An 85,551-nucleotide genomic window follows, 5' to 3' on the forward strand; every position below is an offset into this window, starting at 1 on the left:
TCAAATATCCTCGGGGGGTGAATGCCCGCAGGGCAGAGGGGGGCAGACGGCCCCCTACTTCGGCGCGGCTTTGCCGCGCCGTTGGTCGCCCGAGGCGCCCGCGGCAGCGGGCAACGAGGGCGAAACCCCTCAGATCCATTTGGCGAGCGGCGGCAGGCTCATCAGCACGGCATTCGCGTCATGGCCGGTTTCCAGGCCGAACTTGGTGCCACGGTCGTAGACCAGGTTGTATTCGGCATAGAGGCCGCGGTGGACCAGCTGCGCGTCGCGGTCGGCATCGGACCAGACGGTGCCGCGGCGCTTTTCGCACAAGGGGGCGAAGGCGGGCAGGAAGGCTTCGCCCACCGCGCGGGTGAAGGCGAAGTCGCGGTCCCAATCGCCGGTGTTGAGGTCGTCGTAGAAGATCCCGCCGACGCCCCGGGCGCGGCCGCGGTGCGGGATGAAGAAATACTCATCCGCCCAGGCCTTGAAGCGCGGATAGTAATCCGGGTCATGCGCGTCGCAGGCGCGCTGCATCTCGGCGTGGAAATGCGCGGTGTCCTCAGGGTATTCGAGGCAGGGGTTGAGGTCGGCGCCGCCGCCGAACCACCAGGCGCCCGGGGTCCAGAACATCCGCGTGTTCATATGCACCGCCGGGCAATGCGGGTTGCGCATATGCGCGACGAGGCTGATGCCCGAGGCCCAGAAGCGCGGATCCTCGGCCATGCCCGGCACGCCGCGGGCCGCCATGGCCTTCTGCGCGCGCTCGCCCAGGGTGCCATGCACCGCCGACCAGTTGACCCCGACCTTCTCGAACAGCCTGCCGCCGCGCATCACCGACATGATGCCGCCGCCGCCCCGGCCTTCGTCGCGGGTGGTCGGCGTGACCTCGAACCGGCCGGGGGGCAGGTCGCCGTCGGTCGTGTCCTCGAGCGCCTCGAAGGCCTGGGTGATGGTGTCGCGCAGGCTGCGGAACCAATCGGCGGCTTGGGTCTTGCGGGTCTCGAAATCGGTCATGGCGCCTCTCGATGGCTGCGTCTTCTGAGTATTGTCAGCAAGGTGATGGGGGATCAGGGGGCGCGCCAGTCGATCCAGCGGCCGTGGAAATCGGCGCGGCCGAGGTCGACGGTCAGATCGCCGGGCCAGAGCCGCAGCGTGAGCGCGGCGCCGGGGCCCTGACCGTCGTTTTCGTAGTGGAACCAGGCGAGGGGGGCGTTCCGGGTCGCTTGCTGGCCCGCGGCCTCGATCAGGGCGGTGCCGCGTTTCTGGCCTGCTTCGGGGATGTATTGCCAGGCGATTGTCGACCAGATCAGATGCAGCTGGCCCGCGCGCGGGGTCGCGAGGCGGGTTTGCAGCCAGTCGATGGCGTCAGCCTGCTCGGGCAGCGGCGGTCCTGCGGCGAGGGCGGCTTCGGTCAGGGCCAGGCGTTCGGGCTGGTCGGCCCAGAGATAGGCGAGGAGCCGGAGCCGTTGCGCGGGATCCCTTGCGTCGATCGGGTTGAGGTCGACGCCGGCCCGATCGGCCACCGTGACCCGGGCCGCGGGCGGGGGGGCGCCCTGCCAGTCGGGGCGCAGGATGAGGGGCGCCTCGGCCGGGCCAAAGCGCTGCGCGCCGAGCGCCAGGGCGAAGCGGTCCCAGTTCAGGTTCAGCCCGGCGCTGGCGCCGAGTTCGGAGAAGGTGAAGGGCAGCCCGTGTCGCGCGGCCAGCCATTGGCCGGTAGCGATGAGGGCGGCAGAGCGGCGGACCTCGTTGGTCTGGGGCGGGCTGTCGAGAAAGCGGTCGATGAAGGCCTGCCGGCGCGCCATCGCCCCGGCCGCCGCCGCCCAGAGCGTTGCGTCATCGACCTGGTGCGGCGGATAGGCCTCGGCCAGCGGATCGCCCTGCAGGACCAGCGCATGCAGCGCGCCTGCGAGGCGCAAGGGCACCGACTCGCCACGCGGCGTCAGGTCGCCCTGCCAGGCGAAGAGGCGGCGGGTGAGGGGGCTGTCGGGCGCCAGCCGCTCGGCCAGCAGGGTGCAGAGCCGGGCCATGAAGGGCGAGCCGAGGCTGTCGCAGGCCTGGGCCTGGGCGCGGAAGGCGTCACCGAGCGCCGTCATCGGAACTTGTCCGCGAGGCGCTGGAGGGGCGAGCGGGTATCCTCGGCCGCGGCGGGCGGCGGGGCCTGTTTCGGGGCTGGCGCGGGCTCGGCCGGTTTGTCGCGGCCTGCGTTGCGGACGGGGGCGGTTCGGGCGGCAACCGCGTTCTGGAACCGCGGGCCGTCACCGGCGGCGAGTGCATCGGCCCCGTCCGAGATGCCGCGCAGCAGATCGTCCAGCCATTCCTCGTCCGCCTTGGCGAAATCATGCAGCACATAGCCCGCCACGCGGTCCTTGTGCCCGGGATGGCCGATGCCGAGGCGCACGCGGCCATAGGCCTCGCCGATATGCTGGTGGATCGAGCGCAGGCCGTTGTGACCGGCATGGCCGCCGCCTTCTTTCAGGCGCAGCTTGCCGGGGGCGAGGTCGAGTTCGTCATGGAAGACCACGACATCGGCGGGGGTCAGCTTGAGATAGCGCATCGCCTCGCCGACCGCCTGTCCCGAGAGGTTCATGAAGGTCTGCGGTTTCAGCAGCACCAGCTTGTCGCCGCCCAATCGCCCCTCGCTTACCTGGGCCTGGAACCGCGCCTTCCACGGGCCGAATCCGTGATCCTCGGCGATCCGGTCCAGCGCCATGAAGCCGATGTTGTGACGGTTCTGCGCGTATTGCGCGCCGGGATTGCCGAGGCCGACGAAGAGTTTCATGGCCCGGGTTCTAGCGCCTGGGCGGGGGCCTGTCCATGTGGCGCGCAGGGCAGAGGCGTGGGGAACCGGGCGGGGCCCCGGCGGTTGGTTCGGGAAAGGAGAGAGCCCATGCCCAACCCGAGCCTCAAGGACGAAGACTTCTACCGGACGCTGCGCGATGAGGGGATGTCGAAGGAAAAGGCCGCGCGCATCTCGAACGCACGGGCCAATCCGGACCAGCACCCGTCCGAGAAGGGTGGCAAGGCCAGCCCCTATGAGGACTGGACCCGCGACGACCTTTACGACCGCGCGCGGGAGATCGGGATCGAGGGCCGCTCGACGATGAAGAAGGCCGAGTTGATCGACGCCTTGCGCAACCATTGAGGCGGCGCCCGGGAACTGACCGGGTTTCCCGGGCGTTGGCTGGCTGAAAGGAGGCGCGTCATGGCGCTCTATCCCGGCATTCCGGCCCCGATGCCGCCGCGTGAGCCCTATGCGGGATGGACGCGGGCGGATCTGGTGGCGCTGGCCGAAGATCTGGGGATCGAGGGCCGCTCGATGATGACGCGCGAGGAGCTGATCTCGGCCCTGTTGAGGGAATGACGGGCTTCAGCCGCTCAGCGGGAGCCGGGCAAGGAAAACCCCGCCCTGAGGGGGCGGGGTTTTCCGTGATGCAAAAGGGGACGCATCGAAGGGGCGATCAGGCCTCTTCGGCTTCCTCGGCCTCATCGGCACCGGCCGAGCGCAGGCCCGAGGGCGCGGCGATGTTGGCGACGACGAAGTTGCGGTGGATCACCGGCTGCACGCCTTCGGGCAGCGTGATGTCGCTGATGTGGATGACGTCGCCGATGTTGTGGCCGGTCAGATCGACCACCAGCTTCTCGGGGATGTCACCGGCCAGCACGTTCAGCTCGACATCGGGACGGACCACGGTCAGCGTGCCGCCCTTTTTCAGGCCGGGCGCTGCGGCGTGGTTGATGAATTCCACGTGCACGAAGAGGTTGATCCGCGAGGTGCGGCGCAGGCGCATCAGGTCGACGTGGGTCGGCATGTCCTTGACGACATCGCGCTGCACGTCGCGGCAGATGACGCGAACGTCTTCCTGACCTTCGACCTTGAGGTTCCACAGCTGCGACTTGAAGCGGCCCTGACGCAGCTTCTTGAGCAGGTAGTTGAAGTCGAAGTCGAGGTTCACGGGATCGGCGCCACCGCCGTACAGAACGCCCGGCACCTTGCCCGCACGACGAGATTGACGAGCGGCCCCCTTGCCCGACCCCGTCCGGACCTCGGCGATCAGATCCTGGATCTCACCAGCCATATCGGTTCTCCTAGAATTGGTTGCTATCGGCCACGCCCCTCCAAGGGTGGATGCGCAGCGCGGCTGGCCATAGCCCAAGGGCGTCAGGAAGGAAAGGGGAAATCGTCGACCGCGCGCGGCTGCGGGGCGCTGGACCTTGCCGCGCGCGCGTGATCGGATGCGGCCGTTCCCGGGTCGGAGGTTAGCCGCGTGTCCTTTCGTCTGCAACTTGCGGCCTCGCGCGGGCCGGCGGCGTGTTTCGTCGGCATGGGCGTGGTCTGGGGCGGCTTCATGGCGGCGATGCCGGACCTGAAGGCGGCGCTGGGGGTCGAGGACGGGCCTTTCGGGCTGCTCCTGATCTGGGGCTCGGTTGCGGCCATCGCGGCGATGAGCGCGGCGCCCCGGGTGGCACCCCTGCTGGGCCGCTGGGCGCTGCCACTCTTCGGGGCGCTGATGGGGCTGTCGCTGGCGCTGATGGGGCAGGTCGGCGCGCCCTTCGCTTTCCTGCTGGCGCTGATGGGGATGGGCCTGACCTCGGGTGCGCTCGACGTCTACATGAACGCGCGGCTCTCGGCGATCGAGGCGGCGCGGGGTGAGCCGTTGATGAACCTCAGCCACGGCCTTTATTCGCTGGCCTTCGCGGCGGCGGCGGCGCTGACCGGGCTGGCCCGCGCCTGGGGCTGGGGCGCGCCGCAGATCCTGGGCGTGGCGGCGGGGGTCTGCGTGGCGATGGCGGCGCTGTCCATCGAGCGTGACGGGCGGATCGAGGGGATGGGCGGCGGCACGTCGGCAGGGCGTGGCGCGCTGGGGCTTGTGCCCTGGCTGGGCGGGGCGCTGATCCTGGCCGGGTTGATGAGCGAGAACGCGGTCGAGGCTTGGTCGGCGCTTTATATCGAGCGCGATCTGGGCGGCGCGACCGGCACGGGTTCCCTTGCCCCGGCGCTGATGGGGCTGACCATGGGTTTCGGGCGGCTGATGGGGCAGGGGCTGTCGCGGCGCCTGCCGGAGCGCCGGTTGCTGATGGGCGGCATGGCAGTGTCGGTCGCCGGGCTCCTGGTAGTGGTCGGGGCGACGGGTCCGCTGATGGCCTATGCGGGGTTTGTGGTCATGGGGCTGGGCGGCTCGGTGGTGGTGCCGACCGCCATGGCGCTGACCGGGCGGCTGGCCGATCCCGCGCTGCGCGGCCGCGCCATCGCCCGGGCAACGGTGCTGGGCTATCTCGGCTATTTCCTCGGCCCGCCGATGCTGGGCCTGATGGCCGAGGTGGCGGGGCTGCGCGCCTCCTTCGCGCTGGTGGCGGCGGTGTTGGCGCTGGCCATGCTGGTGGCGCGGGCGCTGCTCAGGCGGGCGTGAGCTAGACCACGGTTTCGCGGTCGATCTCGGTAATCAGCCAGTCCTTGAAGCGCGCGACCGAGGGTTTGGCGCGTTCCCCGGGGGCGAGGTCCGGCTCGGCGAACCAATAGCCGAAGCCGGTCGCGGTCTCGGGGCCGAGGGGCACCAGCGCGCCGGAATCGAGTTCCGGGCGGATCAGGAAGGCGGGCATCAGCGCCACGCCCATCCCGGCGGCGGCGGCCTGCGCGAGCGTCGAGACCTGTTCCAGCCGCATCGCTGGCGCGGGCAGCGGGCCGGGCAGGGCGCTGATCGCCCACCAATCGGCCCAGGCCTGCGGCCGGGTCGCCAGTGCCAAGAGCGGCTGGCCCGCCACGCCCTTCGTGCCGGGGGCGGCGACCGGCATCACGCGTTCCTCCATCAACAGTGTCAGCCGCGCGCCCGGCCAGTCGCCGCGGCCCGAGTGGATGGCGGCGTCGATCCCCTCGGCACCCAGATCGAACCGGCCGATGCGGGTGGTGAAATGCAGCGTGATTTCAGGGTGGCGGCGGACGAAGCGGGGAATGCGCGGCATCAGCCAGCGGGTCCCGAAAGTGGGCAGGATCGCCAGTTGCAGCCCGCGCTCCTGCGTCTGACCCAAAGCCTCCATCGCGCCGCGGCCCAAGGCGTCGAGCGCGGCCTTGGCGGCGCGGGCATAGGCGCTGCCCGCCTCGGTCAGCCGCGCCGCCCTGGCGCCGCGGTCGACCAGCACCACGCCCAGCTGCCCCTCAAGCTGCGCCACCTGCCGGGAAATCGCCCCCTGCGTCTGGCCCAGATCCCTTGCGGCGGCGGTAAACGAGCCGGTGCGCGCCACGGCGTCGAAGGCCAGAAGCGCGGGGGTGTTGGGCAGAAGGCGGCGTGGTATCATTACAAGCCCTCATGGTTCTATGCCGATTTATCCGGTTTCAGCGCCGCTGTCTCATGGTATTTCACCGCCAGCAACGGAGGATCCCTCATGACCGACCGCCCCAAACTGAAACCCAAGGACGCCCCGGACCTCAGCCGTTTCCAATGGGATGACGCACTGCGGCTGGACAGCCAGCTGTCCGAAGACGAGCGCATGCTGCGCGACGCGGCCAAGGAATTCGCGCAATCGGTTCTGCAGCCGCGCGTGATCCAGGCCTTCCGCGACGAGACCTCGGACCCGGGCGTCTTCAAGCTGATGGGCGAGGCCGGGCTGCTGGGCACCACGATCCCCGAGGAATACGGCGGCCTTGGCGCGGGCTATGTGACCTATGGTCTGGTCGCGCGGGAAATCGAGCGGGTCGATTCCGGCTATCGCTCGATGATGTCGGTGCAATCCTCGCTGGTGATGTACCCGATCTATGCCTACGGCTCGGAAGAGCAGCGGCAAAAATACCTGCCGGGCCTCGCCTCGGGCGATCTGATCGGCTGCTTCGGCCTGACCGAGCCCGACGCGGGCTCCGACCCCGCGGGCATGAAGACCCGGGCCGAGAAGACCGCCACCGGCTACAAGCTGACCGGCACCAAGATGTGGATCTCGAACGCGCCCTTCGCCGATGTCTTCGTCGTCTGGGCGAAGTCGGAAGCGCACGGTGGCCGCATCCGTGGCTTCGTGCTGGAAAAGGGCATGAAGGGCCTCAGCGCGCCGAAGATCGAGGGCAAGCTCAGCCTGCGCGCCTCGACCACCGGCGAGATCGTCATGGACAATGTGGAAGTCGGCGAAGACGCGCTGCTGCCCTATGTCGAGGGGCTGAAGGGGCCGTTCGGCTGCCTCAACCGGGCGCGCTATGGCATCGCCTGGGGCGTGATGGGCGCCGCCGAATTCTGCTGGCACGCCGCGCGGCAGTACGGCCTTGACCGCAAGCAGTTCGACAAGCCGCTGGCCGGCACGCAGCTGTTCCAGAAGAAACTGGCCGACATGCAGACCGAGATCACGCTGGGCCTGCAAGCGGCGCTTCAGGTCGGTCGCCTGATGGACGAGGCGCAGGGCGCGCCCGAGATGATCTCGCTCATCAAGCGCAACAATTGCGGTAAGGCGCTGGATATCGCCCGCGTGGCCCGCGACATGCATGGCGGCAACGGGATTTCCGAGGAATTCCAGGTCATTCGCCACATGGTGAACCTGGAGACGGTCAACACCTACGAGGGGACGCATGACGTTCATGCACTGATCCTCGGCCGGGCGCAGACCGGGCTGCAGGCCTTCTTCTGAGGCGATGCGCCTCTCGCATGTCAATCTGGTGGCGCGCGACGGCGAGGGTCTGACGGCCTTCTACGTCGCCGCCTTCGGGATGCAGGTCCTGCGGGCCCGTCGCCTGGTCGACGGGCCCGTTTTCTTCCGGGGGATGGGGTTGGCGCGGGCCTTCCACAGCACCTGGCTGGGGTTTCCCGAAGGCGGGCCGTTTCTGGAGATCTTCGACTTCGACGACCCACCCTGGGTTACGCCGCAAGGCCCCGATGCGCCCGGCCTGCGGCATCTCGCGTTCCGCGTGACCGATCTGGCCGCCACCCGTGACCGGGTGCTGGCGGCGGGTGGCAGCGCGCAGGGCGCAGTCACCAATCTGGGGTCCGAGGCCGCGCCGGTCCTTGCCGTCTATCTACGCGACCCCGAGGGGAACCTGCTGGAACTCGAACAGGCCTGAGCCTCAGCGCCCCAGCTTTTCCGCGAACAGCCGGTCGAGCGCCGCATAGGCCCGCTGGGTCGCCGCCGCGCTATAGGCCATGCCGCTTTCGGGGCTGTTGGCGCGCGGGTTGGTGAAGGAATGCCCGGTCTGCCCGAAGCCCATGAGCTGCCATTCGGCCCCGGCCGCGGTCAGCTCCTGCGCCAGCGCCACGACCGCCTCGGGCTTGGCCAGCGGATCGTCCCAGCCGTGCATCACCAGCACCGAGGCCTTGATGAGCTGCGTCGGCTGCGGCGGCGCGTCGAGCACCCCGTGCAGCGACCCCGCGACGGCCAGATCCGCGCCGCTGCGGGCCAGATCCAGCACCGCCTTGCCGCCATAGCAATAGCCCATGGCGCCGAGCCGCGTCGCGTCGACGCTCTCTTGCGCAGCGAGCGCGGCCAGCGCCGCCGCCATGCGCCGGGCCAGAACCGGGCGCTGGCGCTCGACGCCGAACATCAGCGCCGTCGCTTCCTCGGGATCGGTGGTGCGCTTGCCCTCGCCGTAATAGTCGCCGAGCAGCACCACATAGCCCGCCCGCGCCAGGAATTCGGCGCGCTCTTCCTCGACCGGGCCGGTCCCGGCATAGGCGGGCGCGATCAGGATGCCGGGTGCGGGCTCCTGCAGATCGTCGTCCCGCACCAGAATGCCCCGCATCGCCGTCGTGCCTTCGTTCCATTCGAGCGTTTCGCGCTGGATCATGCTGTTCCTCCCTATGGTTGTGCGGCAACTTGGCAGGCCCGCCAGCCGCGTCAAGGTCGCTTTTCACCCTCGGGGTGACGGCCCCGGTCGCGAAACCCCGGGCCACCCCCCGCATCCTGACCCCAGCCCGGAGGTTCCGATGACCAGCCATCCCCGCCTGATGTCGCCCCTTGCGTTGCGGGGCGAAACCCTGCGCAACCGCATCGTTTTCGGCGCCCATACCAACAACATGGCGGAAGACGGCCTGCCCGGCGCGCGCACGCTGGCCTATCTGCGCGAACGCGCGCTGGGGGGCGCGGGGATGGTGGTCTGCGAACCGGTCCCCGCCCATCGCACCGGCGTCCTGACCCGGGGGAATTACCGGCACGAGGATGACAGCATCATCCCCGCCTTCCGCAAGGTGACCGAGGCGGTGCGGGCCGAGGGCGCGGTCATCATCCAGCAGATCTATCACATTGGCGGGCACGGCGATTCCGACCTGAGTTTCCAGCCGCACTGGTCGCCGTCCGGGCGGCCCTCCTACCACGACGCCGACGGGTCCCACGCGATGAGCGAGGCCGAGATCGAGGAATTGCTCGACGCCCATGTCGCCGCCGCAAGCCGGGCGCAGCAGGCGGGGTTTCAGGGGGTCGAGATCTGGGCCGCCTACAATTCCCTCATCGACCAGTTCTGGCTGCCCTGGTCCAACCGGCGCGAGGATCGCTGGGGCGGCTCGCTGGCAAACCGCACCCACTTCTCGCGCGAACTGATCGAGCGGGTTCGCCGCACCTGTGGCGAGGATTTCATCCTCGGCCTCGCCATCAGCCATGACGCGCAATATTCGGTGTCGCTGCAAGCCGAGGCGCTCTGCGAGATCGTCGCGCTGCACGATGCCACCGGCCATGTCGATTACGTCACCTGCGGCGCGGGATCCTACCTCGATTTCGCCCGCATCATCCCGCCCTTCACCGAGCCCGACACGCTGACCGTCCCGGTGACGCAGATGCTGAAAGGCGTGGTCAAACACGCGAAGATCACCGCCGAGGCCGGGATCCGTACGCCTGACACCGGCGAGCAGGTCATCGCCTCGGGCGCCGCCGATCTGGTCAGCATCGTCCGCGGCCAGATTGCCGACCCGCATCTGGCGGCCAAGACCGCGGCGGGGCAGGCGGATCGCGTCCGGCCCTGCCTCAGCTGCAACCAGATGTGCTGGGGGCGGCGGTCGCGGGACTACTGGATTTCCTGCGTAGTGAACCCCTCGACCGGCCGGGAATGGGAATGGGGCGGCGACCGCTTCACGCCCGCCGAGGTGCCGCTCGACGTGCTGGTGGTCGGCGCCGGTCCCGCCGGGCTGGAGGCCGCTCGCATCGCCGCCGAACGGGGCCACCGGGTGGTGCTGGCCGAGGCGCAGCCGCAGATCGGCGGCCAGTTCCGGCTGGCCGGGCAACAGCCGCGCCGGGCGCAGATCCTCGATCTGCTGGATTGGTACGACCGCGAATTGACCCGGCTCGGCGTCGACCTTCGCCTCAATACCTTCCTCGACGACGACGCGATCCGCGCGATCAACCCCGACCGGCTGATCCTCGCCACCGGCTCCTTGCCGGATGACGAGGGCTTCCAGCGCTGGCTGCCCCAGCACGACCAGCTCCCCGGCCTCGACCGCGGCGCCGTCCACAGCGCCGAGGCGGTGATGCGGCGCGAGGCGCGGCTGGGGCCGGAGGTGGTGCTCTACGACGAGGGCGGCCATTGGAAGGGCATCGGCACCGCCTGGCATCTGGCCGAGGCCGGGCACCGCGTCACCCTGGTCACCCCGGATGCGATGGTGGCCCGCGACCTCGCCCGCACCGCCGCCGATGGCCCGGCCCGCGCCGCGCTGGCCAAGCGCGGCGTGCGCTTCCTGACCGAGCATGTGATCGCCGAATGGCTGGGCAACGGAGCAGGGGCCCGCGTCGCCTCACTGCTGACCGGCGAGGAACAGACGATCCCCGCCTCGGCGCTGGTCATGGCCACCACCAACCGCGCCTTCGATCCGCTCAGTGAAGACCTCACCGACCTGAACCCGCAGCTGATCGGCGATGCTGCCGCCCCGCGCCTTGCCCCCTTCGCCTTTCACGAGGGGCGCAAGACCGGCCGGAGCCTGTAAATCTTTGCGCTGCAAATATCCCGGGGGTAGGCCGAAGGCCGCAGGGGGCAGCGCCCCCTGAGCGGCCCGAGGGGGCTCGATGCCCCCGAGGGCCGCCCCTTACTCCGCCGCCCGCCGCCGCTGTTTCAGAAGCGGCGCCAGATAATGCCCGGTATGGCTGGCCTTGACCTTGGCGACCTCTTCGGGCGTGCCCTCGGCCACCACGCGGCCGCCGCCGTCGCCGCCTTCGGGGCCGATGTCGATGATCCAGTCAGCGGTTTTCACCACGTCGAGATTGTGCTCGATGACTACCACGGTATTGCCCTGCTCGACCAGTTCGTGCAGCACTTCCAACAGCTTGCGCACATCCTCGAAATGCAGGCCGGTGGTCGGCTCGTCGAGGATATAAAGCGTCTTGCCGGTGGATCGCCGGGCAAGCTCCTTCGACAGCTTGACCCTTTGCGCCTCGCCGCCCGAGAGCGTCGTCGCCTGCTGCCCGACCTTGATATAGCCCAGCCCCACCTGCATCAGCGCGTCCATCTTCTCGCGGATCGAGGGGACGGCGGTGAAGAAATCCTGCGCTTCCTCGACCGTCATGTCGAGCACATCGGAAATTGATTTACCCTTGAACAATACCTCAAGCGTCTCGCGGTTGTAGCGCTTGCCCTTGCAGGTCTCGCAGGTGACATAGACATCCGGCAGGAAGTTCATCTCGATCTTCAAGACGCCGTCGCCCTGACAGGCCTCGCAGCGCCCGCCCTTGACGTTGAAGGAAAACCGCCCGGGCTTGTAGCCGCGCGCCTTCGATTCCGGCAGACCCGCGAACCAGTCACGGATCGGCCCGAAGGCGCCGGTATAGGTGGCGGGGTTCGAGCGCGGGGTGCGGCCGATGGGCCGCTGGTCGATGTCGATCACCTTGTCCAGATGCTGCAGGCCCTGCACCGTCTCGCAGGGGGCGGGCGTCTGGCGGGCGCCGTTCAGCCGCATCGAGGCGGTCTTGAACAGCGTCTCGATGGTCAGCGTCGACTTACCGCCGCCGGAAACCCCGGTCACGCAGACGAATTTGCCCAGCGGAAAATCGACCGTCACGTCATGCAGGTTGTTGCCCGAGGCTTTCACCACCCGGATCGCCTTGCCATTGCCCTCACGCCGATGGGAGGGGACCTCGATCCGGCGCTGGCCGGACAGGTATTGCCCGGTCAGGCTGGCCGGGTCGGCGGCGATTTCCTCGGGCGTGCCCTGGCTGACGATCCGCCCGCCATGGACCCCGGCGCCGGGGCCGATATCCAGCACATAATCGGCGGTGCGGATCGCATCCTCGTCATGTTCGACCACCAGCACCGTATTGCCCTGATCGCGCAGATTGCGCAGCGTGGTCAGCAGCCGATCGTTGTCACGCTGATGCAGCCCGATGGAGGGTTCGTCCAGCACATAGAGCACGCCGGTCAGGCCCGAACCGATCTGCGAGGCCAGACGGATCCGCTGGCTTTCGCCGCCCGACAGCGTCCCCGCCGCGCGGCTGAGCGTCAGGTAATCGAGGCCCACGTTGACCAGGAAGCCCAGCCGCTCGCGGATCTCTTTCAGGATCGCGGTGGCGATCTGGTTCTTCTGCTTGGTCAGATGGTTGGGCGCATCCTCGATCCAGGCCAGCGCTTCCTTGATCGACATTTCGGAAACTTGCGAAATGTGCAGGCCGCCGATCTTCACCGCCAGCGCCTCGGGCTTCAGCCTTGCGCCGCCGCAGGTCGAGCAGGGGCGGTTGTTCTGATAGCGCTCGAATTCCTCGCGCACCCAGGCAGAATCGGTTTCCTTCCAGCGGCGTTCCATGTTGGGGATCACGCCCTCGAACACCCGCGTCACCTGATAGACCCGGCCGGAATCGTCATAGCGGAAGGGAATTTCCTCGCCCTTCGAGCCGTGCAGCAGGACGTCCTTGACGGTATCCGGCAGGTCGCGCCAGGGCTTCTTGGCGCTGAATTTGTAATGCTTTGCCAGCGCCTCGATGGTTTGCAGGAAATAGGGCGTCTTGCCCTTGCGCCAGGGGGCGATGGCACCGTCTTCCAGCCGCAGCATGGCATCGGGCACCACGAGGCGCTCGTCGAAGAACAGCTCGACGCCGAGGCCATCACACACCGGGCAGGCGCCATAGGGCGCGTTGAACGAGAAGAGCCGCGGTTCGATCTCGGGGATGGTGAAGCCACTGACCGGACAGGCAAAATTCTCGGAGAAGGTGATGCGCTCGGGCGTCTCGCCTTCGGGGGCCGAGGCCATCTCCAGCACGGCAATGCCGCTGGCCAGATCCAGCGCAGTGCGGAAGGAATCGGCCAGCCGCGTCTCCATCCCCGGGCGCACGACGATCCGGTCGACCACCACGTCGATGTCATGGCGGAATTTCTTGTCCAGTTCGGGCGGCGTTTCCAGCTCGTGGAACACGCCGTCGACCTTGACCCGCTGGAAACCCTGCTTGCGCAGTTCCAGCATCTCTTTCTTGTACTCGCCCTTGCGGTCGCGGACGATGGGGGCCAACAGGAAGGCGCGGGTGCCTTCCTCCATCTGCAACACGCGGTCCACCATGTCCTGCACCTGCTGCGCCTCGATCGGCAGGCCGGTGGCTGGCGAATAGGGGGTGCCAGCGCGGGCGAAGAGCAGGCGCAGGTAATCGTGGATCTCGGTCACCGTGCCGACGGTCGAGCGCGGGTTCTTCGAGGTCGTCTTCTGCTCGATGGAAATCGCCGGGGAAAGCCCCGCGATATGGTCCACATCGGGCTTTTGCATCATGTCGAGGAACTGGCGCGCATAGGCCGACAGCGATTCGACATAGCGGCGCTGCCCCTCGGCATAGATCGTGTCGAAGGCGAGCGACGACTTGCCCGAGCCGGACAGCCCGGTCATCACGACAAGCTGATCGCGCGGAATGTCGACATCCACGCCCTTGAGGTTGTGCTCGCGCGCGCCCCTGATCTCGATGAACTTCTGTTCAGCCATGTCCCATACCCGGCGCAATCCCTCTGCGCGGGGAACATAGTGCGTTTGTGGCGAGTCTCCAATGCGAATTCGTGAACAAAAAGGAAACTTCCGCAGCGGCGGCATCACGATGCTGCAACGCCGCGAAATTACATATGCTACACCTTGAATATGTAAGGGGACCGTGCTATCTGAGGCTCAACTGATCCTGACCTCCTCCCCACACCCTCGGAGACCCAGAATGTTCAACCTGTTCAATTCCCTGATGGGCAGCGCGCCCGCCGTCAACGCCGCCGAGGCCGTGCAGGCCGTGGCAGAGAAACGCGCGCTGGTCATCGACGTGCGCGAAGAGGCCGAGGTCCTGGCCTCGGGCAAGGCGAAAGGCGCGCTGAACCTGCCGCTCAGCCGGTTGCACCTGACCGCCGACCCGAATTCCGGCCATTTCGACAAACGTCTGGCCACGGCGCGCAAGGATGGCCTGCCGCTTTATGTCTATTGTGCTTCGGGCGCGCGGTCGGGCCGCGCGGCGGGCATCCTGCGCAATTACGGCTTCGCCGAGGTGCAGAACCTGGGCAACCTGAACGCCTGGGTGCAGGGCGGCGGCGCCGTCCAGCGTTGAAAACTTCCGGGGCGCGGGGGGTCTGAACGGCATTCCCGCCCCGCGGCGAGCGGTCCGTGGCCCCCCGTCTGGCGCAGATGTGACCATCCGGGCGATCAAATGCCGCTTTCTCTCCGGTCTTGCGCCTGATCCGTGCTAGGTCTAGGCGGGTGAGCCATCCTGCGCCCGTCCCAGCTGCGCCCGACTGCCCGGAGATCCCCCCATGCTCAAAGTTCTTTCCTCGACCTGGGCGCTTCTGTTCGGCCTGATGCTGCTGATGCTGGGCAACGGGATGCAGGGCACACTGCTGGGCATCCGCGGCGCCATCGAGCATTTCTCGACCACGCAGATGTCCATCGTGATGTCGTGCTATTTCATCGGCTTCCTGTTCGGCAGCCGCCTCGCGCCCGAGATGATCCGCCGCGTGGGCCATGTTCGCGTCTTCGCCGCGCTGGGGACGATGATCTCGGCCGTGCTGATCCTCTATGCCGCCTGGCCCAACTGGATGGCCTGGGCGGCGATGCGGGTGCTGATCGGCTTCTCGTTCTCGGGCGTCTACATCACCGCCGAAAGCTGGCTCAACAACGCCTCGACCAACGAGACGCGGGGACAGGCGCTGTCGCTCTATCTGATCGTGCAGATGATCGGCATCATCGCCGCGCAGGTCTTGCTGAATTTCGCCGATCCCTCTGGCTTCATCCTGTTCGTGATCCCCTCGGTGCTGGTGTCCCTGGCCTTCACGCCGATCCTGCTGTCGGTCTCGCCGGCGCCAGCTTTCGAATCGACCCGGCCGCTGAGCTTCCGCCGCCTTTATCAGGCCTCGCCGCTGGGCTGCGTCGGCATGTTCCTGCTGGGCGGCATCTTCTCGGCGCAATTCGGCATGGCCTCGGTCTGGGGGACGCAGGCGGGGCTAAGCATCCGCGACCTGTCGATCTTCGTGGCCTCGATCTATGTCGGCGGGCTGGTGCTGCAATTCCCGATCGGCTGGGTCAGCGACCGGATGGACCGGCGGATGCTGATCCTGGGGCTGGCGGCGGTGGGAGCTGTCGTGCTGATGCTGCCGGTGATCTTCGATCTGCCCTTCATCCTGCTGATCGGGGTGGGGGCGCTGATGGGCGGGATTTCCAACCCGCTTTATTCGCTGCTGCTGGCCTATGTGAACGATTACCTGGACAAGTCGGACATGGCGGCGGCCTCGGCCGGGCTGATCTTCATCAACGGCCTGGGCGCCATCTCGGGGCCGATCATCACCGGCTGGATGATGGGGGTGATCGGCCCCTCGGGCTTCTTCCTGTTCATGGCGGTGATCTTCGCGCTGCTGACCGCCTATGCGATGTTCCGGATGACCCGCCGCCGCCGCACGCCCGAGCAGCAGGGCAGCTACACCGCGCTCTCGCCCACGGCCTCGGTGGTCACGGTCGAGGCGGCGATGGAACGCGCAGAGTCCGACAGCTGAAGGGGCGAGGGGTTGACCCCCTCGCGCCGCCGTCGCAGGCTGAGGCAAAACGGAGGTTCCCATGCCCATCAGCCCCCGCGCCAAGGCCGTGCTTGGCTATTGGCGTGACCTTGGCCCCGCCGGTTGGTACGCGGGCGGCGAGTCGCTGGACGCCGAGATCCGCAGCCGGTTCGAGGAGGATTGGAACACCGCCGTCTCGGGCGGGCATCGCAGCTGGATGCATTGCCCCGAGGGGATCCTGGCCTTCCTTCTGCTGACCGACCAGTTTCCGCGCAACATGTTCCGCGGGCAGGGCAAGGCCTTTGCCACCGATCCGCTGGCCCGGCGGGCGGCGCATTACGCCTGGCAGAATCAGCTGGACCTCAGGATCGACGAGCCGATGCGGCAGTTCTTCTATCTGCCGCTTGAGCATTCCGAGAGCCCCTTCGATCAGGACCGCGCCGTGGCGCTGATCAAGGCCCGGATGCCCGAGACGGGGGCCGAGACGCTGCTGCACGCCCGCGCCCATCGCGAGATCATCCGCCGCTTCCGCCGCTTCCCGTTCCGCAACGAGGCTCTGGGCCGTGAGACCACGCCCGAGGAACGGGCCTTCCTGGAGGCGGGCGGCTACATGGCCATCGTGCGGGAATTGCAGGGCTGAGGGTCGGGGCGGGCCATGCTCCGGGCGCAGGGCAGGATGCCGAAACGCGCCCGGCAGCAGGTCAAGGTTGCGCTGAAGACAAAAGTAGTTTAGTGCTGAACTATATTCCATGCGGGAGGGATCCATGGCCGAGCAGAGCTTTGATGTCGTCGTGATCGGGTCAGGGCCGGGCGGCTATGTCGCGGCGATCCGCGCCGCGCAGCTAGGCAAGAAGGTCTGCATCGTCGAGCGCGAGAACCTGGGCGGCATCTGCCTGAACTGGGGCTGCATCCCGACGAAAGCGCTGCTGCGCTCGGCCGAGGTCTTTCACCTCATGCACCGCGCCAAGGAATTCGGCCTGAGCGCGGGCTCGATCGGCTTCGATCTGGATGCCGTGGTCAAACGCTCTCGGGGCGTGGCCAAGCAGCTCTCGGGCGGCATCGGCCATCTGATGAAGAAGAACAAGATCACCGTGGTCATGGGCACCGCGACGCTGGGCAAGGGCGGCGTGGTCTCGGTCAAGACCGAGAAGGGCAGCGAGAGCCTCAAGGCCAAGGACATCATCCTGGCGACCGGCGCCCGCGCGCGGGAGCTGCCGGGGCTGGAAGCGGATGGCGATCTGGTCTGGACCTATCGTCACGCGCTGGTCGCCAAGCGCATGCCGAAGAACCTTCTGGTTATCGGCTCGGGCGCCATCGGCATCGAATTCGCCAGCTTCTTCAACACGCTGGGCGCCAAGACCACCGTTGTCGAGGTGATGGACCGCGTGCTGCCGGTGGAAGATGCGGAGATCTCGGCCCTGGCGAAGAAGGCCTTCGTCAAGCAGGGCATGGTCATCAAGGAAAAGACCACGGTCAAGAAACTGGACCGCGGCAACGGCAAGGTCGTCGCCCATTTCGAAGCGGGCGGCAAGACCGAGACGGCCGAGTTCGACACGGTGATTTCGGCTGTCGGCATCGTCGGCAATGTCGAGGATCTGGGGCTGGAAGAGCTGGGCGTGAAGATCGACCGCACCCATGTCGTGACCGACGAATACTGCCGCACGGGCGTCCCGGGCCTTTGGGCCATCGGCGATATCGCGGGTGGTCCGTGGCTCGCGCACAAGGCCAGCCATGAGGGCGTGATGGTCGCGGAACTGATCGGCGGGCTGCACGCGCATCCGGTCAAGGCAACTTCGATCCCCGGCTGCACCTATTGCCATCCGCAGGTGGCGAGCGTCGGCCTGACCGAGGCGAAGGCCAAGGAACAAGGCTATGACGTGAAGGTCGGCCGTTTCCCCTTCATCGGCAACGGCAAGGCGATTGCCCTGGGCGAGCCCGAGGGGCTGGTGAAGACCGTCTTCGACGCCAAGACCGGCGAATTGCTGGGCGCCCATATGATCGGCGCCGAAGTGACCGAGATGATCCAGGGCTATGTCGTCGGCAAGACGCTGGAGACGACCGAGGAAGAGCTGATGCACGCCGTCTTCCCGCATCCGACGCTGAGCGAAATGATGCACGAGAGTGTGCTGGACGCCTACGGCCGGGTCATCAACTTCTGAGCAATCCCTCGGCCAGCGCGGTGGACAGGATGTCGACCGCTCTGGCCAGTTTCTCGTCGATGATGTGCAGGTATTCGGTCCAGTCGTGCAGGCCGGTCAGGTCCGACTGCCCGTCCGAAATCCCCCTGAGCGCGATCAGCGGCAGCCCGGCCTGCATGCAGGCGCGCTGCACGGCGTAGGTCTCCATATCCACCATATCCTCGGCGATGCCGTCATAGGCGGCGCCCGAGACGATGTTGCCGCCGGTGGAGAGCGTCGCTTCCTCGATCCCCGGCAGGCGCAGGGGCAGCGGCAGCACCTTCGGCAGGTCCAGGAACGGCACCATGCCTTTCTCGAACCCCAGGGGCGAGGCGTCGATGTCGCGCCAAGCAACCGCGCTGGCCTGATAGAGGCCGCAATGGGCCAGCCGCGCCGATCCGGCTGAACCGAGCGAGACCACCAGATCCGGCGGCGTCCCGGCGGCCGAGAGCCGCGCCAGCGCCGTGGCGGTGCCGATGGCGGCTTCCACAGGTCCGACGCCGGTTATCAGGGGCGTGATCCGGGCCTGCAGATGCGGGCCGAATTCGGCGCGGGCGGCCATGACGAAGAGCACGTCATGGCCGGAGAGGCGGGTCAACATCATCGGCTTCTCATCAGACGGTCGGCCAGGCCCGAGACTGCCGCAAGGCCCAGCGCCAGGGCAAGGGCGATCAGCGTGACGCGGCGCCGGGCCTCGGGGATCACCGGCCAGAAGGCGACCTGCGGCGGATCGCCCGGCAGGACGGCGACCGCGACCGTGCCGCCGGCCCAGAGCGTGGTCAGCGAGGCGGGCGGATGGTCGAGGCTGGCGGTGAAGGTCCCGGCCTCGCTGTCCGAGACGAAAAGCCGGACCTCGCCGCGGGGCCAGGGCGTCTCGCGGCTGGGTTCGCGCAGATCGGTAATCAGCACCACGGCCTCGGTCCGGTGGCCGGGCGGGCGCAACCGGTGCAGCTGCCAGCTTTGAACCATGGCGACGAGGCAGAGCACCAGCGCCGCGGTCAGCGCCGCCCCCGTGACCAGGGGCAGCGCCCGGCGGATCACCCCATGGCCCCGCCGCGGGGAAGGGCCGCGACGCCGGTGCGGGCCAGTTCGGTCAGGCCGAGCGGGCGCATCAGATCGGCGAAGGCGTCGATTTTCGACGGCGCGCCGGTCATCTCGAACACGAAGCTGCCCAGCGTCGAGTCGACGACATTGGCGCGGAAGATCTCGGCCAGGCGCAGGGCCTCGATCCGGGCGTCGCCCTTGCCTTCGACCTTCAGGAGCGCGAGTTCCCGCTCGACCGAGGCGCCTTCGACGGTCAGGTCATGGACCTCGTGCACCGGGACGATGCGGCCCAGTTGCGCCTTGATCTGCTCGATGACGGCGGGGGTGCCTTTGGTCACGATGGTGATGCGCGACAGATGGCCCTTGTGGTCGGTTTCGGCGACCGTCAGGCTTTCGATGTTGTAGCCGCGCCCGGAGAAGAGGCCGATGACACGGGCCAGGACACCGGGTTCGTTGGCGACGATCACCGCCAGGGTGTGGGATTCGATGATGTCCGAATGCGGGTCGCGAAGGTCATAGGCGGAGTGCTTGGACGAACCTTGCTGGATGTGTAGCGGGGACATGGGGGTTCCGTTCGGTAAGCGGGAAGGACAGGGGCCGGGGTCCGGCGGCCCGCTGGGGGGCCGCCGGTTCCGTCAGGATCAGACCAGCGTCAGGCCGATGCCCGTGATGGCGCCGCGCACATCGTCCGAGGGCAGCAGCATGTCGTTATGCGCATTGCCCGAGGGGATCATCGGCAGACAGTTCTCGTGCCGCTCGACCAGGCAGTCGAAGATCACCGGACCGTCGTAATCCAGCATCGCCATGATCGCGTCGTCCAACTCGTCGGGATGCTCGGCGCGGATGCCCTTGCAGCCGAACGCCTCGGCCAGCTTGACGAAATCGGGCAGCGATTCCGACCACGAATGCGAATAGCGCTCGCCATGCAGCAGCTGTTGCCACTGGCGGACCATGCCCAGACGCTCGTTGTTGAGGATGAACTGCTTGACGGGCGTGCGGAACTGCACCGCGGTGCCCATCTCCTGCATGTTCATCAGCCACGAGGCCTCACCGGCGACGTTGATCACCAGCGCATCGGGATGGGCGATCTGCACGCCGATCGAGGCCGGCAGGCCATAGCCCATGGTGCCGAGGCCTCCCGAGGTCATCCAGCGGTTCGGGCCGTCGAAATTAAGGTATTGCGCGGCCCACATCTGGTGCTGGCCGACCTCGGTGGTGATGTAGCGGTCGCGGCCCTTGGTCAGGGCCTCCAGCCGCTGCAGCGCGAGCTGCGGCTTGATGATCGACTCAGAGCCCTTGTAGGCGAGGCAGTTGACGGCTTTCCATGCGTCGATCTGCTTCCACCACTGGGCCAGCCCCTCGCGGTTGGTCTTGCGACCGCGCGATTTCCAGATCCGCAGCAGGTCCTCCAGCACATGGCCCACGTCGCCCAGGATCGGCAGATCGACACGGATCACCTTGTTGATGGACGAGGGGTCGATGTCGATATGGACCTTGCGCGAATTCGGGCTGAAGGCGTTGACGCGGCCGGTGATGCGGTCGTCGAAGCGGGCACCGATGTTGATCATCAGGTCGCAATCATGCATCGCCATATTGGCCTCGTAGAGGCCATGCATGCCCAGCATGCCGATCCACTGCTTGCCGGACGCCGGATAGGCGCCCAGACCCATCAGGGTCGAGGTGACCGGGATGCCGGTGGCATCGGCCAGTTCGACCAGCAGCTGACAGGCCGCGGGGCCCGAGTTGATGACGCCGCCGCCGGTGTAGAAGATCGGGCGCTCGGCCTGTTCGAGCATCTCGACCAGGGCGGTGATGGCGTCGATATCGCCCTTCACGCGGGGCTGGTAATGGTCGACCTTGGCCTTTTGCGGCGGCGTGTAGGTGCCTTCCGCGAATTGCACGTCCTTGGGGATATCGACCAGCACCGGACCCGGGCGGCCCGAGGTCGCGACATGGAACGCCTGGTGGATCGTCTCGGCCAGACGGTCGGGATCCTTCACCAGCCAGTTGTTCTTGGTGCAGGGGCGGGTGATGCCGACCGTATCGGCCTCCTGGAAGCCGTCGGTGCCGATCAGGAAGGTGGGCACCTGGCCCGACAGCACGATCATCGGGATCGAATCCATCAGCGCGTCGGTGATGCCGGTGACGGCATTGGTCGCCCCGGGCCCCGAGGTCACCAGCACGACGCCCGGCTTGCCGGTGGAACGCGCGTAGCCTTCGGCCATGTGGGTGGCGCCCTGTTCGTGGCGCACCAGCACGTGGCGGATCTCGTTTTGCTGGAACAGCTCGTCGTAAATCGGAAGCACCGCGCCGCCCGGGTAGCCGAAGACCACCTCGACCCCCTGGTCCTTGAGCGCCTGAACGACCATTTTCGCGCCGGTCATCTGCGACGTGGTCTTCTGCTGGGACATGGTCTTCTCCACCTCTGGTCTGGGTCCGGTCTGTGCCTCAGACCGGCAACGCGGGCAATAAAAAACCCCCGGTCAGGGGGGCAAACGGGGGACGTTCGGTTTCGGTGCTACACCGATCCGTTCAGGCCCCCGGAACTGATAAGTACGAAATGCATTCGTCACCTCTTGGTTCGGGCGGAATTTACGTCTGCCGCAAAGCAGCGTCAACCGTCAAAGCGGGGTGTTTGATGCGAATTCGGCAGGAAATCTTTGCGAAAGTTGCGCAGGGTCACTTTCTGACGCAGGAAATGGAAATCGGAACGGCTCAGCGCCCCGACTTCAGCCCTGATTCGGTCGGCGGCAGGGTGATCGCCGCCACCTGTTCGGTAATCGGCCGCACAGCCAGCGGATGCGGCTGCTCGGTGTAATCCGCCGGATTGCCCAGATCGCGCCACTGGCCGTCGCGATAGACCTCGAGCGCGCCGAAACTGGCCTTGTAGGCCATCTTGACGCTGCCCGGCACCCAATAGCCGAGATAGACGTAAGGCAGGCCCACCTGCCGGGCCAGCGCCACATGGTCGAGGATCATGTAGGTGCCGAGCCCGTCCTTGATCCGGTCGGGGTCATAGAAGGAATAGACGAGGCTCAACCCGTCATCGAGCACATCGGTCAGGCAGACCGCCGCCAGCTTGCGGCCCGAGCCGCGCTGGCCCTTGGGCGCGACCTCGGGCTTTTCGGTGTATTCGATGACGCGCGAGCGGACCGGCGTTTCCTCGATCATCGCCGCGAATTCGAAGATATCCATGTCGGCCATGCCGCCATCGGCATGCCGGCTGTCGAGGTAGCGGCGGAAGAGGGTGAATTGCTCATCCGTGGCCCAGGGGCTGGTCGCCTCGCGGTTCAGATGCTCGTTGCGGCGCAGGTTGCGGCGCTGGCTGCGCGAGGGTTCGAAATCCGCCACCCGGATCCGGGCCGAGAGGCAAGCCGCGCATTCCGAACAGGCCGGGCGGTAGAGCACGTTCTGCGAGCGCCGGAAGCCCTGTTTCGACAGCGTGTCGTTGAGCGCGCGCGCCCCTTCGCCGGTCAGGGCGGTGAACAATTTCCTCTCGCTCTGCCCCGGCAGATAGGGGCAGGGCTGCGGCGCCGTGACATAGAACTGCGGCGCGATAGGCAGCGAATGGCGCATGATGGGCGCCCGTCCTTCCTGGTCGAGGCTGTGGTTGTCACTGGCGAGGCCCCGGTCTGACCGGGGTCAGGCGGGTTTCCGGGCTACCGTAGCAAGGCGATTTGTCCTCGCCAAGGGATTGTTTGTCGCTTGCGCGACAGGAACGTCACTTCAGGAAACCAGGCTCCGGTTGACGATCACGGTGCCGAGGATCTTGTCGTTGAGCCCCTGTTTGTAGGGCGTCATGACCATCAGCAGGACCGAGACCAGCTGGCCCAGGATGAAGCTCATCGACAGCGCGTAGATCGCCGAATGCCAAAGCGCCAGCGCCGTGTCCGGCTGCCGCCCGTCGAGCCTGCGCCATTCCAGCGCCACCAGCATCATCCCGGCGGTGGCGCCGAACCGGTCCAGCATCAGTGTGCGGTAGGTGATGGCGACGCCCATCCAGACCAGCGGCAGGATGAAGATGGCGATGAAGCCGGTCAGCGCCAGGGCCAGCACCACCAGGATCAGCGTGATCGCCAGATCCACCACCCAGGCGAGGAAGCGCTTGGGGATCAGATCGTCGTAGAAGGCGGGATCGTCATAGGGATCGGGCAGGGCGGTCATGCAGTGAAAGCTCCTTCGCGCGCGCCGCAGGCGGCAATCAGGGCGCCGGGCTCGACCGAGAACACATGGTCAGGCGTTCCGGCCGCGGCATAGACCACGGCAAAGTCGCGCAGGCGGGGATCGGCGAAGATCGCGGGCGGGGTCAGATGCCCGACCGGAGCCACGCCGCCGATGGCGAAACCCGTGGCCGCGCGCACCGTGGCGGCGTCGGCGCGGCTCAGCGCCTCGCCCGCCAGCGCCGCGGCGCGGTCGGGGTCCAGCCGGTTGCCGCCAGCGGTCAGGAACAGATAGATCTGCCCGCTTTCGCCCTGAAAGATCAGCGATTTGACGATCTGGTCCAGCTCGCAGCCACAGGCCGCGGCGGCAGCCTCGGCCGTGCGGCTGGGGCCGGGGTTCAGGATTTCCGCCTGAAGTCCGCTGTCCTCGATGGCCTTGGCGACGCGCGCCAGCGATTTGCTCATGTCTGTCTCCGTCTTGCGGTCAACATGGGCATCACGGCGCCAAGCTGCAAGTCGGTGGTCTGCAAGACAGTGGGAGGCCTACTTGCGGAACTTGTCGAGGCTCACGACTTCGCCCGCTTTCGGCGCTTCGGGCACCGAATGCAGCATCGGCGCTTCCTCGTCGTCGTCCTCATCCTCGTCATCGTCATCGACATGGGTCTCGAACTTGAGGCCGAATTCGACCGAGGGGTCGACGAAGGTCGAGATCGCGTCGAAGGGGATATAGAGCGGCTCGGGCTGGTTGCCGAAATTGAGCGTCACGGCGAATCCCTGATCATCGACGGCAAGGTTCTCGAACCAGTGCTGGATGACGATGGTGATTTCGTCCGGGTAGCGCGCTTTCAGCCAATCGGCCATCTCGACGCCCGGATACTGGGTGTTCAGCGTGATGAAGAAGTGATGCGCCCCCGGCAGGCCGTGCTCGGCGGTGCGGATCATCACCTCGCGGATCAGGCCGCGCATGGCCTGGTGCATCAGGTTTCCGTAGTCGATTCCGCGCGTCATCATCATCCCCTTCGAACCCCCGGATGGTCGGGGTCGTCTGCCCCTGAGCATAGGCGTTTCGCGACCGAAGAAAAGCCTTCAGCGGGGGTGCAGGTGCAGAAAACCCGACAGGCTGGCCAGTTGCGTGTCGCGCGGGGCCGGGACGAGGGCCATCGGCGGGATCAGTTCGCGCAGCATTTTCTGGCGCATGGCGCGGGCGAAATCGCTGTGCTGATGGGCGGTGATGACGAAACCGCCGGGGGTGACGACGTTGCGGCGGTAGAAATTGGTGATCGGCTGGCCGGTGCCTGCCGCCTCGATCGCCAGGCCGTTGATGGTGATCCCCCGGGCATAGGCTGTGCGGCGTTCGGTGGCGAGCGTGTAGCCCTCGTTCTCGTCCCCGTCACCCGAGATGTCGATCACCCAATGCGCGCAGTCGCGGACCTGGCGGAATTGCTCGACCGCCACGGCGATCGCCTCGCCCACGGCAGTGTTGCCCCCGGCATGGGCCCGGGGCAGGGTGCCGATGCGGGCGGCAAGCTGCGCCACCTCGGCGGGTTCCGTGAGGCGGGTGAAGGGAACCGAGACGGTCTGCTCCATGGCGCCCGACCATTGCATGACCCCCAGCGCGACCTGTCCCTGCAGGAGGGCGGCGCGGACATCCTCGTCCCTGAGCGCATTGGCGATGCCCTGAAGCTGGAGCGCGTATTCATAGCTGTCGACCGAGCCCGAGACATCGACCGCCAGCATCAGCGCGATATCGCAGGCCCGGGCCTGAGGGGCGGCCCCCAGCGGCAGCGCCAGCGCAAGGGCGCCGAGCAGGCGGCGCAGGGTCGGTCGGCGCGGATGGGGACCGGCAGGCATGCGGTATGGTGCCATGCAGGGCGGGCAGGCGCGTTCACGAAACCGTGAGCGGAGCTGTGAAGGGAGGGGGGAAGTGGAGGTTTCTGTTGCCAGGTACCTCCGAACCCCGCCCTACGGGGCTAACCGCAGGGACTTAAGATCGGTTTAGGTCAACTGCTTACGCAGCGACGGCCACCGGAGCACGGTTGTCATTGGCAACTGTACGTTTTGCACCGATATCGGTGGTAGCTCACCGGGACAAAGCAAACCCCTTTAGACGTTCGTCGATCCTGTTTCGGCCCCATTCGCCCCCAATGAAGGACGTTTTGGTGGAGCCGCCGGGTACCGCCCCCGGGTCCGATCCGATTATTACGAGCGCGTTTATGTCCATAGTCCCGGTTGCCCGGAACAAGCCCAATATAGGGTGCCGAAGGGCGGGCCTCAAGGGGGGCTCTGGGGGTCACTCGCGCCCGTGGGGATGATCGTGCAGCCGGTCCTCGCGCGCGCGGCGGATCGCGTCGGAAAAGGCCCCGGCCAGCACGCCGGTGGGCAGGGCGATGATGCCGATGCCGCACAAAGCGGTCAGCGCCGACAGGACGCGCCCCAGAGCGGTGACCGGCACCACATCACCATAGCCCACGGTGGTCAGCGTCTCGACCGCCCACCACATGGCCCGGGGGATGGAGCCGAAGGCCTCGGGCTGGGCCTCGCGCTCGACCAGATACAGGAGCGTCGAGGCACCCAGCATCAGCCCGAAAGCCAGCATGGCGCTGAGCAAAAGCTCGGTCGCGCGCGAGCGGAAGGCGTCGAACAGCAGGTTCAGCGCCCGCGAATAGCGCCCGAGCCGCGCCAGCCGCAGGATCCGGGTCAGCTGCAACAGCCGGAAGACCGCGGCCTCGAGCCCCAGAAAGGGCGTGACGAAGGTCAGCAGCACCAGCAGGTCCAGCAGCGCCGCCGGGGTGCGGGCGAAGCGCCAGACGCTGGGGTATTTCGGGTTCAGCGTCGCGACCCAGAGCCTGAGCGCGTATTCCGCCGCGAAGAAGGCGAAGAGCGCGAGTTTCAGCGCCTCCATCAGCCAGGCGTAATGGCGGATCACATGGATCTCGGTCTCCAGCACGGCGATGGCGATGAGGACGATGATCCCCGCCACCACCAGCCGGTTGAAGGGGGAAAGTCCGGGGTGGACCCGCATCTCGGGGTCGATGGCAGCCGATACGCGATGACGCAGCGACGCGGGGTCCATGGCACCGGGCTATTCGGAGAGCGGGTTCAAGCGTTGCACCGGAGGCAGGCGAAGGTCGCGCATGCGCGGCGGGCGTTCGACCGGCTGGGCCTCGCCCTCACCGGCCCCGGCGCGGTCGGATTCGAAGCTCCACAACTCCATCAGCGCGGCCCGCGTGTCATCGGCGCGGCCCCCGGCGATGCCATTGGCGATGCGCACGTGATAGGAGAGAAAGCGCGCCCGGATCCGGGTGGCATAGCCGGTCTGCGGGGTCACGGCGAATTCGGCCTCGATCAGCCCCTGCGCCACCATCGCCATCGCCGGATTGCCCGAGGCCACCGCCAGCGCCAGATTCATCCGCCGCATGGAGGCGACGAAATCGCTGTCGGGAATGGCGAAATCGGATTGCAGGTCGATCTCGGCCCTGAGGTCGGCGATATCCGCCTTACGCAGCACCGCGAGTTCGGCGCAGCCCAGTTGCAGCTGGATCCGCGCCTCGGTCAGCAGGGGGCGGTGGGCGTTGTCCTCGGCCCGGGTCGACAGCGCGATCAGCGTGGCGATCTGTTCGCCCGCCACGGCGGCGCTGGGTTGGGTGACGAAGGCGCCACCCCCCGCACCGCGCCGCGCGGCGATCAGGCCCCGCGCCGTCAGACGGCCCAGAGCCTCGCGCAGGGTCGGGCGCGAGACCTTGAAATGCGCGCAGAGATCGGCCTCGGACGGCAGGCGGTCGCCCGGTCCGTAATGTCCCGAAAGAATGTTCTCCTGAAGAAGCGTGGCAATCGCACTGGCCCGGTCGGGCGCCCGTCCTTCAGGGGCCGATGTGCTGCTCATCGCCTCAACCCACTGTCTTTGTGTTATTTTTAATGTCTGTCAATCAAGATGGCAGGTCCGGCGAGTCGTGTCAATCGCGGGCCGGTCTGGCGGGGGGCGAGCGGGCGGTCTAGGGTCGCGGAAACCACAATGAGGGGGGATTCGGATGCAACTGGACCTTGATTTCGTGCGCGCGCAATTTCCGGCTTTTGCCGAGCCCTCGCTCCAGGGACAGGCGTTTTTCGAGAATGCGGGCGGCTCCTATGCCTGCAAGCCGGTGATCGACCGTCTCACGCGCTTCTACCACCAGCGCAAGGTGCAGCCCTATCACCCGTTCGAGGCGTCTCGCCTGGGGGGCGAGGAGATGGACGAAGCCCGCAGCCGGCTCGCTGCCATGATGGGGATCGCGACGGATGAGTTGAGCTTCGGCCCCTCGACCACGGCCAATACCTATGTTCTGGCCCAGGCCTTCCGCCAGCATCTGAAACCCGGCGAGGCGATCGTCGTCACCAACCAGGACCACGAGGCCAATACCGGCCCCTGGCGGCGTCTCGCGGACAGCGGGATCGAGGTGCGCGAATGGCAGATCGACCCGGTGACCGGCCATCTGCCGCTGGACCGTCTGCCGAAGCTGCTGCAGGGTGCGCGGCTTTTGTGTTTCCCGCATTGTTCCAACGTGGTGGGCGAGGTCAATCCGGTGGCCGAGATCACCGCCATGGCCCATGAGGCGGGCGCCGTGGTCTGCGTCGATGGCGTCAGCTACGCGCCGCATGGCCTGCCGGATGTGGCGGCGCTGGGGGCGGATATCTACCTCTTTTCCGCCTACAAGACCTATGGCCCGCATCAGGGGATCATGGCGATCCGCCGTGAGCTGGGGATGGCGCTGCCCAATCAGGGGCATGTCTTCAACGGCGAGGTTCTCTACAAGCGCTTCACCCCGGCCGGGCCCGACCATGCCCAGGTCGCGGCCTGCGCGGGGCTGGCCGATTACATCGAGGCGCTGGCCGATCACCATGGTGGCGCCGGGCTCGACCCGCGCGGCAAGGCGGCACTGACCCATGATTTGATGCGCGCGCAGGAAACCGCGCTGCTGCAACCGCTCCTCGATTATCTGAGCAGCCGCAATGAGTTGCGGCTGCTGGGGCCGCGCCGGGCCGAGGGGCGCGCGCCCACCGTCGCGCTGCAGGCCGAGGCTCCGGCCGGCGATCTGGCGGCGCGGCTGTCGCGCCACGGGATCATGGCGGGGGCCGGGGATTTCTACGCGCTGCGCGCCCTGAAGGCGCAGGGGATCGACCCCGCGCAGGGCGTCCTGCGGCTGAGTTTCGTGCATTACACCTCCCGGGCGGAGGTTGACCAACTGATCGGGGCGCTAGATCGGGAGCTGTAACGCCCCTCCGAGGTTCCATGTCCCAGACGCCCCTGATCCTGTGGTTCCGCCGCGACCTGCGGCTGGACGACCATCCCGTGCTGTCCGCGGCCGCCGCCACCGGGCGGCCGCTGCTGCCGGTCTTCATTGCCGACCGCTCGGTCACCGAGATCGGCGCCGCCGCCCGCTGGCGCTGGGGCGAGGCGGTGGAGAGTTTTGCCGAGCGGCTCAAGGGGCAGGGCTCGCGGCTGATCCTGCGGAAAGGCGCGGCGCTGCCGGTGCTGCTGTCGCTGGCCGAGGAGGTCGGCGCCGGGGCTGTCTGGTGGACGCGGCTCTATGATCCCTTCTCGCGCGAGCGGGACGCCGATATCAAGGAAACCCTGAAATCAAAGGGGCTTGAGGCGCGTTCCTTCCATGGACACACACTGGCCGAGCCCTGGGAGATCGCTACCGGCCAAGGCGACCCCTACAAGGTCTATACGCCCTTCTGGAAGGCCCTGTCCGCGCGTGGCGTGGACGAGGCGCTGCCCGCCCCCAAGGCGCTGAGGGCGCCCGGGACCTGGCCGGGCAGCGAGGATCTGGCGGCCTGGAAGCTGGGCGCGACGATGAACCGGGGGGCGCCGGTGCTTGCGCGGTACGCTGTGGTGGGGGAAGAAGCGGCCCGCAAGCGGTTGGAATCGTTTCTGAAATCCAAGGTCGAGGGCTATCGCGAGGACCGCGATTTTCCGGCCCTTGAAGCGGTCTCGGGTCTGTCAGAGAACCTGACCTATGGCGAGATCGGCCCGCGCCGCATCTGGCACGCCGCGCTGCCGGTGGCGGGTGACGGCGCCACGCATTTCCGCAAGGAGCTGGTCTGGCGCGACTTCGCCCATCATCTGATGTTCCATTTTCCGCATCTTCTGGACGCGAACTGGCGCCCGGAATGGGATGATTTTGCTTGGAAAACCGACAACGCCGATGCCGAGCGCTGGCGCCGCGGCCTGACCGGGGAGCCGATCGTCGATGCCGGGCTCCGGCAGATGTTCGTGACCGGGACGATGCACAACCGGGTGCGGATGATCGTCGCCAGCTATCTGACCAAGCATCTGATGACGCACTGGAAAGTCGGCCTCGACTGGTTCGCGGACTGCCTGACGGACTGGGACCCGGCCTCGAACGCGATGGGCTGGCAATGGGTGGCGGGTTCGGGGCCGGATGCGGCGCCCTATTTCCGGGTGTTCAACCCGGGCACCCAAGCGGAAAAATTCGACGGGAAAGGGACTTACCGCAAGACCTTCATCGCCGAACTCAGCCGCAAGTCGGGCCCCGAGGCGCTGGCCTATTTCGAGGCGGTGCCGCGGTCCTGGGGCCTCGACCCCGCCAAGGCCTATCCCGAGCGGATGGTCGACCTGGCCCAGGGGCGCGAGAGGGCGCTCGCGGCCTATGCCGCGCTGAAGAAGACGTAAATTTCTTTTTGCACGAAGATCCAAGCGGACTAGTCTGTCGTAAAAGGCAAAAGAGCCGACGGGGACGCACATGGATCATCTGACTTCGACCGAGGGACAGGGCGGGCTGCCGCGCTATTTCAAACCGGTCTTCGCCCAGCTGGGCCGCATGGGGCGGGGACGGCTGGATGTGATCCTGCCCGATGGCCGCCGCTTCCGCGCCCAGGGCGAGAAGCCCGGCCTTGCCGCCGAGATCACTGTGCACAACGCTGATGCCTTCGCCCGGCTGATCCGCGAGGGCGAGCTGGGCTTTGCCGATGCCTATCTGGAGGGCTGGTGGTCGACCCCCGATCTGCAGGCGCTGATGGATGTCATCTTCCACGACAATCCGGCGCTGCTGGACGAATTCACCGGCATGGCGCTGGTGCGTGCCTATGAGCGGGCGCGGCATTGGCTGCGCGGCAACTCGCGGGCCCAGGCCAAGAAGAACATCGCCTATCACTATGATTTGGGTAATGAATTCTATCGCCTGTGGCTCGACGACAGCATGACCTATTCCTCGGCGCTGTTCCGCAGCGGGCAGGAGAGTCTGGAACGCGCGCAGGAGCAGAAATACGCGGCACTGGTGGATTCGCTGGGGGTGAAACCGGGCGATCACGTGCTGGAAATCGGCTGCGGCTGGGGCGGGTTCGCCGAATATGCAGCCGGCCAGCGGGGGCTGAAGGTGACGGGCCTGACCATCAGCCAGGCGCAGCACGATTTCGCCGTGGAGCGGATGGCGCGGGCCGGGCTGGCCGACCGGGTGGAGATCAAGCTGCAGGATTACCGTGACGAGCGGGGCCGCTACGACGGCATCGCCTCGATCGAGATGTTCGAGGCGGTGGGCGAGAAATACTGGCCCGCCTATTTCGAGACGGTGCGCGAGCGGCTGAAAGCGGGTGCCAAGGCCACGATCCAGGTCATCACCGTCCCCAATGAACGCTTCCCAACCTACCGGAAAAACGTGGACTTCATCCAGAAGTATATCTTCCCGGGCGGCATGCTGATCTCGCCCGCGCGCTTCGCCGCCGAGGCGCAGAAGGCCGGGCTGGGATGGCTCGACTCGCTCGAATTCGGCGAGAGTTATTCGCTGACCCTGCGGCGTTGGCACGATTCCTTCACCGGGGCCTGGGACCGTATCCAGACCCTGGGCTATGACGAGCGCTTCCGGCGGATGTGGGACTTCTACCTGACCTCTTGCGCCGGGGCGTTCCACACGGGTATCTGTGACGTGACCCAGATAACCCTGCGCCGGCCGGCCTGATCCCGGCGGCCTTTGCCGAGGAGCGGCGATGTTCACGCTGATCCGGCCCGTGGCCGCCATCCTGTTGGCAATCTTCGCCTTTTTCGCGGCCAAGGCCTATGAGCCGCTCCATGATCCGCAGGCGGTGATGGGCAGTTTCGCGCTCTGGACCGCCTATGTCGGCTTCTTCACCGGCTGGGTCTTCCTGGGCGGCAGGCTGGACCGCTCGATCTGGTTCTCGCTCTATGTGGGCGTGCAGGCTGTGGTGCTGACGGCCCTGTTCACCGCCATGATCATGGGCGTGCGGGAGGTCTTCATCCTGGGCTATCGCCGCCGTTACCCGGAGGTGATGGACGCGCTGACCGGCTATTTCGACATCCTGATCGGCTGGTTCGCCAAGGCGATGGTGCAGGAATACCTGTTGCTGCTGGGCGCGGGCGGTCTGGCGCTGGGGCTGGTCCTGCATGTCATCAACCGCGGCATGGAGCGTCGCAGGAATGCCCGATAAGCCCCTGTTTCTGTTCGGAACCCTGCGCTACCCGCCGGTTCTGGAAGCGGTCGCGGGCATGCCGCTGGCCTATGAACCCGCCACGCTGACCGACCATGCCGTGACCGAGGCGCAGGAGCCGGGCGGCGGCACGCTGCATTTCCCGCTGCTGGTGGCGCGGCCGGGCGCCGAGGCCCAAGGTGCGCTGATCCGGCCGGGGGCTGAGGCGCGCGCGGCGCTCGACCTTTACGAGCGGATCTTCGAGTACCACCCGGTGCCGGTGATCGCGCAGACGGCCGAGGGACCGGTCGAGGCCTTGCTCTATCAGACCGCAGACGAGCATTGGCTGCCCGGACCGGACTGGTCGCTCGACGCCTGGGCCGCGGCCCATGGCGGGCTGGCGGCGGAGGTCGCGGCCGAGGTCATGGCCTTGTCGCTTGAGCATCCGGCGGCAGTCTTGCGGCGGCGTTACCCTTTGCTGGCCGGGCATGTGGCCAGCCGTCGCCGGGCCCGCAGCGAAGCCGCGCCCGCGACGCGGCGCCGCGCCCCCCAGCCCGGGGATGTCACGGTGGAGGGGCGCCGGACGCCCTATGCCAAGGTCTTCGCGATCGAGGAGAACCGCCTGCGGTTCCGCCATCACGACGGCACCGACAGCGCCCCGGTGGAGCGGGCGGCGTTTGTGCTGACCGATGCGGTGACGCTGCTGCCCTATGACCCGAAGCGCGACGTGGTGCTGCTGGTCGAACAATTCCGCTTCGCCCCGTTCCTGCGTGACGACGCGAACCCCTGGACGCTGGAGGCCATCGCCGGGCGGATCGACGCGGGCGAGACGCCCGAAGCGGCCGCGCGGCGCGAGGCGGCCGAGGAGGCGGGGCTGGAGATCGGCGCGCTTCACAGCGTGGCGCGCTATTACTCAAGCCCCGGCGCGGTGACTGAATTCCTCTACAGCTATCTGGCCCTGGTCGACCTGCCCGAGGGGGCGGACGGTATCCATGGCCTCGCGACCGAGGCAGAGGATATCCGCACCCACCTCATCCCCTTCGCCGAAGCGATGGCGATGCTGGAGACGGGCGAGATCGCCAACGGGCCGCTGGTGATCTCGCTGCAATGGCTGGCGCTGAACCGGGCGCGGCTGCGCGGCGCTCAGTCGGCGTAGCGCCGCGCCGCCAGCATTGCTCCGCCCGAGGCCAGCAGGCAGCCCAGCACGCTGGCCGCCAGCGGCACCGGCGTGCCATTGGCAAAGAGCGTGAGCCCGGCGGCCAGGACCGCCGCCACCACGGTGGAGACGCCGCCGATCACCGAGGCCGCCATGCCCGCGACATGGCCCATCGGCTCCAGCGCCAGCGCGTTCATGTTGCCGATCAGGAAGCCCAGCGACAGGAATTGCAGGGCCATGAACGTGATGAAAAGCCCGAAACCGGCCAGCGGCAGATCCAGCGCGAAGCCGAGGAGCGTCACGGTGACCATGGCGATCTGCACGCTGAGCGCGATGCCGATCAGCCGCCGCATGCCCAGCCGCACGACCAGTTTGGCGTTGATCAGGCTGGTGGTGCCCGACAGCAGCGCCACCAGCGCGAACCAGGCGGGGAATTGGTCGAGGCGGCCGAAGCTCTGGTCGAAGATCGCGGCGACGGCGCTGAGCCAGGTCAGCATGGTGGCAAAGACGAAGGTCAGCGCCATCAGATAGAGCCGCACGCGGGCGTGCGACAGCACCGTCACCAGCGCCCGGCCGAGGGGAGCGAGGGCCAGCGGGCGGCGGTTCTCGGGGGCCAGCGTCTCGGGCTGGCGAAGGGCCATCCACAGGAACGAGACGATGCCGAAGACGATGAAGCTCCAGAAGATCGCGCGCCAGCCGAAGAGGGCGCCGAGTTCCGCGCCCATATAGGGGGCGACAGCGGGGAAGAGGGTGAAGATGGTCATCCCGAAAGAGATGACCCGCGCCATCTGCCGCCCGGAATAGAGGTCGCGCACCAGCGCCTGGGCCACGACACGGGGCGCGGCGCAGCCGACGCCATGCACGAAGCGGGCGACCAGCAGCATCGTCAGGTCGTTCGAGACCGCGGCCACGCCGGCCGCGACCATATAGAGGGTGATGCCGCCCAGGATCACCGTCTTGCGCCCCAGCGCGTCGCTGAGCGGCCCCATGACGAAGGTGCCGAGGCCAAGGCCGAACATGAAGACGGTGATGACCAGCTGCGCGTTTTCCGGCGTGGCGGGGGCGAGTTCACGGCCGATCGGGTCCAGAAGCGGCAGCATGGCGTCGACCGAATAGGCGACGGTCGCCATCAGCAGCGCCAAGAGGGCGATGAATTCGCCGAACGGAAGCGGCCTTGTCGGGCCGGTCATTGGCTGGCCGCCGTGATCTGGTCGATGACGTCGAGCCAGGTCTCGACCGGCTGGGCGCCCGACAGCACGTATTGCCGCCCCAGCAGGAAGCCCGGCACGCCGCGCAGGCCGCGGGCGCGGATATCGGCGTCGCGGGCGCGGATCTCGGCCACGTCGGCGTCGCTGTCCAGCAGCCGCGCGATCATGGCCCGGTCAAGGCCGGCATCCGCAGCGATGTCGAGCAGCACCTCGCGGTCGCCGATGTCGCGGCCTTCGGCGAAATTGGCGCGGAAAAGCGCGCTGACCACGGCATGCTGCCGCCCCTCCAGCCCCGCCCAATGGATCAGGCGGTGGGCGTTGAGCGTCGAGGGATTGCGCTCCATCTTTTCCAGCGCCAGCGGCAGGCCGATCTCCTCGCAGGCCTCGAGGATCGGCACATGCAGCTTCGCCACCTGTTCCGGCGGGCCGAACTTCGCCTGCAGGTATTCGCGCCGGTCCATGCCTTCGGGCGGCATGTCGGGGGCCAACATGAAGGGATGCCATTCGATGATGAACGGATGGTCGGGGCGCTGTTCCAGCGCGCGTTCCAGACGGGCCTTGCCGATATAGCACCAGGGGCAGACGGGGTCGGAGAAGATGTCGAGTTTGGTGCTCATGGGGCTTCGTATCCTTGGCGCAGGGCGCGGCGGTTGATCTTGTTGTTGGCGCCCTTGGGCAGCGCCTCGACCGCGATGAACTGGCGGGGCTGTTTGTAACGGGCGAGATGCGCCTCGGCATGGGCGGCGAGCGAGGCGGCGTCAGGGGCGTCCGCGGCGGGGACGTAGTAGAGGGCGAGGATGGTGGTCGTGTCGCTGACCCGTGCCTCGATGGCGGCGGATTCGACGATGCCGGGATGGGCGTTCATCGCTTTCTCGACTTCCAGCGGCGAGACGCGGAAGCCGCCCGCGTTCATCATGTCGTCGTCGCGGCCGAGGTAGCGGATGGCGCCGTCCTCGTCCATGCTGACCGTATCGCCGGTCAGGAACCATTCGCCCCGGAACTTGGCGGCGGTCTCGGCCTCCTGGCCCCAATAGCCCAGGAACAATCCCGGGTCGTCGCGCCCCACGGCCATGACCCCGGCCTCGCCGCGCGGGACGGGCTGGCCGTCCTCGCCCAGAACCGCGACCTTGCGGCCCTTTTGCGGATAGCCCGAGGCGCCAGCGCTGGCCGGATGCCCGGGCGAGGCGGAGATATAGGTCGAGACTTCGGACATGCCGAGCGCCTCGTAGATCGGGGTGCCGGTGGCCTGGGTCCAGGCCTCGCGGGTCTGCTCGGGCAGTTTCTCGCCGGCCGAAAGCCCGTGCCTGAGATGCGGCATCGGCGCCAGGGGCGCCCGCAGCATCTGCCGGTAAACCCCGGGGGCGGCAGCGAAAATCGTCACGTCGAAGCGTTTGAGCAACAGCGGCAGCTGCGCGGGCGTGACCCCGGCACCGGGGATCAGCGCGGTATTGCCGCTGGCCCAAGGATCCATGAGCCCGGTGCCCAGCGTATAGGTCCAGTTGAAGGCGCCCGCATGCAAAAGCCGGGTGCCGGGAGTGAGCCCGTACCAGCCGTCCCACATCATCCGCCGCGCCCAGACGGCGCGATGGGCATGCATCACCGCGCGCGGATTGCCCGAGGTGCCGGAGGTGAAGATCAGATAGGCCAGCCGGTCGGGGCTGCCCATCGCCCAGTCGCAGGGCGGATTGTCGCGCCAGCGGTGCAGCGTTTCGGTGGTGATGACCGGCAGCGCGCCACCCGGTCGCGCCGTATCGGGCAGCGCGATGCCCGGGGCGGCGATCACCGCGGCGGGGGTGATCTGCGCGGCCATGGCGGTGATTTCCTCGGCCGTCAGTTGCGACGAGGTCGGAACCGGCACCAGCCCCACGGCGATGGCGCCGAGGAAGGCGAGCGGAAAATCGACGGTGTTGCCCAGCCTGAGCAGCACGCGGTCGCCAGGCGCCAGCCCGGCCTCGAGTAGCCCGGTGCCGATGCCGCGCACGGCCTGCGCCAGCGCGCCATAGGACCAGCGTTCGGCGCCGGTCAGGCTGACGATCTGCAACGCGATCTTCTCGGGCGTGACCTCGGCCTGGGCCAGCACATAGGCGGCCAGGTTGAAGGGCGCGGGGCAGGGGTCAAAGGGGCTTGAATCGATTAACGCGTGCATGAAATCCAGCTAATCCGGTGGGGCCGCAAGGGCAAGGGCCGAGTCCCCCTGTGGCGGCGGGCGGGCACCCTCGACAAGGACGCGACAATAGCGCAAAACGCCTTACCCTGAGTAAGGCCACGTTCATGAGCGATCTGACCAATCCCGCCATCATCCGTATCGCCCGTTCCGACGGCGGCGAGGCCCTGGCCGCGCCAATCGACCTGGCCGAACGGGTGCGGACCCTGCGCAAGGACCGGGGCTGGACGCTGGAACAGGCGGCCCAGGCGGCGGGGCTGGCGCGGTCCACGCTGTCGAAGATCGAGAACGGCCAGATGTCGCCCACCTATGACGGGCTGAAGAAACTGGCCGAGGGGCTGGGCATCAGCGTGCCGCAGCTGTTCACCCCGCCGCGCCATGGCTCGCCGGGCGGGCGCATGACCGTGACCAAGGCGGGCGAGGGCGAGGCGCATGTCACCACGACCTATGAGCATGAGCTGCTGGCGGGGGCGCTGACCCGCAAGGCGATGCTGCCCTACCGCGCGACGATCCATGCCCGCCGGTTCGAGGATTTCGACGGCTGGGTGCGCCATGACGGAGAGGAATTCCTCTATGTCCTGACCGGGCAGATCCGGCTTTACACCGAATTCTACGCCCCCATCGACATGAAGCGCGGCGACAGCGCCTATTACGATGCCTCGATGGGTCATAACGTCATCAGCCTGAGCCCCGAGGATGCGACCATCCTCTGGGTGACGTCGTTGGAGTAAGGGCCGGGTGAAGCAGGGCGGCTGCGCTGGTCAGCGCATCCAGCCCCGCACCACATTGGCGCCACCCGAGATGTCCTGACCGACGCCCTCGACCGTGTTGCAGGCCGTGAGCGTCACAAGGGCAAGGGCAATCGCGAAAGCCGTTTTCATTCCTGATACCACCAGACTTCGGGCAGAAAGCCCGTCCAGTCCCCATACATCGGCAAAATGTCGGGAAAGTGCAAGTTGCTCTGCACCGCCATCCGGCTGACCGGCGAAAACCAGAAGGGGATCGCGTAGCGCCCCGCCATCAGCACCCGGTCGAGCGCCCGCACGGCGGCGGTGAACTCCTCGTCGGTGGTCGACGTGAGCATGGCATTGATCATCGCCTCGACCGCCGGGTCATGGACGCCCGCGAAATTGCGGCTGCCGGGGCTGTCGACGCCCTGGGCGCCCCAATAGAGCACCTGCTCGTTGCCGGGGGACAGGGTCATCAGCCTGAGCGAATAGGTCATGTCGAAGTCATAGCGATTGGTCCGCTCGACATATTGGGCGGAATCGATCAGCGCCACGCGGGCCTGGATCCCCAGCGCCTGCAGATCCTCGGCGAAGGCGGCGGCGGTCGACTGGATCTCGGCCTGGCCCTGCAGCAACAGGATCTCGAAGGCGAAGGCCTGGCCCTCGGCGTTCCGCAGGACGCCCTGCGCGTCGGGCTCCCAGCCAGCCTCGGCCAGAAGGCGCATCGCCTCGCGCCGGTTGCGCCGGTTCGAGCGGCCGTCGCTGACCGGCAGCGCGTAGCCCTCAAGCGCGCCGGGCGGCAGCTCGTCGGCGAAGGGCGCCAGCAGTTCGGCCACGCGCCCCTCGGCCGGACCCGGGCGCATGCCCAGCACGGAATTGCCGAAATACGAGGCGATGCGCGGTTCGGCGCCGCCGGTCACCACCTGGTTGATCCGCTCGAAATCGAAGGCCAGCAGCAGCGCCTCGCGCACCCGCCAATCGGCGAAGAGCGCGCGGCGGGTGTTGATGAACAGCCCCGACATGCCCGAGGGGCGCTGATGCGGCACCTCGACCAGCCGGATCCGGCCATCATGGACGGCGGGAATGTCATAGCTGTCGGCCCAGCGGGCGGCGTTGACCTCGCGCCAGACCGAGATCAGCCCGGCCTTGAAGGCCTCGAACGCGACCGAGAGGTCGCTGTAATATTCGTAGCGGATCTCGTCCGCGTTCATCTGGCCGCGATAGAAGGGCAGGTCGGCGGCCCACCAATCGGCGACCCGGCGGAAGGTGACCGAGCGGCCGGGATCGACCGCCGAAACCTCGTAGGGGCCCGAGGCAATGACCGGGGTGAGCGAGCTTTCGGCGAAACTCCGCCCACCCGCGCTCACGTCGAATTGAGCCCGCTGCACGATGGGCCGCAGGCCCAGAATGAGGGGCAATTCGCGGTCGGGCTCGGTGAAGGTGAAGCGCAGCGTGCGCTCGTCCACCTGCTCCATCGAGGCGATCTTGGTCCAGGCATTGCGGTAGCGCGGGTGGCCTTCGGCGCCCATTGTCTCGAAGGACCAGATCACATCGTCGAGAGTGACCGGTGAGCCATCCGAGAAGCGCGCGCCCTCCCGTAGGGTGAATTCGACGAAGGAGCGGGACGAATCGGTCCGCAGTGATTCCGCCAGCACCGGGTAGAGGCCGAAGGGTTCGTCGTAAGAACGGCCCAGAAGACTCTGAACCGTCAACAGGTTGACTCCCCAGGGGGCGGACCCGCGCAGGATGAACGGGTTGAGCGAATCGAAACTGCCGATCTCGGCGAAAACGAATCGGCCACCCTGCGGGGCCTCCGGATTGGCATAGGGCAGGGACACGAAATCTTGTGGTAGCGCGGGGGTTCCGTACATAGCGATACCGTGACTCTGGCCGTCCTGCGCCAGAACCTGCGGCGTAGCAGCAAGCGCCGACAGCAGTGCTGCAAGCGCGAATCCCGAGGCTCGCAAGGGGAAAAAGAAGGTCATGGGCGAAACAATCCTGGCGTCGCGGAGGGGGTTCTTCTGGGTACTCCCCCGGCTAGGTGCCTGTAAACTTTAAGCTTGGCCCAGTCTGAACAAAGCGCTATAAGTATCTCACTGCTCGATAGGTTTCTTGCCTGTATGAAACCTGCCTCAACGACTGACGCCCGCCTTGCGCGGGCGTTTTTTTTTGTGCCGCGCCCCCCTATATGAGGTCTATGTTGCACATGCAGCATCAGATTCCATGAGGCAATCATGACCGACAAATTTCTCAAAGGCCGCCGCGCCATCGTCACCGGCTCGACCTCGGGCATTGGACACGGGGTGGCCGAGGCGCTGGCCGCCGCGGGCGCCGATGTCGTGCTGAACTCGTTCTCCGATACCGAGGCCGACCACCAGCAGGCCAAGGACATGGCCGCCAAGTTCGGCGTCACCGTCACCTACATCAAGGCCGACATGTCCAAGCCCGAGGAATGCCGCGCCCTGGTCGAAAAGGCCGGTGGCTGCGATATCCTGGTTAACAACGCTGGTATCCAGCACGTCGCCAAGATCGAGGATTTCCCGATCGAGAAGTGGAACGCGATCATCGCGATCAACATGTCCTCGGCCTTCCACACCACCGCCGCGGCGCTGCCCGGAATGTACGACAAGGGCTGGGGCCGGATCGTCAACATCGCCTCGGCGCATGGGCTGCGGGCCTCGCCCTTCAAGGGGGCCTATGTGGCGGCCAAGCATGGCGTGGTCGGATTCACCAAGGTCACGGCGCTGGAAGCGGCGGGCAAGGGTGTCACCGCCAATGCGATCTGCCCGGGCTATGTGCTGACGCCCCTGGTCGAGGCGCAGATCCCCGACCAGATGAAGACCCACAACATGGACCGCGAGACGGTGATCCGCGAGGTCATGCTGGACCGCCAGCCCTCGCGCCAGTTCGCCACCACCGAGGAGATCGGCGGCACGACGGCCTTCCTGTGCTCGGAGGCCGCGGCGCAGATCACCGGCACGACGATCAGCGTCGATGGTGGCTGGACCGCCATGTGACGCGCCGGGGCCGGCGCGATGCCGGCCCCGTTCTTATCCGTCTTTCAAGGAATTAGGGCATGACCCGAACGCGACGCATCAACCTCGCGCTGCAAGGCGGCGGGGCGCACGGGGCTTTCACCTGGGGCGTGCTGGACCGGCTGCTGGACGAGGAGGATCTGGAGATCGCGGCGATTTCCGGCACCTCGGCCGGGGCGCTGAACGGCGCAGCCTTCAAATCCGGCATGGCTCAGGGCGGGCGCGAGGGCGCGCGGACGACGATGCGCGCGCTCTGGGAGCGGGTCGGTCGCGGCGCCTATGACGGCTTGCCCGATGTGCCGGGCCTGCCGCCCACGGCCGAGTGGATGCGGGCCTTCTTCTATCCTTTCGACTACGCCGCAAGGCTGGCCGAGACGGTGATGCCCGTGACCCCCGCCGATATCGCCGCGCAGGTCTTCAGCCCCTATGATTGGGGCCCCTTGTGGAAGAACCCGCTGGAGCCCGCGGTGCTGGCGCTCGATATCGACAATGTCTGCGCCGACGCGGGGCCGCAGCTGTTCGTGGCCGCGACCAATGTGCATACCGGCAAGGTCCGGGTCTTCTCAGGGTCGCAGGTGACGCATCAGGCGCTCTTGGCCTCGGCCTGCCTGCCGACCTTTTTCCGCGCGGTCGAGGTCGAGGGCGAATTCTATTGGGACGGTGGCTATTCGGCCAATCCGGCGCTGCACCCGCTTTATGATCCGGCGCTGCCCGACGACCTGGTGATCGTCTCGCTGAACCCGCAGTACCGGCCGGAAGTGCCCCAGACCTCTCAGGAAATCCTGAACCGTATCAACGAGGTAAGCTTCAACGCGGCGTTGTTGCGGGACCTGCGCGCCATCGCCTTCGTCAAGCGGCTGATCGCCGAGGGGCATGTGACCAAGGGGGCGATGAAGGATGTGCTGGTGCATTTCATCGCCGACGACCGGCTCATGCGCGAGCTTTCGGTGCGCACCAAGGTCTCGCCCACACCCGACCTGATCGAGCGGCTGTTCCGGTCGGGACGGCGGGCGGCGGGGCGGTTCCTGCGGGCCCATGGTCAGGACCTGAACAAGACCGCGACCGTCGACCTGGCGGCGATGTTCAGCTGATCTCGTCGCGCTTCTTGCGCGTAACCTGACCCGGTTTCGCCGGGTCGGGGGCGACGAGGCCCGCCGAGATGATCAGCTTCGCCGCATCCTCGATCGACATGTCCAGCGCGATGACGTCCTTTTCCGGCACGAAGAGCAGGAAGCCCGAGGTCGGGTTCGGCGTGGTCGGCAGGAAGACCGAAATCAGCTTTTCGCCGCCGATCTTCTGGGCGATCTCGCCCTTGGTGTCGGTCGAGACGAAGGCCACGGCCCAGAGGCCGGGGCGGGGATATTCCACCAGGCAGGCGCGGTTGAACGAGGTCGAGCTTTGCGCGAAGACCGTCTCGGCGATCTGCTTCAGCGCGTTGTAGATCGAGCGCACGACCGGCATGCGCGAGACCAGATCCTCGCCCCATTGGATCAGGCTGCGGCCGATGAAGCCCTTGGCGAAGAAGCCGACAATCAAGGTAAACAGAAGCGCGATCACCAGCCCGATTCCGGGCAGGCTGATCAGGTCCATATGCGCCAGGTTTTCCGGCAGGAAGCGGCGCAACGTCTCGCGCGGGATCAGCGGAATGACCCGGCTGTCGACGAATTCCACGACGGCGGTGATGAGCCAGATGGTCAGCACCGCAGGTGCGACCACGACAAGACCGGTCAGGAACGAAGCCCGAAGTCCGGCGAAGAACCCGCGGCGATGCGGGCGGGGAGGCGTGGACATGACAGGCGGTTCGTCACTGGGGCGAGGGGCGTTAACCCCTAAATAGGCAGCGCCCCGAGGCGGCGCAAGGGCCGCTCGGGGCGTCGCGAATGTCAGGCAATATTCGCGCGAAAACCGCGCCGGATGTCAGACCAATTCGCGGGCGATCTGCGCCGCCAGCCGGGCGTTGTTCAGCACCAGCGCGATATTGGCGGTCAGCGAGCGGCCCTCGGTCGCGGCGAAGATCCGGTCCAGCAGGAAGGGCGTCACCGCCTTGGCGCTGATGCCCTGCGCCTCGGCCTCGGCCAGCGCGGCCTCGACCACCGGCATGATCTCGGCGCGCGGGATCTCGGCCTCGGCCGGGATCGGGTTGGTGACCAGCTGGCCGCCCTTCAGGCCCAGCGCGGTGCGGGTGCGGTGGGCGGCGGCGATCTCGGCCGCGGTATCGAGGCGCAGCGGCGCCTTCAGCCCCGAGGCGCGCGACCAGAAGGCGGGCAGGTCGTCCTGGCCGACGGCGATGACCGGCACGCCCAGGGTTTCCAGCACTTCCAGCGTCTTCGGCAGATCAAGGATCGCCTTGGCCCCGGCGGCGACCACGGTGACGGCGGTCTGGCCCAGCTCCTGCAGGTCGGCCGAGATGTCGAAGCTGAGTTCGGCGCCGCGATGCACGCCGCCGATGCCGCCGGTGGCGAAGACCTTGATCCCGGCCAGTTCGGCACAGATCATCGTTGCGGCGACGGTGGTGGCCCCGGTGCGGCCGGTGGCGACGCAGACGGCGAGGTCGGCGCGGGACAGTTTCATCACGTCCTGCGCCTGACCCAGCGTGTCGAGCTGCGCATCGGTCAGGCCGACGAAGATCTGCCCGTCGAGAACCGCGATGGTGGCGGGCACTGCGCCCGCCTCCCGCACCGCAGCCTCGACCGCGCGGGCGGTCTCGACGTTTTGCGGGAAGGGCATGCCGTGGCTGATGATGGTCGATTCCAGCGCGACCAGCGGCAGGCCCTTGGTACGAGCCTCGGCAACTTCGGGCGAATAGTGGATCATGGGGTAAAGTCCTCGAAGGCGACATAGGCGGCGGCGGCGGCCTGGGCGCGGGTCAGCGCCTCGGTCCGGTCGTGGCCGCGGGTTTCGGCGAAAAGATGGGCGGCCATGAAGGTATCGCCCGCGCCGGTGATGCGACGGGCCTGCACAGGGCGGGCGGCGCAGGTGAGGAGCGGCTGGCCACGGGCGGCATCGGCGGCGGGATGGGCCCCGTCGGTGACCAGCGCGCGGGCGGCCCCGGCGGCGATCAGCGCCCGCGCGGCCTCGGCGGCGGTGGCGGGGGTGCAGCCGGCGATGAGGCCCGCCTCCTGCCGGTTGACATAGAGCGTGGCGCCGGGGTGGCGCATGACCGGGATCAGCCGCTCGGCCTTGCCGGGGCTGGCGGGGGCGATGCGGAGATCGGCGGCGCGGAAGAGGGGCGAGGCCGCGATCTCGGCCAGCAGCGCCTCGGTCAGGTTGCCGTCCACGGCGATGGGGCCGGCCCAGGGCGCGGTTTCGGTCCCGAGACGGCCGTCCGACAGCGGTTCGAGGATCGAGGCCCCGGCGGCCTCCAATGAATGGGCGTCGGCGATGGCGGCGACGAGGCCGGTACTATCCTCGATCGCCATGTAGCGGTCGGTCGGCAGGTCGGTCCTGAGGGCGAAGCGGGTATCGACGCCCAAGGCCTCGCAGGCGGCCAGGAGTTCCGTCCCCTCGGTATCGGCGCCGATGGCGCTAAGGACGGCGGGGCGCAGGCCGAAGCGGGCCAGCGTCATGGCGATGTTGAGGGCGACGCCACCCGGCAGCCGGGTGATATGGCCCGCCACATCGCCGCGGGCGCGCAGCGAAGTATCGGTGCGGCCGATGATGTCCCACAGGACGGAGCCGATGCAGAGGATGTCGGGGCGGGTCACGCGGGGGCTCAGGCTTTGCGGAAGGTGACGATCAGGGCGCGGTCGGCGGCGTGGCCGGGGTCTTTCCGGGCCGCCCGCTGCCCGTAGATCGCCACCTCGGCGCGGTCAAGCCCGGTGACGGGAAGCGCGGCCAGCGCCGGGCCGAAGGCGAGGCTGTCCCAGACGCCCTGATTGACCGACAGTGCGAAGAGCGCGCCGGGCTGGGCGGCGTCCAGAAGGGGTCCGAATGCCTCGGGCCCGACATGGCCATGGGTGAAGGTGCCGGAGCTGACGATCCCGGCATAGCCCGTGCAGGGCAGGGGTTTCGTCACATCCCCGGCGATCAGGTCGCGGTAGAGGCCCTTGGTCCCGGCCCTTGCCAGCATCTCGGCCGAGAGGTCGAGCGCGTCGACCGGGCCCGCGTGTCCCAGTGCCCGCAGCGCCTGCGTCAGCAACCCGGTGCCCGCGCCCACGTCCAGCACCGGCCCCGCTGGCGGGGCGTGACGCAGGAAGGCGGCGGCGACCTCGGCGGGCAGGCGGTAATCCATGCCCTGGGCGAAATCCGCGTCATAACTGTCGGCCCAACCGGCATAGAGACGGCGGATGTCCTCGGCGCCGTTCAGCGCATAGGCGTTGGAAAGGTCTGGCTTTTCCATGGGGCGATTGGACCCTGCGGGCGGCGGTTTGTCCAGCCCCCGCTTTCAGCGCCAATGGCCGGGGCCGCGCTTGTGCGGGAAGGGCAGGTTGGTGGCGATCCGCGCCTCATAGGCGGGTTGCGGCAGGACCCTGAGGCCTGGGGTGGCGCGGGCGTCATGGGCCTCGACGGTCAGGGGGGCGGGGCCGGAATGCCACCAGGGATAGGGCTGTTCGGTGGCGTTGAGCGTCGCGGCGATGCGGTCCTGAAGCCGGGTGAAAAGCGGCAGGCCGGGCCGGGCGGCGAGGAAATTGTTGGCGATGGTGGCATGGCCTTCCTCGACCACCAGCACGGCCGCCGCGCTCTGCAGCCAATCATCCAGCGGCGCGCGCGGATATTCGTCGAGATCGGCGAAGAGCCCGCCGTCACGGGCGATCAGCGCCACGCGGAACAGGTCGGCGCGGGTGGCGGGCTGGGTCAGCCGGTCGAAGAGCGGCGCGAGGTCGGTATTGGTGGCGAGCCACGCCCGGGCGCTGGCCGCGTCATAGAGCGTCTGCGGATAGAGCCCGGCCCAGGCGCGGAGGCTGCGCTCAAGCGGGGCGGAGCGGGGGCCTTCCCAGTAATGGGCGATGCGGGGCGGGATCGGCGGGCCCTCCTGCGGTTGGAAGGCGGGCAGCGCCCGGGCGAAGGCGCGGGCGGCGAGGCCGGGGCCGGGCTGGCCAGTCGCGGCGTCCCGGGCGATCAGGTCGCGCAAATCGTCGGGCGGCGGGGCGCCGAGTTGCGCGGTCTTCAGCGCGCGGAAGCGGGTCAGGGCCTCGGCGGCGCTTGCGTCGTCGCCCGACAGGAAGGCCACGCGGGCGGCACTGAGCCACAGGCCCATGCGCGCGGGGCTGCTGGCCAACGAAGGGGAGAGCGCGGCGCGGGCGGCGGGCAGGTCGCGGGCGGCAGCGGCGATCTCGGCCGACCAATAGGCGTGATCGGCGGCGAGTGGCGCGGCTCTGGGGCAGGGGCCAAGCGCCGCCCCGGCCTCGGCCAGCGCCCCCTTGCGCAGCAGCGCCTCGGCGCGGCGCAGGCGGGTGCGGAAGGCTTCGTCCGGGGGGGCTGGCGCCGCGCGGTCGAGCGCGCTGAGCGCCGCATCGGGCAGGCCAAGCCGCAGCAGCAGCGCGGCGGCGGCGCGGGCGTCGGGCCAGTCGGCCAGGTCGCGGGCGAGGGCGTCCCAATCCTCGGTCAGCTCGCGCGCCATCAGCCAGAGGCCCTGCAGGATGCCGTTGCGGGGATGCAGGCGCAGGGCGGCCTCGGCCTGCAGCCTCAGCGGGGTGAAATCCGGCTGGTCGGCGGCCGAGATGTCATCCGTCAGCCAGCGCAGATGCTGGACATAGCGCCGCGCGGTCCAGCGCCAGGGGGCGTCCGCCTCGCCCTGCGCGTCGAGAAGGGCGCGGGCGCTAGTACGGTCCTCTGCTTCCAGCGCCAGGCGGATGCGGGCGGCGGCGAGGTCGGGATGGGCGGGCAGTCGGGCGGCGAAACCGCCAAGGGCTTCGCGGGCGCGGGCGAAATCACGCTCGGTGATGAAAGTGTCGATCAGCCAGGCCCAGAGCGGCGCATGGGCGGGAAGGTCGGCGGCGTCGCGGGTCAGGCGGCGGGCGAGGGCCTCGGCCCCCTCCTCCCGCCAGAGGGAAAGCAGCGACAGATGCACCCCGCGGGGGCCGGGGACGGGATCGGCAGGCAGATCGCTGAGGATGCGGAGTTCGGCGCGGGTGGCGTGGTCCTCGGCAAAGGTCTCGGATGCGGGATCGAGCGTGTCGAGGCAGGCCAGCGCCTCGTCCACCCGGCCCTGCGACCAGAGCGCCCGTGCCAGCACGCCAAGACGGCGGCCGGCCGTGGTGACGGCGGCGTGGAGCGGGGCCAGATCGCCCTCGGCCTCGACCGAGAGGCGGGCGAGGTCGATGGACCACGGCCAGCGCGCCCTGAGCGCGGCCAGATCGACCGGCAGGCTCCAGCCGACCAGCGCCCGGGCCCGGGACAGCGCGGTCTGGTAGTCCGCAACCCCGGCCAGATCGCGCCCCGGCGCGGAGGGGTCCGGCAGCGGCCCGGTCCAGAGCTGGCGGGCGAGATCTTCCATGCTCACCCGGCCAGCAGGCGCTCGCCCTCGGCAAAGCGCATGCCGAGTTCGGCCTGCGTCTCTTGCCGGAAGCGCCAGGTGAGGCCTTGCAGGAACATCAGCACCGAGCGGTCCATGGGAAACTTGGCGGATTCCCAGACCCGCGACCCCATCAGCTTTTTCAGCCGCTGCTGGTTGGCGGCGTCGATATCGAGGCCCAGATCGGCGAAGATGCGGCGCACGCTGCCCTCGCGGTTGGTATGGAAATCCTCGTAGTTCAGGACGATCAGATCGGGGTAATGGCGCCGCCAGGCCCGGAGGTTGCGCAGGTAATCGCCATGCTGGGTCAGCCGCGCGGCGTTGAGGAAGAAGCGGAACGTGTCGTCCATGTGCAGCGGCTCGGCGTGGTCCTTGCCCAGCCGCCAGAGCATGTGCATGCGGATCGCCGAGACGGCGCGCGCCAGCGGGTCGCGCAGGATGTAGATGACCTTGGCGCTGGGGTTCAGCGCCTTGCATTCGGCGATCTGAACCTCGTTGAGAAAGGCGTATTCGGGGGTGAAATCCATGGATTTCAACGCCGGATCCTCGGGCGCCATCAGGGTGCGATACCAGTCCACGCCGCGCTTGTGGTTCCAGTCCCAGAAATGCGCTTCCTTGTTGGTCGAGGTGACCGGGTCGATGTTGGGGAAGGCATGGGTGCCGGGATGGGTGCTCAGCACCGAATGCAGCCACGAGGTGGAGCCCTTCTGGCAACCGATGCAGAGGATGTCGGTGATATTCTCGCGCGTCATGCCACGCCCTCCATCAGCGCGTCGCCTTCCTCGAAGGTGATGCCCGTCTCCTTGGTCAGCGCCTCGCGCAGGGGCCACATGGCCCCCGCCAGGAAATGCAGGCAATCGGGCGAGAGTGCGTAACGCGGCGTCGCCCAGACATGGCGGCGGGCGCGTTCGGTCAGCGTCTCGCGCGCGGCTTCGTCCAGCCCCTGCCAGTCGAGCCCGCAATGGCTCAGCACCTTGCGGAAACCGGCCAGCGGATCGGCGCGCAATTCCTCGTAATTCAGGACCAGAAGGTCGGGATAGCGCCGCCGCCAGCGCCTGAGATTCGCGGCGCAGGCGCCATGGTCCCAGATCCGCGCCCGTTCGCAGCGGTCGAGGAAGGTCTGGTTCATCTCGAGCGAGACCTCCTCGGCCGGTGCGTTCTTGCTGGCCCAGACGGTATGCATGCGGATCCCCGAGACGGCGCGGGCCAGCGGATCGCGCAGGATGTAGATGACGCGGGCGCCGGGGTTCAGCGCCTTGCATTCCTCGATCTGGCGGTCGGTGAGAAAGGCGTATTCCGGCGTCACGTCGAGGCTTTTCTTGCCCTCCTCCAGCGGCCGCAACAGCACCTTGTACCAATCCGGGCCGCGCTTGTGGTTCCAGTCCCAGTAATGCGCCTCTTTGGTCGAGGAGGTGACGGGGTGGAAATCGGGAAAGGTCCAGGTGCCGGGATGGGCGGACAGCGCCTGATGCAGCCATGAGGTCATGGCCCGTTGCGCCCCGATTCCGAGGATATCGGCGGCATTCTCGCGGCTCATTCAAGGTCTCCGGTTTCGGCCAGATCGGCCGGCAATGTCCAGCGGGCGGCATAGCCCGCACGGTGGAGGCGCAGCGCTTCGGCATCGCCCGCCGCGCGCGCCGCCTCGATCGCCTTGCGGCGGCGGAAAGGGTTGTCGCCAGCAGTGACGGCGGTGTCGAAGCAGGCCAGCGCCTCGGCCGGGGCATCGGCCCTGAGGCACAGATCCCCCAGCATGCGCAGCGCAAAGGCGATGCCCTCGTAGCGTTCCTCGGCCCCCGCCTGCGACAGGAGCGGCCTGAGCCGGGGCATCAGGGCCCGCGCCAGCGCCCGCCCGCGCGACAGGCGGTTGAAGTCGAAGACCGGGGCGATGGCGCCCGCCAATTGCCCGGGATCGACCGGCAGCGCCCCGGGATCGCGGGCCAGCTGCGCCTCGAGCCGGGCACCCGCCAGATCGGCGACCTGCCAGGCGCGAAAGAAATCGAGGTAGAGGAACAGCCGCAGCGGATCGCCCCCGGACGCGGCGCGGGGCCAGGCGCTGGCGTCGCCCAGCGACATCGGCACCAGCAGCGGGTCGTCGTCCAGCGCGCGGGCCAGGGCGGTGAGCCGCTCGGCCTGCGCCGTGGCCTTTCCGCTGTGGTCCTGCAGCTGCCCGTCCGGGGTCAGCGTGGCCAGGCAGCGAAACCGCGAGCGGCGCTGGCCATCCATCGGCAGCCGTTCGAAGAGGTCGATCCCCGCCTCGCCCCGGACGGCAAATTCGGGAAGCTCATCGTCGAACATGCGCCCCCCTCAGATCCGGCTGACCACGAGGTCGTGGCAGATGAAGCGGAAGTCCAGCGCCTGACGGGGCAGGGCGATCGACAGTTTCGGCATCTCGGCCTTGGCCAGCTGCCTGGCGCTGAACTCGCGGGTGATCTTGAGCGCGCCGCCGGGCGGGCAGGAATGGACGTGGTTCTCCTCGAACGCGTGGCTGCGGCGGCCGATAAGGTCCTTGTGCCGGACCGAGAGCGCGGTCTCGAAGAGGAAGCCCTGCGGGTGGCTGACGATCAGCTCGCAGCGCAGCCCCTCGCCGCGCCGGGCCAGCCCCGCAAGCGACAATTCCACCGCCGCCCAATCCTGCGTCTGGGGGATCTGCACCACCATCCGGCGTTCGACCGGCGAGGCATGCATCAGCAGGCCCGGCCGGCTTTCGGCCAGCGACAATTCGAACCGGTCGAGGAAGGGCGTGCCCGCCCCCAGCCGGTAGCCGAGGTTCAATTCGCCCACCGTCGGCCAGAGCGACCAGGCCCGGGCCTCGAGCGGGGCGGTCACCTCCTCGTGGAGGCTGACGCCGCTGACCCGGGCCTCCAGCGCGTCGATCTTGGCTCTGAGCGTCGCGGATTCGCCGTTGATCTTGTGCCAGAGCGCGCTGGTCTCGTCGTTCAGCTCCTTGATGACGGTGGCGGCGGTGGCGCGGATCAGGATGCCGGGATCGGCCCCTTCCGGCGGCGAGTTGAGCGGCATCTTCGCCAGGTCGGAATAGAGCCGCCAGTCATAGGACGGGTTGTCGAGCGTGTTCAGCGCGACATTCTGCGCCGTGTCGTCCTGCCGCCGGGTGCGGCGGTGGTGGAAGGCCAGCTTTCGGTCGAGTATCGCCACCCGCCAGCGTTGCAGGAAGCGCGTCATGAAGGCGCGGTCCTCCATGACGTTGAAGGCGGCGGGGAAACCGCCGACCTCCAGCGCTTCGGCCCTTCGCAGCATCCATTGCACCGGATAGAGGTCGTGGCGATAGGTCGCGTAGGCCACCGGATCGAGGAAGAAGTCCCGCCGCCGGAACGAGGGTGGCAGGTCATCCTCGCCCTCGGGCACCAGGGTTTCCGTGCCGTCCTCGGTCACCAGATCCTCGCGGATCGCGGTGACCAGCGAGGCGACGCCGCCGAAATCGGGCGCCATGGCGAGCGTCTGGTCATAGAGCCCCAGCAGCGCCTCCAGGAACTCCGGATCCCAGGTGTCGTCGTCGTCGAGGCAGCAGACGAACTCGGTCGCCAGCGCCTCCGCCCCGCGGTTGAAGGCGAGGGAGCGGCCGATGGACCGGGGCAGCGACAGCAGCTGCATGGCGCCACCCTTGAAGGCAGGCAACAGGCCATCGGCCTGCAGCGCGGCCTCCAGGAGCGCAGGATCGCCGCCGTCATTGACCAGCACCACCCGCCAGCTGTCCGTCGTCTGCGCCAGCACGCTGTGCAGCGCGCGGGTCACGAAGAGCGGCCGGTCCTTGGTGCGGATGACGATGCCGACACGCGGAGCGGAAGAAGTCATGTTCTGGGACAACCGATTGACTGCGCAAGGATAGCGGGTCCCTGAACCCGCCTCGGGCGTAGAGTATGCGAAGCGCCAAGTCCCGGTCCATCCCGAAAAGCCACAGTGCTTGCGGTTGCGCGAGGGCGGCATTCCGTGCCAGATCGGGCTTGCTCACCGACCCTGGACAGGCCGCGCACGGGGCCGCATTTGCTGCGCTTCTGCGGGTCCGTTTCCCTGGGCGACGGCTTGACTTCTGCCGCCACTTGAGGGTAGAGGACCGCCACGCCCCGCTCTCGTCGCGTTGTCGCCGATGCGGGGCGCGTTGTTTATCACCCCTTGAAGGGGCGCAGTTCGAGGCGGCGCAAGCCCATAACGCCCGGCGACGGGGGCCACAGAACGCGGAAACGAAAAGGAAGACAGGACATGTTCGCAGTCCTCAAGACCGGCGGCAAGCAATACCGCGTCCAATCGGGCGACGTGCTGCGCGTCGAACGTCTCGCCGCTGATGCCGGCGAGAAGATCCAGTTCAACGAGATCCTGATGCTGGGCGGCGATTCGACCGTCATCGGCGCGCCGCTCATCGCGGGTGCGGCGGTGCAGGCCGAAGTCATCGACCAGATCAAGGGCGAGAAGGTCATCCACTACGTCAAGCGTCGCCGCAAGCACAGCTCGCAGCGCACCAAGGGTCACCGTCAGCTGCTGACGCTGGTCCGCGTGACCGACATCCTCGCCGAAGGCGCGGACAAGTCGGGCGTGAAGGCCGCCATCGGCTCGGGCACCAAAGCCCCGGTCGAGGCCGAGCCCGCCCCGGCCGCGGAAGCCGCTGCCGAGAAACCGAAACGGGCGCCCCGCAAAAAAGCGGCGGCCGAAGCGCAGGAGTAAGACCCCATGGCTCACAAAAAAGCAGGCGGTTCGTCCCGCAACGGCCGCGACTCGGCCGGTCGTCGTCTCGGCGTGAAGATCTATGGCGGTCAGGTTTGCATCGCCGGCAACATCATCGTGCGCCAGCGCGGCACCAAGCATTGGGCCGGCGCCGGTGTCGGCATGGGCAAGGATCACACCCTGTTCGCGCTGCAAGATGGTCGCGTGACCTTCACCAAGGGCCTCAAGGGCCGCAGCTTCGTGTCGATCGTTCCGGTGGCCGAGGCCGCCGAGTAACTCAGTAGATACAATCGACTGATACTCCGGGGGCCGACAGGAAACTGCCGGCCCCTTCGCTTTTGTTCGTCCCCGTCCGAGTGTCGCCATGAATGCCCGTTCCAGCCTCGCCGCGCTTGCGCCGCGTCCGCCCCAGCCCGCCATCGAAGCGGGCAGCCTGCTGCTGCGCCCGTTGACCCCGGCCGACGTGCCGGCGCTGGCGCGTCACGTCGGCGATGTCCGGGTGGCGCAGGGCACGCGCTCGATCCCGCATCCCTTGCCCGAGGGCGCGGCCGAGGCCTTTGTCGCCGCGGCGCTGGCGCCCGGCCGGGACGAGGATGTCTGGGCCATCGACGGCACGCCGGGCGGCAGCGATCCGCTGGTGGGGGTCGTCTCGCTCAAGGCGCTCGACCGCAAGCAAAGCCAGATCGGCTATTGGGTGGCGCCCGCCTTCTGGCACACCGGCATCGCCTCGGCGGCGGTGCGGGCGCTGCTCGATGCCAATCCGCATGCCAATTGCACGGTCTTCGCCGAGGTGTTCCAGGACAATCCCGTCTCGGCGCGGATCCTGACCAATGCCGGGTTCGAATATATCGGCGATGCCGAGGCCTGGTCGGTCGCCCGGGCTGGCGCCGTGCCAACCTGGACCTATCTGCGCAAGATGGCCTGAGAGGGCCTGCCGCGCCTTTCCTCCGGGGCTCGCGCCGTCGCGCGGGCCTTGATCCGCCGCGCGCATGGGGCTATCGCCAAGTCTTGCGCCAAACTGGACCGTCTCATGAAATTCCTCGATCTCGCCAAGGTTACCATCCGTTCGGGTTCCGGCGGCAACGGCTGCGTCAGTTTCCGGCGCGAGAAATTCGTCGAATACGGCGGCCCGGACGGGGGTGACGGCGGTTCCGGCGGCGATGTCTGGGCCGAGGTCGTGCCCGCGCTCAACACGCTGATCGATTTCCGCTATCAGCAGCATTTCTTCGCCGGCAACGGTCGGCCCGGCATGGGCAGCCAGCGCACCGGCAAGGATGGTGACGACATCGTGCTGAAGGTGCCGCAAGGGACCGAGATCCTGGAGGACGACGGCGAGACGGTGATCGCCGACCTGACCGAGATCGGCCAGAAGGTGCTCTTGGCCAAGGGCGGCAACGGCGGCTGGGGCAACCTGCGGTTCAAGACCTCGACCAACCAGTCGCCGCGCAAGGGCAACCCGGGGCAGGAGGGCGTCGAGCGCGAGATCTGGCTGCGGCTGAAGCTGATCGCCGATGCGGGTCTGGCGGGGCTGCCGAATGCGGGGAAATCCACCTTCCTCGCCGCCACCTCGAACGCCCGGCCGAAGATCGCCGATTACCCGTTCACCACGCTGCACCCGAACCTCGGCGTCGTCGGCATCGACCAGCGCGAATTCGTGCTGGCCGACATCCCCGGCCTGATCGAGGGCGCGTCCGAAGGCCGGGGTCTGGGCGACCAGTTTCTGGGCCATATCGAGCGCTGCGCGGTGCTGCTGCATCTGGTTGACGGCACCTCCGAGGACGTGGCCGAGGATTTCCGCGTCATCGACCATGAGTTGGAGCTTTATTCCGAGGTGGTCTACGACAAGCCGCGGATCGTCGGGCTGAACAAGATCGACGCGCTGATGGACGAGGAAATCGCCGAGAAACGCGCGGCGCTGGAAGAGGCCTCGGGCGGGCGGGTCTATCTGCTGTCCGGCGCGACCGGCAAGGGCGTGACCGAGGTGCTGCGCGCCCTCTGGGCCGAGATTTCCGCGCAACGGGCCGAAGCCGCGGCCGAGGGAGACGACGAATCGTGGCAACCCTGACCGAGACCCGGCTGTCGCTGACCCAGGCGCGGCGGCTGGTCATCAAGATCGGCTCGGCGCTTCTGGTCAATGCGGCCAGCGGTCAGTTGAAATCGGACTGGCTGCGCGCGCTGGCCGAGGATGTGGCCGAAGCCAAGGCGCGGGGCGCCGATGTGGTGCTGGTCTCCTCGGGCTCCATCGCCCTGGGGCGCCGGGTGCTGGGGCTGCCGAAGGGCGAACTGGCGCTGGAGCAATCGCAGGCCGCCGCCGCCGTGGGACAGATCCGTCTGGCGCGCGCCTATGAGGAGGCCTTGCAGCCCCATGGCATCACCACCGCGCAGGTGCTGGTGACGCTGGAGGATACCGAGGACCGGCGCCGCTATCTGAACACCCGCGCGACGATGGAGACGCTGCTGTCCTTGGGCGTCGTGCCCATCGTCAACGAGAATGACACCGTGGCCACGGACGAGATCCGCTACGGCGACAACGACCGGCTGGCGGCGCAGGTGGCGATCACCATCGGCGCCGATCAGCTGGCGCTGCTGTCGGATGTGGACGGGCTCTATACCGGAAACCCGCATGTGGACCCCACCGCCCGGCGCCTCGACTACGTCGCCGATGTCACGCCCGAGATCGAGGCGATGGCGGGCGATCCGGTCTCCGGCCTTTCAAAGGGCGGGATGAAGACCAAGGTGATGGCCGCGCGCACCGCGACGCATGGCGGCTGCGCCATGGTCATCGCTGCCGGGGCGCCCCTGCGGCCGCTGACGGCGATCGAAGAGGGCGCGAATTGCACCTGGTTCGGTGCGCTCGGCGACCCGCAGGCCGCCCGCAAGCGCTGGATCGCGGCGATGAAGCCCAAGGGCGTGCTGCGGATCGATGCGGGCGCGGCGCAGGCTTTGGGGCAGGGCAAGTCGCTGCTTCCCGCGGGCGTCACCGCGGTTGAAGGGGTTTTCGGCCGGGGCGAGCCGGTGGCGATCCAGGGGCCCGAGGGGGCGCTGGGGATCGGCCTTGTCCGCTACACGGCCGAGGAAGCGCGCAAGATCAAGGGCAAGCGGTCGGATGCGATCGCGGCGGTGCTGGGCTATGCCGGCCGCGCCGCGCTCATTCACCGCGACGATATGGTTCTCTAGGAGGGGCAGATGGACGGCATGGATATCGCCACGCTGATGGAAGGTCTGGGCGCGCGCGCCCGCGAGGCTTCGGCCGAGCTGGCCTTCGCCCCGCCGCAGGCCAAGGAAGCGGCGCTTCTGGCCGCGGCCGAGGCGGTCGAGGCCTCGCTGCCGCAGATCCTGGAGGCCAATGCCAAGGACATGGCTTTCGGCCGCAACAAGGGCCTCAGCGACGCCATGCTCGACCGGCTGAAGCTGGACGACGCCCGGATTGCCGGCATCGTCGCCGGGCTCCGCGCCGTTGCGGCGCAGGCCGATCCGGTGGGCGCGGTGCTGGCCGAATGGGACATGCCCAGCGGGCTGCATATCCGCCGAGTCCGCACGCCTTTGGGCGTGATCGGCGTGATCTATGAAAGCCGCCCGAACGTGACCGCCGATGCCGCCGCGCTCTGCCTCAAGTCCGGCAATGCGGTGATCCTGCGCGGCGGGTCCGAGAGCTATCATTCCTCGCAGGCGCTGCTGGCCTGCATGGTCGCGGGGCTGAAGGCTGCAGGCCTGCCCGAAGGCGCCATCCAGATGGTGCCGACCCGCGACCGCGCCGCGGTCTCCGAAATGCTGCGCATGGTCAAGTATATCGACGTCATCGTGCCCCGGGGCGGCAAGGGCCTCGTCGGGCTGGTGCAGGCCGAGGCCCGGGTGCCGGTCTTCGCCCATCTGGAGGGGATCTGCCACATCTACGCCGACGGCGAGGCCGATCTGGAGAAAGCCCGCCGCGTCGTCCTGAACGCCAAGACCCGCCGCACCGGCATCTGCGGCGCCGCCGAATGCCTGCTGATCGACCGCGCCTTCTATGCCAAGCATGGCGGGGTGCTGATCGAGGATCTGCTGAAGGCTGGTGTCGAGGTCAGGGTCGAAGGGGAATTGCTCAGCATTCCCGGTACGATGGAGGCCAAAGCTGACGATTTCGGCCGCGAGTTCCTGGACATGATCATCGCCGCGAAGCTGGTCGATGGGGTGGACGGGGCGATTGCCCATATCCGCCGCTACGGCAGCCAGCACACAGAGTCGATTCTGACGGAAAATCAAGCCACTGCGGACCGTTTCTTCCAGCGGCTCGACTCGGCGATCCTGATGCACAACGCGTCCACGCAATTCGCCGATGGCGGTGAATTCGGCATGGGGGCCGAGATCGGCATCGCCACCGGCAAGATGCATGCCCGCGGCCCGGTGGGCGCCGAGCAGCTGACCAGCTTCAAGTATCTGGTGACCGGCGAGGGCACGATCAGAGGCTGATCGCGATCCCGCCTTCGTCCCGGGTGACCGCCACCGCGCCGCCGTCGGCCAGCAGCGCGAAATGCACGGTGGCGGCCGCCGGGGCCTCGGGCGGGGTGCCGGTGGCCAGCGCTTCCCACAGGTCGGGGTCCAGCTTCATCCGCGGGGCCCGGGCGCTGACGCCCTGACCGGTCACCTGCGCCGTGCCACCCCAGGGCAGCGCCGTTTCCAGGCAGAGCGCGGCCAGGGCCAGCCGTTTCGCTTGCACGCGGGGCAGGGGTCCGCGCAGTCCGCACTCGACCGTCAGGCGGCCATTCAGCGACAGGGCCTGCAGCGCCTCGGCCAGATCCTCGGCCTTTGCCTCCTGCCCGGGTTGCGCCGCGCCGAAGGCCAGCCGGTAGAGCCGGACCCGGGCCTGCGCCGCCGCCACAGCCTGTTCGATCAGGGCCAGTTCGTCCGAGCCCTCGTGCAGCATTTTCAGCAGCTCGACCCCGTTGCCGATCGCGCCAAGAGGGCTTACCAGATCATGGCAAAGCCGCGAGCCGACCAGCGCGGCGAGATCGGGCGCGCTCATGCGCCCGCCTCGACGGTCTGGCCGGCCCCTGCACAGGAGCGATCCCATGGCCCAGTTGCTGGAGCCCGGCATGTTTGTCCGCCACCCGGCCCAGCCCGATTGGGGGCTTGGGCAGGTTCAATCCGTGGTGGGCGACCGCGTGACGGTGAATTTCGAAGAGGCCGGGAAGGTCGTGGTGGATACACGGGTCATCAATCTCGATTGGGTGCCGGGGCTTTAGCCGGGAAATCCGGCCGAGCCTAGGACCGAAGCCCGCCCCAAGTCAACGGCACCCCGGGAGGGGAGGAACAGCGATGAATGAAGCACAAAGCCCCGCCGCCGCCCCGCGCGAGATCGCCTATGAGGTGCGTCTGGCGCAAGACGAGCGCGACCTCAAGGCTGCGCAGCGGCTGCGCTATGCGGTCTTTGTCGAGGAGCTGGGCGCGCGCTGCGAGGGCGCCGATCACGCGGCGCGGCTGGAGCGGGACGCGCTGGACCCGCATTTCGACCATCTGCTGCTCATCGACCGCAACGCGGATCCCGAGACGCTGGACCATGTGGTCGGCGTCTACCGCCTGCTGCCACAGGACCGGGCCGCGGCGCTGGGGCGGTTCTATTCCGATGCCGAATACGACCTGGCGCCTCTCAGGGCTTCGGGCCGCAAGCTGGTCGAACTGGGGCGTAGCTGCGTGCATCCCGCCCATCGTCGCGGCGCCTCGATGCTGCTCATGTGGAACGGGCTGGCCGAATACGTGATCGCCCGGGGGATCGAGATCATGTTCGGCGTGGCCTCGTTCCACGGCGCCGATCCCGCGCCCCATGCCGAGGCCCTGAGCTGGCTCAACGCCCATCATCTGGCGCCCGAGGCCCTGCGCGTCACGGTCCGTCCCGGGCCGCAGGCACAGCGCATGGATCTGATCGACCCCGCCGCGCTGGACCGGACCCGGGCGCTGGCGGCCATTCCGCCCCTGATCCGCGCCTATCTGCGGCTGGGCGGGTTCGTGGGGCAGGGCGCCTTCATCGACCATGATTTCAACACCACGGATGTGTGCCTGATCATGGACACCTCCACCATGTCCGAGCGAGCCGTTGACTTCTACACCCGCAAAACCCCTCGCGGCTGAAACGCCCGTTCCCCGCGATCCCACCTGGGTCTCGCCCGATGGCGATCCACCGCCGGTCAGGATCGGGCCGCTGGGCTGGCTGGTGCTGGCGCTCAGGCTGCCGGTGCTGATCGTCGTCGTCTTCGGCGGGCTGGCGCTGCATCTGACGATCCGGCTGCTGGAGCGGCCGCTCTTCGGGCTCAGGCGGCCGGTCACGCCCTTCGTCACGCAGGCGGTCTGCCGGGCGGCCTTTCTGGTGCTGGGGATCGGCTTCCGGGTCCGGGGCCAGCCGATGCGGCGGCGCGGCGCGGTGGTCGCCAACCATGTGAGCTGGCTCGATATCTTCGCGATGAACGCGCCGCAGCGGATCTATTTCGTGGCCAAGAACGAGGTCGCGGGCTGGCCCGGGATCGGTTGGCTGGCCAAGGCCACCGGCACCGTCTTCATCCGCCGCGACCCGCGCGAGGCACGGGCGCAGAAGCTGGTGTTCGAGGCGCGGCTAAGGGCCGGGCATCACCTGTGCTTCTTCCCCGAGGGGACCAGTTCCGACGGGCTGAGGATCCTGCCCTTCAAGCCCACGCTCTTTGCCGCCTTCTTCGATCCCGATCTGGCGGGGCTGCTGTCCATTCAGCCGGTGACGCTGGTCTATACCGGCCCGCCGGGGCGCGACCCGCGCTTTTACGCCTGGTGGGGGTCGCTGGGCTTTGCCGGGCATCTGGTCCGGGTGCTGGCGCAGGTCCGCCAGGGCCAGGTCGAGGTGGTCTATCACCCGCCGATCCCGGTGGCCGAAACGCCCAGCCGCAAGGCGATGGCCACCCGGTGCGAGGCGGCGGTGAAGGCGGGGCTGATCGCGGGCCTGCCCGAGGGCAGCCTCAGGGACTAGGCCTCAGGGCGCCCAGTGGACGCTGGCCTTGGACAGGAGCGCGTTGATCGGCGCTTCGGTCGGCGAGAGTTTCTGCGCCCGCTCCAGCGCCTCGCGCTTCTCGGCGCCGACGATCAGCACATGCAGCGCGAAGGCGCCTTTCAGCACGCGCGCGCTCATCGTCACGCGCGGTTCAGGCGCACCGGGGGCGGTGATCGGCACGATGACCGGCGCGTCATTGGCAAGCGCCAGCGCCAGCTCCGGCGCGCCCGGGAACATCGAGGCGGTGTGCATGTCGGACCCCATGCCGACCAGCGCCACGTCGACCGGCAACAGCGGCGCCAGTTCCGCCGCGACCTGCGCCGCGCCCTCGTCGGGCGGGAGGTCGCGCCAGAGGGGCAGCAGGTTCGCCGCCGAGGCCTTGCCGCGCAGAAGCCGCGCGCGGAGTTGCCCGGCGTTCGAGCGGGGGTGATCCTCGGGCAGCCAGCGCTCGTCGCCGGGCACGACGTCCACCCGGTCCCAGTCGATGTCCACCGCCGACAGCATGTCGAAGACCGGGCCGGGCGTGGTGCCGCCCGGCACCGCGAAGAGCGCGCGATCGCGCCTGAGCAGCGCCTCGCGCAGGTCGCGCGACAGGATGCGGGCCAGGGACAGCATCATCATGTCGGCGTCGGAATATTCGATAAAGTCCATCAACGGATCTCGCGCCAGCTTCGTTGGTCCAGATGGATCAACTTAAGCGCTTCATCCGGTCCCGACGAGCCCGGGTCGTAAGCAAAGGGCCGGTCAGCGAACTTTTGCCAGTGGGCGATGATCGGATCGGTCCAGGCCCAGGCGGCCTCGACCTCGTCGCCGCGCATGAACAGCGTCTGGTTGCCGCGGATCACGTCCATGATCAGCCGCTCATAGGCGTCAGGGATATGCATGTCGTCGCCGAGCGCTTCGGCAAAGGACATGTCGAGCGCCACGTCCTTCAGCCGCATGCCGCCGGGGCCGGGTTCCTTGATCATCACCTTCAGCGTCATGCCCTCATCCGGTTGCAGGCGGATCACCAGCATGTTGGCTTTCCAAGGCGCGTCCTCGCCGAAGATGGAATGCGGCGGGTCGCGGAAGATCACGGCGATTTCCGAGGCGCGCGAGCGCAACCGCTTGCCGGTCCGCAGGTAGAAGGGCGTGCCCTTCCAGCGCCAGCTGGAGATGCCGACCTTGAGCGCGATATAGCTTTCGGTGGTCGAGGCTGGGTTTTCGACCTCCTCCCGATAGGAGGGCGTCGCGGCCCCGCCGGCGTATTGGCCACGCACCACATGCTGCGGCTCGACCGGGTCGAGGGCGTGGATCACCTTCAGCTTCTCGTCCCGCACCGCGTCGGGTTCGAACTTGTGCGGGGGCTCCATGGCGATCAGGCACAGAAGCTGCATCAGGTGGTTCTGCACCATGTCCCGCATGGCGCCCGATTTATCGTAATAGGGGCCGCGGCCGCCGACGCCCACGGTTTCCGCCACGGTGATCTGCACATGGTCGACGAAACGCGCGTTCCACAGCGGCTCGAACAGGATATTGCCGAAGCGCACCGCCATCAGGTTCTGGACGGTTTCCTTGCCGAGGTAATGGTCGATCCGGTAGATCTGCGTTTCGGTGAAATGCGCGGCGAGCGTCTGGTTCAGGGCGCGCGCCGTTTCCAGATCGTTGCCGAAGGGCTTTTCCACCACGATCCGCGTCTCGGGCGTGACCATGCCGTATTTGCCTAGGCCCGCGGCCAGCGGGCCGAAAAGCGAGGGTCCGACCGAGAAATAGAAGGCCCGCACCACGCCGTCGCGGAGTTTCGAGGCGAGTTCCGCCCAGCCCTCATCGCCCGTGGCCTCGACCGCGACGTAATCGAGCCTTTCGAGGAAATCGGCGCGCGCAGCCGGATCGGGGGCCTTGTCGCCCATGAATTCGTCAAAGGCCTCGGACACCATCTGCCGGAAGTCCGCGGCCGATTGCTCGGTCCTGGCGGCGCCGATGATGCGGGCTTCGGGCGGCATCTGCCCCTCGGCGAAACGCTGCCAGAGGGCGGGCAGGATCTTGCGACGGGCCAGGTCGCCGGTGGCGCCGAACACCACCAGGTCGAAGGGATCGACGGGAATGACGCGGGCGACCATGCCGGGCTCCTGCGAATTGTTAGCGGTAACTCGGCGCTTGAATAGGGCGGGCGCGCGGGAAAGTCCAGCCTTGCCGTCACAAGGTTAAGGCCGGGTTGACGCCTGGTTGATGGACGCTCAGGCGTCCAGTTCTGTATCCCAATAGAGGTAATCCGCCCAGCTTTCATGCAGGTGGTTCGGCGGGAAACGGCGGCCCTTGTCGATCAGCTCGGCCGAGGAGGGCCGATGCGGCAGGCGCTGCAGTGACAGGCCCGAATGACGCAGGCTTTTCGAGCCCTTGCGCAGGTTGCAGGGCGCGCAGGCGGCGACGACATTCTCCCAGCTGGTGACGCCGCCCATGGCCCGGGGGACCACGTGATCGAAGGTCAGGTCATGACGCGAGCCGCAATACTGGCAGGCGAATTCGTCCCGCAGAAAAAGATTAAAGCGCGTGAAGGCCACGCGCTTTCGGGGTTTGACGTAGTCTTTCAGCACCACGACAGACGGTATTCGCATTTCCATCCGCTGGCTGCGCACCGTCTGCTCGTATTCGGCAGCGATGGTCACCCGGTCCATCCAGACCGCTTTCACCGCCTCCTGCCAGGGCCAGAGCGACAGCGGGTAATAGCTGAGCGGCCGGTAATCGGCGTTCAGCACCAGCGCCGGGAATTGCCGCAGCGCCGCGGGTTCGTGCACGAAACTTTGCCTGAAGTCGCCGTCCATTCCTCGTCTCTCCTGGCAGGACCGGCCGAAGCGGAAGTTGCCCCGACTATATCCGGTGTTGCGCCTCTGACAAGCCCGCGAGATCGGGTGCCGGGCGCAGGATGCCGGTCCTGCATCACAAAGAGGCGACAGTTACGCCTCAGCGCGGCAATTTATCGTGCAGAAAGCCCAGAGCCAGCGACAGCCCTTCGTTATCGATGGAATGGCCGAGGCCCTTGCAGACATGGGCATAGGTCTCGACGCCCGCCTTGGTCAGGGCATCCGCCGCTTCGGGCAGGCTCTGCACCGGGACCATCGGGTCGGCGTCGCCATGGATCAGCAGCACCGGCGGCTTGGAGACGATCCAGCCCATGTCGTCCTTTTCCAGAAGCCGGCCCGAGAAGCCGACGACGGCGGCGATGGGCTCGGCCCGGCGCGGCGCGGTGGCGAGGCTCATCATCGTGCCCTGCGAAAAGCCGACCAGCGCCAGGGCCGAGGGCGGCAGGCCTTCATCCGCCAGCACCTGGTCGATGAAGGCGTTGATATCGGCGCGCGCCTGTTCGGCACCGGCCTTGGCGGCTTCCTCCGAGGAGCCGTCAAGCCAGGGGATCGGGAACCACTGGAAGCCGAAGGGATTGCCCTGGCAATTCTCGGGCGCGTCGGGGGCGTAGAAGGCGGTGCCCTTCAGATGCGGCGCCAGCGGGTCGGCGAGGCCCAGCAGATCGGCGCCATTCGCCCCATAGCCATGCAGGAAGATCACCACCGAGGTCGCGGAGCCCTTCGGCGCCCCCTTGCGGGCGGATTTCAGCGGGCGAGGGGGCATGGATCGTCCTTTCAGGTAATGCCTTCACGGCTTTTGGCATGGTGGTAGTAGTGCCAGAGCATCCCCGCGGCAACCGTGCGCCAGGGGGTCCAGGCCTCGGCCATGGCGCGCATCGGCTTTTCCTTGGGCCGCTCGGGCAGGTCGAACAGCAGCCGCGCGGCCTCCTGCAGGGCCAGGTCGTTCGGCGCGAAGGTGTCGGCGCGACCGAGGCTGAACATGACATAGATCTCGGCCGTCCAGCGGCCGATGCCGGGCACGGCGGTGAGGGTGGCGACGATCTCGTCCTCGGGTGCCTCGCGCAGCGCGTCGAAGTCGATCGCGGCCTCGGCCAGGGCCTTGATGTAGCGGGCTTTTTGGCGGGACAGGCCGTTCGCGCGCAGATGTTCCTCGCTGGCCGCGGCGTAGTGCGCGGCGGTCACCAGCTCGGCGGCCTGCAGTTTCGCGGCGATGGCCCGGGCCGAGGCCACGGAAACCTGCTGGCTGACGATGGCGCCGACCAGCGCCTCGAACCCGTCGCCGCGCCGCCTGAGCGGCGGCGGGCCGCAAAGTTCGAGCGCCCGGGCAAAGGGCGGATGGGCGGCGGCGAGCCATTCGGCCCCCTCGGCCATGCAGGCCTCGCTATGCAGGATACGCGGGGTCATGCGCGCCATTCTGCACGGGGTCGCGCCCGCCACAAGACCCGGGCGCCGGGCGTCCGGCCTGTTGCTGGAAGACAGCACCGGCGCGGGGAAAAGGCGCCGGGCGCTTTTGCGCTGGGAAACCCGGGCGCATCTTGGCAGAAAGGAGCGAAGCAACCTCTTGGAAGTGTTTTGATGAACGACTGGGCCGCATTGAGCGACCGCCTGCGCGAGACCGCCGACCGGCCGATCCGCGCGCTGTTTTCCGATCCGAACCGGGCGCAAAACTTTTCGGCGATTCTGGAAACTCCGGCGACCGGGCCGATTCTGTTCGATTATTCAAAGACGAATATCGACGAGGCGACCCGTGCCGCGCTGCTGGATCTGGCCCGGGCCCGGGGCGTCGAGGCCCGCCGCGACGCCATGTTCCAGGGCGCCCGGATCAACGAGACCGAGGATCGCGCGGTGCTGCACACGGCCCTGCGCAACCTGCAAGGCAGCGTGACGGTCGACGGTCAGGACGTCATGCCCGAGGTCCGCGCCACGCTGGCGCGGATGGAGAGTTTCGCCCGCGACCTGCGCGACGGCCGGATCCGCGCCGCGGGCGGCCGGGTCACGGATGTGGTCAATATCGGCATCGGCGGCTCGGATCTGGGCCCGGCGATGGCGGTGCAGGCGCTCTCGCCCTATGCCGACGGTCCGCGCTGCCATTTCGTCTCGAACGTCGACGGGGCGCATATCCATGACGTGCTGGAAGCGCTGAACCCGGAAACGACGCTGGTGATCGTCGCCTCGAAGACCTTCACCACCATCGAGACGATGACCAATGCCCAGACCGCGAAGGCCTGGATGTCGCGCGCCGTGGCCGAGCCCACCCGGCAATTCGTGGCGCTGTCGACGGCCTTGGACAAGACCTCGGCCTTCGGGATCGACCCGGCCCGGGTCTTCGGGTTCGCCGATTGGGTCGGCGGGCGCTATTCGATCTGGGGGCCGATCGGCCTGAGCCTGATGATCGCCATCGGGCCCGAGGATTTCCGCGCCTTTCTGGCGGGCGCTGCGGCGATGGACCAGCATTTCCTGACCGCACCGCTGGAGGCCAACATGCCGGTGGCGCTGGCCATGGTCGGCGTCTGGCACCGGCAGGTCTGCGGCCATGCCGCCCGCGCCGTGCTGCCTTATGACCAGCGGCTGGCCCGGCTGCCCGCCTATCTGCAGCAGCTGGAGATGGAATCGAACGGCAAGCGGGTGTCGATGGATGGTCAGGACCTTGAGGTGCCCTCGGGCCCCGTGGTCTTTGGCGAGCCCGGCACCAATGGCCAGCATGCCTTCTATCAGCTGATCCATCAGGGCACCGATGTCGTGCCCTGCGAATTCCTGCTGGCGGGGCAGGGGCATGAGCCCGCACTCGCCCATCAGCATCGCCTGCTCGCCGCCAATTGCCTGGCCCAGGCCGAGGCGCTGATGCAGGGCCGGACGCTGGAGGAAGCGCGGGCTCTGATGGCGGCGAAGGGGCTTGAAGGCGAGCAGCTGGAACGGCAGGCCCGGCACCGGGTCTTCCCGGGAAACCGGCCTTCGACCACGCTGCTCTATCCCAAGCTGACGCCCGCCATGCTGGGCGCCATCATCGCGCTTTATGAACACCGGGTGTTTGTCGAGGGCGTGGTGCTCGGGATCAATTCCTTCGACCAATGGGGCGTCGAGCTGGGCAAGGAGCTGGCGACGCAGCTGCTGCCGATGATCGAGGGCAAGGCCTCGACCGAGGGCCGCGACGGGTCGACGGCGGCGCTGGTGGCGCGGCTGCGCGAGTTCGGGGTCTGAGCGCCTGAGGCAGCTGCGGAACCGGGGGGCCAGCCCCCCGGACCCCCCGGGATATTTGAGGCGCAAAGATGCAGGTTAAAAAGGGGTAAAGCCCTAACCGAGGAAGCTGGAATGCTTCATCGTCTCGGGGACAGGGGCGCCGAGCCGGGTCAGGATCGTGGGCGCGAGCTGGCGCTGGTCCAAGAGCGTGTCTTTCGAAGGACCCTCGCCCTTGCCGAAGTAATAGAGCGCGAAATCCTGTTGATCCTCGCCGGTGCCGCCATGATGGCCGCGCAGCGACTGGCCATGGTCGGCGGTCACGATCACCTCATAGCCCATCGCCAGCCAGTCGGGCAGGAACTTGGCCAGCATCGCATCGAGCAACGCGCAGGCATGGTCCATCTCGGGGCAATCATGGCCGAAGCGGTGGCCCATGGAATCCAGCGTGCAGGTGTGCAGGATGCCGTAATCCAGACCGAAGCGCAGGCAGAGCGAGGTCAGCGTGGCGAAGAGATCGACGTCCGAGGGCGTCGTCTGGTTCATGTGGTCGTAGCCGGTCATGGTGTGGAACCGGCCATGGTTGATGCTGGCGCTCTCGGGTTCGTCGTATTCGATGTCGCGCACGTACTGGAAGGGCGCGCGGTTGAAGAATTCCGACCACCAGCTATGGGTTACGGCGCCGGTGACGCCGCCCGCCTTGCGGGTCTCGCTGAAGACGTCGGGCAGCTCGACCCGCTGGATATGGCCGTTCGACAGCACCCCATGCACCTGCGGCGCCACGCCCGAATGGATCGAGGCATAGCAGGGGCCGGACATCGAGGGCAGGACCGAGCGCATCTTCCAGACCCGCGCCTCGCCCGAGGCGACCCAACCCTCGAGACAGCCGAAATAGCGCCGCCAATTGGCGTAGGGCACGCCATCGAGGATGATGAGCAGGAGTTTGGTATCCATTCCGGGGCCTCTCTGGCGTTGCGAGTCGGGCCGAGACTAGCCGCTCGCAGGCGTCGTCGCAAACCGGGCGCGGCGGGGTCGCATTTGACGGGGCAGGGGTATCGGTCGTAGGTCAGGATCGCCCGGCATCCGATTGACGAAAGGCCCGCCATGACCCGCCCGAATATCCTGATCCTGATGGTGGACCAGCTGACCGGCACGCTGATGGACGATGGCCCGGCCGATTTCCTGCATGCGCCGAACCTGCGGAAGCTGGCGGCGGGCTCGGCCCGGTTCTCGCGCGCCTATTGCCCGAGCCCGCTTTGTGCGCCCGCCCGGGCCAGCGTCATGGCCGGGCAATTGCCGCGCCGCACCGGGGTCTATGACAACGCGGCCGAATTCCGGTCGGACACGCCCTGTTTCACCCACCATCTGCGGGCGGCGGGCTATCAGACGGCGCTGGCGGGCAAGATGCATTTCGTCGGGCCCGATCAGCTGCACGGGTTCGAGGAACGCCTGACGACCGACATCTATCCCGCCGATTTCGGCTGGACCCCCGATTACCGCAAGCCCGGCGAGCGGATCGACTGGTGGTATCACAACCTCGGCTCGGTGACCGGCGCGGGCGTGGCCGAGATCACCAATCAGCTGGAATACGACGATGACGTGGCGCATCTGGCCGGGCAGAAGCTCTATGATCTGGCTCGGGGGCATGACGCGCGGCCCTGGTGCCTGACGGTCAGCTTCACCCATCCGCATGACCCCTTCGTGGCGCGGCGGAAATACTGGGATCTTTACGAGGATTGCCCGGAACTGACGCCGCCCGAAGGTATCGCCTTTGCCGATCAGGACGCCCATGGCAAGCGGCTGCTGGAGAGTTTCGACTATCGGAACTTCGAGGCGTCCGAGCATGAGGTTCGCCGGGCAAGGCAGGGATATTACGCGAATATCTCCTATATCGACGACAAGATCGGCGAGATCCTCGATGTGCTGGAGAGGACGCGGCAGGAGGCGGTGATCGTCTTCCTCTCGGACCATGGCGAGATGCTGGGCGAGCGCGGGCTCTGGTTCAAGATGAATTTCTGGGAGGGGTCGGCCCGCGTGCCGCTGTTCATCGCCGGGCCCGGGATCAAGGCGCAGCGGGTCGATCAGGCGGTCTCGACGCTGGATCTGCTGCCGACGCTGTGCGATCTGGCGGGGCTGGAGATGGGGCGGATCCTGCCCTGGACCGATGGCGAAAGCCTGCTGCCCTTGATGCATGGCACCGGCGGCCGGGGGCCGGTGCCGATGGAATACGCGGCCGAGGGGACGGTGGCGCCGATGGTGGCGCTGATCGACGGGCCGTGGAAATACATCGCCTGCGCCGCCGATCCCGAGACGCTTTACAACCTCGACAGCGATCCGGACGAACGGGTCAATCTGGCGGGCGATCCGGCCTTCGCGCCGGTGCTGGACCGCTTCCGTGTCATGACCAAGGCGCGCTGGAATCTCAAGGACTTCGACGCCGAAGTTCGCGCAAGCCAGGCGCGGCGCTGGGTGGTTTACGAGGCGCTCAGGGCCGGGCGCTACGAGGATTGGGATTTCCAGCCGCACCGCGACGCCGGGCAGCGCTATATGCGCAACCACATGGATCTGAACATTCTGGAGGATTCCCAGCGCTTTCCGCGCGGGGAATGATCAGCCGATCTCGAGCAGGCGGACGGTGAGACGCGGGCAGGCGGCGCCCACTTCGCGGATCACCAGCTCGGCCCGCGGCAGAGGCCGGGTCAGCGCGTAGAGATCGCCGGCATAACCCAGATCCTCGAGCAGGATGCCGAGATCGACGATGTCGTAATCGGCGGTTATCAAGGGGGCCACGATCGCCTCGGGGGCGATGTTCTGCAGCATGCCGCTGTTCAGCATGCGCATCTGCGTCAAGATGATGGACTGCCGGTCGCGCCGTGGCGTCATCAGGGACAGGGCCTCAGCAGCGTCGATGAGCAGGACCGTGCCCGCGTCTTTGATTGACCGCGGAGCCGGAACCAGCTTGGTGCAGTCCTCCTGAGGAAGCTTGCCCTGTATCATTCCGACCGTAATCTCCTGGCGGGACATCCATTCTGGATTGCGCCGATCTTTGTTCAGGCCCTTATGCCGTTGCAACATTTAAGAACAGGTAAACAATTCGCTGCATTTGGCGGCAGGACAAGCGGCGATGCCTGATCCGGCCTCGGGTTTGTTCGATTTGTTGCATTTTGGCAACCAGCATTCTCGTTTTGCAACATGATTTGGGGGTATCATGGCAGGTTCACAGCAAAAACGCGGCCAAAGGGCGGCGTTCTGGCTATCCGTATATATTACATAATACCTATTATAGGACTATCGGATGCCGCCCTCCGGAGGCTCTTCCGTGCCGCCTGCCATGCGTCCCGTGACCCAGGTATTGAGCCAGGCGAGCCCGACCAGCGACAGACCCAGCGCCAGGAACGCCCCCACCCGCATCAGGCCGGTCAGCCCCGAAGCGTCGATCAGGAAGGCCTTGGCCGCCGCAAGCCCGATCAGCGCCAGCCCGGCGATGCGGTAGCCGGTCACGCCCAGCCGCAAGGCCAGCGCCAGCGCCAGCGCACCCGCCACCAGCAGCGCGATGGTATAGGCGTAGAGCTCTCCCTGCGCGAAGCCGGTATCGAGGCCCATGCGCTCGCCCCCGTGCCACAGATGCCGGATGACCAGCGCCAGCCAATAGATGCCCGGGATCGCTGCCAGGAATCGCGCGCGCGGGCGGTGGCGCAGGGTCCAGGCCAGCATCAGCGCCGGGGCCAGATAGGCCAGCGCCAGATCGTTCAGCACCGGCCAGCCGCGCACCGGCGAGGCCAGGAAACCGGGACCGGCCAACGGTGAGAACAGCGTCAGGTTGGCCAGCAGGCAGAGCCCGGCGGCGAAGCCCAAGAGACCCGCCAGACCCCGGCGGAGCCAGAGCATCGCCCGGCTGCCCGGCAGCGCCTTGGCCCGCGCGATCTGTACCGCGGCCAGCGCGATCAACACGCTCGCCTGCAGGCCCAGCGAGGCATGGGTGCTCAGCCCGTCGAGGAAGCGCGCGATGGCCACGGCCAGCACCACCGGGATCAGGCCCGAGAGCCCGGTCTCGGCGATGATCCGGCCCCAGTCGCGGGCCGGATGCGCCGGCAGACCACGGATCAGCGCCAGCGCCGCCAGCGGTCCCGCCAGCACCGCCAGCAGCGTGAGCCCGGTGTCGAGGGCTGACATCTGGCCCAGCAGGATCGGGTCGAGCCCCGGATCGAACAGCAGCCGCCAGCCCATCGCCATGGTGCCGAGGCCGATGATCCAGCCCAGATAGGGAATGTCGAAACGCCGGTCCATCGCCGCCGTCGCCGCCAGCAGCACGGCCAGTGCCACGGTCAGCGCCGCGGCCGAGAGGATCAGCATCAGGGCCAGGGCGATGGTGGCGATCGCGGCGGCCGCGGCCGCCCCCAGCCGGGCGCCCTGCCCGCCGTCGCGCCGCGCCGCCCAGAGCGCCAGTGCGGTGTATCCCGCGGCCAGCGCCATCACCGTGAACGGCCAGCCGGCGCCCAGCAGCGACATCGGTTTCCAGAAGACCTCGACCGCGACGAGCGTGGCGCCGGGCGTGGCGACGGCGAGGATCGCCCAGAGGTCGCGCGCCAGCCCCTCGGCCCGCTCGCTGCGCCAGAGCATCGCCAGGCCCGCCAGAACCGCCAGCGCCACGCTGCCTTGCGGCAGCCAGCTCTGCAGGTTGAGGATCATGGACAGAAGCAAGGGCGTGGTGATCCCGGCGAATGGCACCGCCAGCGGCAGGCCCAGGGCCGGGATCAGCGACAGATCGGCCAGCGCCGGGGCACGCGCGGTCCAGAGCGGCAGCAGCACCGCCAGTGCGCCCATCGCCAGCAGGCTCTCCGGGGCCTTGACCTGGGTGAGGATGGCGAGCGTCGCGCCGAGGACGGACAGGCCAGCGACGATCACCTCGAGGCCCGGGCGCGCGCGCCAGCGGTGCAGCGGCACGCCCTCGGCCCCCGGGACCAGACGGCCGCCGGGCAAGGCGGTGCCCAGAACCGCGATCCAGAGCGCCAGCAGCGCCAACCCCCAGGACGGCGCCCCGCCCATGGCGATCAGCACACCCGCAACCAGCGGCAGCGCCACCGCCAGGATCGAGACCCAGCCCCAGCGCCTCAGCCCGTCGATGCCCAGCCCCAGCGCCGCCACGGCGCCGAAGTAGCCGAATAGCAGGACGGGCGGCGGGCCGCTGCCGCCCAGCAGGAACGGCGCCGCCGTGCCGCCGAGGACACCCATCGCCGCCAGCATCGGCCCATGCACCCAGCCAAGCGCCATGGCGCCCGCAGCGATGAGCGCCAGCAGCAGCAGCGCGGCCTCGGCGCCCAGCACGGCATAGAGGTGATAGGCCGCCAGCACCGCGGCAAAGAGCGTGAGGACCCCCGCTCCGGCCAGCGTCGCGGGCACCAGCCCGGCCTGTCCCGCGTCCCAGCGGCGGCGAAGCGCTTCGCCCCCGGCCACCAGCGCCAGGCCCAAGGCCAGCGCCAGTGCGATGCGCATGGCGGGCGACAGAAGACCTTTCTCGATGGAATATTGCACCAGGAAGACGGCCGCCATGACCAGCGCCAGCCCTGCCACCGGATAGATCCAATTGGCCCTGAGCCAGGGCAGGAAACGGGCGAAGACCGAGGGACGCGCCGGTTTCCGCGCCGCCACCGGGCGGGGTTCCGGGGCCGGGGCAACATCCTTAACGGGGACCGCGGCGACGGGGGCCGTTTCGGCGACCGGAGCGCCCTGCCCGGCCTCCAGCGCGGCGATTCTCCGGGTCAGCCAGGCGATCCGCCCATGCGCGCGTTGCGCCACGATCAGGGCGACGACGGCGACCGACAGGGACAGAATCTCGAGCATGGCGCCCTCGCTTTTTCAGTGGACGCCCGGGATGCGTTGGCATAGGGCGGAGACCTCGGACCTTGCCACAACCCCATGGAGAAAGTCATGGTGTTCTCGCGCGCGATCAAGATCGCCCCCTCAATTCTCTCCGCCGATTTCGCCGATTTCGGACGCGAGATCCAGGCCATCGAGGCCGAGGGCGCCGATTGGGTGCATGTCGATGTGATGGACGGCCATTTCGTGCCGAACCTCACCTTCGGGCCGCCCGCTGTCGCGGCTTTCCGCAAACATGTGAAGACGGTGATGGACGTGCATCTGATGATCGCGCCGGTCGACCTCTATATCGAGGCCTTCGCCGAGGCCGGGGCCGATATCATCACCGCCCATGTCGAGGCGGGGCCCCACATTCACCGGACCCTGCAAGCCATTCGTGCGACAGGGAAAAAGGCGGGTGTGGCGCTCAATCCCGGCACCCCGGCCGAGGCCGTGGCGCATGTGCTGGACCTGACCGATCTGATCTGCGTCATGACGGTGAACCCGGGCTTCGGCGGGCAGAAATTCATCGACATGACCGCCAAGATCCGCACGCTGCGGGCCATGATCGGCGACCGGCCGGTGCATATCGAGATCGACGGCGGCGTCACCACCGAAACCGCGCCGCTGGTGGCCCGGGCCGGGGCCGATGTGCTGGTCGCGGGCTCTGCCGTGTTCAAGGGCGGCTCGGTTGCCAATCCCGCGCCCTATGGCGCCAATATCCGGGCCATCCGCCAGGCGGCGGATCTGGCCGCCAACGCCCGGCTCGCCTGAGCCCCCTCCCCCCGAAATCACCAGACGCAGACATTCCGGTGCAGCAAGCTGCACCGGATTGTCTTGCTGCATCGGGTTGGGAAAGGACACGGCAAGAGAACGCATTCCAGTCGTGCCAAAAAACGCCCGGTCCAGGTTGGGGGATCGGACGCGGCACTTCTGGCCACTCGTTAACTTTTTCAGAGTAAAGTCTTCGCTTCCAGCGCGTCAGTATGAGAATCCATACCCTCTGCAGGCCATATACTTAGCAAACTGCAAAAAAACCCGCCGCTCTCACATGCCCCAGGGCACCAGCGTGCGGCGCGGGCCCGTTTCGACCGGCGATGTCACGAACATCTGGTTAAGGAAGGTCGCCTTGATCAGCGCATGCGGAGTCGTCTCGACCCCCAGCGTTTCCCGGGCCAGACGCAGGTGTTTTTCGACCGTCGGCGTGGTGATGCCCATGATCACCGCGATATCGGCCGAGGTCTTGCCCTCGGCCACCCATTCCAGCACCTCGCGCTGACGCCGGGTCAGGCGGCGGCCGGGGGCGTGGTAGGGCAAGGACGACAGGCAGCGATGCGCCACGGCGGCGACGGCGAAGATCAGGTCCTGCATCTCGGCCAGGATGGCGTCGACATGGTGCTGCGGCACATCCGCCGGGGCGATGAGCGCCATCGCCGCCCTGCCCCGGGTCCGTTCGGGCATGAAGCCGATGGTGCAGCCGGTTAACAGGCCATGGCGGATGAAAAAATCGGTCCCGGCGGCCGAGACCGGGATATCCTCGTCGATGCCGGCTTCCTTGGCGGACATCGCCCAGCTGGCCACGCCCACATTCCGCAGCGCCCAGTTGAAGGTGATGCTCATGCGGAAATAGCCTTCGGTCACCATTTCATGGACCACGGATTGCGGCAGCGTGCTGTGGACCAGGTAATCCTCGGGGGCGCCGAGGATGGCGCCGCGCGAATCCGGCGAGTAGCCGTAGAGCACATGCTCGAAACCGAAACCGGAAAAGAAGTCGCAGATGTCGCGCCAGATCAGTTCCGCATCGCCGCAGGACAGGATCCGGGCCAGGAGCCTCGCCGTGCCCGCCTGAAACGACTGGGAAGACCCCGGCCTGGTGGGAACGGCCATGTCACTTGGAACGTGACGAAAACTCTGGTGCTCCATGGTAGGCGCCCGGGTCATTCCATTCGGTGTCATAAGAGTGCTGGACCAATTTTGTTCCATTGTCGAGGCACCCGGACACCGCGGTCAGAAAACCCGTGCCAAACCGGCATGAAATTTTTCCATTCAGTCAAGTTTTAGCAAAATAATTCAATGACTTGCACTAGTGCAATAAAAACACGCCGGAAAATCCCCAGGGTGGCCGCAGATTTTGCGGCGAATACGCGTTTTGGCAGAATGGCCCTGTGGGACCGAATCACCCCACTCCCATGAAAAAGGGCGGAGCCCGCGGCTCCGCCCCTCTCGTCGTCGCGCCGGGATCCTCCCCCGGGGCCGCGGCGGCTCAGCCGGCGAGGGTCTTGGCAACCTCGGCGGCGAAATCTTCCTGCTTCTTCTCCACGCCTTCGCCAACGGCGACGCGGGCATAGCCGGTGATCTCGACGCCAGCCTCTTTGGCCGCCTGTTCGACGGTCAGGTCGGGGTTGATCACGAAGGCCTGGCCCAGCAGCGTGTTCTCGGCGAGGAACTTCTTCATCCGGCCCGGGATGATGTTGTTGTGGATCACCTGCTCGGGCTTCGGCTTGGCGGCGGCGGCGTTCTCTTCCAGCGCCTTGGCGGTCTGCACCTGCAGCTCACGCTCGACGACGGCCGGGTCCATGGTGGCTTCCGACAGCGACAGCGGCGAGGTGGCGGCGATGTGCATCGCGAATTGCTTGCCGATCGCCTGCGCGGCGTCAGCCGGGCCCGTCAGCGCGACCAGCACGCCGATCTTGCCCATGCCTTCGGTCGCGGCGTTGTGCACGTAGGAGACCACGGTATCGCCTTCCAGCACATGCATGCGGCGGAAGGTCATGTTCTCGCCGATGCGGGCGATGGCGCCGTTGATGACGTTCTCGACGGTGTCGCCGTTGAGGTCGGCGGCTTTCACCACCTCGACCGACTCGCCGGTCTGCAGCGCGACTTTCGCCACTTCGCGGACCAGCGACTGGAAGTCCTCGTTCTTGGCGACGAAGTCGGTTTCCGAGTTGATCTCGATGGCGACGCCACGGCCGTTGTCGACGGCCACACCGACGAGGCCCTCGGCGGCGACGCGGTCGGCTTTCTTCGCGGCTTTCGCCAGGCCCTTGGTGCGCAGCCAGTCAACGGCGGCTTCCATGTCGCCGTCGGTCTCGGTCAGCGCCTTCTTGGCGTCCATCATGCCCGCGCCGGTCGAATCGCGCAGTTCCTTCACCATCGCAGCGGTAATCGCCATGATCTCTCTCCTTGAATGGGGATGCGGGCAGGGTTGCCCCCGCCCGGTGTCAATCGCGTGACAGCCCCGGCGCCCGTTGGCGCCCGGGGCCGCCCGAAAGGCCTCAGGCTTCGGTTTCTTCCGAAACCGCTTCCTCGGCCGGAGCTTCGTCCATCGCACCGATGTCGACACCGGCGGCACCCAGCTGCGCCGACATGCCGTCGAGCGCGGCGCGGGCCACGAGGTCGCAATAGAGGGCGATGGCGCGCGCGGCGTCATCGTTGCCGGGGATCACGTAATCCACGCCATCGGGCGAGCAGTTGGTATCGACCACGGCGACAACCGGGATGCCCAGCTTGCGGGCTTCGAGGATGGCGAGGTCTTCCTTGTTCACGTCGATCACGAACAGCAGGTCCGGCAGACCGCCCATTTCGCGGATCCCGCCGAGCGAGGCCTGCAGTTTGGTCTGCTCGCGCTCCATCTGGAGGCGTTCTTTCTTGGTCAGGCCGGCAGCGCCGCGTTCCATGACCTCGTCGATGTTCTTCAGGCGCTGGATCGACTGGGAAACGGTTTTCCAGTTGGTCAGCGTGCCGCCCAGCCAGCGGTGGTTCATGTAGTACTGGGCGCATTTTTCAGCGGCTTCGGCGACTTGCTTCGAGGCCTGGCGCTTGGTGCCGACGAACAGCACGCGGCCGCCCTTGGCGACGGTGTCGCGGATCACCTTCAGCGCCTGGTCCAGCATCGGGACCGTCTGCGTCAGGTCGACGATGTGGATGCCGTTGCGGTCGCCATAGATGTACTGACCCATGCGCGGGTTCCAGCGCTGGGTCTGGTGGCCGTAGTGAACGCCAGCTTCAAGCAGCTGACGCATGGAGAATTCGGGAAGCGCCATGTCCATGTCCTTTCCGGTTTGCGCCTAGGACGGGGCTTTCGGGCATTCGCCCAACCGGTGGACCGCTGCGGGATGTCTCCCCGCAGGGCCCGGCCCCGCCTGTGAAGTGCGCGCCCATTACCGCACCCTTGGCCGCCGCGCAAGGGGCGGATGGTCAGTCGGGCGCGATCGCCGCCAGTTGGGCCATGGCGCGGCGCCTTGCGGGCGGCATGCGGTCGATCTCGACGCAGGTGAAGACATGGCAGGTGCCGAGGTCGCGGTCGATCACCGCATGGTCCGACACCCAGCCCCCCATCGACAGATAGGCCCTGAGGAGCCCCGGCAGGAGTTGCGCGGCCTCGGGCGTCGGCGTGGCGGTCACCGCCTCGAAGGCGCGGACCTCGGGTGCCTTGCGCGAGGGGGTCAGCGCGGCCGGGCCCTGATGGCGCGCCATGAGCAGCGCCCAGGCCGGATCCAGCGCCTCGGGCTCGCGCGTGTGGAAAGAGGTGCAGCCGATCATCCGCGCGGCGCCCGTCACCAGCGCCACCCGCGACACTCCGGCCCAGAGGAGCCGCATGAGGTCCGCGTCCCCTGCCCCGGGTTCGGTGCACAGCCGCCCCAGTTCCAGCGTCTCGCCGCCGGCCGCGGCCATGGCTTCCAGCCCGTACTGGCGCGCGGCATAGCCCGCCAGCAGCGCCGCGCCGTCGCCGTGGCGGCGAAAGCGCAGCGTGGCTTCGGCCGGGCCACCGGGGCGGCCGATCCACAGATGCAGGCTCAGGTCGTCGTAATCGTCGCGGTCCTCGGCCCCGGCACGGAAGGCCCGGCCGCGCAGCGCCAGCACCCCGGCCATGTCCTCGGGCCCCGCCAGCCGCGCCACGCGCGTTCCCGCCACGATGGGGGCGCCGAAAAGCCTGTCGCCATCCGCCTGGGCCATGCCCGTCGCTCCCTCTGCGGGGGGTTGCCCCCCGCGGCTGTCAGCCGCCGAGCGAGGTGAACTGCCCCAGCGCGCTCATCACCTGGCTCATCACGCTCGGACGCGGCCCGGAATCGGTCACCCGCCGCGACAGCGCCACGACCTGACCATCGGCAAGGCCGAAGCGCTCGATATTGCTGACCCGGTCGCGCTGGTCGAACGAGATGGCGACCACCTGGCGGTCGACCTCCTCGGGCGCGCGCCAGCCGCGTTCGCGCCAGTCGGACTGGACGTAATACCAGCCCGAGCCTTCCATCACCCCGCCCATGCCGGGCTGGCCGATGGCCTGCGCCACCGTCTCGCGCGTGTCGCGGCCGACCTGGATCTGGGCCAGATCCTCGTCCGAGGGGGCATAGCCATGATAGCGCATGATCGGCGAGCAGGCCGCCAGCAGCACCCCCAGCGCCAGCCCGGCGATCAGGCCCCGCCGTCCCGTTGCAGGCCGTCCCGACCCCATGGCCGCAGACGTCTTTTCTTTCGCTGCGCGATCGCTCATGCCCCACTCCCGGCTGTTGTCTGGCGGGGTCAGGCCCCGTCGGCCCCGGCTTCCCGGTGCCTCGGGGCTGGAACCCCGTGTGGCAACTGGATTACTAGAGGAGCGGGCGCTGTTCAAGAATGGAACCCCGCGCCGACCCGCCCGCACGCGCATGTGAGGGCCAGCAAGGAAGGAAGACGTCATGAGCGAGCACCCGGCACAACCGGATCCCACCCTGCGCGAGACGGACGCCCTGACGCTGCCCCTGCGCGTGAGCGACCTTTCCGCGCGCGGCAGCCTGCGCTTTCGCCTGACCCCCACGGCCGAGGCCCGGGCCGATCTGGCCGCCGACCTCGGTGCGCTGAAGATCCGCAAGCTGGATTTCACCGGCCAGATCGTCGCCGAAGGGCGCAGCGACTGGCGGCTTGAGGGCAAGCTGGGCGCGACCGTGGTCCAGGAATGCGTGATCACCGCCGAACCCGTCACGACCCGCATCGACGAGCCTGTCACCCGCCGCTTCGTCCGCGACATGCCGGTTTCCAATGAACCCGAGGTCGAGATCCCCGAGGATGACACGCTGGAGCCGCTGGGCCCGGTGATCGACCCCGGCGCGGTCATGGCCGAGGCGCTGGCGCTGGCGCTGCCCGATTACCCGCGCGTGCCGGGGGCCGAACTCCCCGACTCGGTCACCGAACTGCCGCCCGAGGAGCGCCCCAACCCCTTCGCCGCGCTGGCGAAGTTGAAGAAAGACCTGGGCGAGGGCGGGGAATAGCCCCGATTTGCCCTTGCGCGGACGGGAAAAGCTTCTATGTTCCGCGCCTCATGCACGATGGGTCTTTCAATGGCCGCCCTGGCGGTGTAATGCCCCGTCGCAGCAAGTTTCCACAGTCACGGGCCGCCCGGTCGCGCCCGCCTAAACTCAGAGGTTGACATGGCCGTTCAACAGAACCGCGTGACCCGCTCCCGTCGCAACATGCGCCGCGCACATGATGCGCTGGTTGCGGGCAATCCGAATGAATGCCCGTCCTGCGGCGAGCTGAAGCGCCCGCACCACGTGTGCCCGTCCTGCGGTCACTACGACAGCCGCGAAGTGATCGCGCAAGCCAGCGTCGACCTGGACGACGACGCGGCCTGACGGTCTCGACCGGCGGTGCAATGATGACGTCCGAGACGGAACATCCGCACGCCGGTGAGCCGGTGCCTGGTTCGGCCTCGGGTCGGATCATTATATCCGTCGATGCGATGGGCGGCGACCGGGGACCCTCGGCCGTCGTTTCCGGCTGCGCACAATCGGTGCGGGACAATCCCCGCATCGACATCCTGCTGCATGGCGACAAGGCCGTGCTGGAGCCGCTGGTCGCGCGGGAAACCGCGCTGACGGGACGGCTCACGCTGGTCCATGCCGAGGGCATCGTGACCATGCATGACAAGCCCAGCCATGTGATGCGCCACGGCAAGGACACCTCGATGTGGTCCGCCATCACGGCGCTGAAGGACGGCACCGGCATGGCCGCGGTCAGCTGCGGCAATACCGGCGCGCTGATGGCCGTCTCTATGTTGCAGCTGCGGCGGATGGAGGGCGTGAACCGCCCCGCCATCGCCTGCCTCTGGCCCTCGCGCGGGCGGCACGGGTTCAACACCATGCTCGATGTCGGCGCCGATGTGAAAGCCGAGGCCGAGGATCTGCTGGCCTATGCGATCATGGGCGTGACCTATTTCCGCAACGGCTTCGGCGAACCCCGGCCCCGCGTCGGTCTGCTGAATGTCGGCACCGAGGAACACAAGGGCCGGGCCGAGATCAAGGCCGCGCATGACCTGATTTCGCGGCACGAGGAGACGGGGCGCTACGAATACGTGGGCTTCGTCGAGGGCTCGGATATCCCCTCCGACCGCGTGGACGTGATCGTCACCGACGGTTTTACCGGCAATGTCGCGCTGAAGACCGGCGAGGGCACGGCCAAACTGATTTCCGATTTCACCCGCCAGAGCCTGACCTCGGGCCCCTTGGCCATGCTGGGCGCGATCCTCGCACGGGGGGCGCTCAAGCGCCTCTCGGGCCGGGTCGATCCGCGCCGGGTCAATGGCGGCGTCTTTCTGGGCCTCAACGGCACGGTGGTGAAATCGCACGGTTCCGCCGATTCGACCGGCGTGGCGGCGGCCATCGGCCTGGCCGCCAAGCTGGCGCAATCGGGATACCGCGGTCGCATGGCCGAACGCCTTGTGATCGCTTCCAAGACGGCTCAGGATGCGGGCCCCGGGAATGGTGAGTCGGCATGATCCAGAACAACGTCACGCGGGCCGTGGTCATCGGTCACGGCCACTATCTGCCTGAGCGCGTTGTCGAAAACGCGGAATTCGAGAAGACCCTCGATACCTCGCATGACTGGATCGTGTCGCGTTCCGGCATTGAACGGCGGCATTTCGCGGCCGAGGGCGAGATGACCTCGCATCTGGCCGCCAAGGCCGCCCGGGCCGCGCTGGAACAGGCCGGTATCGGCGCCGAGACCATCGACGCGATCATCGTCGCCACCTCGACCCCCGACTTCACCTTCCCCTCGGTCGCCACCATGGTGCAGGCCGAGATCGGCGCGCAGAAGGCCTATGCCTTCGACGTGCAGGCGGTCTGTGCGGGCTTCGTTTTTGCGCTGGCCAATGCCAATGCGCTGATCGTCTCGGGCCAGGCCAAGCGGATCCTGGTGATCGGGGCCGAAACCTTCAGCCGGATCATGGACTGGACCGACCGGGGCACCTGCGTGCTGTTCGGCGACGGCGCGGGCGCCGTGATCCTCGAGGCGCAGCCGGGTCAGGGCCTGCCCTCGGACCGGGGCGTCCTGTCCACGGATCTCAATTCCGACGGGCGCTTCCGCGATCTTCTTTATGTGGATGGCGGCGTGTCCTCGACCGGGACGGCCGGGCAGCTGCGGATGCAGGGCAACCAGGTCTTCCGCCACGCGGTCGAGAAACTGACCGAGACGGCCGAGACCGCGCTCGACAAGGCCGGGGTCGCCCCCGGCGATGTCGATTGGATCGTGCCGCATCAGGCCAATATCCGCATCATCCAGGGCACCGCCAAGAAGATGGGCGTGTCGATGGATCATGTGATCGTCACCGTGCAGGACCATGGCAACACCTCGGCCGCCTCGATTCCGCTGGCACTGTCGGTGGGGGCGTCGCAGGGCAAGCTGAAGCAGGGCGACCTGATCGTGACCGAGGCCATCGGCGGCGGTCTGGCCTGGGGCGCCGTGGTGCTGCGCTGGTAGGCAAGGCCCCGCGCTTGAGACCCCGTGCAAACAACGCACCGCAAACCCCGGTGTTGACAGTCAAAATTCCTTGCAGCATCCTTGCGGTGCAGCCAGTCAATCACCGGGGAGATTGAGATGAGCGAAAAAACTCTGACACGGATGGATCTGAGCGAAGCGGTGTTCCGGGAAGTGGGACTCTCTCGCAACGAATCCGCCGCTCTTGTCGAGGCGGTGATCCAGTACATGTCGGATGCACTGGTCGAGGGCGAGCAGGTCAAGATCTCGTCCTTCGGCACCTTCAGTGTCCGCTCCAAGGCCGAACGGCTGGGGCGCAATCCCAAGACCGGTGAAGAAGTGCCGATCAGCCCGCGTCGTGTTCTGTCCTTCCGGCCGTCGCATCTGATGAAGGATCGCGTCTCCAGCGGGAACCTGCGCAACAAGGCCTAAGGCATGAAAAAGGCGCCAGAGGCCTTTCGCACGATCAGCGAAGTGGCCGATATCCTGGATACCCCGGCGCATGTGCTGCGGTTTTGGGAAAGCAAATTCTATCAGATCAGGCCCGTGAAACGGGCGGGCGGGCGTCGGTATTACCGGCCCGACGACGTCGCGCTGATCAACGGTATCAAGGCCCTGCTGCAAAGCCAGGGCATGACCATCCGTGGCGTGCAGCGGGTCTTGCAGGAACAGGGCGTAAAACATGTCGCGGGCCTGGGTGGTCCGCTGCGTGAGCTTGAGCCCGTAACCGCTGGCGAGGACGAGGATTTCGACCTGCCGGAGGGCTTCGAGGATCCCGCCATCGACGAGGCCGAGATCGTCGGCGATCCGCCGCTGTCCGACCGAATCCCCGCGCCCGCCACACGGCCGGTGGCCGCGACGCTCACGCCCGTTGAGGATGAGCCCGTGGCGCTGACGCCCGAGCCCGTCCTTGAAGACGCGCGCGCCCGGACGGTCGAGGCCGATTTGCCCGAGGAACCCCCTCTGGGGACGCTTGCCGAGGACGAGATCGAACCCGCCGAGGCGCTGGACCTCGCGCCCGAGGCTGCCGACGACATCACGCCCGATGTGGTGCGGGACCCGGTCGACGAGCCCGTGGCCCGCGCCCTGCCCCCGACCGAGCCGGTTATCGCCACCCCTGCCCCCGTGGCGCCGCAGGCCGCGGCCGAGCGGGTCGAGGCGATGGAGCCGTCGGACCGGGCGATGCTGGCCCGGCGGCTGCGGGGCATGTCGCGGGGCAGCTTGGGCCCCCGGCGCGACCGGGCCGAAATGCTGGCACGCCGCATCGACGCGCTTCTGGAACGGATGTCCGAGGCTTCGGGCGCCGGGCGCTGGTGATTCCGGCCACTCCGGCATGGGCCTTGGCGGGTCGAGAAAATTTCCCGTCCGACCCGGCATTTTGGCGCTTGCCCCCGCCGCGAAAACGGGTAGAAAGCGCCTCGTCGGGCTGTGGCGCAGTCTGGTTAGCGCGTCCGTCTGGGGGGCGGAAGGTCGTGAGTTCGAATCTCGCCAGCCCGACCATCACAATCCGCCCGTGGCCTTCTGGCTGCGGGCGGTTTGCTTTTCGGGAGGCTTGAGATGACCCTTAACCCAGTGGCGAACCCGGGTGTCCTGCCCTCGCAGGCGCTGCGGCTGTCGATCGACCGCGGCGTCCTGGGCGCAAGCCCCGCCATCCTGCCCGATCAGGTGCAGCCCGCGAGCCTGGACCTGCGGCTGGGGGGCACGGCCCACCGGCTGCGCGCCTCGTTCCTGCCCGGCAAGGGGCGGACGGTGGCCGAACGGCTCCCCGAATTCGAGATGCACCGATTCCCCCTGGGCGCCGGCATGGTGCTGGAAAAGGGCTGCGTCTATGTCGTCGAACTGGCCGAGACGCTGGCGCTGCCCGACGGCATGAGCGCGGTGACCAATGCCAAAAGCTCGACCGGCCGCCTCGATCTGCTGGTCCGGGTCATCACCGACCATGGCGTCGAATTCGACCGGATCCCCGCGGGTTACAAGGGCAAGCTCTATGCCGAGATCTGCCCGCGCTCCTTCTCGGTGCTGGTGCGGCCGGGGATGCGGCTCAATCAGATCCGGCTGCGGCAGGGTCAGGCGGTGCTGTCGGATAGCGAGCTGAAGGCGCTCAATGCCGAGGTGCCGCTCGTCTCGGGCGAGGCGGTGATTTCCGAGGGTCTGGGCTTTTCCGTCGATCTGCGGCCCGAGGGGACCACGCTGGTCGGCTACCGCGCCAAGCCCCATGCCGGGGTCATCGACCTCGACCGGATCGGCCATTACGACCGCGCCGATTTCTGGGAGGAGCTGCACAGCTCGAACGGGCAGCTGATCCTCGATCCCGGCGCCTTTTACATCCTGGTCAGCCGCGAGTCGGTCTGCATCCCGCCGGGCTATGCCGCCGAGATGGCGCCGTATCTGGCCATGGTCGGCGAGTTCCGGGTGCATTACGCGGGCTTCTTCGACCCGGGCTTCGGCCATGCCGCGGCGGATGGCGTCGGCGCCCGGGGCGTGCTGGAGGTCCGCTGCCACGAAGCGCCCTTCGCGCTGGAGGACGGGCAGATCGTCGGCCGTCTGGTCTATGAGCGGATGTCCGAGGTGCCCGACCGGCTTTATGGCGCGGGGATCGCCTCGAATTATCAGGGCCAGGGCCTGAAACTCGCCAAGCACTTCAAATGAAACGGGGCCCTTTCGGGCCCCTTTTCCGTCATGCCGTGGCGGCGTTTGTTTTGGGGCCGAGCTCGCCCTTGGCCCACATCGTGTAGACCCGGAAGGTGATCCAGGGGATGAAGCCGGTGGCGAAGGCGAGGATCGCCGCGCCGATCCAGAGCCCCGGTGCCCCCAGCCCCCAGATCGCGGCCGAGGCCACCGCCGCCATCGGGAAGGTCAGCGACGCCCAGAGCGGCGAGAAGCCCGAGTGCAGCAGCCAGTTCGCCTTGACGATCATCACCGTGATCAGCGCCAGCGCGAAGATCGCGAAGACCAGGGCCACGCTCTGATAGCCCAGCAGCGCCGAGACCGTGGCGAAGAGCGAGGCAGGCGCCGCGTGGATCGCCATGAAGGGACGGAGCGGCGCGGGCGGGATGGTGCGGATCAGCTGGCGCAGGCTCGCCAGCCAGATCAGTGCCGCGGCGGGCATGGTCAGCCAGAGGATCCATTTTGACGCCTCGACATAGCCCAGCGGGATCAGCGTCAGCGGCGCCAGGATGTAGCCGACATAGGTGAGGTGGAAGACCGGCGTGACGCCGCGGCCCTCCCTCGGCCCGGTGCCGACCCGCCAGGTGATCAGGCTGCCGACTACGGCCAGCGCGCCCATGCCGCCGACCGCCATCCAGAAGGCCAGATCCGGCGCATAGGGCCGGAGCGCGGCGCCGGCCAGGATGAAGGACAACACCATGGCCACGGTGCCCGCGCGCCCGGGCAGCACCGCCAGCTCCTCCATCACCACGCCGGGGCGGCGCAGCGGTTTGGAGAGCCAGGCAACCAGCGCGAAGGCATAGAGCAGCAGCACGGCGCCCAGGATCGCCTCGCCCACCGGCTGCAGCGGCGCCATGCCCGGCTGCAGCGCCAGATTGCGCCAGCTCAGCCCCAGTCCGAACATCCCCATCACCGGCGAGAAGATCGCCGGTGGCGTGCGCCGCCACAGGCCCGGTGTCTTCTGCACCAGCGGTGGCGGCGGCGGGAAATGCCGCGGCTTGATCGAGGGAACGGGTCGCGGGCTGTCTGACATGGCGGCTCTCCGGCAGGGATCGGCGCCACTGAACCCGCTGCACCCCGGGCGCGCAAGAGGACTTTGCGTCGCGCCGGGGCCCTGCCCGCCCACAAAGCCCGTGGAGCGCAGCCCGCGTTCCCGCTATGAAGGGGCAAAGACCCGAGGGAACAATGTCCGACAGACCCCTGCAATCCTGGCCCTTCACGCCCGCGCCGCAGCTTGTCGCCGATATCGGCGGCACCAATACCCGCGTGGCGCTGGCCGATGCCGGGGTGCTCAGGCAGGGCTCGATCCGCAAATATCCCAACCACGGCCGGGCCTCGCTGGCCGAGATCCTGCAGCAATACCTGGCGGAAACCGCGACCGGCGATTGTGCGGGCGTCTGCGTCGCCGCCGCGGGGCCGGTGCGCGACGGGGTGGCGCGGATGACCAACCTCGACTGGGAGATCACCGCCGGGGATCTGGCCCGCGTCGGCCGGACCGAGCGCGTGGCGATTCTGAACGATCTGCAGGCGCAGGGGCATGCGCTGGCCTCGCTCGACGCGCGGCATCTGCGGGTGCTGCTGCCCGGCCAGCCCGCCCCCGCCGGCGCCACGCAGCTGGTCGTCGGCGCCGGCACCGGCTTCAACGCGGCGCCGGTCCATCATCTGCCGGGCGGCACCCATGTGGCGCCCTCGGAATGCGGCCATATCCACCTGCCCCGCAAGGGCGAGCAGGAGGCGGCGCTGGCCCTCCATCTGGCCGAGCTGCACGGCATCGCCACCATCGAGGAGGTGCTCTGCGGCCGGGGTCTGGTGGCGCTGCACCGCTGGCTCAGCGGGCAGGAGCTGGCGGGCGACGCGCTCACCGCCGCGATCGCCGCGGGCGAGCCTGCGGCGCGCAAGACCGGGCAACTTTACGCCCGGATCATGGGCCGGGCGCTGGCGACGCTGGCGCTGGTGCATCTGCCCTATGGCGGGATCTTCCTGATCGGCAGCGTCGCCCGGGCCATGGCCCCGCATCTGGTGGCGCTCGGCATGGGCGAGGCCTTCCGCGACATGGGCCGGTTCAGCCCGATGATGGCGGAATTTGCCGTCACCATGGTCGAGGACGATTACGCAGCCCTTCTGGGCTGCGCCGCGCATCTGGCCGGTCGGCCGCACTGACCTTGCCAGGGCGGGTCCGAGCCGCCATATCGGAGGCATGCTGCTGCGCCTCCTCCCCTTCATCCTCGCCGCCCTCTACGGGCTGGCCTATTGGCATTTCTCGGCCTGGCGCACCAAGCGCGAGCTGGATCAAAGCTCGACACCGCTCAAGGACGACACGCTGCAGGGGCTGACCGACCAGATGGCGGCGGTGCTGGACCTGCCGGTCATCACCGTCCATGTCCATGAAACCCCGGTCATCAACGGGCTGGCCGCGCCGGACGGACGGATCTTCCTGACCCGCGGCTTCCTCGACCGCTACCACACAGGCGAGGTCAGCGCCGAGGAACTGGCCTCGGTCATCGCCCATGAGCTGGGCCATGTGGCGCTGGGGCATACCCGGCGGCGGATGATCGACTTTTCCGGGCAGAACGCGGTGCGGATGGCGCTGGCGGCGGTGCTGGGGCGGCTGATCCCGGGCCTGGGCGTGATGATCGCCAACATGCTGGTGTCGATGCTGGCTGCGGGCCTCAGCCGCAAGGACGAATACGCCGCCGACGAATACGCCGCGGCGCTGCTGACCAAGGCGGGCATCGGCACCGCGCCGCAGAAATCCCTGCTGTCGCGCCTGTCGTCGCTCACCGGCGCCCGGGGCGGCCCGCCGGTCTGGCTGGCCTCGCATCCCCGGACCGAGGATCGCGTCGCGGCCATTGAAGCCCTGGAACAGCGCTGGCGGGTCGATTGAAAAAAGACGCGAGGCCCGAAGGCCCCGCGCCCTGAAAGGGATCACTAGGTGCTCGAAACGCCGTCACCCTGCCCTAGGCCCGTGACGATCGCGTGACGCTCAGACCTTGTCCATTTCCTTTTCGTGCAGCCAGGCGGCCTGACGCGGCGCGCGCTTGGTGCGGGTCCATTCCTCGAGCATCTCATCCTTGACCGCCGCCGCCTTGGCCGCCATCTCGGCCGCGCCGGGGTCGTCATAGGCCAGCTCGATCCGGTGACCGTTCGGATCGAAGAAATAGATCGAGTGGAACACCGAATGGTCGGTTACGCCCAGAACCTCGACCCCGTTCGCTTCCAGATGCTCCTTGTAGGCCACCAGCGTGTCGCGGTCGGCCACTTTCAGCGCCAGATGCTGCACCCATTTCGGCGTGTTTTCGTCCCGACCCATCTCGGGCTTGGTCGGCAGTTCGAAGAAGGCCAGCACATTGCCCATGCCCGCATCGAGGAAGATGTGCATGTAGGGATCGGGCTCATGGGTCGAGGGCACGTGGTTTTCCGCGAAAGCCAGCGTGTAGTCCATGTTGAGGTTCTTCTTGTACCACTCGACCGTCTCCTTCGCGTCCTTGCAGCGATAGGCGACGTGATGGATCTGCTGGATCTTCAGGGCGGGCATGGCTTCCTCCATTCATTGCAAGTGCAACAATATGGCTTGAGGAACCACGAATCGCCCGCCCCTGTCAAGATCATTGCGACCGCAACGAAATCGGGCCCCACCTCGGGGGCCCGTTTCCAGAGGGCTATCAGCCTCAGCGATCCATGCGGATCATGATCGAACGCATCATGTCGACTGCCCGGTTCTCGCCCGGGACGTCGTCGAACATCGCCCGAGCCCGGCCGCGGGTGGTGACCTCGGGCGGCAGCTCCTCGATCACGCGGTTGCGGCTGCGGTCGCGGAAGAAGCCGTCGAACGGGTTCAGCCACATGAAGAGCCGGGCCAGACCGCTCGGCTCCTCGATGCGGTCGCGGGCCGGATGACGCAGGACCAGCGGCTCGTGGCTGATGGTCGAGGGCGCCACGTAATGCGCACCGATCCCGTCACGGACCACGGTGCCCATCGGCGATTGCTGGATGCGCAGCGTGTTGCTGCCCTGGGTCGAGATGATGGTGGTGGCCCCGGCCGCCCCGGCGCTCAGGGCGGCGGCGGCGGCAAGGGCGGAGGTGATCGAACGAAGGCGGGTCATGGGAAAGTCCTTTCAACAGGGGTTGCAGGAGGGGTCTTGGTCTTGGGCTGGCGGTCTTGGGGGTCGGCTCACCACCCGAACAGGAGGGTGAGGCCGGATTGTCCGCCGGTCTGGGTGACGGCGGC

Annotated in this window: 87 protein-coding genes, 1 tRNA gene, 1 other RNA gene and 1 pseudogene; 40 read left to right on the forward strand and 50 right to left on the reverse strand. The window is 67.9% G+C overall.

Annotation, left to right across the window (positions count from 1 at the left end; all coding sequences use genetic code 11):
- Positions 1-129 precede the first annotated feature (129 nt).
- The 3 genes from hemF to pth are packed head-to-tail and all read right to left on the reverse strand — an operon-like array spanning position 130 to position 2,761.
- Positions 130-996, reverse strand: coding sequence for an oxygen-dependent coproporphyrinogen oxidase (gene hemF / locus VDQ18_RS04770; protein WP_323019873.1), 867 nt, complete (start codon positions 994-996; stop codon positions 130-132).
- Positions 997-1,049: 53 nt separating this feature from the next.
- Entirely contained in the window at positions 1,050-2,075 is a 1,026-nt protein-coding gene (locus VDQ18_RS04775) for a DUF2332 domain-containing protein (RefSeq protein WP_323019874.1), read from the reverse strand.
- Entirely contained in the window at positions 2,072-2,761 is a 690-nt protein-coding gene (gene pth, locus VDQ18_RS04780; RefSeq protein ID WP_323019875.1) for an aminoacyl-tRNA hydrolase, read from the reverse strand. Before pth ends, VDQ18_RS04775 begins: the two co-directional genes overlap by 4 nt.
- Positions 2,762-2,869: 108 nt before the next feature.
- Between pth and VDQ18_RS04785 the strand changes: the two genes are divergently transcribed.
- A complete protein-coding gene (locus VDQ18_RS04785; RefSeq protein ID WP_323019876.1) occupies positions 2,870-3,124 on the forward strand; it encodes a Rho termination factor N-terminal domain-containing protein in 255 nt (84 codons plus the stop codon).
- A 60-nt stretch (positions 3,125-3,184) separates the two neighbouring features.
- Positions 3,185-3,343 (forward strand): Rho termination factor N-terminal domain-containing protein, encoded by a 159-nt coding sequence (locus VDQ18_RS04790; protein WP_323019877.1) that lies wholly within the window; start codon positions 3,185-3,187, stop codon positions 3,341-3,343.
- A 97-nt stretch (positions 3,344-3,440) separates the two neighbouring features.
- Here VDQ18_RS04790 and VDQ18_RS04795 read toward each other — a convergent pair whose 3' ends face one another.
- Positions 3,441-4,058, reverse strand: a complete 618-nt coding sequence (locus VDQ18_RS04795; RefSeq protein ID WP_323019878.1) for a 50S ribosomal protein L25/general stress protein Ctc — start codon at positions 4,056-4,058, stop codon at positions 3,441-3,443.
- A 189-nt stretch (positions 4,059-4,247) separates the two neighbouring features.
- Between VDQ18_RS04795 and VDQ18_RS04800 the strand changes: the two genes are divergently transcribed.
- Entirely contained in the window at positions 4,248-5,390 is a 1,143-nt protein-coding gene (locus VDQ18_RS04800) for an MFS transporter (RefSeq protein ID WP_323019879.1), read from the forward strand.
- A 1-nt stretch (position 5,391) separates the two neighbouring features.
- Here the strand turns inward: VDQ18_RS04800 and VDQ18_RS04805 are convergent, their stop codons facing one another.
- Positions 5,392-6,273 (reverse strand): LysR family transcriptional regulator, encoded by an 882-nt coding sequence (locus VDQ18_RS04805; protein WP_323019880.1) that lies wholly within the window; start codon positions 6,271-6,273, stop codon positions 5,392-5,394.
- A gap of 87 nt (positions 6,274-6,360) precedes the next feature.
- On the opposite strand from VDQ18_RS04805, the gene VDQ18_RS04810 reads away from it, so the two are divergent.
- Positions 6,361-7,581, forward strand: coding sequence for an acyl-CoA dehydrogenase (locus VDQ18_RS04810; RefSeq protein ID WP_323019881.1), 1,221 nt, complete (start codon positions 6,361-6,363; stop codon positions 7,579-7,581).
- A gap of 4 nt (positions 7,582-7,585) precedes the next feature.
- Positions 7,586-8,011: a VOC family protein gene (locus tag VDQ18_RS04815; protein ID WP_323019882.1), complete on the forward strand. Its 426-nt coding sequence runs from the start codon at positions 7,586-7,588 to the stop codon at positions 8,009-8,011.
- Positions 8,012-8,014: 3 nt separating this feature from the next.
- Here VDQ18_RS04815 and VDQ18_RS04820 read toward each other — a convergent pair whose 3' ends face one another.
- Positions 8,015-8,731 (reverse strand): dienelactone hydrolase family protein, encoded by a 717-nt coding sequence (locus VDQ18_RS04820; protein WP_323019883.1) that lies wholly within the window; start codon positions 8,729-8,731, stop codon positions 8,015-8,017.
- Positions 8,732-8,870: 139 nt separating this feature from the next.
- On the opposite strand from VDQ18_RS04820, the gene VDQ18_RS04825 reads away from it, so the two are divergent.
- Positions 8,871-10,853, forward strand: a complete 1,983-nt coding sequence (locus VDQ18_RS04825) for an FAD-dependent oxidoreductase (protein ID WP_323019884.1) — start codon at positions 8,871-8,873, stop codon at positions 10,851-10,853.
- A gap of 99 nt (positions 10,854-10,952) precedes the next feature.
- Here VDQ18_RS04825 and uvrA read toward each other — a convergent pair whose 3' ends face one another.
- Entirely contained in the window at positions 10,953-13,817 is a 2,865-nt protein-coding gene (gene uvrA, locus VDQ18_RS04830) for an excinuclease ABC subunit UvrA (protein WP_323019885.1), read from the reverse strand.
- A gap of 220 nt (positions 13,818-14,037) precedes the next feature.
- Between uvrA and VDQ18_RS04835 the strand changes: the two genes are divergently transcribed.
- From VDQ18_RS04835 to lpdA, 4 genes are all read left to right on the forward strand, one after another.
- Complete coding sequence (locus VDQ18_RS04835; RefSeq protein WP_323019886.1) at positions 14,038-14,415, forward strand: rhodanese-like domain-containing protein; 378 nt, start codon at positions 14,038-14,040, stop codon at positions 14,413-14,415.
- A 202-nt stretch (positions 14,416-14,617) separates the two neighbouring features.
- The gene (locus tag VDQ18_RS04840; protein ID WP_323019887.1) at positions 14,618-15,850 is read left to right on the forward strand and encodes an MFS transporter; all 1,233 of its coding nucleotides are present in this window, start codon (positions 14,618-14,620) and stop codon (positions 15,848-15,850) included.
- Between the two features lie 61 nt (positions 15,851-15,911).
- The gene (locus VDQ18_RS04845) at positions 15,912-16,490 is read left to right on the forward strand and encodes a DUF924 family protein (protein ID WP_323019888.1); all 579 of its coding nucleotides are present in this window, start codon (positions 15,912-15,914) and stop codon (positions 16,488-16,490) included.
- Positions 16,491-16,614: 124 nt separating this feature from the next.
- The gene (gene lpdA / locus VDQ18_RS04850; RefSeq protein ID WP_323019889.1) at positions 16,615-18,009 is read left to right on the forward strand and encodes a dihydrolipoyl dehydrogenase; all 1,395 of its coding nucleotides are present in this window, start codon (positions 16,615-16,617) and stop codon (positions 18,007-18,009) included.
- Here lpdA and VDQ18_RS04855 read toward each other — a convergent pair.
- The 12 genes from VDQ18_RS04855 to VDQ18_RS04910 all read right to left on the reverse strand — a co-directional run bounded on the left by VDQ18_RS04855 (position 17,999) and on the right by VDQ18_RS04910 (position 27,114).
- Positions 17,999-18,631, reverse strand: coding sequence for a 5'-methylthioadenosine/S-adenosylhomocysteine nucleosidase (locus VDQ18_RS04855; RefSeq protein WP_323019890.1), 633 nt, complete (start codon positions 18,629-18,631; stop codon positions 17,999-18,001). The genes lpdA and VDQ18_RS04855 overlap by 11 nt on opposite strands.
- The gene (locus VDQ18_RS04860; protein WP_323019891.1) at positions 18,628-19,068 is read right to left on the reverse strand and encodes a hypothetical protein; all 441 of its coding nucleotides are present in this window, start codon (positions 19,066-19,068) and stop codon (positions 18,628-18,630) included. Before VDQ18_RS04860 ends, VDQ18_RS04855 begins: the two co-directional genes overlap by 4 nt.
- The gene (gene ilvN, locus VDQ18_RS04865) at positions 19,065-19,634 is read right to left on the reverse strand and encodes an acetolactate synthase small subunit (RefSeq protein ID WP_323019892.1); all 570 of its coding nucleotides are present in this window, start codon (positions 19,632-19,634) and stop codon (positions 19,065-19,067) included. Before ilvN ends, VDQ18_RS04860 begins: the two co-directional genes overlap by 4 nt.
- 78 nt (positions 19,635-19,712) lie before the next feature.
- Positions 19,713-21,482, reverse strand: a complete 1,770-nt coding sequence (locus VDQ18_RS04870) for an acetolactate synthase 3 large subunit (protein WP_323019893.1) — start codon at positions 21,480-21,482, stop codon at positions 19,713-19,715.
- A gap of 304 nt (positions 21,483-21,786) precedes the next feature.
- Positions 21,787-22,647: an arginyltransferase gene (locus VDQ18_RS04875; RefSeq protein ID WP_323019894.1), complete on the reverse strand. Its 861-nt coding sequence runs from the start codon at positions 22,645-22,647 to the stop codon at positions 21,787-21,789.
- Between the two features lie 150 nt (positions 22,648-22,797).
- Positions 22,798-23,235, reverse strand: a complete 438-nt coding sequence (locus VDQ18_RS04880; RefSeq protein ID WP_107752854.1) for an RDD family protein — start codon at positions 23,233-23,235, stop codon at positions 22,798-22,800.
- Entirely contained in the window at positions 23,232-23,696 is a 465-nt protein-coding gene (locus tag VDQ18_RS04885; RefSeq protein ID WP_323019895.1) for a YbaK/EbsC family protein, read from the reverse strand. Before VDQ18_RS04885 ends, VDQ18_RS04880 begins: the two co-directional genes overlap by 4 nt.
- A gap of 78 nt (positions 23,697-23,774) precedes the next feature.
- A complete protein-coding gene (locus VDQ18_RS04890) occupies positions 23,775-24,239 on the reverse strand; it encodes an SspB family protein (protein WP_107752858.1) in 465 nt (154 codons plus the stop codon).
- A 78-nt stretch (positions 24,240-24,317) separates the two neighbouring features.
- Positions 24,318-25,082, reverse strand: a complete 765-nt coding sequence (locus tag VDQ18_RS04895; protein ID WP_323019896.1) for a DUF1194 domain-containing protein — start codon at positions 25,080-25,082, stop codon at positions 24,318-24,320.
- Positions 25,083-25,154: 72 nt separating this feature from the next.
- Positions 25,155-25,510, reverse strand: a transfer-messenger RNA (tmRNA) gene (gene ssrA / locus VDQ18_RS04900).
- A gap of 11 nt (positions 25,511-25,521) precedes the next feature.
- The gene (locus VDQ18_RS04905; protein ID WP_323019897.1) at positions 25,522-26,304 is read right to left on the reverse strand and encodes an ion transporter; all 783 of its coding nucleotides are present in this window, start codon (positions 26,302-26,304) and stop codon (positions 25,522-25,524) included.
- A gap of 9 nt (positions 26,305-26,313) precedes the next feature.
- Complete coding sequence (locus VDQ18_RS04910; RefSeq protein WP_323019898.1) at positions 26,314-27,114, reverse strand: FadR/GntR family transcriptional regulator; 801 nt, start codon at positions 27,112-27,114, stop codon at positions 26,314-26,316.
- Positions 27,115-27,259: 145 nt separating this feature from the next.
- Here VDQ18_RS04910 and VDQ18_RS04915 point away from each other — a divergent pair, with 145 nt between their 5' ends.
- The 5 genes from VDQ18_RS04915 (at position 27,260) to VDQ18_RS04935 (ending at position 32,808) form a co-directional block, all read left to right on the forward strand.
- Positions 27,260-28,480 (forward strand): aminotransferase class V-fold PLP-dependent enzyme, encoded by a 1,221-nt coding sequence (locus VDQ18_RS04915; RefSeq protein WP_323019899.1) that lies wholly within the window; start codon positions 27,260-27,262, stop codon positions 28,478-28,480.
- 17 nt (positions 28,481-28,497) lie between these two features.
- Positions 28,498-29,904: a deoxyribodipyrimidine photo-lyase gene (locus VDQ18_RS04920; protein WP_323019900.1), complete on the forward strand. Its 1,407-nt coding sequence runs from the start codon at positions 28,498-28,500 to the stop codon at positions 29,902-29,904.
- Between the two features lie 70 nt (positions 29,905-29,974).
- Positions 29,975-31,186 carry a cyclopropane-fatty-acyl-phospholipid synthase family protein gene (locus VDQ18_RS04925; RefSeq protein ID WP_323019901.1) on the forward strand — a complete coding sequence of 404 codons (1,212 nt, stop codon included), beginning with the start codon at positions 29,975-29,977 and terminating at the stop codon, positions 31,184-31,186.
- A 28-nt stretch (positions 31,187-31,214) separates the two neighbouring features.
- Positions 31,215-31,673, forward strand: a complete 459-nt coding sequence (locus tag VDQ18_RS04930; protein WP_323019902.1) for a TrgA family protein — start codon at positions 31,215-31,217, stop codon at positions 31,671-31,673.
- Positions 31,663-32,808: an NUDIX domain-containing protein gene (locus tag VDQ18_RS04935; protein ID WP_323019903.1), complete on the forward strand. Its 1,146-nt coding sequence runs from the start codon at positions 31,663-31,665 to the stop codon at positions 32,806-32,808. The genes VDQ18_RS04930 and VDQ18_RS04935 overlap by 11 nt, the downstream gene beginning before the upstream one ends.
- On the opposite strand, the gene VDQ18_RS04940 is transcribed toward VDQ18_RS04935, so the two are convergent.
- From VDQ18_RS04940 to VDQ18_RS04950, 3 genes are read right to left on the reverse strand one after another with little or no spacing between them, the layout of a single operon-like run.
- A complete protein-coding gene (locus VDQ18_RS04940; RefSeq protein ID WP_323019904.1) occupies positions 32,796-33,998 on the reverse strand; it encodes a multidrug effflux MFS transporter in 1,203 nt (400 codons plus the stop codon). The genes VDQ18_RS04935 and VDQ18_RS04940 overlap by 13 nt on opposite strands.
- Positions 33,995-34,633, reverse strand: a complete 639-nt coding sequence (locus tag VDQ18_RS04945) for a DsbA family oxidoreductase (protein ID WP_323019905.1) — start codon at positions 34,631-34,633, stop codon at positions 33,995-33,997. Before VDQ18_RS04945 ends, VDQ18_RS04940 begins: the two co-directional genes overlap by 4 nt.
- Positions 34,630-36,162: a class I adenylate-forming enzyme family protein gene (locus VDQ18_RS04950; RefSeq protein ID WP_323019906.1), complete on the reverse strand. Its 1,533-nt coding sequence runs from the start codon at positions 36,160-36,162 to the stop codon at positions 34,630-34,632. Before VDQ18_RS04950 ends, VDQ18_RS04945 begins: the two co-directional genes overlap by 4 nt.
- A 125-nt stretch (positions 36,163-36,287) precedes the next feature.
- Between VDQ18_RS04950 and VDQ18_RS04955 the strand changes: the two genes are divergently transcribed.
- Positions 36,288-36,911: an XRE family transcriptional regulator gene (locus VDQ18_RS04955; RefSeq protein ID WP_323019907.1), complete on the forward strand. Its 624-nt coding sequence runs from the start codon at positions 36,288-36,290 to the stop codon at positions 36,909-36,911.
- A 30-nt stretch (positions 36,912-36,941) separates the two neighbouring features.
- On the opposite strand, the gene VDQ18_RS04960 is transcribed toward VDQ18_RS04955, so the two are convergent.
- Both VDQ18_RS04960 and VDQ18_RS04965 read right to left on the reverse strand, forming a co-directional pair.
- Positions 36,942-37,061 carry an entericidin EcnA/B family protein gene (locus tag VDQ18_RS04960; protein ID WP_323019908.1) on the reverse strand — a complete coding sequence of 40 codons (120 nt, stop codon included), beginning with the start codon at positions 37,059-37,061 and terminating at the stop codon, positions 36,942-36,944.
- A complete protein-coding gene (locus VDQ18_RS04965) occupies positions 37,058-38,893 on the reverse strand; it encodes an extracellular solute-binding protein (RefSeq protein ID WP_323019909.1) in 1,836 nt (611 codons plus the stop codon). The genes VDQ18_RS04960 and VDQ18_RS04965 overlap by 4 nt, the downstream gene beginning before the upstream one ends.
- A gap of 249 nt (positions 38,894-39,142) precedes the next feature.
- Here VDQ18_RS04965 and VDQ18_RS04970 point away from each other — a divergent pair, with 249 nt between their 5' ends.
- Positions 39,143-39,925: a 3-hydroxybutyrate dehydrogenase gene (locus VDQ18_RS04970; protein WP_323019910.1), complete on the forward strand. Its 783-nt coding sequence runs from the start codon at positions 39,143-39,145 to the stop codon at positions 39,923-39,925.
- 59 nt (positions 39,926-39,984) lie between these two features.
- The gene (locus VDQ18_RS04975) at positions 39,985-41,034 is read left to right on the forward strand and encodes a patatin-like phospholipase family protein (RefSeq protein WP_323019911.1); all 1,050 of its coding nucleotides are present in this window, start codon (positions 39,985-39,987) and stop codon (positions 41,032-41,034) included.
- On the opposite strand, the gene VDQ18_RS04980 is transcribed toward VDQ18_RS04975, so the two are convergent.
- The 9 genes from VDQ18_RS04980 to VDQ18_RS05020 form a co-directional block, all read right to left on the reverse strand.
- Complete coding sequence (locus VDQ18_RS04980; protein WP_323019912.1) at positions 41,027-41,734, reverse strand: DUF502 domain-containing protein; 708 nt, start codon at positions 41,732-41,734, stop codon at positions 41,027-41,029. The two genes, VDQ18_RS04975 and VDQ18_RS04980, sit on opposite strands and share 8 nt — an antisense overlap.
- A gap of 126 nt (positions 41,735-41,860) precedes the next feature.
- The gene (locus VDQ18_RS04985) at positions 41,861-42,757 is read right to left on the reverse strand and encodes a pseudouridine-5'-phosphate glycosidase (RefSeq protein ID WP_323019913.1); all 897 of its coding nucleotides are present in this window, start codon (positions 42,755-42,757) and stop codon (positions 41,861-41,863) included.
- A complete protein-coding gene (locus VDQ18_RS04990; RefSeq protein WP_323019914.1) occupies positions 42,754-43,647 on the reverse strand; it encodes a PfkB family carbohydrate kinase in 894 nt (297 codons plus the stop codon). The genes VDQ18_RS04985 and VDQ18_RS04990 overlap by 4 nt, the downstream gene beginning before the upstream one ends.
- An 8-nt stretch (positions 43,648-43,655) precedes the next feature.
- Positions 43,656-44,282 carry a class I SAM-dependent DNA methyltransferase gene (locus VDQ18_RS04995; protein WP_323019915.1) on the reverse strand — a complete coding sequence of 209 codons (627 nt, stop codon included), beginning with the start codon at positions 44,280-44,282 and terminating at the stop codon, positions 43,656-43,658.
- Between the two features lie 45 nt (positions 44,283-44,327).
- Positions 44,328-46,379, reverse strand: coding sequence for a glycosyltransferase (locus VDQ18_RS05000; RefSeq protein WP_323019916.1), 2,052 nt, complete (start codon positions 46,377-46,379; stop codon positions 44,328-44,330).
- A 2-nt stretch (positions 46,380-46,381) separates the two neighbouring features.
- Positions 46,382-47,149: a sulfotransferase domain-containing protein gene (locus VDQ18_RS05005; protein WP_323019917.1), complete on the reverse strand. Its 768-nt coding sequence runs from the start codon at positions 47,147-47,149 to the stop codon at positions 46,382-46,384.
- Positions 47,146-47,934 (reverse strand): sulfotransferase, encoded by a 789-nt coding sequence (locus VDQ18_RS05010; protein WP_323019918.1) that lies wholly within the window; start codon positions 47,932-47,934, stop codon positions 47,146-47,148. The genes VDQ18_RS05005 and VDQ18_RS05010 overlap by 4 nt, the downstream gene beginning before the upstream one ends.
- Positions 47,931-48,692 carry a hypothetical protein gene (locus VDQ18_RS05015; RefSeq protein ID WP_323019919.1) on the reverse strand — a complete coding sequence of 254 codons (762 nt, stop codon included), beginning with the start codon at positions 48,690-48,692 and terminating at the stop codon, positions 47,931-47,933. Before VDQ18_RS05015 ends, VDQ18_RS05010 begins: the two co-directional genes overlap by 4 nt.
- A gap of 9 nt (positions 48,693-48,701) precedes the next feature.
- Positions 48,702-50,207 (reverse strand): glycosyltransferase family 2 protein, encoded by a 1,506-nt coding sequence (locus VDQ18_RS05020; protein WP_323019920.1) that lies wholly within the window; start codon positions 50,205-50,207, stop codon positions 48,702-48,704.
- Positions 50,208-50,612: 405 nt separating this feature from the next.
- Here VDQ18_RS05020 and rplU point away from each other — a divergent pair.
- The 6 genes and pseudogenes from rplU to VDQ18_RS05050 form a co-directional block, all read left to right on the forward strand.
- Positions 50,613-51,017, forward strand: a pseudogene (rplU, locus tag VDQ18_RS05025) (50S ribosomal protein L21); the annotation flags it as partial.
- A gap of 60 nt (positions 51,018-51,077) precedes the next feature.
- The gene (gene rpmA, locus VDQ18_RS05030) at positions 51,078-51,347 is read left to right on the forward strand and encodes a 50S ribosomal protein L27 (RefSeq protein ID WP_107752905.1); all 270 of its coding nucleotides are present in this window, start codon (positions 51,078-51,080) and stop codon (positions 51,345-51,347) included.
- Positions 51,348-51,435: 88 nt separating this feature from the next.
- On the forward strand, positions 51,436-51,996 hold the full coding sequence (locus VDQ18_RS05035; RefSeq protein WP_323019921.1) for a GNAT family N-acetyltransferase: 561 nt from the start codon (positions 51,436-51,438) through the stop codon (positions 51,994-51,996).
- A 105-nt stretch (positions 51,997-52,101) separates the two neighbouring features.
- Positions 52,102-53,136, forward strand: coding sequence for a GTPase ObgE (obgE, locus tag VDQ18_RS05040; protein WP_323019922.1), 1,035 nt, complete (start codon positions 52,102-52,104; stop codon positions 53,134-53,136).
- Complete coding sequence (proB, locus tag VDQ18_RS05045) at positions 53,124-54,248, forward strand: glutamate 5-kinase (RefSeq protein WP_323019923.1); 1,125 nt, start codon at positions 53,124-53,126, stop codon at positions 54,246-54,248. Before obgE ends, proB begins: the two co-directional genes overlap by 13 nt.
- A 9-nt stretch (positions 54,249-54,257) precedes the next feature.
- On the forward strand, positions 54,258-55,520 hold the full coding sequence (locus tag VDQ18_RS05050) for a glutamate-5-semialdehyde dehydrogenase (protein ID WP_323019924.1): 1,263 nt from the start codon (positions 54,258-54,260) through the stop codon (positions 55,518-55,520).
- Here the strand turns inward: VDQ18_RS05050 and VDQ18_RS05055 are convergent.
- Positions 55,510-56,073 carry a histidine phosphotransferase family protein gene (locus VDQ18_RS05055; protein ID WP_323019925.1) on the reverse strand — a complete coding sequence of 188 codons (564 nt, stop codon included), beginning with the start codon at positions 56,071-56,073 and terminating at the stop codon, positions 55,510-55,512. The genes VDQ18_RS05050 and VDQ18_RS05055 overlap by 11 nt on opposite strands.
- A 46-nt stretch (positions 56,074-56,119) precedes the next feature.
- Here VDQ18_RS05055 and VDQ18_RS05060 point away from each other — a divergent pair, with 46 nt between their 5' ends.
- The 3 genes from VDQ18_RS05060 (at position 56,120) to VDQ18_RS05070 (ending at position 58,038) form a co-directional block, all read left to right on the forward strand.
- On the forward strand, positions 56,120-56,293 hold the full coding sequence (locus VDQ18_RS05060; RefSeq protein ID WP_323019926.1) for a DUF3553 domain-containing protein: 174 nt from the start codon (positions 56,120-56,122) through the stop codon (positions 56,291-56,293).
- Between the two features lie 73 nt (positions 56,294-56,366).
- A complete protein-coding gene (locus tag VDQ18_RS05065; protein WP_323019927.1) occupies positions 56,367-57,176 on the forward strand; it encodes a GNAT family N-acetyltransferase in 810 nt (269 codons plus the stop codon).
- Entirely contained in the window at positions 57,142-58,038 is an 897-nt protein-coding gene (locus VDQ18_RS05070) for a lysophospholipid acyltransferase family protein (RefSeq protein ID WP_416235084.1), read from the forward strand. The genes VDQ18_RS05065 and VDQ18_RS05070 overlap by 35 nt, the downstream gene beginning before the upstream one ends.
- A gap of 3 nt (positions 58,039-58,041) precedes the next feature.
- Here VDQ18_RS05070 and pgl read toward each other — a convergent pair whose 3' ends face one another.
- From pgl to VDQ18_RS05095, 5 genes are all read right to left on the reverse strand, one after another.
- The gene (pgl, locus tag VDQ18_RS05075) at positions 58,042-58,710 is read right to left on the reverse strand and encodes a 6-phosphogluconolactonase (RefSeq protein ID WP_323019928.1); all 669 of its coding nucleotides are present in this window, start codon (positions 58,708-58,710) and stop codon (positions 58,042-58,044) included.
- Complete coding sequence (gene zwf / locus VDQ18_RS05080; protein WP_323019929.1) at positions 58,710-60,158, reverse strand: glucose-6-phosphate dehydrogenase; 1,449 nt, start codon at positions 60,156-60,158, stop codon at positions 58,710-58,712. The genes pgl and zwf overlap by 1 nt, the downstream gene beginning before the upstream one ends.
- A gap of 117 nt (positions 60,159-60,275) precedes the next feature.
- Positions 60,276-60,860: an HNH endonuclease gene (locus VDQ18_RS05085; RefSeq protein WP_323019930.1), complete on the reverse strand. Its 585-nt coding sequence runs from the start codon at positions 60,858-60,860 to the stop codon at positions 60,276-60,278.
- Between the two features lie 139 nt (positions 60,861-60,999).
- Positions 61,000-61,662: an alpha/beta hydrolase gene (locus VDQ18_RS05090; protein ID WP_323019931.1), complete on the reverse strand. Its 663-nt coding sequence runs from the start codon at positions 61,660-61,662 to the stop codon at positions 61,000-61,002.
- Positions 61,663-61,673: 11 nt separating this feature from the next.
- A complete protein-coding gene (locus tag VDQ18_RS05095) occupies positions 61,674-62,303 on the reverse strand; it encodes a DNA-3-methyladenine glycosylase 2 family protein (protein ID WP_323019932.1) in 630 nt (209 codons plus the stop codon).
- Positions 62,304-62,471: 168 nt separating this feature from the next.
- Here VDQ18_RS05095 and pgi point away from each other — a divergent pair, with 168 nt between their 5' ends.
- Entirely contained in the window at positions 62,472-64,097 is a 1,626-nt protein-coding gene (pgi, locus tag VDQ18_RS05100) for a glucose-6-phosphate isomerase (protein WP_416235085.1), read from the forward strand.
- 93 nt (positions 64,098-64,190) lie between these two features.
- Here pgi and VDQ18_RS05105 read toward each other — a convergent pair whose 3' ends face one another.
- Complete coding sequence (locus VDQ18_RS05105; protein WP_323019934.1) at positions 64,191-65,027, reverse strand: alkaline phosphatase family protein; 837 nt, start codon at positions 65,025-65,027, stop codon at positions 64,191-64,193.
- Between the two features lie 150 nt (positions 65,028-65,177).
- Here VDQ18_RS05105 and betC point away from each other — a divergent pair, with 150 nt between their 5' ends.
- A complete protein-coding gene (gene betC / locus VDQ18_RS05110) occupies positions 65,178-66,683 on the forward strand; it encodes a choline-sulfatase (protein WP_323019935.1) in 1,506 nt (501 codons plus the stop codon).
- On the opposite strand, the gene VDQ18_RS05115 is transcribed toward betC, so the two are convergent.
- The gene (locus tag VDQ18_RS05115) at positions 66,684-67,070 is read right to left on the reverse strand and encodes a hypothetical protein (RefSeq protein ID WP_323019936.1); all 387 of its coding nucleotides are present in this window, start codon (positions 67,068-67,070) and stop codon (positions 66,684-66,686) included.
- Between the two features lie 291 nt (positions 67,071-67,361).
- Positions 67,362-69,914 carry a DUF2339 domain-containing protein gene (locus VDQ18_RS05120; protein WP_323019937.1) on the reverse strand — a complete coding sequence of 851 codons (2,553 nt, stop codon included), beginning with the start codon at positions 69,912-69,914 and terminating at the stop codon, positions 67,362-67,364.
- A gap of 87 nt (positions 69,915-70,001) precedes the next feature.
- Between VDQ18_RS05120 and rpe the strand changes: the two genes are divergently transcribed.
- On the forward strand, positions 70,002-70,703 hold the full coding sequence (gene rpe, locus VDQ18_RS05125; RefSeq protein WP_323019938.1) for a ribulose-phosphate 3-epimerase: 702 nt from the start codon (positions 70,002-70,004) through the stop codon (positions 70,701-70,703).
- A 273-nt stretch (positions 70,704-70,976) separates the two neighbouring features.
- Here the strand turns inward: rpe and VDQ18_RS05130 are convergent, their stop codons facing one another.
- The 5 genes from VDQ18_RS05130 to VDQ18_RS05150 form a co-directional block, all read right to left on the reverse strand.
- Entirely contained in the window at positions 70,977-71,816 is an 840-nt protein-coding gene (locus tag VDQ18_RS05130) for a helix-turn-helix transcriptional regulator (protein WP_323019939.1), read from the reverse strand.
- 376 nt (positions 71,817-72,192) lie between these two features.
- A complete protein-coding gene (gene tsf / locus VDQ18_RS05135) occupies positions 72,193-73,101 on the reverse strand; it encodes a translation elongation factor Ts (RefSeq protein ID WP_323019940.1) in 909 nt (302 codons plus the stop codon).
- 103 nt (positions 73,102-73,204) lie between these two features.
- Positions 73,205-73,978 (reverse strand): 30S ribosomal protein S2, encoded by a 774-nt coding sequence (rpsB, locus tag VDQ18_RS05140; protein WP_107752946.1) that lies wholly within the window; start codon positions 73,976-73,978, stop codon positions 73,205-73,207.
- A 148-nt stretch (positions 73,979-74,126) separates the two neighbouring features.
- Positions 74,127-74,885 (reverse strand): GNAT family N-acyltransferase, encoded by a 759-nt coding sequence (locus VDQ18_RS05145; RefSeq protein ID WP_323019941.1) that lies wholly within the window; start codon positions 74,883-74,885, stop codon positions 74,127-74,129.
- A 40-nt stretch (positions 74,886-74,925) separates the two neighbouring features.
- On the reverse strand, positions 74,926-75,420 hold the full coding sequence (locus VDQ18_RS05150) for an outer membrane protein assembly factor BamE (RefSeq protein WP_323019942.1): 495 nt from the start codon (positions 75,418-75,420) through the stop codon (positions 74,926-74,928).
- Positions 75,421-75,601: 181 nt separating this feature from the next.
- Between VDQ18_RS05150 and VDQ18_RS05155 the strand changes: the two genes are divergently transcribed.
- The 8 genes from VDQ18_RS05155 (at position 75,602) to VDQ18_RS05190 (ending at position 81,305) form a co-directional block, all read left to right on the forward strand.
- Positions 75,602-76,171 carry a DUF177 domain-containing protein gene (locus VDQ18_RS05155; protein ID WP_323019943.1) on the forward strand — a complete coding sequence of 190 codons (570 nt, stop codon included), beginning with the start codon at positions 75,602-75,604 and terminating at the stop codon, positions 76,169-76,171.
- Between the two features lie 159 nt (positions 76,172-76,330).
- Positions 76,331-76,534, forward strand: coding sequence for a 50S ribosomal protein L32 (gene rpmF, locus VDQ18_RS05160; RefSeq protein WP_107752955.1), 204 nt, complete (start codon positions 76,331-76,333; stop codon positions 76,532-76,534).
- Positions 76,535-76,557: 23 nt separating this feature from the next.
- Entirely contained in the window at positions 76,558-77,676 is a 1,119-nt protein-coding gene (gene plsX, locus VDQ18_RS05165) for a phosphate acyltransferase PlsX (protein WP_416235086.1), read from the forward strand.
- Complete coding sequence (locus tag VDQ18_RS05170) at positions 77,673-78,659, forward strand: beta-ketoacyl-ACP synthase III (protein ID WP_323019945.1); 987 nt, start codon at positions 77,673-77,675, stop codon at positions 78,657-78,659. The genes plsX and VDQ18_RS05170 overlap by 4 nt, the downstream gene beginning before the upstream one ends.
- A gap of 117 nt (positions 78,660-78,776) precedes the next feature.
- Positions 78,777-79,088 (forward strand): integration host factor subunit alpha, encoded by a 312-nt coding sequence (gene ihfA, locus VDQ18_RS05175; RefSeq protein ID WP_107752960.1) that lies wholly within the window; start codon positions 78,777-78,779, stop codon positions 79,086-79,088.
- Between the two features lie 3 nt (positions 79,089-79,091).
- Positions 79,092-79,973: a MerR family transcriptional regulator gene (locus tag VDQ18_RS05180; protein ID WP_323019946.1), complete on the forward strand. Its 882-nt coding sequence runs from the start codon at positions 79,092-79,094 to the stop codon at positions 79,971-79,973.
- A 105-nt stretch (positions 79,974-80,078) separates the two neighbouring features.
- Positions 80,079-80,156: transfer RNA gene (locus VDQ18_RS05185), tRNA-Pro, on the forward strand.
- A gap of 57 nt (positions 80,157-80,213) precedes the next feature.
- On the forward strand, positions 80,214-81,305 hold the full coding sequence (locus tag VDQ18_RS05190) for a 2'-deoxycytidine 5'-triphosphate deaminase (RefSeq protein ID WP_323019947.1): 1,092 nt from the start codon (positions 80,214-80,216) through the stop codon (positions 81,303-81,305).
- 28 nt (positions 81,306-81,333) lie between these two features.
- On the opposite strand, the gene VDQ18_RS05195 is transcribed toward VDQ18_RS05190, so the two are convergent.
- Complete coding sequence (locus tag VDQ18_RS05195) at positions 81,334-82,356, reverse strand: tellurium resistance protein (RefSeq protein WP_323019948.1); 1,023 nt, start codon at positions 82,354-82,356, stop codon at positions 81,334-81,336.
- Positions 82,357-82,508: 152 nt separating this feature from the next.
- Here VDQ18_RS05195 and VDQ18_RS05200 point away from each other — a divergent pair, with 152 nt between their 5' ends.
- Positions 82,509-83,483, forward strand: a complete 975-nt coding sequence (locus VDQ18_RS05200) for a glucokinase (RefSeq protein WP_323019949.1) — start codon at positions 82,509-82,511, stop codon at positions 83,481-83,483.
- A gap of 40 nt (positions 83,484-83,523) precedes the next feature.
- Positions 83,524-84,207 carry a M48 family metalloprotease gene (locus VDQ18_RS05205; RefSeq protein WP_323019952.1) on the forward strand — a complete coding sequence of 228 codons (684 nt, stop codon included), beginning with the start codon at positions 83,524-83,526 and terminating at the stop codon, positions 84,205-84,207.
- Between the two features lie 99 nt (positions 84,208-84,306).
- On the opposite strand, the gene VDQ18_RS05210 is transcribed toward VDQ18_RS05205, so the two are convergent.
- On the reverse strand, positions 84,307-84,849 hold the full coding sequence (locus VDQ18_RS05210; protein ID WP_323019953.1) for a VOC family protein: 543 nt from the start codon (positions 84,847-84,849) through the stop codon (positions 84,307-84,309).
- A 142-nt stretch (positions 84,850-84,991) separates the two neighbouring features.
- On the reverse strand, positions 84,992-85,426 hold the full coding sequence (locus VDQ18_RS05215) for a hypothetical protein (RefSeq protein WP_323019950.1): 435 nt from the start codon (positions 85,424-85,426) through the stop codon (positions 84,992-84,994).
- Positions 85,427-85,551 lie beyond the last annotated feature (125 nt).

This window comes from Pararhodobacter sp. (assembly GCF_034676075.1).
In the GTDB taxonomy this organism is placed as follows: domain Bacteria; phylum Pseudomonadota; class Alphaproteobacteria; order Rhodobacterales; family Rhodobacteraceae; genus Pararhodobacter.

What these genes read in the sequence shown, in the direction of transcription:
- hemF (WP_323019873.1), bottom strand. Translation starts at nt 996, where the DNA reads ATGACCGATTTCGAGACCCGCAAGACCCAAGCCGCCGATTGGTTCCGC.
- VDQ18_RS04775 (WP_323019874.1), bottom strand. Translation starts at nt 2,075, where the DNA reads ATGACGGCGCTCGGTGACGCCTTCCGCGCCCAGGCCCAGGCCTGCGAC.
- pth (WP_323019875.1), bottom strand. Translation starts at nt 2,761, where the DNA reads ATGAAACTCTTCGTCGGCCTCGGCAATCCCGGCGCGCAATACGCGCAG.
- VDQ18_RS04785 (WP_323019876.1), top strand. Translation starts at nt 2,870, where the DNA reads ATGCCCAACCCGAGCCTCAAGGACGAAGACTTCTACCGGACGCTGCGC.
- VDQ18_RS04790 (WP_323019877.1), top strand. Translation starts at nt 3,185, where the DNA reads ATGGCGCTCTATCCCGGCATTCCGGCCCCGATGCCGCCGCGTGAGCCC.
- VDQ18_RS04795 (WP_323019878.1), bottom strand. Translation starts at nt 4,058, where the DNA reads ATGGCTGGTGAGATCCAGGATCTGATCGCCGAGGTCCGGACGGGGTCG.
- VDQ18_RS04805 (WP_323019880.1), bottom strand. Translation starts at nt 6,273, where the DNA reads ATGATACCACGCCGCCTTCTGCCCAACACCCCCGCGCTTCTGGCCTTC.
- VDQ18_RS04810 (WP_323019881.1), top strand. Translation starts at nt 6,361, where the DNA reads ATGACCGACCGCCCCAAACTGAAACCCAAGGACGCCCCGGACCTCAGC.
- VDQ18_RS04815 (WP_323019882.1), top strand. Translation starts at nt 7,586, where the DNA reads ATGCGCCTCTCGCATGTCAATCTGGTGGCGCGCGACGGCGAGGGTCTG.
- VDQ18_RS04820 (WP_323019883.1), bottom strand. Translation starts at nt 8,731, where the DNA reads ATGATCCAGCGCGAAACGCTCGAATGGAACGAAGGCACGACGGCGATG.
- VDQ18_RS04825 (WP_323019884.1), top strand. Translation starts at nt 8,871, where the DNA reads ATGACCAGCCATCCCCGCCTGATGTCGCCCCTTGCGTTGCGGGGCGAA.
- uvrA (WP_323019885.1), bottom strand. Translation starts at nt 13,817, where the DNA reads ATGGCTGAACAGAAGTTCATCGAGATCAGGGGCGCGCGCGAGCACAAC.
- VDQ18_RS04835 (WP_323019886.1), top strand. Translation starts at nt 14,038, where the DNA reads ATGTTCAACCTGTTCAATTCCCTGATGGGCAGCGCGCCCGCCGTCAAC.
- VDQ18_RS04840 (WP_323019887.1), top strand. Translation starts at nt 14,618, where the DNA reads ATGCTCAAAGTTCTTTCCTCGACCTGGGCGCTTCTGTTCGGCCTGATG.
- VDQ18_RS04845 (WP_323019888.1), top strand. Translation starts at nt 15,912, where the DNA reads ATGCCCATCAGCCCCCGCGCCAAGGCCGTGCTTGGCTATTGGCGTGAC.
- lpdA (WP_323019889.1), top strand. Translation starts at nt 16,615, where the DNA reads ATGGCCGAGCAGAGCTTTGATGTCGTCGTGATCGGGTCAGGGCCGGGC.
- VDQ18_RS04855 (WP_323019890.1), bottom strand. Translation starts at nt 18,631, where the DNA reads ATGATGTTGACCCGCCTCTCCGGCCATGACGTGCTCTTCGTCATGGCC.
- ilvN (WP_323019892.1), bottom strand. Translation starts at nt 19,634, where the DNA reads ATGTCCCCGCTACACATCCAGCAAGGTTCGTCCAAGCACTCCGCCTAT.
- VDQ18_RS04870 (WP_323019893.1), bottom strand. Translation starts at nt 21,482, where the DNA reads ATGTCCCAGCAGAAGACCACGTCGCAGATGACCGGCGCGAAAATGGTC.
- VDQ18_RS04875 (WP_323019894.1), bottom strand. Translation starts at nt 22,647, where the DNA reads ATGCGCCATTCGCTGCCTATCGCGCCGCAGTTCTATGTCACGGCGCCG.
- VDQ18_RS04880 (WP_107752854.1), bottom strand. Translation starts at nt 23,235, where the DNA reads ATGACCGCCCTGCCCGATCCCTATGACGATCCCGCCTTCTACGACGAT.
- VDQ18_RS04885 (WP_323019895.1), bottom strand. Translation starts at nt 23,696, where the DNA reads ATGAGCAAATCGCTGGCGCGCGTCGCCAAGGCCATCGAGGACAGCGGA.
- VDQ18_RS04890 (WP_107752858.1), bottom strand. Translation starts at nt 24,239, where the DNA reads ATGACGCGCGGAATCGACTACGGAAACCTGATGCACCAGGCCATGCGC.
- VDQ18_RS04895 (WP_323019896.1), bottom strand. Translation starts at nt 25,082, where the DNA reads ATGCCTGCCGGTCCCCATCCGCGCCGACCGACCCTGCGCCGCCTGCTC.
- VDQ18_RS04905 (WP_323019897.1), bottom strand. Translation starts at nt 26,304, where the DNA reads ATGGACCCCGCGTCGCTGCGTCATCGCGTATCGGCTGCCATCGACCCC.
- VDQ18_RS04910 (WP_323019898.1), bottom strand. Translation starts at nt 27,114, where the DNA reads ATGAGCAGCACATCGGCCCCTGAAGGACGGGCGCCCGACCGGGCCAGT.
- VDQ18_RS04915 (WP_323019899.1), top strand. Translation starts at nt 27,260, where the DNA reads ATGCAACTGGACCTTGATTTCGTGCGCGCGCAATTTCCGGCTTTTGCC.
- VDQ18_RS04920 (WP_323019900.1), top strand. Translation starts at nt 28,498, where the DNA reads ATGTCCCAGACGCCCCTGATCCTGTGGTTCCGCCGCGACCTGCGGCTG.
- VDQ18_RS04925 (WP_323019901.1), top strand. Translation starts at nt 29,975, where the DNA reads ATGGATCATCTGACTTCGACCGAGGGACAGGGCGGGCTGCCGCGCTAT.
- VDQ18_RS04930 (WP_323019902.1), top strand. Translation starts at nt 31,215, where the DNA reads ATGTTCACGCTGATCCGGCCCGTGGCCGCCATCCTGTTGGCAATCTTC.
- VDQ18_RS04935 (WP_323019903.1), top strand. Translation starts at nt 31,663, where the DNA reads ATGCCCGATAAGCCCCTGTTTCTGTTCGGAACCCTGCGCTACCCGCCG.
- VDQ18_RS04940 (WP_323019904.1), bottom strand. Translation starts at nt 33,998, where the DNA reads ATGACCGGCCCGACAAGGCCGCTTCCGTTCGGCGAATTCATCGCCCTC.
- VDQ18_RS04945 (WP_323019905.1), bottom strand. Translation starts at nt 34,633, where the DNA reads ATGAGCACCAAACTCGACATCTTCTCCGACCCCGTCTGCCCCTGGTGC.
- VDQ18_RS04950 (WP_323019906.1), bottom strand. Translation starts at nt 36,162, where the DNA reads ATGCACGCGTTAATCGATTCAAGCCCCTTTGACCCCTGCCCCGCGCCC.
- VDQ18_RS04955 (WP_323019907.1), top strand. Translation starts at nt 36,288, where the DNA reads ATGAGCGATCTGACCAATCCCGCCATCATCCGTATCGCCCGTTCCGAC.
- VDQ18_RS04960 (WP_323019908.1), bottom strand. Translation starts at nt 37,061, where the DNA reads ATGAAAACGGCTTTCGCGATTGCCCTTGCCCTTGTGACGCTCACGGCC.
- VDQ18_RS04965 (WP_323019909.1), bottom strand. Translation starts at nt 38,893, where the DNA reads ATGACCTTCTTTTTCCCCTTGCGAGCCTCGGGATTCGCGCTTGCAGCA.
- VDQ18_RS04970 (WP_323019910.1), top strand. Translation starts at nt 39,143, where the DNA reads ATGACCGACAAATTTCTCAAAGGCCGCCGCGCCATCGTCACCGGCTCG.
- VDQ18_RS04975 (WP_323019911.1), top strand. Translation starts at nt 39,985, where the DNA reads ATGACCCGAACGCGACGCATCAACCTCGCGCTGCAAGGCGGCGGGGCG.
- VDQ18_RS04980 (WP_323019912.1), bottom strand. Translation starts at nt 41,734, where the DNA reads ATGTCCACGCCTCCCCGCCCGCATCGCCGCGGGTTCTTCGCCGGACTT.
- VDQ18_RS04985 (WP_323019913.1), bottom strand. Translation starts at nt 42,757, where the DNA reads ATGATCCACTATTCGCCCGAAGTTGCCGAGGCTCGTACCAAGGGCCTG.
- VDQ18_RS04995 (WP_323019915.1), bottom strand. Translation starts at nt 44,282, where the DNA reads ATGGAAAAGCCAGACCTTTCCAACGCCTATGCGCTGAACGGCGCCGAG.
- VDQ18_RS05000 (WP_323019916.1), bottom strand. Translation starts at nt 46,379, where the DNA reads ATGGAAGATCTCGCCCGCCAGCTCTGGACCGGGCCGCTGCCGGACCCC.
- VDQ18_RS05005 (WP_323019917.1), bottom strand. Translation starts at nt 47,149, where the DNA reads ATGACGCGCGAGAATATCACCGACATCCTCTGCATCGGTTGCCAGAAG.
- VDQ18_RS05010 (WP_323019918.1), bottom strand. Translation starts at nt 47,934, where the DNA reads ATGAGCCGCGAGAATGCCGCCGATATCCTCGGAATCGGGGCGCAACGG.
- VDQ18_RS05015 (WP_323019919.1), bottom strand. Translation starts at nt 48,692, where the DNA reads ATGTTCGACGATGAGCTTCCCGAATTTGCCGTCCGGGGCGAGGCGGGG.
- VDQ18_RS05020 (WP_323019920.1), bottom strand. Translation starts at nt 50,207, where the DNA reads ATGACTTCTTCCGCTCCGCGTGTCGGCATCGTCATCCGCACCAAGGAC.
- rpmA (WP_107752905.1), top strand. Translation starts at nt 51,078, where the DNA reads ATGGCTCACAAAAAAGCAGGCGGTTCGTCCCGCAACGGCCGCGACTCG.
- VDQ18_RS05035 (WP_323019921.1), top strand. Translation starts at nt 51,436, where the DNA reads ATGAATGCCCGTTCCAGCCTCGCCGCGCTTGCGCCGCGTCCGCCCCAG.
- obgE (WP_323019922.1), top strand. Translation starts at nt 52,102, where the DNA reads ATGAAATTCCTCGATCTCGCCAAGGTTACCATCCGTTCGGGTTCCGGC.
- VDQ18_RS05050 (WP_323019924.1), top strand. Translation starts at nt 54,258, where the DNA reads ATGGACGGCATGGATATCGCCACGCTGATGGAAGGTCTGGGCGCGCGC.
- VDQ18_RS05055 (WP_323019925.1), bottom strand. Translation starts at nt 56,073, where the DNA reads ATGAGCGCGCCCGATCTCGCCGCGCTGGTCGGCTCGCGGCTTTGCCAT.
- VDQ18_RS05060 (WP_323019926.1), top strand. Translation starts at nt 56,120, where the DNA reads ATGGCCCAGTTGCTGGAGCCCGGCATGTTTGTCCGCCACCCGGCCCAG.
- VDQ18_RS05065 (WP_323019927.1), top strand. Translation starts at nt 56,367, where the DNA reads ATGAATGAAGCACAAAGCCCCGCCGCCGCCCCGCGCGAGATCGCCTAT.
- pgl (WP_323019928.1), bottom strand. Translation starts at nt 58,710, where the DNA reads ATGGACTTTATCGAATATTCCGACGCCGACATGATGATGCTGTCCCTG.
- zwf (WP_323019929.1), bottom strand. Translation starts at nt 60,158, where the DNA reads ATGGTCGCCCGCGTCATTCCCGTCGATCCCTTCGACCTGGTGGTGTTC.
- VDQ18_RS05085 (WP_323019930.1), bottom strand. Translation starts at nt 60,860, where the DNA reads ATGGACGGCGACTTCAGGCAAAGTTTCGTGCACGAACCCGCGGCGCTG.
- VDQ18_RS05090 (WP_323019931.1), bottom strand. Translation starts at nt 61,662, where the DNA reads ATGCCCCCTCGCCCGCTGAAATCCGCCCGCAAGGGGGCGCCGAAGGGC.
- VDQ18_RS05095 (WP_323019932.1), bottom strand. Translation starts at nt 62,303, where the DNA reads ATGACCCCGCGTATCCTGCATAGCGAGGCCTGCATGGCCGAGGGGGCC.
- VDQ18_RS05105 (WP_323019934.1), bottom strand. Translation starts at nt 65,027, where the DNA reads ATGGATACCAAACTCCTGCTCATCATCCTCGATGGCGTGCCCTACGCC.
- betC (WP_323019935.1), top strand. Translation starts at nt 65,178, where the DNA reads ATGACCCGCCCGAATATCCTGATCCTGATGGTGGACCAGCTGACCGGC.
- VDQ18_RS05115 (WP_323019936.1), bottom strand. Translation starts at nt 67,070, where the DNA reads ATGATACAGGGCAAGCTTCCTCAGGAGGACTGCACCAAGCTGGTTCCG.
- VDQ18_RS05120 (WP_323019937.1), bottom strand. Translation starts at nt 69,914, where the DNA reads ATGCTCGAGATTCTGTCCCTGTCGGTCGCCGTCGTCGCCCTGATCGTG.
- rpe (WP_323019938.1), top strand. Translation starts at nt 70,002, where the DNA reads ATGGTGTTCTCGCGCGCGATCAAGATCGCCCCCTCAATTCTCTCCGCC.
- VDQ18_RS05130 (WP_323019939.1), bottom strand. Translation starts at nt 71,816, where the DNA reads ATGGCCGTTCCCACCAGGCCGGGGTCTTCCCAGTCGTTTCAGGCGGGC.
- tsf (WP_323019940.1), bottom strand. Translation starts at nt 73,101, where the DNA reads ATGGCGATTACCGCTGCGATGGTGAAGGAACTGCGCGATTCGACCGGC.
- rpsB (WP_107752946.1), bottom strand. Translation starts at nt 73,978, where the DNA reads ATGGACATGGCGCTTCCCGAATTCTCCATGCGTCAGCTGCTTGAAGCT.
- VDQ18_RS05145 (WP_323019941.1), bottom strand. Translation starts at nt 74,885, where the DNA reads ATGGCCCAGGCGGATGGCGACAGGCTTTTCGGCGCCCCCATCGTGGCG.
- VDQ18_RS05150 (WP_323019942.1), bottom strand. Translation starts at nt 75,420, where the DNA reads ATGAGCGATCGCGCAGCGAAAGAAAAGACGTCTGCGGCCATGGGGTCG.
- VDQ18_RS05155 (WP_323019943.1), top strand. Translation starts at nt 75,602, where the DNA reads ATGAGCGAGCACCCGGCACAACCGGATCCCACCCTGCGCGAGACGGAC.
- rpmF (WP_107752955.1), top strand. Translation starts at nt 76,331, where the DNA reads ATGGCCGTTCAACAGAACCGCGTGACCCGCTCCCGTCGCAACATGCGC.
- plsX (WP_416235086.1), top strand. Translation starts at nt 76,558, where the DNA reads ATGACGTCCGAGACGGAACATCCGCACGCCGGTGAGCCGGTGCCTGGT.
- VDQ18_RS05170 (WP_323019945.1), top strand. Translation starts at nt 77,673, where the DNA reads ATGATCCAGAACAACGTCACGCGGGCCGTGGTCATCGGTCACGGCCAC.
- ihfA (WP_107752960.1), top strand. Translation starts at nt 78,777, where the DNA reads ATGAGCGAAAAAACTCTGACACGGATGGATCTGAGCGAAGCGGTGTTC.
- VDQ18_RS05180 (WP_323019946.1), top strand. Translation starts at nt 79,092, where the DNA reads ATGAAAAAGGCGCCAGAGGCCTTTCGCACGATCAGCGAAGTGGCCGAT.
- VDQ18_RS05190 (WP_323019947.1), top strand. Translation starts at nt 80,214, where the DNA reads ATGACCCTTAACCCAGTGGCGAACCCGGGTGTCCTGCCCTCGCAGGCG.
- VDQ18_RS05195 (WP_323019948.1), bottom strand. Translation starts at nt 82,356, where the DNA reads ATGTCAGACAGCCCGCGACCCGTTCCCTCGATCAAGCCGCGGCATTTC.
- VDQ18_RS05200 (WP_323019949.1), top strand. Translation starts at nt 82,509, where the DNA reads ATGTCCGACAGACCCCTGCAATCCTGGCCCTTCACGCCCGCGCCGCAG.
- VDQ18_RS05215 (WP_323019950.1), bottom strand. Translation starts at nt 85,426, where the DNA reads ATGACCCGCCTTCGTTCGATCACCTCCGCCCTTGCCGCCGCCGCCGCC.